The following is a 114,570-nucleotide window of genomic DNA, read 5'->3' on the forward strand; positions in this document are numbered from 1 at the left end:
CCGGGCGCCGGTCATTCCGTACGGGTGACCGACCGAGATGGCGCCGCCATTGACGTTGAACCGCTCCGGGTCGATGTGCAGTTCGTCCCGGCAGTACAGCGCCTGGGAAGCGAACGCCTCGTTGAGTTCCCACAGGCCGATGTCGTCGATGCTGAGATCGTGCTGCTTCAGCAGCTTCGGAATGGCGAACACCGGACCGATGCCCATCTCGTCCGGCCCGCAACCTGCAACGGTCATACCCCGGTAGACGCCCAGCGGTTCCAGTCCCCGGCGCTCGGCCTCCTTCGACTCCATCAGCACCGACGCCGAAGCCCCGTCCGACAACTGCGAGGAGTTGCCCGCCGTGACACTGGAATGCGCGCTCACCTGACCGTCGGGCAGCACCGGCGCCAACCCGGCCAGGCCCTCGAGCGTCGTCGACGCGCGGTTGCCCTCGTCCCGAGTCAGGGTCACGGCCTCGTCCCGCACCTCCCCGGTCTGCTTGTCCCGGACCTTCTTGACGCTGTCGAGCGCGACGATCTCCTGGTCGAACCGGCCGGCCTCCTGCGCCGCCGCGGTGCGCTGCTGTGACACCAGCGCGAACTCGTCCTGGCGTTCCCGGCTCACGCCGTAGCGTTCGGCGACGATCTCCGCCGTGTGCAGCATCGGCAGGTAGATGCTCGGCTTGTGCTCGACCAGCCAGGGATCCGCCATGCGGTGGGTGTTCATGTGGTCGTTCTGGACCAGGGAGATCGACTCGACACCGCCGCCGACAGCGACCTGCATTCCGTCCGCGACTATCTGCTTGGCGGCCGTCGCAATGGCCATCAGACCCGACGAGCACTGCCGGTCGATCGTCATCCCCGGCACGATGTCCGGAAGCCCGGCACGCAGAGCAGCCTGACGCGCGACGTTGAAGCCCGCGGACCCCTGCTGCACGGCGCAGCCGAAGATCACGTCCTCGACCTCACCTCCCTCGAGCCCGGCGCGCTGCACCGCGTGCGAAAGGGCATGGGCGGCAAGTTCCTGCGCCTGGGTGTCGTTGAACGCGCCGCGGTAAGCCTTTCCGATAGGCGTCCGTGCCGTCGAAACGATGACTGCTTCCCTCATGTCGCCTCACTGTTTCCTGTTGGTCCGGTTCGTCCGGGGCTGCGGGACCGGAGCTCCGAGCTCCGTGAGCCGGGCTCGATTGCCGGTAGGCGGTGCCGAACGCCAACTGCTGTACGGAGAGGGCTCATTGACCGTCTCCTCGGGCGACCGATGGCATGTCATGGCCGCAGGGGTGCCAGGGGTTGACCTCCCGACGGTTATAGTTGAATTCGGCGTCAGGTTCAATCACGACCAGGTCTTGACAGCCCGCACCCCTACCTGAAAGCTACCGACCAGTCGGTACGAAGGGTGGATCGTGACTCAGCTGAGCATCTCCACGGCTGCGGGCGTGTTCGACGCGATCGCGGCGGGTCCGCCCGAGGGCCGCCCGGTGCTGCTGCTGCACGGCTTCCCGCAGACGGGGCTGGTGTGGCGACGGCAGATCCAGGCGCTGGCCGCGCACGGCTACCGGGTGGTGGCACCCGACCAGCGTGGGTACTCCCCCGGCGCCCGCCCCCAGCGGCCCGAGGACTATCGCATCAGCCTTCTCGTAGACGACGTGGTCGCCCTCAGCGAGGAACTGGGCTGGGCGGCGTTCGACCTGGTCGGCCATGACTGGGGAGGCGCGGTGGCCTGGTGGACCGCGCACGCCCACCCCGGCCGCGTACGCACCTTGACGGTTGTCTCCACCCCGCACCCCGGCGCTCTGGCCGGCACCCTGCGCACCGACGAGGATCAGCGCGAACGCTCCCGCTACATGATCGACTGGCGCGAGACACCCGCGACCGAGGAGCGCATGCTCGCCCACGATGCCCAAGAGCTTCGCGAGTTCTACGCCGGAAAGGTTCCGCAAGACAGTGCGGACGCCTACGTGTCGCACCTGTCCCAGCCGGGCGCTCTCACCGCGGCGCTGAACTGGTACCGGGCAGGCCGCCCCGATGGCGCGATCGGCGTCATCGACGTGCCCACGCTGTACGTCTGGAGCACGGGCGACAGCGCGTTCGGCGCGACGGCGGCACAGGAGACCGGGCGGTGGGTCAACGGGCCGTACCGGTTCGAGACCCTCCAAGGCGTCAGCCACTGGATCCCCGAGGAGGCGCCCGAGACGCTGAGCCGCCTGCTGCTCGAACACCTGCAAACGCACGGCGAGTACGGAACCGCAGCGAATACCCCGTTCGTCGACTCTCCGGAGAGGTGACCATGAAGTCAGCGCGCGCGGCCTGGCGAGGACTCGAGCCCGTACACGGCATGATCTATTTCGTCCCCGAGGCAAGGCGTCGGTACGCGGACCTCGGGCTGAGCGGACGCGCCGGCTATTTCACCTCCCGGAGCGCCGCGTTCGGCCGAGCATCCGCCGAGCTGGTCATCTCGACCTTCTACAACTTCTGCCCCGATCTCGTACGGCAGGCGCTCGACGGGGCCTGGGACGCAACGACGCCGCAGCAGGTGCTGGACGCGCGGTACGCCGCGGCGGGTGAAGCCCTGCGGCGGGCGGGAATCCACGAACTGCCCGCCCTGGACGAGGTCCTGGCACTGACCCGCCGGGCCGCCGAGGCAGCCTGCGAACACGCCCAGGGCCGCCCGCTGTTCGCCGCGCATGCCGCACTGCCCTGGCCGGAGGAGCCGGTACTGCAACTGTGGCACGCCCAGACCCTGCTCCGGGAGTTCCGTGGAGACGGCCATGTCGCATGCCTGCTGAGCGAGGGCGTCGGGGCCCTGGAAGCCCTGGTTCTGCACGCCGCCACCGGCGAGGTCCCCGTCGACTTCCTCAAGGCGAGCCGCGCATGGCCCGAGGAGGAGTGGGCCGGCACCCAGGAGCGCCTACGCAAGCGAGGGCTCCTCGACGGCGACTCCCTCAGCCCGGAAGGCGTACTCCTGCGCCGGCACATCGAGGACCGCACCGACCGCCTGGCCCTTCCCGCCTACGCCGCCCTGGGCGACACCGACTGCGAACGCCTCGCCGAACTCGCGAGCCCCTTCGGCCGCGCCGTCGTCGAAGCCGGCCTTCTCAATCTCCGCTGACCGGACCCTGGGCTGCGCGCCAGCCAACAGCACACCCGGGCCAACGACGGAAGACACGTCAGACACTGGCACCGACTGGTCAGGCCGTCCGACCAGTTCGCAGGCGCTGCACGTCACGCACAAGCGCGTAGAAGGCACCACCCGCATCCTCTGTTCTCCGTGGGCACCCACGGTGGCCCGCAGCCCGTGTCACCGCCCCGACCTGCACCTACACTGAGCCCATAAGGGATGTCCTTGACATACCGGATCCGCCATGCGCTATCAGCGGATGCTCGTACCGGCCCTCGCCCTGGTCCTCGTCATGGTCCCCGCGATCTCCGCACGGGCCCAGGGTGAGGAAGTCCCGCGCGGCCCCACGTTCGCCGCGCGCGCTCTGCAGGCGCTGATCGACGGCATCCAGTTCGGGGTGATCATCGCGATCACATCGGTCGGGCTCTCGCTGATCTTCGGAACCATCCACCTGATCAACTTCGCGCACGGTGAGTTCGTCACGATCGGAGCGACCTTCGCGCTCTTCCTCAACGTCTCCGCGGCCGGCCCGGGCTGGCACCTGATCCCCGCCGCCATCGCCGCGGTGGCCTTCGGCGCCCTGCTGGGCGGGGCCGTCGAGCGCGGCATCTGGCGCCCACTGCGGGCCCGGGGCACCGGCCTGATCAACATGTTCATCGTCACCATCGGGCTCTCGCTGCTGCTGCGGCACGTCGTGCTCGTGCTGTACGGAACCCGGCCTGCCTCCTACGCGCAGTACGACATCCAGAGCGCGATCGACCTGGGTCCTGCCGGCATCACCCCACGCGACCTCACGGTCACCCTCCTCGCCGTACTGGTGCTGCTCGCGGTCGCCGCGCTCCTGCAAAAGACGCGGATCGGCACCGCTGTCCGAGCCGTCTCGGCCAACCGTGACCTCGCGGAGGCGTCGGGCATCGACGTGCAGCGGGTGGTGCTGTTCGTATGGATGCTCGCCGGCGGACTGGCCGCACTCGGCGGCGTCTTCTTCGGCCTGGTCGAGATCGTCACCTGGGACATGGGCTTCAAGCTCCTGCTGCTCATGTTCGCCGGGGTCATCCTGGGAGGGCTCGGCTCCGCCTACGGTGCCATGGTCGGCAGCCTCGTCATCGGCGTCGTCGCCCAGATGTCCACCCTGTGGTTCCCGGTTGACCTGCAGTACGCGTGGGCGCTGCTCGTCCTCATCGTCGTTCTCCTCGTCCGGCCGCAGGGCATCCTCGGCCGGGCCGAACGCGTCGGGTGAGGAGTGCGCCATGGACTTCTCGACCATCCTCTCCGACGCACTCCGCTCCGGAATCGGCCCCATCGCCGCCGTCTACGCGCTCGCCGCGATGGGGCTGAACCTGCACTTCGGTTACACCGGGCTCCTGAACTTCGGCCAGGTCGGTTTCATGCTGGTCGGCGGCTACGGGCTCGCCATCACCGTGTCGACGTACAACGGCCCGATGTGGCTCGGCGTCCTGGGCGGCATCGCCTGCGCGATCGTGCTGGCCCTCCTGCTCGGCCTGCCCACCCTGCGACTGCGCGCCGACTACCTCGCCATCACCACGATCGCGGCAGGGGAGGCACTGCGGCTGTTCTACCGGTCCAGCTGGGCCGAGCCGGTCACCGGCGGGGTGTTCGGGCTGCAGAGGTTCGCGAACGACTTCTACGCCCTCAACCCCATCGAGCCCGGCACCTATGGCGGGTGGCTCGTGAGGTTCAGTTCCCGCGACCTCTGGGTGATGATCATCGGATGGGCGCTGGTGCTCGTGGTCGGAATCCTGCTCGCCCTGCTGATCCACAGCCCGTGGGGCCGTGTCATCCGCTCGATCCGTGAAGACGAGGTCGCCGCGCGCAGCCTCGGCAAGAACGTCTACGTGTACAAGATGCAGAGCCTCGTGCTCGGCGGCGTCATCGGCGCGGTCGCGGGCATGATGCAGGCGATCCAGGTGCAGTCCGTGAACCCGGACAACTACGATCCGGGCGTCACGTTCTTCCTGTACACACTGCTCGTCCTCGGCGGCGCCGGGCGGATCCTCGGGCCGGTCGTCGGCTCGATCCTGTTCTGGTTCGTCCTCAGCTTCCTCGACAGCGCGCTGCGCCAGGCCATCGACGCCGAGTACATCTCGCCGGACCTCATCAGCACCTCGGAGGTCGGCGCGGTGCGCTTCGCGCTGGTCGGGGTCGCCCTGATCCTGCTGGTGGCGTTCAGGCCGCAGGGCATCCTCGGCAGCAGGAAGGAGATGCTGCTCAGTGGCCGCTGACCCTGTCGTCTCCCCCGCGGGCCGGCTCTCGGTGATCGCTCCCGAGCCGGGGGTGCGCAAGCCCGATCCTCTGCTGGTCCTGGACCAGGTGACCCGCACGTTCGGCGGCCTCGTCGCGGTGCGGGTCGAGCACCTGGAGGTGCAGCGCGGGGCCATCACGGCGCTCATCGGGCCGAACGGCGCCGGCAAGACCACGTTGTTCAACGTGGTGAGCGGGTTCGACCGGGCCGACGGCGGCCGGTGGTCGTTCGACGGACAGCCGCTCACCGGCTCGCCCGCGCACCGGGTGGCGCGGCGGGGACTGGTCCGTACGTTCCAGCTCACCAGGACGCTCGCCCGGCTCACCGTGCTGGAGAACCTGCTGCTCGCCGCGCCCGGGCAACGCGGCGAGCGGGTGCTGCCCGCACTGTTGCGACCGCTGTGGCGCGGGCAGGAGCGGGAGTTCGAGCGCCGGGCCGCCGAACTGCTGGACCGCTTCCGGCTCGGTCCACTGCGCGACGACCATGCCGGCACGCTCTCCGGCGGTCAGCGCAAACTGCTGGAACTGGCCCGCGCGCTGATGGCCCGGCCGGTCATGCTCCTGCTCGACGAGCCGATGGCCGGGGTCAACCCCGCGCTGACCCAGTCGCTGCTCGGGCACATCACGCAGCTGCGCGACGAGGGGCTGACGGTGTGCTTCGTCGAGCACGACATGGACGTGGTGATGGGCATCAGCGACTGGGTGGCCGTCATGGCCGACGGCCGCCTGGTGGCCGAGGGCCCACCGCACACGATCGGCCGGAACGCCGCCGTCGTGGACGCCTACCTGGGCAAGCGGCACGACGAGCCGGAGGCGACCGAGGAGAAGGGCAGGGAGGAGTAGCGATGTCCGCCGAGGAACAGGCACCGGTGCTGGCGGCCGACGACATCGTCGCCGGTTACGTCCCCGGTGTCGATGTACTGCGCGGATGCAGCATCGAGGTGCGGCCGGGCGAGGTGGTCGGCGTGATCGGCCCCAACGGCGCCGGCAAATCGACGCTGGTCAAGGCCGTCTTCGGGCTGCTGCGCGTGCGCGGCGGGACCGTGCGGCTGCGCGGCGAGGACGTGACCGGCCGGCCCGCGCACGAGCTGGTCCGGCGGGGCGTGGGCTACGTACCGCAGCTGCAGAACGTGTTCCCCACGCTGACCGTCGAGGAGAACCTGCGGATGGGGGTCTATCTGCGGCCCAAGGACCACGCGCGGCGGGTCGCGGCGGTCGAGGAGCTCTTCCCCGTACTGGCCGCCCGCCGCAAGCAGAAGGCCGACGCGATGTCCGGCGGCGAACGCCAGATGCTCGCGATGGCCCGCGCGCTGATGATGGAGCCGCAGCTGCTGCTGCTCGACGAGCCGTCGGCCGGCCTGTCACCGCTCCATCAGGACCACGTCTTCGACCGGTGCAGAATGATCAACCGCGCGGGCGTCGCCGTGCTCATGGTCGAGCAGAACGCCCGCAGGTGCCTGCAGCTCTGCGACCGCGGCTATGTCCTCGACCAGGGCCGCAACGCGTACACGGGGACGGGTACGGCCCTGCTGCACGACGAGAAGGTGATCGAGCTCTACCTCGGCACGCTCGCCCGCGTCCGTTGACTCCCGCTGTCAGTCCTCCCGGTCACCCCTCGGCCTTGCTGGTCTCGATACGCAGGGTCTCCAGCTGTCCCTTGTCGTTGTAGCCGTACACCTCGATCGACGCCTGGCCGGGTTCGCCCTTGTCGGTGAAGTCGAGCGGACCGCTCACACCGTCGTAGTCGATGTCCCTGCCGTCGGCGAGCAGCTCCTTGCAGGCGGCGAACGAGTTGCACTTCTCGCCGTCCTTGGTGATCCCGTTCATCTCCTTCACGTACTCGGCAGGGTCGTCGGACTCCGCCTTCTCGGCGGCGAGCGCGATCGTCGTCACGCAGTCGAACACCTGCGGTGCGAACTGCAGCTCCTTCAGATCCGGCGCGAATTCCTTGAGCTCCTTCACGTACTGCTCGTTCGACGCCGACGCCGGCGCGGTCCCCTTCATCCCGGAGAGTTTCTCGGGCTCGCCCGGGGCGACCAGCGACGGCAGTTCCTCGCTGCGCAGTCCGTCGGCGCCGTAGACGCCGATCTGGTCGGGCCCGAGTCCGGACTCGATCATGCCCTGCAGGATCTGGGTGCCTTCCTCGAAGGCGATCACCACGGCGGCGTCCGGCCTGGAGTTCTCTATCTGCTGGACGACCTGGTCGAAGTTGCTCGCCTTCGGGTCGTAGGTCTCGGCGAGCGTCACCGTCGCGCCGCGCTCCTCCAGCGTCTTCTGGGTGGCCTCCATCAGGCCGCGCCCGTAGTCGTCCGCCCGTGCGACCAGGGCCACCCGGTCGTGGCCGTCGTCGCGGACGACATCCGCCAGGATGGGCCCCTGCAACGCGTCGCTAGGGACGGTACGGAAGTAGAAGCCGTCGTCCTCGTAGTCGGTGAAGGTGGGAGCGGTGTTCGACCCCGAACACTGCACGACGCCCGCTCCGGTCACCCGGTCGATGAACGCCAGCGACATGCCGGAAGCCGCGGCGCCGACGATCGCGTCCACTCCTGCCGCGAGGACCCGGTCCGCCGACTGCGCGGCAACGGCCTCCTGACCCGCCTCGTCACTGGAGACCACCGCCGGCACGGACTTGCCCAGGACTCCGCCGGCGTCGTTGATCTTCTGTATCGCGAACTTCAACGACTCGATCTGGGGTGGGCCGAGGTAGGCCAGCTGTCCCGTCTCCGGCAGGACGTACCCGAACTGGAGCTCACCATCGCCCGGCTCGGCCTGGGCAGTGCCCGTCGTACCGCAGACGGCTATCACAAGAACAGCCGCGCTTGCGAAGATCGCGGACCGTCGTATCGACGCTTTCATATCCGCCTCCGCTCGTTACAGCGGCGGTGGTCGACTGGCCGGCCATCCGCCCGCCATCTGTACATGAGGGTAGAACTCATTCAGAGTCCGGAAAAGAACAAAATTTACACTTTTGTGATTTGATGCGCGCTTCTCGCCTCTGCCAGTCAGGGGCGACGGCAGGAGGGTGGCGTCTTTCTCACCTGCTCATGAGCGTGGTCACTCGGAACGCACCTCGGAGTCGACCGGATCGGCGGGGCCGTAATCAGCCTCGACGGCGACCGTACGGCAGGACAGCAGGGCGTTGGACCGCAGGTCGTAGGGGCGGTGAAGGTCACGCAGAGCGTCACGGGGTCGGCTTCGCCATCGCGGGCGTGGGGACGACGTCGTACAGCGCCACTATGAGCAGTACGTCGGCGGACACTGCGCAGTCTCCCCCTGGGCCATCAGGCCGAGCGGCACATGATCACGCGGCGCGGCCACAGTGACGCCACCCGGCATCCACCGGCACGCACACCCGGATGGCGGCCTTCTGCCGGCTCAGCGGCGGGGAACAGATGTGGTCACCGAGGAAGGAGCGGAGCCCCATGGTGAACAACGCCCATGCGCGTCACAGCGGTGAAGGCAAGGCATTCTGGATGCTGAACGGCCTGTACGAGGTCAAGGCGTCGAGCGACGAGACCAACGGCGCCATGACCGTCATGGAGATGACCATTCCGGAGGGGATGGGCCCACCGCCCCACACCCACCCCGGCACCGAGAGCGTCTACGTCATCGAGGGAACGCTCCGCTATCACATCGGCGGCGAGACAGTCGAAGGCGGCCCTGGATCCTTCTTCCACATCCCCGAGGGCACCCTGGAGCGGTTCGAGCCCACCAGCACCGTCCGACTCCTGGTCACCTACACCCCGGGCGACGTGGACAAATTCTTCGCGGAGGCAGGCGAACCCGCCCAGCGGCGCGAGCTGCCGCCCCGGTCGGACACCCCGCCGGACATTGACCGCATCATCGAGATCGCCGCACGGCACGGAATTCAGATGCAGCCGATGCCCGAAGCCTGAGCGCGTCGGTAGAAGGCCGCGATCATGCGGCCTGGGCTGGGCAGTGGGCCGGCAGACCAGCCCCACGCAAACACAGAGTCCCCGTCAGCACACCAACGAGGACTCATGAACGTGCTGCGTTTGACGATGGCCCGCCACGGGGCTGCACTGGATTCATGGATGCTGCGGCGAATCCGTCCCAGGGAGAGCAGCGATGCCAACCATGGAAACGTTCAACCTTCTGCAGCCGCACAAGATCGCCGAGGAGACGTTCGTCATCCCGTGGGCCCTCGAGGCCCCGCCGGTCGGCCACTTTCCGATGAACTCGATGGTGATCCGGGGAGCCGAACCGGTCCTCGTGGACACCGGGGCGCCCGCAGTGCGCTCCCAGTGGCTGGAGGCAGCCTGGTCCGTCGTGGATCCCCTGGACGTACGGTGGATCTTCCTCACCCACGACGACCGCGACCACGCCGGCAACCTCCTGGCGGTCCTCGCCGAATGCCCGAACGCGACCCTGCTGACGACATGGTTCTCCATCGGCCGCATGGCCGAGGAGTGGGAGACCCCCATCAACCGGTGCCGCTTCATGACCGACGGCGACACGATCGACGCGGGCGACCGCACCCTGGTCGCCAAACGACCGCCCCTGTACGACAACCCCACAACCCGCGCCCTCTTCGACCCGAAGACCAACGTCCTGTGGGCCGTCGACACCTTCGCCACGAACGTACCCACCCCGATGCCGGACGTTGCCGCGTTGTCCGCGGACGAATTCCGCGACGGCCAATTCTTCGGCGGACGGCTGGTCTCTCCCTGGGTCGCGTTGCTGGACACCCAGAAGTTCCGGACGGTCGTGGACTACTTCCAACGCCTGAACGCCGAGGTCATCGCCGGCTGCCATTCCCCGGTCCTCCGCGGCCCCAAGATCTCCGAGGCCTACGACCTCCTCCGCCAGCTCCCCGAGATCCCCCCGTGGGCAGAGTTCACCCAGGCCGACCTGGACCAGTGGATGGCGGCCGCCGAGAGCTCGGTACCACCGGAACAACCGCGACCGTCGGGGACGTGACTGCGGCCGTGGCCCAGTGTGCTGTCCGGACAGGTTGGTGACGTCCGGGGAAACAGAAGCCACCGCAGCCCGGTCCGCAGAACACCGCTCCCCCGACGCGGATCGTGCACGGCAGCATCCGAACCACCGGCGCCATCGACAGCGGAAACCGGGGTGGCAGCCTGTTCCGTACCCTGGCGGCATGCGGATGCGCCCCACTGTGAGCTGGACCCCGACTGCGGACCTGCCGCCGGGCACCACGGATCTGGAGCCGGTCGCCGGTGTGCTGAGCACTGGTGGTGTGCTGGTTCTCAGCGGGGCGGGCATCTCCACGGAGTCGGGCATCCCCGACTACCGCGGCGAGGGCGGGAGCCTGAGCCGGCACACTCCGATGACCTACCAGGACTTCACCGCCCATGGCCAGGCCCGGCGCCGGTACTGGGCGCGCAGCCACCTCGGCTGGCGCACCTTCGGCCGCGCCCGCCCCAACGCCGGACACCGAGCCGTGGCCGCGTTCGCGCGCCACGGCCTCCTCTCGGGCGTGATCACCCAGAACGTCGACGGCCTGCACCAGGCCGCCGGCACCGAGGGCGTCGTGGAACTGCACGGCAGCCTGGCTCGGGTCGTCTGCCTTTCCTGCGGCGCCTTCAGCCCGCGCCGCGAACTCGCCCGGCGGCTGGAGGAGGCCAATGCGGGCTTCGAGCCGGTGGCCGCCGGAATCAACCCGGACGGCGACGCCGACCTCACCGACGAACAGGTCGGGGACTTCCGTGTGCTGCCCTGCACGGTCTGCGGCGGCATCCTCAAACCGGACGTGGTGTTCTTCGGCGAAACCGTTCCGCCGCCGCGGGTCGAGCACTGCCGCGAACTGGTCCGCGAGGCTGCCTCGCTGCTGGTCCTGGGTTCCTCGCTGACGGTGATGTCCGGGCTCCGGTTCGTCCGCCAGGCAGCTCAGGCCGGGAAGCCGGTGCTGATCGTCAATCGGGACCAGACCCGCGGCGACCGGCACGCCCTCACCCGGGTCGCACTCCCACTGGGAACAGCCCTCACCACCCTGGCCGGCCGACTGGGCATCCCCGTCGACGATGAGGCAACGATCAGGGCGAACGAGTGACGGTCGCTGGGCGTCACCGAAGCGACCGCCGAGGGGCTGATCTCCTGCCTGGTCGGGGTCATCGGACAGCCACTGCCCTGCGGGGCTCACACGCATCGCCTTGTCAGACCGCGCCGTGCCAGGGAACCGTGTTCAGGGGCATGACACGGCCCCACACACCTACCGGCCGGTCACCCGGGTCCGCACACTCGAAGGCATGACACGTGAGCAGCCCACCGGCGGGGGGCACCGAGCTGGGCAGCTTCCTGCGCGTCCGCCGGGTCCGGACCACCCCCGCCGAGGCCGGTCTCACGGTCGGCCCGGGACTGCGCCGCACACCCGGTCTGCGCCGTGAGGAACTGGCCACCCTCGCCGGCATCAGCATCGACTACTACGCCCGCCTGGAAGGCGGCAAGGAGACCCGGCCCAGTCCCTCTGTGCTCGACTCCCTCGCCCGCGCCCTGCGTCTGGAAGAGGCCGAACGCGAGCACCTGCGCGAGCTCGCTGTCCGAGCCGCACGGTACGCCCCCGAACCCGCGCCGCCGCCCGGGCTACTCCACCGCCGCCTTCCCCATCGAAAGCGCGATGGACGAACTAGCGGCGGAGCTCGGCATCGACCCGATCGAGCTGCGGCTGCGCAACGAACCCGACAACGACCAGGCCAGCGGACGGCCCTTCTCCACCCGGCGACTGCGCGAGTGCTACACCGTCGGCGCCCGCGAGTTCGACTGGAGCCGCCGCAACCCGAAGCCCCGCTCGACCCGGGACGGCGACTGGCTGACCGGCACCGGCATGGCCACCGCCCTCTACGACACTCTGCGCGCCCCGGGCCAGGCCTCGGTGCGGCTGGACGCCGACGGCACCGCCCTGGTCGAGTCCTCGACCAGCGACATGGGCCCTGGCACCTACACGTCCATGACGCAGGTCGCCGCCGACGCCCTCGGCCTCGCGGTCCGCAACGTCACCTTCCGCCTCGGCGACACGAACATGCCCACCGCCCCACTCCACGGCGGCTCGCTGACCATGGCCAGTGTCGGCTCCACCGTCCAGAACGGCTGCGACAAGCTGCGCCGACAGGCGATCGAACTCGCCGTCGGGGACTCGCGTTCACCGCTCTACGGCGTCGACGCCGGTGACGTGGTGGTGCGCGGCGGCCGGCTGCACGTGAAGGACAACCCCGCGCGCGGGGAGACGTACCGGCAGCTCCTCACCCGCAACAACCGCGAGTACCTGGAGACGATGGGCTCCTGGAGCCCAGGCCAGTCACGGTCGTCCATGTACGCGTACGGCGCGGTGTTCGCCGAGGTCGCCGTGGACGCCCGCCTCGGCCTGGTCCGGGTGCGGCGGATGCTCGGCGTCTTCGACGCGGGCCGGATCATCAGCCCCAAGCTGGCCGACAGCCAGGCCATCGGCGCCATGACCGGCGGCATCGGCATGGCCCTGCTGGAACACACCGTCACCGACCACCGCGACGGCCGGATCGTCAACGCCAACCTCGCCGACTACCTGGTCCCGGTCAACGCCGACGTCCCCGACCTCAGAGCGATCTACGTCGACGGCCGGGACGACGAGGCCGACCCGCTCGGCGTCAAGGGCCTCGGCGAGGTCGTCCTGGTGGGGGTGGCCCCCGCGATCGCCAACGCCGTCTTCCACGCGACGGGCCGACGGGTGCGCGAGCTGCCCATCTCCGCCGAGTCCCTGTTGTAAGCCCAACCCTGGGACGGCGGTGCACACCGCACCGCCGCCCAGGCTGTCCCTTCTGGAGATCCCCGACCAGGCTGAACATCGCGGACACGCTGCACGATTGGTGCCGCGCGGCCCGCCCCTTCGCCCTCGCCACCGTGGTCCAGGTCAGCGGCAGCGCGCCGCTGCCCATCGGCACCGCACTGGCGGTGGACGGCGACGGCAACGTGGTCGGCAGCGTGTCCGGAGGATGTGTGGAGGGGGCCGTCTACGAGCTGTGCCACGAGGTACTCAAGGGCGACGAGCCCCCGACCCGGGCCCGGTTCGGCTACTCCGACGACGACGCCTTCGCCGTAGGCCTGACCTGCGGTGGCGAACTGGACGTCCTGGTGCAACGGATCGACCCGGTCGACCAGCCCCACCTCGCCGCGGCCCTCGGCGAAGTGGCGTCCGGCCGACCCGTCACCGTGGCCCAGATCATCGACGGGCCCGAAGAACTCCTGGGCCGCACCCTGAGTGTCGCCGGCGACGGCAGCACGGAGGACGGAGCAGTGGGTGGAGAGGACTGGGAAGCTGCGGTGGCGGCCCAGGCCGGCGCCCTGCTGCGCGCGGGCCGTACGGGTCGGGTCGAGGTCGGCGGAGACGCGGCCACGTGCCCGGAGAGGCTGTCCCTCCTCGTCCACACCAACGCGTCCCGTCCCCGGATGTTGATCTTCGGCGCCGTCGACTTCGCAGGCGCGCTCAGCGAGATCGGCCGGTTTCTCGGCTACCGGGTCACGGTGTGCGACGCCCGGCCCGTCTTCGCCACGTACGCGCGCTTCCCGCACGCCGACGACGTCGTGGCCGACTGGCCGCACCGCTACCTCGCCGCCACCGAAGTGGACGCCCGCACCACGGTGTGTGTCCTCACCCACGACGCCAAGTTCGACATCCCCCTGCTGCACCTGGCACTGAGCCTGCCGGTGGGCTACGTGGGCGCGATGGGCTCGCGCCGCACCCACGCGCATCGCCTTGAATTGCTGCGCGAAGCCGGCGTACCGGAGGCGCAACTCGCTCGCCTGCATTCCCCGATCGGTCTCGACCTCGGCGCCCGTACCCCCGAGGAGACGGCCCTTTCCATCGCGGCGGAGATCATCGCCCATACGCATCACGGCTCGGGTGCGCCCTTGAGCGGGGGCGCAGGCCCGATCCACCGGGCACAGACAGCATTTCGGCCGCACCGGTAGACCCGTCGAACGTGACGCGGAGCGGTCAGCGAGCTGAGCCTGGCGGCGCTCGCCTACGTAAATCTGCAGCATGTGCGGGACGCGGGACGCCCGGTAACCGAGGTGGAGTCCTGGTGATGCTACGCAAGCATCCGGGCCATGCATGGGCCAAGGTCAGCCAAGCGCCCCCAACCCGGGCGGGCAGGCCCGAGCGGGCGACCGACACCTGGCCGGAAGCCGTAACTCACGTCCCTCACGACTTACTTCACGTATTGACGAAAGTGGTCCAGACCTTTAGGTTCACGGGTCAGCATCGCAACGCGCGACGCATTCACCGTTCATGCGGTGAACGCGGCCTCGGTTGTTCACCCCCCACGAAGGGCCTCTGCACCCATGCCCAGATCTCTCCCCACGGCTGTCTCCTTCGCCGCCCTCTCCCTCGCCACCGGCCTGCTCAGCGCGCCACCCGCACAGGCCGGCACGGGCACCGGCACAAGTCCCGACGGCACCGCCCCGTCCCCGCCGACGGCCGTGGCGCCGTACCTCTACAACGGCTGGGGCAGCCCGCCGAACCCCACCACGGTCACCAACGCCACCGGGGTCACGTACTTCACCCTCGCCTTCGTGCTCAGCAACGGCTACTGCAACCCGCAGTGGGACGGCAGCCGGGCGCTGACCGGCGGTGTCGACCAGCAGACGATCAACACCGTTCGGGCGAACGGCGGCGACGTCGTCCCGTCCTTCGGCGGGTGGAGCGGCAACAAGCTGGAGAGCTCCTGCTCCAGCGCGAGTGAACTGGCCGCCGCGTACCAGAGGGTCATCACCGCGTTCGGGCTCAAGGCGATCGACATCGATCTGGAGGCCGACGCCTACGACAGCCCCACCGTGCAGCAGCGCACGGTCGACGCGCTCAAGGCCGTGAAGAACAACAACCCCGGCCTCAAGGTCTACGTCACCATCGGCACCGGGCAGAGCGGCCCCGACACCAGCCTGATCAAACGCGCCGCCTCCTCCGGTCTGACCGTGGACGCCTGGACGATCATGCCGTTCAACTTCGGCGGCGTCGGCCAGAACATGGGCAACCTCAGCACGCAGGCCGCCGAAGGCCTCAAGGACGCGCTGAAGAACGCCTACGGCTACAGCGACGACCAGACCTACCGGCTCATGGGCATCTCGTCGATGAACGGCATCACCGACCAGGGCGAGACCGTCACGGTCGCCGACTTCCGCACGATGCTCGCCTACGCCCAGCAGCACCACCTGGCCCGCCTGACGTTCTGGTCCGCCAACCGCGACCGCCCGTGCACCGGCGGCCCCGCCGACAGCTGCTCGGGCGTGAGCCAGTCCGACTGGGACTACACCCGCGTCTTCGCGGCGTACACCGGCTGAACCAGCCACCCCCACCGCCCCCACCACCCGCACTCCTTCGGCAAGGAGAATCCGTGCTCACCTCGTTGCGCTCCGTACTCAAGCGCCGCCGCAGATCAACCGCTTCGGCGGTGGTCACCGCCGCCGCCGTCGCCTCCCTGCTCTCCGCGGCACCTGCGGCGGAGAGCGCGGTCGCCGCGCTGCCCACCGACTTCGCGACCGTCATGAACGCCGCGAGCGGCCGATGCCTGGACGCCCGGTCGGCGGCCACCGCCAACGGCACCGTCGTGCAGCAGTACTCGTGCAACGGCTCCACGGCCCAGCAGTGGAGCTTCACCACCACCAGCGACGGCTACGTCCGTATCAACAACCGCAACAACACCAACCAGGTCGTGGACGTCGCCGACGTGTCCACAGCCGATAACGCGCCCGTGCACCTGTGGACCTACGGCGGCGGCGCCAACCAGCAGTGGCTGCCCGTCCACGAGGGCGGCGGCGCCTACCACTTCGTCAACCGCAACAGCGGCAAATGCCTGGACGACCCCGGCGCCTCGACCGCGGACAGCGTGCAGTTCGTGCAGTACACGTGCAACGGCAGCGCCGCCCAGCGCTTCCAGGTGGTCCCCGTGACCCAGTCGGGCACCAATCCGGACCTCGGCCCGAACGTCGTCGTCTTCGACCCGTCCATGTCGGCGTCCACGATCCAGAGCAGGCTCAACACCATCTTCCAGCAGCAGGAGACCAACCAGTTCGGCTCCCAGCGCTACGCGGTCCTGTTCAAGCCGGGCTCCTACAACGCGGACGTCAACGTCGGCTTCTACACCCAGGTCGCCGGTCTCGGCCTGTCCCCGGACGCGGTCACGATCAACGGGGCCGTGCACGCCGAGGCCGACTGGTTCCAGGGCAACGCGACGCAGAACTTCTGGCGCGGCGCCGAGAACCTGTCCGTCAACCCGACGAGCGGCACCGACCGTTGGGCGGTCTCGCAGGCGTCGGCGTACCGCCGAATGCATCTGCGCGGCAACGTCGTACTGGACGACAACGGCTGGTCCAGCGGCGGCTTGTTCGCCGACACCAAGGTCGACGGTCAGGTCAATTCCGGCAGCCAGCAGCAGTGGCTGACTCGCAACTCCCAGCTCGGCAGCTGGACCGGCTCCAACTGGAACATGGTCTTCGTCGGCAGCCAGGGTGTCCCGGCCACCCAATTCCCCAGCCCGCCGTACACCACGGTCGCGCAGACCCCGGTCAGCCGGGAGAAGCCGTTCCTGTACGTCGACGAGAACGGCGCCTACCAGGTGTTCGTGCCGGCACCGCGGGCCAACTCCACCGGCATCAGCTGGACCAACGGTGCCTCGGGCAGCTCGCTCCCGCTGAGCCGGTTCTACATCGTGCGGCCGGGCGCGACGGCCGCGCAGATCAACTCCGCACTGGCCTCGGGCCTGAATCTGCTGGTCACCCCCGGTGTCTACCACCTCGACCAGACGCTTCAGGTCAACCGCGCCGACACCGTCGTCCTCGGCCTGGGCCTCTCGACGTTCATCCCGGACCACGGCGTCACCGCCATGCGGGTGGCCGACGTCGACGGCGTCAAGATCGCCGGTGTGCTCTTCGACGCCGGCACGACCAACTCCAGCACCCTCGTGGAGGTCGGCCCCGGCAACTCCTCCGCCTCGCACGCCGCCAACCCGACGTCCCTGCACGACGTGTACTTCCGTGTCGGCGGCGCCGCCGTCGGCAAGGCGACCACCAGCCTGGTGATCAACAGCGACAACGTCATCGCCGACCACACCTGGATCTGGCGCGCCGACCACGGCAACGGCGTCGGCTGGACCACCAACACCGGCGACACCGGCCTGATCGTCAACGGTGACAACGTCACGGCGTACGGCCTGTTCGTCGAGCACTACCAGAAGTACCAGACCATCTGGAACGGCAACGGCGGGCGGACGTACTTCTACCAGAACGAGATGCCGTACGACCCGCCGAACCAGGCGTCCTGGATGAACGGCTCGACACAGGGCTACGCCGCCTACAAGGTCGCCGACACCGTCACCAGCCACCAGGCCTACGGCGTCGGCAGCTACTGCTACTTCAACGTCAACCCGAGCGTCGCCGCCGAGCGTGCCATCGAGGCACCGAACAACGGGGGCGTCCGCTTCACCAGCATGGTGACGGTCTCGCTCGGCGGCACGGGCACCATCCGGCACGTCGTCAACAACACGGGTGGCCCGTCCAACTCCACGACCAACGTGGCCAATCTGACGAACTACCCGTAGCGCGTCACCCAGCTCCGCCGTCGGCCGTCCCTCCGCCCGAGGGGCGGCCGGCCCACCCCCCGACACCAACCAAGGAGCGTCCTCAGCCATGTCCCTGACCCAGCGCAGACCCCGCCTGGCAGTCCTCGCCGTTCTCTCCGCCCTCCTCACCACCCTGTTCACCGTGGCCCCCGCCCAGGCCGCCGACGGCACGATCACCGGACTCGCCGGCAAGTGCGTCGACGTCTCGGGTGCCTCCAGCGCCAACGGCACCGCCGTACAGCTCTACGACTGCAACGGCACCGGCGCCCAGACCTGGTCCAACCCCGGTGACGGGACCCTGCGCGCGCTCGGCAAGTGCCTGGACGTCGTCGACCGCAGTACCGCCGACGGCGCGGCGGTCCAGCTGTGGGACTGCTCGGGCGGCGCCAACCAGCAGTGGGTGGTCAGCGCGGCGCGTGACATCGTCAACCCGGCCGCGAACAAGTGCCTGGACGTCCGGGACAACAACAGCGCCAACGGCACCCGGCTGCAGATCTGGACCTGCACCGGCGCCGCGAACCAGAAGTGGAACGCGCCCGCGAGCGGAGGCGGCGGCAACCCGTCTGGATTCGTCGTCAGCGAGGCGCAGTTCAACCAGATGTTCCCGAACCGGAACTCCTTCTACACGTACAGCGGCCTCACCGCCGCCCTCAGCGCCTACCCCGGCTTCGCCAACACCGGCAGCGACACGGTGAAGAAGCAGGAGGCCGCGGCCTTCCTCGCCAACGTCAACCACGAGACCGGCGGACTCGTCCACATCGTCGAGCAGAACCAGGCCAACTACCCCCACTACTGCGACTGGAACCAGCCCTACGGCTGCCCCGCAGGCCAAGCCGCCTACTACGGACGCGGACCCATCCAGCTCAGCTGGAACTTCAACTACAAAGCCGCCGGCGACGCCCTCGGCATCGACCTGCTCAACAACCCCTGGCGGGTCCAGAACGAAGCGCCCGTCGCCTGGAAGACCGGCCTGTGGTACTGGAACACCCAGACCGGCCCCGGCACCATGACCCCGCACAACGCCATGGTCAACCAGGCCGGCTTCGGCCAGACCATCCGCTCCATCAACGGCTCCCTCGAGTGCGACGGCAAGAACCCCGCCCAGGTACAGAGCCGGGTGAACGCCTACCAGCGCTTCACACAGATCCTCGGCGTCTCCCCGGGCAGCAACCTCTACTGCTGACGACCGGCGCTCAACAAGGAGTCGAGATGCGCAAGTTGAGGCCCCTCGCCAAAGTCCTCCTCGGAGCGTTCGGCGCGCTGACGCTCGTCGTCGCGGTCCCGGCGACCGCCCACGCCAATGTCCTGACCCTGCTGCCGCAGAACGCGGACGGACTGGATCAGACCTTCTCCCCCGCCTACGACTACGACGGTGACGGCTGCTACGCCACCGCCGCCATCGGCGCCGACGGCACCATCAACCCGGGTCTGAAGCTCGGCGGCGACGTCAACGGCAAGTGCCACGACTACGCCCAGTTGGCCAACGCCAACACGTACTCACGCTCGAAGTGCAACAACGGCTGGTGCGCGGTGATGTACGCCAGCTACTTCGAGAAGGACCAGATCACCCTCGGTCCGGCGGCCCTCGGTCACACCCACGACTGGGAGCACGTCATCGTGTGGATCCACAACAACGAGGTCCAGTACGTGTCGGTGTCCCAGCACACCACCTACCAGGTGGCCGCTCGTTCGGCGATCCGCTTCGACGGCACCCACCCGAAGATCGTCTACCACAAGGACGGCGTCTCGAGTCACTGCTTCCGCTTCGCCAACAGCAACGACGAGCCGGCGGAGAACGCCACGGGCAACTGGTTCTATCCGCGCCTGGTCGGCTGGCACGGCTACCCGGCCGGATACCGCGACAAGCTCATGAGCGCGGACTTCGGCTCGGCGACGATCAAGATCGACGACGGCGACTTCCAGTGGGCCCTGGACCACGCGAAGCCGCCCGGTATCCCCTTCGATCCGTACACCTGACGCTCGGCCCTCCGGAGCCACCGTACGGGCGACGGTGTGAAGCAAACGCCCCCGCAGGCACTCGCCGGCGGGGGCTCATCCGTACCGGCGGTCTACGGCGTCACGCCGGTGACGACCCTTCCCCTGCCTGGCGGAGATTCTGGACACCGGTCGCGGCAGTGCCCCACCGGTCAGCGGACGACCTTGATGCCGAAGTGGGTGCCGAAGCCGAGGGCGAAGCCGATGGCGGAGTGCATGTGGGCGTACATCTCCATGCCGCGGGCGGAGACCAGCGGGCCCAGGTCGAGGATGTCGGTCCAGCCGTAGGCCATGAGCAGGTCGGTGACGGCCGCCTTGGCGTCGGTGTGCTCGCCGGCGATGAACATGGTGTGGTCGCCGGCGCCGATGGCCTTCGGGTCGACGACGGTGTCCTGTTCCTGCGTGACGAACGCCTTGACGACCTTCGTCCGCGGCAGGGCACGCTGGATGTCGGGCTCGGTGCGCGCGAGGGTGGCCCTGGGATCTCGCGTGCCGACATGGACCTCGTGACCGAGCTCGGCGAGCTTCGCGATAGGGGCCCGAGCGCCGCCACCCGTACCGAGAACAGCGATTTCCGTGGGTTCCTCAGGTTTTGTACCTTCATGACGAGTGCCGCGATCGCCCGCGTGCTGCGGCTGCTGTCCCTGCTGCAGACGCGCCGAGGATGGTCCGGCGCGGACCTGGAGGAAGAGCTGCGCGCGCAGGGTCTGGCTGCCCGCCGCTGGCAGCCGCCGTCTGCACGCGCCATCGCCACCGGGTCGGCCCCTCCCCGGAGCAGATGCTCACCAAGCTCCGGCTTGCCCGGCCCAGTGAGCACGCATGCGACCGCGGTGCTCGGCCAGGGCTTCGACGTTCCCGTACAGCCCTGGGCGTGGGGTGAGCTGAGCGGGGGCCGTGCTGCTTTTACCGGGGCAGGCTCCGAAGGCTGCGGGCTGTCAGCACCCCATTCGCTCGTGGGCGGCCTGGACGTGGCGATCGCCGGCTATCGGCGCAGACAGGAACCCGGACGAACCAACGCAGGTCAAAGCACGGGCAGCCAGCCTGCATGTCACACGGGACGGCGCCAGCCCCGCCGTGAAGGGACGTTCAGTCGATCTCACCGGTCTCACGAAGAAGGTCGGGATCCGCCTCCGGAGCCCTCAGCGGACCAGATTGACGCGTGACCGGTACGCACGCTTCTCCTGCGTCATTCAATAGCTTCTCCAGGTCCGTGACGCGGAGATAGCAGTCCCCGTCGGCGCCCCAGTCACGCCCCCAGGAGTTGCGCAGCCGGACAACGGGCAGCGTGCCGTTGTGTCCGTTGAGACGTGCCCGGAGCGAGACGCCGCGAACGAGGATCGCATGACCCCCGAAGCCACCCTCAGACACCTCGAGCAGCCCGTTCGGGGCCGGCTCCAGCATCGAGTCGTACCACTTGATCCCGATGACGACGGGGCCGAAGTACCCCAGCGTGCGCAGCACATCGTCGACGCCGAACGCCCAGCGGTACTCATCCATGTACCCCCGGGCAGCTACCGCCTTGGCGCCCGCCAACACTGACGTACCCTCGTAGTTCTCCCCAGGCCACTCATCGAGCCGCTGTGCTTCCCGGTATACCTCGCGGGCGAAGCTGTCGTTCACGCCAGGCACCTGAACCGGGTTCGCAATCAGCTCATGCGACCAGGCGAAGCCGACACATGCACCCTCGCGCCCCTGGTCGAGCCAGCCCGGACACGCCCACCCGGCCGACCGCAAGGGCGCTCGCTCAGCGACCAGCGTCCGAATCGGAAACTCCCTGCTGCGCTCGTCGAACTGCGGGACCCTGTCGAGGCGCGGATCGATGGTCGTGGTGCCGTTCTTCAGACGCAGGACACTCATGCCGCTCCCTAGATCGCCGTACTGCTCACTAGCTGACAAGAGCCGGCGTCGCAACGCATCCGGAGAGTGCGCTTCGGTGCGCCATACGGGTGATAGGTGGTGACGGCTGGGGTCGCGGCCTGCGACAAGCAACGCCGGAGGCGCCTTCCAGCGGGGTGGGTGAGCACTCAGGGGGCAGCTCAATTGGTGACCGGCGGTGCAGAAAGTCGATGGCAGATGTGGTGCAGCGTCGGTTGGATGCCTTGGTGAGCAGCTACTGGACACCGGCCCATCAGGCAGTCGAGTGCGAGGATGCGGAGACTCTGGCCCGGTTGCTGGCCGACGGCTCCGATCCCAATGAGGTCTTCGGCAACATGACGCTGCTGACACACGCGATCGACGTCGAGGGCGATAGTGCCCTGCAGAGCGGGCGACCGTTGACTGTGCACACCACTGCTGTGCTGCTGGCCTTCGGGGCCGATCCGGAGCTAGCGGATCCAGACGGTGACACGCCCATGGACATGGCCAATCGCTACCGCCACGACCTGGCGGTGTAGTTGCTGCGGGCCCACATCGGCAGGCGAGCCGCGGGGAGCAGATGAGGGTGTACGCGATACTCGTGAAGGCGAGGAAGTGCTCGGCCTTTGCGCTCGTAGGGACGGTGGAGTCGGCGGCAGCCGGCGAGCAGGGGCGTGGTGCGTTCGATGGTCCATCGGTGACGTCCGAACGCTGCGGGTTCTCAACTCCCTTGCGGGCCTTGCGGTGCCGGATGTCCTCGGTTCCTTGACCATCGCCTCAGGTGGACGTAGTCGTAGCCCTTGTCGGCATGGGGCTTGGCCGGCTGAGCGACTACCGAGGAGACAGCGCATGAGGATCGTCATCACCGGTGGCTTCGGCTTCCTGGGACGACAGCTCACCGGCACCCTGCTCACGACGCCGACGTTCCGTGGCGCGCCGATCGATCGCCTGGTGCTCGCCGACCGGATCGTGCCGTCCGAGTCGCCGTCGGCGTCCGACCTGCCGGTGGAGATCGTGCAAGGCGACCTGATCGACCGCCTCGACGAGGTGTTCGCGGAGCCGGTGGACGTTCTGATCCACCTCGCCGCCGCTGTCTCGGCCGAGTGCGAAGCCGACTTCGACCTCGGCATGAGCACCAACCTGGACACCACCCGCGCCCTCCTCGAAGCCGCCCGGGCACAGTCGGCCGCCGGAGGACCGGCCCCGCGCATGGTGTTCTCCAGCAGCGTGGCTGTCTACGGTTCCGACCCGGCGCTGCCCCTCCCGTCCGTGGTCGGCGAGTCGACCCTGCCCACACCACGATCGAGCTACGGGATCCAGAAACTCGTCTGCGAGCAGCTGATCGCGGACTACACCCGCCGGGGTTTCGTCGACGGACGCGTCGCCCGCCTGATGACCGTGTCGGTGCGGCCGGGCAAGCCGAATGCCGCCGCCTCCGGCTTCTTGTCCGGCATCATCCGCGAGCCGCTCGCGGGCCTCCCGGCGATCTGCCCCGTGCGTCCCGACCTGCGAGTGGCCCTGGCCTCGCCACGGCGCACGGTCGAGGCGATCCTCCGCATCGCCGAAGTCGAGCGCGGCACCGGGCGGGGCCGGCTCGACGGCGGGCTACCGGTCAACCTTCCGGCACTCACGGTCTCGGTCGCCGAGATGCTGGCCACGCTGCGGCAGTTGGCCGGGGACGCCGTCGCCGATCTGGTGACGATCGCGCCTGATCCTGCCATCGAAGCCATCGTGGGGTCGTGGCCCTCCGTCCTCGACAACACACGCGCCGCCGCGCTCGGGCTTCAGCCCGACCCGAGCTTCGAATCGGTCGTGCGGGACTACCTCGCCGACCACCCCGAGGCGGTCCTGGCCGACCTACCGCCCGCAATGTGACGGCCGGGCCCAGGTCCTGGACTCCAACCAGATTTCCAAGCGGCCGAGGGCGAAACTCAGTCAAGGTCTCGATGGTGCGGTCCCTGGGCGACGTGCTCGGCAGCGGTGTCCGTGTCACGCGCGCGAACGAGGTACGCCCGCACCACTTCGACGAAATGGTCGGCGCTGCTGTTCGGGTCCGGAGCGCGGTGTCCCGTCGAAGCCGGGCGCCTCCTTCGGCTGTCCGAGCGCCCACACCTCACCCACCGATCCCGAAGGGCAGTCCCTTCTGATCATTGCTCAGCGACCTTCGTATGGCGTTGACCAGCTTCACCTGCGCCTCGGCAGGTGCCTGTCCGGCCTGCTCGAACTCCTCGGGAGTCACCGGGTCACGCAGGGGGTCGCGTCCCCGCGCCACCTGATCCAGGAAGGTGCCGACGGCGCGGCCGAAATCGTCGATCTCGGCCGCGACTTCCGAAGGGGCGACCAGGCTTACGCGCATCAAGGCCGCGCTCCACTCGCCCCAGTCGTAGTCCCAGCCGCGCCGGTCTCCGTGCGCTCGCCTGAGTTCCATCGTGAACCTGGCGTAGTGACCGAACAGCTCCTGATAGGCGACAAGCTGCTGGTCACGGAGCCACTGACGGTCCTGGGCGCGACGTGTGACGATGCCGCCGACCAGAACGCCCACTGTGGCGGAGAGCGCCCCAGCCGCCGTCGTCACCAGCGTGTCCAGCACCGGCCCTCCATCAGATCGGATCGCCATCGGCCGGCGAAGGCACGGCGCACGGACGCAGGACCATGAGCGAGCCTTCCAAGGCCGCCACCATGGCAAAGGGAAACCGGTCGAGCTCAAGACAGAGTGCGACGTCATCAGGATGGACTCCTTGACGCACTCCCTCCGCCAGCTCGGCGGCGGCGCGCGACTCGGCAGCGCGGCGAAGGAACTCACCGGCGTCCGCCCCCGCTTCGGTGGCCCTCCGTGCGATGTATTGAGCGCACGCCAGGTCTTCATCGGCCTGGCCGTCTTCGCCAGTGACCACGAACGTGACACTGTCACTCTTGCGTGTCCGCAAGAGCCGAGCCGTTGCCTCCGCCACCACGAAGCTGGCGCACAGCACCAGCGACGCCTCCTTGACGGCCAGCGCGCCGACCGTCCCTGCCGTGGTCTTCTGGACAACGGTCCGTCCGCCAAGGTCAATGGACCGCAGCAGGCCGGGTGAATTGACGGTGTCGAACCCGGGCGCGGGTGGACCGTCCTTGAGCGCCATCCAATCCGGGTGGCGAGCCTTGAGCGCCAGAGCGTCATCCAGCGACTCGGCAAGAACGATCTTTTCCGCCCCCTGGGCAAAGGCCCAGGCAGCCACGGTGAAAGCACGCATGACGTCGACCACGACCGCCACGGACGGAGCCTCGACCACCTCAGCGATGCCAACGAAACGAGTGTCCATTCCGATCATGATCGCGCACGCCAGCCCCGGAGCAGCCAGAGAGTGATGCGCCTCACGTCGACGGTCAGCACACCGGACGCCCTTCCGGCTCCGCCGGTTCCGCCTGCTCTCGTCCAGCGGCTACGGGACCAACTCCCCTTCGTAGCCGCCGAGGTGGAGGACGTGGTCCGAAGGCAGGCACCCGAGTACGCGCAGCCCGACGACGCTCTGAGCGGCGGGCTGCGCACCGGTGTCGTGCAGGCGCTGACCCTCTTCGTCGACCATGTCGCCGAAGCGGTCTGATCCCGATCCCCAGGCGGCCCTACCCGGTCCCCGCACCCCTGCCCGGCATGTAGGGAGGGGTGCGGGGGAGGCGGACGGTGTTGGCGGGGCCGATCCGGTCAGCTCGCGAGGCCGGCCTTTGTCAGCCACTCCTCGGCGACGGTGGCGGCGTCCTCCTTGTCGTTGACGAGCTTCTTCATCATCTCCAGCAGGTCCTCGGTGGTGAGCTTGGCCGAGACTCCGTTGAGCGCTCCCTTGGCCGTGTCGTTGACCGCGGACTTGTAGACCAGGGGCGTGACGTTCTGTGAGGCGAAGAGGTTCTTCGGGTCCTCCAGCACCACCAGCTTGTCCTCGACGATGGCGGGATCGGTGGTGTAGATGTTGGCGGCCTGCACCTTGCCCGAGTTCAGCAGCTTCAGCAGGGTGCTCTGGGCGCCCGCGTCGAGCGGCTGGAACTTCCCGAACTCGACGCCGTAGATCTCCTTCAGACCGATCCAGCCCTGGGTACGGGTCTTGAACTCCGAGCCGGCACCGATGGTCCAGTCCCCCGCGACCGGCTTGAGGTCGGCGAGGGTCTTGAGGTTGTACTCCTTGGCCGTCTCGGCGGTGACCGTGACCGAGTCCTTGTCCTCGGCCTCGGCCGAGTTCAGGATCTCCACCGACGACGGGAGCTTCTTCTTCAGCTCGGCGTTGATGGTCTCCGTGCTGGTCGCGGTGCTCTTCTTGTCGACCGCCACCGCCAGCAGGGCGCCGTTGTACTCCGGGAAGACCTGGATGCCTCCCTTGACCACCTGGTCGTAGTAGACCTCACGGGCCCCGATGTCGAACTTGCGGGTCACTTTCAGGCCCTTGGCCTCCAGGGCCTGCGCGTAGATCTCGGCGAGCAGCTGGTTCTCGGGGAAGTTCGCCGAGCCGACGACGACGGACTTGCCGTCGCCGCTGTCGCCACTGCTGCCCGTCAGGGGGTTGTCATCGCTGTCGCCTCCGCCGCAGGCGGCCAGCGACAGCGCGGCGATCAGGGCGAAGGCGGCGCCGCGGTGGATGACTCTCATGGGTGTTTCCTTTCTCGGAGCCCGGGGGCTCGGACAAACTCAGGGCTTGGGCAAACTCGGGATTCGGGCGAACTCAGGACTTGGACGCCGAGACCCTCAGGCCCGGCGAGACGATGACGCGCCGCAGCGCGGTGAACAGGATCTGGACGACCAGCGCCAGGGCCACGACGACGGTCGAGCCGCCGATGACCAGCTCGTAGTCGTTGCGGGAGAGCCCGTCGACGATGAAGCGGCCCAGGCCTCCGAGACCCGGATAGGCGGCGACGGTCGCGGTGGCCACGACCTGGATCGCGGCGACTCTGAGGCCGAGGAGGATCAGCGGCAGCGCCATCGGCACCTCCACCCGCACCAGGACCTCCCACTCGGTCATGCCGACCCCGCGCGCGGCGTCCCTGGTCGCGGGGTCCACGCCGCGCACTCCCTCGAAGGTGTTGATGAGGATCGGCGGGACCGCGAGCGCGACCAGGGCGACCAGTACGGGGGCGGTGCTGAGCCCGGCGAGCGTGACGACGAGGACGACCAGGCCGAAGGTGGGGATCGCCCGCGCGAGGTTGGCGACGCTGGCCACCGCGAACGCCCCGCGGCCGGTGTGCCCGACGAGCAGGCCGAGCGTCAGCCCGATCAGGGCGGCGAACAGCAGCGACACGCCGCTGTAGGTGAGGTGCTCCAGGAGCCGCTGCGGGATTCCCTCCGCACCGTGCCACTGCTTGGAGGACGTCAACCAGTCCCCCACGAGCCCGAGTTGGTTCAGGAGATCGTTCATGTCGCCGTCACCTTGCTCCGGGACCAGGGGGTGAGCAGCCGCTGCGCCAGGACCAGCAGCGCGTCGGTGGTGAGCGCGAGCAGCATGATCAGCACGATCGCGGTGACGATCGGGGTCGGGAAATCGAGCTGGAGGCCACGGGTGATGTAGTAGCCGAGACCGCCCTGTCCGATCAGCTGTCCCACGGCGACGAGGCTGATGGAGGAGACGGCGGCGACGCGTACGCCGGCGATGACGACGGGTACGGCGATGGGCAGTTCGACCTGGACGACACGGCGTACCGGGCCGAATCCCAGCGCGGTGGCCGCCTGGCGGACCGGTTCGGGCACCGAGGCCAGCCCGTCCACGACGTTGGGCACCAGGACCGACAGCGTGTAGAGCGTCAGCGGGATCATCACGGTGCGTTCCGTCAGCCCGGTGTACTTGACGAAGATCATGAACAGGGCGAGTGACGGGATCGAGTACAGGATGTTGGCCACGGTCAGCACCGGCGCGTACAGCCATCGCCAGCGGTGGCAGAGGATGCCGAGGGGCACCGAGATGATCAGCCCGAACAGCACGGGCAGCAGGCCGAGGCGCAGGTGGACCCCGGTGTAGTCGGCCAGCTCGCCGATGTGGTCGCCGATCCAGGCCCACCGGACCAGCGGTTCACCGTCGCTCATCGCTCACCACCCCCCGGACCTACGGAACCGGCCGCGTCCCCGGTCTTCGCGTCCACTCCCTTTGCGACCTCGTCCTTTGCGACCCTGGACTCCGCATCGCCGTCCTTGGCGACCTCGGGCGCCGCATCCACGGCCGCTGCCTCCGCCGCTTCGGGCACCTCGGCCGCGGCCACCCCCGCGGACAGTTCGTGCGCGTCCGCGACTCCGACGACCGCGCCGTCCGCGTCCACGCCCACCGCGAGCCGGGACGGCGACAGGAGCGCCGAGTCGAGGGCTGCCCGCGCCGAGTCGCCGACGAGGCTGAAGGTGTGGCCGAGCGGCGTGAGAGGTGCGTCCGCGAGGGTGCCGCTCTCCGGCAGCTCCGCGACAGCGGCCCAGCCGAGCGGTCGCCGCTCGGCATCGACGACGAGTACCCACGGCTCGTCCGACGCCCTGGCCCGAGTCACGGGAGAGGTCGCCGACAGCACCGCACCCTCGCGCAGGGGCACTTGGGCCGCCTTGACGAAGGACAGTCGGCGAATGCCCCGGTCCTGCCCGACGAAGCCGGCCACGAAGTCGTCGGCGGGCTGCGCGAGCAGTCGCTCGGGGGTGTCGAACTGGGCGAGCCTGCCTCCGGTTCGGAACACCGCGATGTTGTCGCCGAGTTTGATCGCCTCGTCGATGTCGTGGGTGACGAACACGATCGTCTTGTGCAGCTCCTTCTGCAGCCGTATGAACTCCGCCTGCAGCTCCGCCCGCACGATCGGGTCGACCGCGCTGAACGGCTCGTCCATCAGCAGCACCGGCGGGTCGGCGCCCAGCGCCCTGGCGACCCCGACGCGCTGCTGCTGCCCGCCGGAGAGCTGGCTCGGGTAGCGCTTGGCCATCTCGCCCGGCAGGCCCACCAGTTCCAGCAGCTCCGCCGCCCGCGCCCGCGCCTTCTTCCGGCTCCAGCCGAGCAGCAGCGGCACGGTCGCGATGTTGTCGAGGATGGTCCGGTGCGGGAACAGCCCGGCGTGCTGGATCACGTACCCGATGCCGCGGCGCAGCTCAGGGGCGTTGACCTCCCGGATGTCCCGGCCGCGCAGGCTCACCGTCCCGGCCGTCGGCTCCACCATGCGGTTGATCATGCGCAGGGTCGTGGTCTTGCCGCAGCCGGAGGGACCGACCAGGACCGTGATGCCGCCCTCGGCCAACTCCAGGGACAGATCGTCCACGGCCGTGGTGCCATTCGGATAGTTCTTGCTCACCGCGTCGAATTTGATCAAGGCTGCCCCTCACCTGACTGCATATGCGTATGCACAGTTTCGAGTGAGTGAATGGCAGTCAATGGCCAACCGTGAACGCCGTGTTACGTTCGTACGAAATCAGGCCAGGGGCACCCGAAATGCCCACGTTCCACGACTGATGTGCCACTCACAATTGGCCAGCTCAGACGTAAGGGAGACACCCCCATGGAACCGGTCTGGTTCACCTTCCTGAACGGCTCGGACATCGAACAACTCGAGCTGACCGACATCGAGATACTCGACGCCGTCGAGGCCGGGCTGCGCGCCCAGGGCCTCGGGGAAACGGTCATCGAACCGCGCGTGCACCTCATGCCCGATCCCGCGTTCAACGGTCATTTCAACGTCCTGCGCGGCTACATCGCTCCGCTCGCGCTGGCCGGGGTCAAGATCGTGGGCGACTACGTGGGTAACTACCAGCAGGGCCTGCCCTCCGAGATGGCGCTGCTCAACCTCTTCGACCCGCGCACCGGTATGCCGGTGGCCGTCCTCGACGCCACTGCCATCACCGAGATGCGCACCGGTGCCCTCACCGCGCTGGGGGCGCGTCATCTGGCCCGCCCGGACGCCAAGGTGCTCGGGCACATCGGCTCCCGCGCCACGTCGTACTGGAACGTCCGCCTGCTCGACCGGATCTTCGACCTCGCCGAGATCCGCGTCCACTCGCGCCGCCCCGAGAGCCGGGAGGCCTTCGCCGAGCGGCTTCAGCGGGAGCTCGGCAAGCCCGTCGTCGTGACCGAGGACTGGAAGACCTGCGTGGAAGGCGCGGACATCGTGGTGGAGGCCTCCCGCCTCGAACGCCCGGAGCCGCTGCTCAAGACCGAGTGGATCGCCCCTGGCGCCCTGGTCGTGCCCTACGGAACGAACAGCGCCGTCGAACTCTCCCTCACGGACGTCATGGACAAGATCGTCGTCGACGACTGGGGCCAGGCGCACGCCGGACCGTTCGGCGCACTGCGCGCACATGTCGACAGCGGCAGACTCGACGAGACCACTCTGCACGGCGAGTTGGGCGAGATCGTCGCCGGCCGCAAGCCCGGCCGGGAGAGCGCCGACGAGACGAACCTGTTCTGGCACCGCGGGCTGTCCCTCTCCGACATCGCCCTGGGCGCGGCCATGCTGAAGAAGTCCGAAGAGCGCGACCTCGGCCAGAAGCTGCGGTTCTCATGACGGGGGTCGTCGTCGACGGGCGGACCTTGTCCTACGACGATGTCGTCGCCGTCGCCCACCACGGAGCCGAGGTCGTCCTGGCCGACGACGTGCTCCCCCGCCTCGCCCGCGACCGGGCCGTCGTCGACGACGTCGTCGACCGCCAGGTGCCGACGTACGGGCTGACGACGGGGCTGGGCACCCGGTCGTCGCACGCACTGCCCCGCCACGAACTCGAGGAGTTCAGCGTCCGTACCGTCCGCGGACGGGCCAACGCGGTCGGCGACCCGCTGCCCGTCCCCCTCGTCCGGGCCGCCGTCCTCGCCCGCGTCAACGGCATCGCGGGCGGAGGCAGCGGGGTGCGGACGGAGATTCCGCGGCTGCTTGTGGACATGCTCAACGCGCGGGTGCATCCCGTGATACCCGAGGTGGGGTCGATCGGCGCCTCGGATCTGTGCCAGATGGCCCATGTCGGCCTGGTCGTCATCGGTGAGGGCAGGGCCGAGTTCGCCGGCGAGGTGCGCGACGGCGGCACGGCACTGCGGCGGGCCGGTCTCACTCCTGCCGTACTGGGCCCGAAGGACGGACATGTGCTGTGCAGCGCGAGCCCGCTGGCGGCCGGACAGGGGGCTCTCGCCCTGCACGAGGCGGCCGCTGCCCTCACGCTGGCCCAGGCGGTCACGGCGCTGACCTACGAGGGCTTCCGGGCGAACACGAGCCCGCTCGACGCCCGGGTACTGGGCCTGCGCCCGGCCCCCGGTCAGTCCCGTGCCGCTGCCCAACTGCTCGCCCTCCTGCACGGCGGTGAGCTGGGCGACCCCCGGTACGCGCGCCGGGTCCAGGACCCCGTCAGCCTGCGCTGCGCGGCCCAGGTGCACGGGGCCCTGCACGCCGCGCTGGACTTCGCCGACGCCGCGCTCCGACCGGAGCTCAACGGCTGCGGCGACAATCCGGTGGTCCTGCCCGACACCGGCGAGATCCTCTCCTCCGGCAACTTCCACACCCCGGCCCTGGCCCTCGCCTTCGACACCCTCGCGCTGGCCCTGACGCAGACCGCGTCACTCTCCGCCGAGCGCATGCGACGGCTGCTCGCCCCCGCCGTCAGCGGACTGCCCGCGAACCTCTCCCCGTACGGTCCGGAACGCTCGGGCTTCGCACCGCTGGCCAAGGCGGCGCAGGCACTCGTGGCCGAGATCCGCATGCTGTCCGTACCCGTGTGCACCGACCCCCGCCATGGCGCGGACGCCGTCGAGGACGACTCGACCAACGCGGCGCTCGGGGCACGGCGGCTGGCCACGATCCTCGTCCGGCTACGACAGCTGCTGGCCGTGGAGGCCGTGGTCGCCGCCCAGGCCGTGGACCTGGCCGCACCGTCCGCCCTGGGACGAGGACCTCGGTTCCTGCACCGCGCGATCCGGGAGATCGTTCCCCGCCTGGACGACGACCGGCCCTGCGGGGTGGACGTGGAGGCTGTGGACCGGGACATCCTGGGTTCAGACGACGTGCGGAGCGCACTGCGCACCCTGGCGGGAGGGGCGTCAACCGTAGTGGGAGGAGAGTCAGCCGTGGCCGAAGGAGCGTCAACCGTGGTGGGAGAGGCTTCATGACCAACGTCGACGTGCACCAGCATCTGTGGACCCCCTCGCTGGTGGCGGCCCTGCGGTCCCGCGGTGAACCACCGTTCCTGGACGGCTGGACCCTGTTTCTGCACGGTGAGCCGCCCTACGAGATCCCGCCCGCCGACCACGACGTGACACGGCGCGCGGAGCTCGCGGCCGCCGACGGCCTCGGCCGGGCGCTCGTCTCCCTGTCCGCCCCGATCGGCGTGGAGTGGCTGCCCTCGGCCGAGGCACGCCCCCTGCTCGACGCCTACCACGAGGGCGCGGCCGCGCTCCCCGAGCCGTTCGGGTCCTGGGCCGCCGCCTGCGTACGGGACATCGACGCCAAGGCGACGGCCGAGGTTCTCGACCGGGGGTTCGTCGGCCTCCAGCTCCCGGCGAACGCCCTTGCCGACGCGGCCGGTTACGCGCGGTGCGCCCCGCTGCTCGACCTGCTCGAAGAGCGCGACCTCCCGCTGTTCGTCCACCCGGGGCCCGCACCCGGCGAGTCCGAGGGGCCCGGTTGGTGGCCCGCGATGGTTCCCTACGTCCAGCAGATGCACGCAGCCTGGTTCGCCTTCCGCGCCTTCGGCCGCGCCCGCCATCCCCGCCTGCGGGTGTGCTTCGCGCTGCTGGCCGGGCTCGCCCCGCTGCACGGTGAGCGGTTCGCAGCCCGGGGCGACGGGGCCGGCAGCGGGGTGGACCCGGATGTCTTCGTCGAGACGTCCTCGTACGGTCCGCGCGCCGTCGACGCGATCGTCCGCGCCCTCGGTGTGGACGCCGTCGTCCAGGGCTCGGACCGGCCCTACGCGGAGCCGCCGCAACACCCCGGCTTCGGTCTGGGCGGAGCCGCGGCGTACGCCTTCCGCATCGCCAATCCGCGACGACTGCTCACCGGAAGGAACTGAACCAAACGCCAAGCCGCTGGTGAGCAGCACCGCGCCCTGCTCACACCGTGGAGGTGACCTTCTCCTGCTTGCCACTGTCACGGTCGCCCGCCAGTCGCAGGGCCACAAGGGCCGCCACCCCCGCCATGATGCCGAAGGTGAGGGCGGCCGGGACGCCGTCGCCGAGCTTGGAGAACAGGTACACGGGCCCCCACACGGAGACGGTGTCGTCCAGCGCCATGTGCAGCACTTGGCTCACCAGCAGACCCAGCACGGTTGCGCAGACCGCACCCACCGCCATCGCCGGCACCGTGGTCCGGGTGAGCAGGCCGGGCAGAAGCCGCAGCGCCCACCACACCACGGCCAGCATGAGCACATCGGCGGCTCGGTACAGCAGCCAGTCGCCGAGCGGCGCGGACGCCGGGCCCGTCCAGGCGCCGAGCAGCAGCCACTCACGCAGCAGGTCGCCGGGGTCGGACAGCAGCCCTCCGCCGAAGCCGAACGAGGTCTGGATCCAGGCCGCCACCGATACGTACGAAAGGATCACCAGCGACACCGCGATCACCGCGGTCCCGACGCTCGCGGCCAGGCGAGCGGCCCCGGGCGGCACACTCCGCCGGGGCAGCGGGTCCGCGCCCTTTACGGTGACACGCGCCACCAGCACCGTGGCCACGGCGGCCAACAGCGCCGCGAACACCGTGACCGGCCCGCTCGACGCGATCACACCCGCCACCTGCGGCAGGAACCGGTAACTGCCGCGCCCCCGGGAAGCGATCAGCCACGGCGCGGAAACCGTCACCGCCAGCGTTCCGGCCACCGGACCCCAGGCCCACAGCGCGCACAGCGTGGCCGGCGTACGGCCCTGGACCGGCGGAATCCTACGGAGCAGGAGCAACGCACCGGCCAGGAAGCACACGAACACGGCCACGTATCTGATCTGCATCGCGGTGCGGTACAGATCGGCGTACTGGGTGCCCCCGCTCACCGCCGTGTCTCCGCCCGCCCCCGCGCCGGAAGTCCCGTCGGGCTGCAGAGCCGTCGGGGGGTCGTACGACCAGGGCGCGAGCCATCGCCAAAGCTCGTTCGCGGAATCGACGTCGAACACGCTGGTGGTGCCCCGCAGTTGCAGGGCCTGGGCGCTCGCCCCCGCCCACCACAGCAGCAGCGTCATCAGCAGGGCTCCGACCAGTGCCGGTATCACCGCGCGTCGATATGTCATGTGCCTTCCCCCGTGTTGGTCATGCAACTGTCAATGTTTCGGTCGGTTGAAGAGTAGGGGGTGGTGATCGCTTGCGGCACGCGTAATTCCGCACGGCGGACTGTTCCTTGCACAGTCCGCCGCCGATCCCGGGTTATCGGGAAGCGGCTGAGGCAGCGGGGATTCCCAGGTCGCCCTCGATGTACTGGGCGCGGCCGAAGCCGAAGGACCAGTCGGCCGGGGTGTTCTCGACGTACCCGATAAAAACGTTCTCCCCTGCCACACCCACGTTCGCCAATGAGGCGGTGACGGCGGCGTACAACTGCTGCTTGACCGCGGTCGAGCGGCCGGTCTGCGTGAAGATCTGGATCATCACGATGTCCTCGCCGCGCTCGAAGCCGAGGCCGGCATCGAGTGCGATGACCCTGCCCGCCTCGTGCTCGGTGACGATCTGGAAGCGGTCGCGCTCGGGGACGGCCAGCACCTCGACGACGGCCGCGTGGACGGCGTCGGCGACGGCGCGGACCTGGGCGTCGCTGCGGCCCTTGACGAGATCGATGCGGACCAGGGGCATGGCGGGACTCCTTGCTCGTGCTTGCGGGGGCGTGCTTCCACGGTGCCGCCGCACGGGTGATAGGTCAAAGACCTAGATCTTCATCCAGCTATAAGAATCTCGAATACACTGAGGTCATGGAGGTGCGCACGCTGCAGTACTTCCTCGCCGTCGCCGAGGAACAGTCCTTCACCCGGGCCGCGGCCCGCTGCCATGTCGCCCAGCCCGCCATCAGCCAGCAGATCCGTTCGCTGGAACGGGAACTGGGCGAGGCGCTGTTCGACCGGGACTCCCGTACCGTCCGGCTGACCGCGGCGGGCGAGGCACTGATGCCGCATGCCCGTACGGTGTCGGCGGCCGTCGCCGCCGCGAAGGCCGAGTTCGCCGCGCGCTCCGGCCTGCTCACCGGGACCCTGTCGCTGGGGGCGGCCGACGGAGTGGAGAGCAGCAGCCTCCCGGCCCTGCTCGGCACCTTCCACCGGCTGTATCCCGGCGTCACCGTGCACCTCGTCGAGGGGGCGAGCGCCGGCCTGGTGCCCCAGGTGCGGCAGGGCTCCCTGGACGCGGTGTTCGTCGCCGTCCCGCCGACGGGCCTAGACCCGGGGTTCGGGCACCGGGTCCTCGTCCGCGACGAGATCGTGGCGCTGGTCGCCGCCGACCGGCCGCAGGCGCGACAGGCGGCGCTCTCCCTGCGCGAGGTCTCCGCCGCCCCGCTGATCACCTACGGTCCGGACAGCGGCCTGCACCCCCGGCTGCGCAGGGCATTCGAAGAGGCCGAGGTCCCCTTCCGGCCCGCCTACTCCACCAACCACGTCGCGCTGCAGCTGGAACTCGTGGCCGCCGGTGCGGGCATCGCCCTCGCGGCGGGCGGGGCCGGGGGCATCACGAGGGATCCGCGGGTCACCGTGGTGCCGGTGACGCCCCGTATCCCCTACGCGAAGGCGCTGGTCTGGCGCGCCGGCCCTCACTCGTCGGCTCCGCTGCGGGCCCTCCTGGACCTGCCGCCCTCGGCCGCCGAGCCCTCGCCCAGCGAGTAATTTCGAATTCAGATAAATACGGCTCAAAGACGGGTCGTATAAGCGCGCCTTTAAGAAAGTGAAAGCGGTGATACGGGGCTGAATCAAGTCGTCCATAGCCGATTTGACGGAGCGTCGAGCCACTCGCCGTCGCTCTGCCCGGAGCCTCGCCCGGTCGGTCCTCGCCCTTGGTGGCGCTGCCTGCCGACGAACACGCTCCTGCGCGCCCACCACGCCCCGAGTCGAGCGTTTTCGGCCCGGGCCCCGCCGAACGGTGTCCCACGCATCTTGTCGGGGCCTGTCGCCGGCTGCACGATCGGCCTCGCTCGCACAGCAGTCCGATCCCGGAGCAATCCACTCGAGGAGATCCCTGTGACGACCGACCGCATGAGCCTCAGCCCCGAGGCCGCCCGGCAACTCGCGACGACCACGAAGACCACACCGCAGATGCGCGGCATCACCCCGCGCTATCTCCTTCGCGCCCTTCCCTGGGTCGACGTCGAATCGGGTGTCTACCGCGTCAACCGGCGCCGCACCTACGTGCTGGGCGACGACCGCATCAGCACCCACACCGACGACGGAAGCCCGCGCGTCGTTCCGGGCGACTTACGCGAGATCCCGTATCTGCGCGAGACCGACGACGCCCTCCTCGGCCAACTGGCCGACGCCTTCGACGAGATGAGCTTCGACGCCGGGCAGGTACTCGTCCAGGAGGGCGACACCACCGAGCATCTGTGGGTGATCGTCCGCGGGCGCGCCGAGAAGCGCGCCGCCGGGCGGTACGGCGACGAGGCACTGATCCAAGTCATCGGCGACGGGCAGTATTTCGACCTGGACGCATGGACCAGGCGCGAGCCCATGCCGTACACCGTCAAGGCCGTCACCCCCGGCGTCGCCCTGCGAGCCGATCGTGCCGCCCTGGCCGGGCTCATGGAGCGTGACGAGGCGCTGCGCGGGGCGGTCGAGTCGTACGGGGCAGGCGACATGCCGGCACCGGGCACCGAGGCGCCCATCGACCTGAGCGGCGGCCATGTGGGCGAGGTCGATCTCCCGAGCACGTACGTCGACTACGAGGACGCCCCGCGCGAGTACCACATGACGCTGGCCCAGACCCGGATGATGGTGCACTCCCGCGTCGCCGACCTCTACAACGGGCCGATGGACCAGACCCGGACCCAGGCCAACCTGACCGTCCAGGCCCTGCGTGAGCGGCAGGAGAACCTGATGCTCAACCACCCCGACTTCGGCCTCTTCCACAACGTCCCGGCCGGTCAGCGCGTGCAGGCGCGCACCGGCGCTCCCACCCCCGACGACCTGGACGAGCTGCTCTCGAAGGTGTGGAAGCAGCCGGCCTTCTTCGTCGCGCATCCGAAGGCGATCGCCGCGTTCGGGCGCGAGTGTACGCGGCGGGGGGTGCCCCCGGTCACGGACAGCCGGTTCGGCAGTCCGCTGCTGACCTGGCGGGGAGTGCCGCTGCTGCCCTCCGACAAGGTGCGCTGCCCGGGCGGCGCGGGCGATGCCGCCGGTACCACCGAGATCCTGCTGATGCGGATCGGCGAGGCCGAGCAGGGCGTGGTGGGGCTGCGCCCCGCAGGCGTACCGGACGAGGTCGAACCCGGTCTGTCCATGCGGAACATGGGCATGGACCAGAAGGGCATCACGTCCTACCTGATGACGGCCTACTTCAACACAGCTGTGCTGGTCGACGACGCCATCGCCGTCCTCCAGAACGTCGAGGTGTCCAAGTACCATGACTACGCCTGACGACTTGGCGCCACGACCGGGCACCGCGTGGCTGACGCCGGCAGCAGCGGATCGGACGGCGGCAGCCGAGGTCGGTACGGCCGTTCCGGGATCGGCACCCGAGGCGGGTACCGCTGTTCTGCATACGGCGACCGCGCCCGTCCCCGGGCTCACACCACCCGCGCCGCCGACCGATCCCTCCGCGCTTCTGCGCCAACCGGGCGGATTCTCCGCCGAGTTGGTGCGCCGCGACTTCCCCATCCTGCATCGGACCGTCAACGGCCACCCCCTCATCTGGCTGGACAACGCCGCCACCACCCAGAAGCCGCGTCAGGTCATCGAGGCACTCGCCGCCTACTACGGAGCCGCCAACTCCAACATCCACCGCGGCGCCCACACCATGGCGCGGGAGGCAACCGAGGCGTACGAGGAGGGGCGGGCGGCCGTCGCCGATTTCCTCGGCGCCCCCAGCCCGGACGGCGTCGTCTTCGTGCGCGGCACCACGGAGGCCATCAACCTCGTCGCGCAGACCTGGGGCCGGGCCAACCTCGGGCCCGGGGACGACATCCTGGTGCCGGTCCTCGAGCACCACTCGGACATCGTGCCGTGGCAGATGATCGCCAAGGAGACCCGGGCCCGGCTCGTACCGATCCCGCTGACGCCGGACGGGGAGATCGACCAGGACGCGTACGCCGATCTGCTGTCCTCGCGCACCCAGCTCGTCGCGATCAGCCACGCCTCGAACGTCCTGGGCACCGTCCCACCCGTCAAGGAGATGACGGCACTCGCCCACCGCTACGGCGCCAGGGTCCTGGTCGACGGCGCCCAGTCCGTCGCCCATTTCCCGGTCGACGTGCAGGACTTGAACGCGGATTTCTACGCGTTCTCGGGCCACAAGCTGTTCGCGCCGACCGGCATCGGCGTCCTGTACGCGAAGCCGGAACTCCTCGCCGCCATGGCACCGTGGCAGGGCGGCGGCAACATGATCGAGTCCGTGGACTTCGGGAAGACCACGTTCGCCGCCGCCCCGCACAAACTGGAGGCCGGTACCGGGCACATCTCCGGGGTCATCGGGCTGCTCGCCGCCGTGAACTGGCTGACGTCCCTCGATCGCGAGGCCGTCGCGGCGTACGAGGAAGGGCTGATGTCGTATGCGCGCCAGGCGCTTGCCGCGGTGCCCGGGCTTGAGCTGATCGGCTCGGCGGCCCACCGGATCGCGGTGCTCACCTTCACGCTCGCGGGACAGGACCCGGCCACCGTCGCCGACTGGCTCGACCGCGACGGCATCGCCATCCGCGCCGGCCACCACTGCGCCCAACCAGCCCTCGCCCACTACGGGTTGGACTCGGCGGCCCGCGCCTCGCTCGCGCTCTACAACACGTCCGAGGAGGTTGACCAGCTCGTCGCGTCGTTGCGCAGGCTGCAACAGGGCGACTGACGACGGGAGTGGGAATTCAGCGACTCAGCCGGGGTCCGTACGGCCGCAGATGGCCGGACGGACCCCGGCTCTGCTACGTCGGCTACGTCGGCCTGTGCCAGGCCGGCGGGGGCCGCCACGCCGAGTACGAGCACACGCGGTCGACTCACAGGCTGCCTGGGCGGAGGAGACCCGTCCTTGACTGCTGGACGGCGGGTGCTCGCACCAGCGGGCGCGGCCACACGGGCCCACGGGCCCGAGGCGCACAGGCGCACAGGCGCACAGCCCAGATCCCACCGCTCCGACCGGCATGACAGACCCCCGACGCACAGACTCCGTACGGTCCAACCCGCGGCGCATCGACGTCCACCAGCACGTCATCCCACCCGTCCGCAGCCGCGCCATCGCCGCCCGTGCCGCGGCCGTCGGCTGGCCCGCGCCCGCGTGGGACGAACACAGCTCGATCGCCATGATGGACGGCGGTCCATCGACACCGCGGTGTTGTCGTACGCCGCGCCACTCGCCGGCCCGGACGACCCCGACGCGGCACGCGCGACGGCCCGCAGCGTCAACGAGTACACGGCCGAGCTGGTCAAGAACCGCCCCGACCGCTTCGGTCACTTCGCCGCCCTCCCGCTGCCCGACGTGGACGCCGCCCTCGCCGAGGCAGTCCACGCCCTGGACGTGTTGCACGCCGACGGTGTCATGGTCCTGTCCAACGCCCACGGCCGCTACCCGGGCGAGGAGGCGTTCGAGCCGCTGTGGGCCGAACTCGACGCCCGCTCCGCCGTCGTCCTCGTCCACCCGACCGCACCGACGGGCGCCCCCTTGCCGCAAGTCCCCCCTCCGCTGGCGGACTTCCCCTACGACACCACCCGCGCCGCCCTGCACATGACGGTGCGCGGCGTACTGCGCCGCTACCCCCGTGTGAAAGTGATCCTCCCTCACGCAGGCGGCTTCCTGCCGTACGCCGCCTCCCGCTTCGCCCTCGCGGCCCACCTCCCCCGCACCGCGACCGCGGACGCCCCGGACACCGTCCCCGAAGTCCCCGCGGCCCCCGAGGACTTCGTCACCGATCTGCGCCGGTTCTACTTCGACACCGCCATCTCCCCGGGCCCCGCCACCCTGCCCTGCCTGCTCGCCTTCGCCGCCCCCGACCACATCCTGTACGGCAGCGACTACCCCATGCTTCCCGAGGACTGGAGCACCGGCTTCGACACCGCGCTCGACACGCACCCCGACTGGAAACCCGGCCAGTTGCACGCGGTGAACCGAGGTAACGCCGAGCACCTCATCCCGCGTCTGGCGTACGCACCGTAGGACCCGAACAGCAACCATCGGCACACCCTTCCGCACACCGGCCGACCGTGCGTCGCGGACCCGATCAGACGGCTCCGACGCCACCATCCCGCTCAGCCCCATCGGACTCGTGCGCCCGACCCTGCACCTCGGCCGGCGCGGTGGCAGTGACCCTCAATCAGGAACTGCATCATCAGGGAAGCTCAGAGATGTTGGTGTCCTCAGGAAGCCGCAGGCCCGGAGGCAGCTCCTGCAAACCGAACTGCGGAGGATGGGTGAAGTCGGCTACCTGGGACAAGTCCACGGTGCCGCCGCTGAAGTGGGCGGGCGGGGCCGTGCGGTAGATGGAAGGGAGGTGGCGTTCACCGAAGTTCACTGTGCTGCCGGTGAAGGTCGCACCGGTGAAGTCGACGGTTCCGCCGGAGAACTCAGCGCCCTCGAAAGGGACTTCGCCCGCCCTGAAGGCGGCTTCTCGGAAGGTCACGTGAGCGCCAGTGAAGCGGGCGTGGTCGAAGGTGACCCAGCCACCGCTGAAGGTGACGCGGTTGAAGCGGACGGTTCCGCTGCGAAATTCGGCGAGCCGGAAGTAGACGTGGCATCCTTCGGCGAAGTCGGCCTCGTCGAAGACGATCTGGTCCGTTCCGCGGCCGGCGAAGAGCGTCTTGACGAAGAGGATGTCGCCGCCGGTGAAGCGGGCGCCACGGAAGCCGGCTTCATCAAGGACAGCGCCTGTGAAGTCGAGGTCGTGGCCCTGCCAGGATGCGGGCGCACCGTCGCGCAGGTGCGCGGCAATGAGTCCCAGGACAGTCACGCGTACTTGCCGCTCGCGCTGCCACGACGCCAGCGCCTGATCGTCGGCGGGTGGATCGGGAGCATGGGGCATTCTCAGGTAGCCGCACAGCACATCGATGCACATCTGGCGTTCCTGCGGCCATTCATCGGCGAGCCGTGCCATGGCGTAGGCGCCGGCCATGCGTACAGCCGGCTGGTCTGCCCCGAGTTGTTCGGCGGCGGCGCCGAACCGTTCGATCAGCGCCTTGTCGTACTCACGGACATCGGTCGCTTCGCTGAGATGCTGGCGCCGGTAAGCGACCACGAGCGCCACAACGCCGCCGATTCCTGCCACAACAGCCAAAGCGATCTTGATGGCGTCGTACGCGTCGTTGGGCTTGAGCGGACCAGTGGCCTGTACTCGAGGTGCCCCCAGCATGAGCCACAACAGACCTAAAACTGTGATCCCTGCGGCCACGGCCAGGACCAGCACTACGGCGATATGCAGGCCCAGGTGCCAGCGCATGACACCCCGCGGAGCCGGGTTCGACCTGCTCTCACGCTCAGTCAACCGCGATCCCACGCACAGATGACCCCATCGGCTATCACGCAGCCGAATACGACCATGGGTCCATCGCCGCAACGAAACGACCTCATCAGGCCTTTCCCCCTCTCCTTCTGGTGACCAGCGTGGCTTACGGCCACCACACGCACCAGACCCAGCCCACCCGGTGACCGGCAATCGCCGCCGGCTTTCGTACGCAGCATCTGCGGGAAGCCTCGCCGTGGCCCGCTGGCCCGTGTGCTGCGCAACTCCGCTACGGGAGAGCAACGCCATGTGTCGGGCGCCGAGTTGCCAGCCGCTGCGAGATCCGCCTCGCGCAGCTGGTGCGAGCGCCGCACACCCTGGTCGTCGTATACGGCCAAGCCGTGGCCTCTACGACGGCACACTCCGGCCGCACGGTCTTGCCGCGAAGGAGCACACGGCGGCGCCCTCCGTGCGCGGTCGACACGTGGGCCGCCCGGGCACAGCCGTATGGGGGCGAGCCACATGGGCACCCCCACCCCAGTGCTGGCGGGAGGCGACTGGATCCGCGGCATCACCATCCAGCAGTTGCACGCGGCGCGCCTTTTGGAGTGGCCGATCCCGACGCGTGGTCGAAGGAAGTTTTCGCAGATCAGTGGCTCGGCGTGGAAAGGCACTCATCGCCGAGGGCGACATCACGCTGCAGGGCGGCGCCGACGCCGTGGCCGGGGTCGTGGTCCTCGCCCGGTGTGCCCCGACCTGGACACGATCTTCGTCGCCTCGGACCTCGCGGAAGTCCGCCTGAGGGAACACCCATACAGCGGCTGTCGGGGAGACCGGCCCTGGCTGCCTAGCCGATGAGAGCTCCGGTGATCTGGCGGGAGGTCTGCGCGGCGACCCGGGGATTGACGGCCGCGTAGGCTGTGTACGCGTTCAGAGCCGTGGCCAGTGCCCAGCCTCGGCCCCGCATCCAGGTGGCGTCGTCCACGCCGAGTGCGGCGCGGAAGGCGGCCCGGCTCCCCACCGACATCAGGGCGAAGGCGATGGTCAGGTCGCAGGCCGGGTCGCCGACACCGAGCCCGCCGAAGTCGATGACCGCGCTGAGTCGGCCGTCGACGGTCAGCAGGTTGCCGGTGTGGAAGTCTCCGTGGAACCAGACCGGCGCTCGATCCCATCCGGGGGCGCTCAGTGCCGCGTCCCACAGTTCGGTCATCGACTTGGCGTCGAAAGCGCCGTCGACCTGTGCGATGGCGGCACGCGTCGCATCGTCCCGGTCGGCCAGCGACCCGGCAGTGAGGTCCTCGCGGGCATCGTCAGAGGTGATGGTCTCGGGCGTGAACCGCTGAAGGGCGACCAGGAACTCCGCCAGTTCGACGGCGGCCTCGGACGAGTCGGCCAGCGTCTCGACGGTCGCCACCTCGCCGTCCAACCAGCGGGACACCGCCCACGGCCACGGATATCCGAAGTCGGGTTCCCCCACCCCCACAGGCACCGGGATCGCCAGGGGCAGGTGTGGGGCGAGCCGAGGCAGCCACTCGTACTCCTTCCTCGCTTGCCTGATGGCTCCGTCATGGCGGGGCACCCGAACGGACAGCTCCTCCCCCAGCCGGTAGATCACATGGTCCGAGCCGGCGGGGTCAAACAACTCCAGGGGCAGTTCGGCCCACTGCGGGAACTGCGTATCAACCAGGCGCCTGACCAACGCGGCATCGATCGCGGGGCGGATGTCCGCGGTTCTCCCGGTTGCCAAGAGCAGCTCCTGCGGTCGGCCCGCGCCGTACGGCGGGCAGCTTGGGGCCATCACAGTACGTCGCGGCCTCGCCTGTCGACCGGATTTCTCGACTCACTCAGCTACGAGCCGGTGGGCTGGAACAAGGGGGAAGCTGGTCCTCATCTGCCCCGACGACGAGCCTCAGGCGCCTACCTTCCGCCGGGATGCCGGATGGGCAACGTAACCCCCGATGCCCGCAAGCACGCCTGCCGCGCCGGCGAAGACCGCCACCAGGGCAGCGGCACGGTAGGACTGGAAGGCGTCCGGCGTGCCGCCGCCCACCGTCGACTTTCTGATCCAGGTGACCTGGGTGCCTGTCACCAGCGTGGTGTTCAGGATCACCCCGAGCCGCCACATCGCCGCACTGCGCACCCCCATGGCCAGCGCCGTCAGCGCGATCACGGCGTAGTGCCTGGGTACCAGAGCGCCCCTCACCGTCTTCAGGCCGATCGCCGCCAGCGCGGCGGCCACCAGCAGCACGGACGCGATGGCGGCCGACGCCAGCAGCCACCGGCGGAGGCGTGCAGCCGTGGCGACACCGAGACGGCTGCCGACGACCGCGCCGGTCACGAATCCGGCCGGCGCCGTGAGCGAGCCCATCAGTGCCAGCCCTTCGCCACCGGCGGCCGCGAAGCCGAGGAAGAGGATGTTGCCCGTCATGAAGGCGGTGAAGACCTGACCCAGGCGCAGGAAGGCCACCACGTCGACGATCCCGGTGACAGCGGTCAGGTCGATCAGCACCTTCGGCAGCGGAACGGAACGAGCCGGCACTGGCATACGGGTTCCCTTCCGCGGCACGGCAGAGCCCCCCCAGTCCTCGGCCTGGCGCAGCCCCCCCACCTGACAGACCCTCACCCGGTCGGCCGTACGGACGCCTTGTGAGGCTCGCGGGTCAGCCGGCGAAGACCCTGCCTTCCTTCACGACGTAACGCGCCGCATCGGAGCATCCGATGGACGGCGTGATCAGCAGACTCACGGTGAGCGGCGCAGGCTCCGTGCTCGCGGTCGCGAACTCGCAGACGGCGCCCCTGCCCGTCAGCGGATACCAGAACCACCCGTCGACGTCGCCCACCGTGACCCGGTCGGACTCCTTCCACGCGCCGCCGGACCGCGTGAAGACCTGCAGCCGAACGGAGGCGGCGTACTCGTCCTGCGCCGACCGCAGCGCTGTCAGCGTGACCTTGTAGTCACTCCCGAGGACGGACGAGGCGATACGCGTACTTCGATGTGGGGGCGGGCGAGTGTCTGGCCCTGATCGGTGAGAGCGGTTGCGGCAAGTCGGTCCTCGCCTCCGCCCTGCTCGGTCTACTGCCCGCCAACGCCCAGGCGGCGGGCCAGGCCCACCTGGGGGACCTCGATCTGCTCGCCGCCGACGAGCGGACGCTGGCGCGGAAGGTGCGGGGCCGCCTCATCGGGCTCATCCCGCAGAGCCCGGCGGCGCACCTCACGCCGGTGCGTACGGTCCGCTCCCAACTGGAGGAGACGGTCGGTGCGTTGACCGACACCCGGGGGCGTGCGGCCGTACGCCGCGCGGCGGAGGCGGCCGCCGCACGCGCCGCGTTTCCCACCGACCACCTCGACCGTCACCCGCATGAGCTCTCCGGCGGCCTGGCCCAGCGCGCCGCCACCGCGCTCGCTCTCGTCGGCGACGCGCCCCTGCTGCTCGCCGACGAGCCGACCACCGGGCTCGACCGCGACCTGGTGGACCACACGGTCGACGAGCTGCGGCGTCACGTGGACGCCGGCCGACGAGCCTTGCTCATGATCACCCATGATCTGGCGGCCGCCGAGCGCATCGCCGACCGCGTGGCCGTGATGTATGCGGGCCGGATCGTGGAGATCGCGGACGCGGAGGCGTTCTTCGGCGTCCCGGGGCCCCGGCATCCCTACAGCCGCGGTCTGCTGCAGGCCCTGCCGGACCGCGCCTTCACTCCGATCCCCGGGATGCCTCCGGAGCTGGGCGATCTGCCCGGGGGATGTTCCTTCGCCGCACGCTGCGAGCACGCCTCCGACGCCTGCGGCACTCTTCCGCCGACGACCGGCGGGATCGCCTGTCACCATCCGCACGTGCCGGAGGACCTCCGTGCTTGAACTGCGCGCCATCACCGCCGGTTACGACAGGAGGGCCCCTGTCGTCCGCGCCGCCTCGCTGTCCGTCGTCCCCGGGGAGGCGGTCGGCCTGCTCGGCCCCAGTGGCTGCGGCAAGTCCACCCTCGCCCGTGTCGCTGCCCTGCTGCACCGTCCCGACGCCGGCACCGTGCTGCTCGACGGCGAATCCGTACGCCGTTGGCGCCACCGCGCCCCGCGCGCCCTCCGTACCGCCGTCGGTGTCGTCTTCCAGCAGCCCCGCCTCTCCGCCGACCCCCGGCTGCGGCTCACCGACCTGATCGCCGAGCCGTTGCGTGCCACCGGCCGTCGTGACGACATACCGCGGCGGATCCCCGAGTTGGCCTCGTCCGTCGGCCTCACCCCCGACCTGCTGACGCGCCGGCCCCACGAGGTCAGCGACGGGCAGCTGCAAAGGGCCTGCCTCGCCCGCGCCCTCGTCCTGCGTCCGCGCTGGCTGGTCTGCGACGAGATGACCGCGATGCTCGACGCTTCCACCACCGCCGCGCTGGTGGCCGCGGTCGAGCACTACCGCGCCGCCACGGGCGCGGGTCTGCTCGCCGTCGGCCACGACCAGGTGCTCCTGGACCGTTGGTGCGACCGCACCGTCCACTGGGAGGAGCTGACCGCCGCGACCGAGCCGGTGGGGCCATCGCCGGTGTGACGGAGGAGGAGCCGGCGCAGGTGCGCGACCGGTGGGAAGGGTCCGGCGGGGTGCCGGTGACGTGCCGCGCTCAGCGTGCCCACACGTCCGGGCCGCCGCCGCGCCACTCGATCAGCCCGGACTGCCGTACGTACTCGGGATCCGCGTCCTCGATGCCCGCCCGGCGCAGGAACTCGGCCACGTCCAGGAGCCCGTACGCCATCCCCAGAAAGTGATCGTCCACGCGCACCCGGCGTCCGCCGTCCACGGCGGGCGGGTAGACGACGACGGGCTGCGTGCTTGCCATGGCACCAGGGTGCGGTGTGGCGCGCTCACCCGCATGCGGGGCGCGCGGGCGCCTCTCGCGCCGCCACCGCCCTAAGGGACTGTTAGGACTTGGTTCGCGCTGTTGAACGGCCCTGTCGGGCCATCGAATCTGTGTGCTCCCGGGCCTCAGACAAGGGAGTTTTCGATGGCCACACAGACCACGGCACCAGGCGCGCAGGACACGCGCCGCGGCGAGCGCAGGGTCGTCAGCAATATCGTGCGCGGATCGATCGGCAACCTGATCGAGTGGTACGACTGGTACGCGTACACCGCGTTCAGCGTGTACTTCGCCGCCGCGTTCTTTCCGTCCGGCGACCAGACCGCCCAACTGCTCAACACCGCCGCGGTGTTCGCCGTCGGCTTCCTGATGCGGCCGATCGGCGGCTGGGTGCTCGGGCGGTACGCCGACCGGCGTGGGCGGCGTTCGGCGCTGACGCTGTCGGTGACGCTCATGGCGGCCGGTTCGCTGATCGTGGCGCTGACGCCGTCGTACGGCGCGATCGGGGTCGCCGCGCCGGTGCTCCTGGTGACCGCCCGGCTGCTGCAGGGCCTGTCGGTGGGAGGTGAGTACTCGACCTCGGCGACGTACATGTCGGAGGTGGCCTCGCCCGGCCGGCGCGGCTACTACTCCAGTTTCCAGTACGTCACGCTCATCGCCGGCCAGCTGACGGCGCTCGGCCTGCAGATCGTTCTGCAGCAGGTGCTCAGCGCCTCCCAGATGGAGGCGTGGGGGTGGCGGGTCGCGTTCGTCGTCGGCGCCGCGGGGGCGATCGTCGTGCTGTGGCTGCGGCGCGGCATGGACGAGTCGGAGAGCTTCGAGCGCGCGGCGGCCGAAGAGGGCGAGAAGGGTGCGGGCGACGGGCCGGCGCGCGGCAGTCTGCGGATGCTGCTGTCCTACCCGCGGCAGTGCATGGTCGTCATGGGGCTGACCATGGGCGGCACGTTGTTCTTCTACACGTACACCACGTATCTGCAGAAGTTCATGGTCAACACCAGCGGCATCGCCAAGCCGACGGCTGCCTGGATCAACTTCTTCGCGCTGCTGGTGTTCGTGCTGCTGCAGCCGGTGATGGGGCTGTTGTCGGACCGGGTGGGGCGGCGGCCGATGCTGATCGCGTTCGGTGCGCTGGGCGCCGTGGTCGTGGTGCCGTCGCTCACGCTGCTTTCGCGCACCAGCGACCCCGTGCACGCGTTCCTGCTCATGGTCGGGCCGCTGGCGGTCAGCTCCCTGTACACGTCGATCAGCGCGGTGGTGAAGGCGGAGCTGTTCCCGACCTCGATCCGGGCGCTGGGCGTCGGTCTGCCCTACGCGCTGACCGTGGCCCTGTTCGGCGGGACCGCCGAGTACGTCGCCCTGTGGTTCAAGAACGCCGGGCACGAGAGCTGGTACTTCTACTACGTCACCGCCTGTGTCCTGATCTCGCTGCTCGTCTACATTCGGATGCGCGAGACGTCGGACGGATCGCCGCTGGAGAGCGAGGCGAAAGCCTGAGTGGGAGGGTGGCGACCGTGCGCGTGCTGCTGGCCGAGGACGACGACGGGGTGGCGGGTGCGCTGACCGAGGTCCTGTACGAGCACGGTCATCTGCCCACCCGGGTGCGGCGCGGCGAGGAGGTCCTCACCCGCCACCGCCAGGCCGACCTGCTGCTGCTCGACCTCGGGCTGCCCGACCTCGACGGGCTGGAGGTGCTGCGCAAGCTGCGCGCGGTCAGCGGCCTTCCGGTGGTGGTCCTGACCGCGCGGGGCGACGAGCGGTCGGTGGTGCGCGGCCTGCGGCTGGGCGCCGACGACTACCTCGTCAAGCCGGTACGGCTCGCCGAGCTGCTGGCCCGGATCGAGGCGGTGACCCGGCGCGCCGCGCCACCCGCCGCTCCGGCGCCGCGTACGGTCCTCGCCGCTGACGTCGAGGTCGATCTCGACGCGCGCCGGGTGACGGTGGGCGGTGCCGAGGTGCGGCTGACCACCAAGGAGTTCGCGGTGCTCGCCGCGCTGGCGGCCCGCGCGGGTACGGCGGTCAGCCGTCAGCAGCTGATGGACGAGGTGTGGGGCGACGCCTACCTGGCGGTGTCGCGCTCGCTCGACGTCCATCTCACCCAGCTTCGGGCCAAGCTGGGCCGGCCCGAGGTGCTGACCACCATCCGGGGCTTCGGCTACCGGTTCGGCGACTGAACCGGGCCCATGCGTACCCGGGTACTGACCGTCGTCCTGGCCTTCGCCGTGCTCGCGGTGGCCGGTTTCGCCGTCCCGCTGCTCGGCGTCACCGCCACCCAGCGCACCGAACAGCTCGTCGCGGCCCGCACCGCCGACCTCGACCGCTTCGCCGGGCTGGCCGACCAGGCGGCCGAGAGCGGCGACACCGGCGCGCTGACCGCCGAGACCACCCGGTTCACCGAGCTGTACGGCGAGGCGGTCGTGGTGGTCGACGCCCGCCGCGCCCCGGTGGTGCAGTCCGGCGGCATGCGTGCCGCCGACCCGGAGGTCGCGCGCCTCGTCGACGCGGCGCTGCGCAACCAGCCCGTCTCGCCGGGGGGCACGCTGCGCCCCTGGTCGCGTGGCGAGAAGCTGCTCGCCCGCCCGGTGGGCACGGGCACCCGGGTGTCCGGCGCGGTGGTGCTGCGTGCCTCGGTGCGGGACGCCGCCGACGACATCGCACTGCGCTGGGCGCTCGTCCTGGCCGGTGCGGGCCTGTTCGCCGTGGCGTGCGTGCTGCTCGCCCGGGCCGCGACACGCTGGGTCGTACGCCCGCTGCACCACCTGGACCGCGCGGTCGGCGCGCTCGCGGCGGGGCTGCCCGCCGAGCACGCCCGGGCCGGCGGCCCGCCCGAGCTGCGCCAGCTGGCCACCGGCTTCAACCGCATGGCCGACGCGGTGACCACCGCGCTGGAACAGCAGCGCCGCCTGGTCTCCGACACCTCGCACCAGCTGCGCAACCCGCTCGCCGCGCTGCGCCTGCGCATCGACTCGCTCCAGCCCCGCCTGCCCGCCGCCGCCACCCGCACATACACGGGCGTGACCGCCGAACTCGAACGCATGGAGCACCTCCTCGACGACCTGCTCGCCCTCGCGAACGCCGAACACCGCGCCGGGGAGCTGGCCGTCACGGACGAGCGGGCGGCCTGGTGCGACGCGACGGCGGTCGCCGCGGCCCAGGCCCAGCTGTGGCGACCGGTGGCCGAACAGGCCGGAGTCCATCTGGGGTGCGCCCCGGGCCCCGCCGTCCTCATGGCCTGCACGGAGGGCGAACTGGCCCAGGTGGCCGACATCCTTCTCGACAACGCGATCAAATACGCCGGGGACGGCACCCGCGTCGAGACGCGCTGCTTCACCGAAGGCGCGGACGCGGTGTTCGAGGCACGGGACGACGGCCCGGGCCTCCCCGCGGCCGAGCTCCCCCAGGCGGGGACCCGCTTCTGGCGCTCGGAACGCCACCGCGACGTGCGCGGCAGTGGCCTCGGACTGGCGATCGCCGAGCAGCTCGTGGCCGGCCGTGGCGGGCACATCGAGCTCACGTCGGCCGAGCCGCACGGCCTGCTGGTCAGGGTCGTACTCCCGCGCGCCGAGCACGCGATACCGGCTCCGAAAGGCGGTACGCCATGACCGGCCCGGCCCGTCGCACCGCCCTGCGTGCGGCCCTCGGAGCGGCGTGCACGGGACTCATCGCGGCCGCCGGGGCGGCCGACGCACGGCACGCGGACCGTGGCCCGCAGGGGCGGCTGCGCATCGCGACCGGCGAGTCCGGCAACTTCTACGCGGCCTTCGGCCAACTGCTCGCCGACCAGGTGAAGGCGGCCTACCCCCGGCTCTCCTGCGAGGTGATCAACAGCGAGGCCACCGTGGCCAACATACGGCTGCTCCAGGAGGGCCGGGCCGAGGTCGCGCTGGCCCTGGCCGACATCGCGTGGGCCGCCTACGGCGGCTCGGCGCCGTTCGGCCGCCCGGTCCCGCTCCGTGCGATCGGCCGGGTCTACGAGAACTACCTTCAGCTGGCCGTGCGCGCCGACACGCCGATCCGCACCGTCGCCGACCTGGCGGGGCGCACCGTCTCGCTGGGAGCACCCGCATCCGGCGGTGCCGTACTCGGCGACCGTCTGCTGCGCGCCGCGGGCCTGACCCCGGGCGCCGACGTCCACGTCCGCCACCTGTTGCTGCCACAGGCCGCGCAGGCGATGCGGGACGGCGCGATCGACGCCCTGCTCGTGTCGGGCGGCATACCGCTGCCGACGCTCTCCGGCCTCGACACCCGCCCCGGAATCCGCCTCCTGCCACTGGCCGGACTGCTCCCCCGCCTGCGCACCGACACAGGCGACTCCGGATCCGGCCTCGAAGCGGTGACCGTACCGGCCGGGACATACCGCGACACACCCGAAGTGACCACCATCGGCGTGGCCAACCTCCTCCTGTGCCGCCCCGACCTGCCCGCCCCCGTCGCAGCCGCCCTCACCAACGTCCTGGTACGCCAAGCCACCCACCTCGTCCCCACCACCGCCCTCGGCACCCAGTTCCTCGACGCCCGCAGCCTGATCTCCACCGGCGCCGTGCCCTTGCACCCCGGGGCGATCGTCGCCTACCGCGAACTGCACGGATGAGCCCGGGTACACGACTGAGCCCGGGCGCACGATCGATCCTGCGAGACGACCCGGCGAGTACGGCGACGTTCGCAACCCGTAGGCGGTCGGTGGTGACCGAGCTCCCCCGGTTACTCCGTGCGCGGAAGGGCACAGGTACGTCGGATGAGGGGCGGCGCCGCCGCGCACAGCGAAACCGGGTGGCGATCCGGCTCAGCGGCGAAAGGACGGGCGGGGCGCGAGCACCCATACTGGCTCTACGGGCACACCCGCGGGCCCGTCTGTGCGCCGCCGTGGAGGGACCGGCGGCTCCCGGAACCTCCGAGTGAGGTTTCCTCCGCAAGGCCTGGGGCTACTCGGGCCCGGCGCCGCGACGGTGTGTCGCACCCCGTAAGAATCCAGCCCGCAGTCCGCCGACGGGAAGTGTGGTCAAGGACTGCCGCACGGGTCCCGCCCGTCTCCTTCGAACGGGAGCTCCGGATGACGATCGACCAGCACCCGCCGCCTGGCCCGTCGGATCTGCGGATCGGCCTGCTCGGCTCGTACGGCGGATGCAACATCGGCGACGAAGCGATTCTGATGTGTGTTCTGAGCTGTCTGCGCGCCCATCGCCCGCAGGCCCGACTCGTCGTCTTCAGCCGGAACGCCGCCCACACCCGCGCCCATCAGCGAGGGGCCGATGAGGTGGTCGACTGGGAGGGCGTACCGCAGAAACCCGTCCTCGACGCCCTGGCCGGACTGGATCTGCTGGTGCTGGGCGGCGGCGGGATCCTCTACGACGGAGAGGCTCGGCGCTATCTGCGGCTGGTGAGGGCGGCTCACGAGCGCGGTGTGCCCACCTTCGCCTACGCGGTCGGCGCGGGCCCGCTGCGCGAGGCGGACGACCGGGAGGCCGTACGCAAGGTGCTGCCGGAGATGACCGACGTCGTGGTCCGTGACGAGGAGTCCCGCCTCGTCCTGGAGGAGGTCGGCGTCGAACGCGAGCTCACCGTCACCGCCGACCCGGCGCTGCTGCTCACGCCGGAACCGTTCACCGAGCAGATGATGCGGCAGGAGGGCCTTCCCCTCGACACGCGGCTGGTCGGCATGTCCGTGCGCGAGCCCGGCAGGGCCGCGGAGAAGCTCGACGAGGACGACTACCACGCGCTGCTCGCCGACGTCGCGGACTTCCTCGCCCGGCGCCTGGACGCACGCGTCGTTTTCGTGCCGATGGAACGCCAGGACGTCCGGCACGCCCACGGCGTGCTGTCCCGGATGAGCGCGCCGGACCTGGGCCGCATCCTGCACAACTCCTACAGCCCCGGCGAAATTCTCGGCTTCATGAGCCACCTGGACATGGTCGTCGGCATGCGCCTGCACGTCGTGATCTTCGCCGCGCTCTCCGGTTTGCCCGTCCTGCCGCTGCCGTATTCCGGCAAAGTGTTCGACTTTGCCCGGCGTACGGGAGCGCCCGCGCTGATCGGTGTGGCGCGGGAACAAGCCGGGCTCCTGCTCGCCGAGGTGGACCGGCTCTGGGACGAGTTTCCACAGCGCCGCGAGGACCTCAACACCCGAGTGCGGGGACTGCGGGCCATGGCCCGCGATACCTGCGCCCGCTGCGGGGCACTCCTGGACTCCATCGACCGTGACGCGCGCGACGGAGGGCGGGCGGAGGGCGCCGACCTCCTTCTGACCCCGGGCTCCCGGATGGCCGAGCTCAGGGACCACGGGGCGTGACAACCGAGTCGACGGGAGAAGCGATGCCGATCCTGGAAGCACCTCCCCCAGCCCAGACCGTCACCCTGCCCCCGCGCGTGGCCCGCCACGGCGGCCGGACGGACGTCCTGGTCGTCGGCGGCGGCCCGGCGGGCACGGCTGCGGCCTACGCGGCGGCCGACGCGGGCTCCGACGTGGTGCTGGTGGAGCGGTACGGCTTCCTCGGCGGGAACGCCACCGTGGCGCTGGTGATGCCGCTGATGTCGTTCCACAACGAGCAGAAACAGGCGGTGTTCGACGACAGCGGTCACCACCGCCGGCTGCTGCCGACTGACCACGGGGAGGGCGAACCGGTGGTGGCCGGATTCCTGTGGCTGCTGCTGGATCGGCTCACCGCGCGGGGCGGCTGCATCCCGCCGTCCCCCGACACCGGCTACACCGTGCCGTTCGACCCGGAGATCTACAAACTCGTCCTCCTCGACCTGCTCGACGAGGCGGGCGTGCGCATGCTGTTCCACTCCTTCGCCTCCGCCGCCCTGCCCCTCGACGACGGCTGGCGGGTGGTCTTCGAGACCAAGTCCGGCCCGGTGGTGATCGACGCGGGCGTCGTCGTCGACGGCACGGGGGACGGCGACATCGCCGCCGCCGCGGGGGCACCGTACGAGATCGGGCGGCCGGAGGACGGGCTGGTGCAGCCGATGACGCTGATGTTCCGCGTCGTCGACTTCCTGCAGCCGATGTTCTCCGAGTACGTCAGCGAGCATCCCGACCAGTGGCGGGGCGTGCACGGGCTGTGGGACCTGGTCCGGGAGGCCACCGAAGCGGGCGAACTGCGCCTGCCCCGTGAGGACATGCTGTTCTTCGGCACCCCGCACCCGCGCGAGGTCAGCGTCAACAGCACCCGGGTCACCCGACTGCTCGGCACCGACGTGTGGGACCTCAGCCGCGCCGAGTACGCCGCGCGCCGCCAGATGGACCAGATCGACCGTTTCCTGCGTCGGCGCGTGCCCGGCTTCGACAAGTCGTACGTGGCCCAGAGCGGCGTCCAGATCGGAGTACGGGAGACCCGCCGCATCCTCGGCGACTACCACCTGACCGGGCACGACATCCTCGCGGCACGGGCCTTCCCCGACGCCGTCGCGCACGGCGCGTACCCAGTCGACATCCACAACCCGAGGGGAAGCGGCACCGTCCTCAAACGCGTCCCCCACGGGCACTTCTACGACATCCCCCTGCGCTGCCTGCTGCCCCAGGACACCGACCGCCTGCTCGTCGCCGGCCGCTGCATCTCCGGCTCGCACGTGGCGCACTCCTCCTACCGCGTCATGCCCATCTCGATGGCGACCGGCCAGGCTGCCGGTGTCTGCGCCGCGCTGTCCGTGAGGCTCGGCCGCAGCCCCCGCGAGGTGCCCTACCACCTCGTCCAACGCGCCCTCCGGCGCCAGGGCGCCCACCTGCGCCTCGAACCCCGGGAACCCGTGCCGCAGCAACGCTGACAATAAGGGGATACCGAGGTGGCCCTGGCCCAGCGCATCGAGGCCGGAGTGGGGGCCGCCGAGGAACTGCGGCTCGCCGACGTCGGCGAGCCCGACCTGGGCTCGGATTGCCGCGGGGAGAGAGGACGTGCGCCATGCCCGAACTCCCGGACGTCGAGGGATTCCGGAGGGTGCTCGAGGCCTGCGCGAAGGGCAGGGTCATCCGACGCGTCGACGTGCGCGACAGGGGCGTACTGCACGGCGTGAGTACGCGGATGTTGCGGGACGCGCTGGAAGGCCGGCGTTTCACGGCGCCGGAGCGGCACGGGAAGTGGCTGCTCGCCCGTACCGGCGGCCCCACCCTCCTGCTGCACTTCGGCATGACCGGCCAACTGGTCTGCAGCCACCCCGAGGACGAGGTCGAAGCCCACGACCGAGTCCTGTTCACGGTCAGTCGCGAGCGTCAGCTCCGCTACCGCGACCAGCGCAAGCTCCAGGGCCTCTGGCTGGCCGACGACGAGTCCGAGGTGGCACGGCTGCTGGAGCGCCAGGGACCCGACGCGCTGACGGTGGATCGCAAGGAGTTCGAAGCCGCGCTCTCCGCACGCCGCGGCAGCGTCAAAACGGCCCTCACCGACCAGTCCGTCCTGGCCGGACTCGGCAATCTCCTGGCCGACGAGATTCTGTGGCGCGCGAGGCTGCGCCCCTCCTGTCGAGCGAGCGACCTGACCGAGGCCGACCGGCGTCGCCTGTACACACACATGCGCCGCACCCTGCGCTCCGCGGTCGCCGTCGGCCGCGTCCCGCCGCGCGACTCCTGGCTCACCGGCCACCGCGACGACCACAACCCGGCCTGCCCCCGCTGCGGCACCCCCTTGCGCCGGTCCCGGATGGCAGGCCGGGGCACGGTGTGGTGCCCGCAGTGCCAGCAGGACGGACCGTGATGTCCTTCTGCGGCTCGAGGAGTACGGCACGGTCGATGTCGACGTCGGCGAAGACTGAACCCGGGCGCACAGTTGAGCCCGGGCCCGTCAGCCCTCCGGGCGGGCCCGCGCCGGCACTTCCGGCTCCGGCGCCCCCTGCTCCCCCACGGGAACGGTGTCGGCGATCCAGACACCGCGGCCCCGATCGGCCACGACCGCTGAGAGAGCCAGCAGGAGGGCACCACCCGCAACGGCAACAGCCACCAGGAGTGCGCCCCGCGTGCCGTGGGTTTCCGCGAGGGAACCCCCGAGGGCCTGCCCGGCGGCTGCGCCGAGCGGGCCGCCGGCGCACATGATGGTCATGGCGACCGCTGCGCGCCGCGCCGGGGCCAGACGTTCGGTGAGGGCGTAGAGGCTGATCATGTAGGGCGCGACGGTACAGCCGGCCACGGCGACCGCGGCAGGCATGGAAACCGTCTGCGCCCCGGCGAACAGCACCACCATGCCCGCGAAGAGCACCGCGGCGAACGTCAGGTACCGGGCGCGCAGGGTGAACCGCTGTGGCAGCCAGACACACGCGGCCCCGGTCAAGGCGCTGCCGATGCCGAACTCGGCATAGACGAGTCCCGCCGCGCCCGGCTCCCCGAGGGTGTCGGCGTACACCGTGACGGCCGTCTGGACGGCGCCGAAGACCGCGCCCATCGCGACCATCGCCAGGAACATCACGGCCAGCGGGCGGCGGGGCAGAGACGGCTTGCGGTGTTCTGCCGAGGGTTGCCGGGGGAGGTCGCGGTGGGCGTGGAGCAGGGCGAAGGGCAGGGTGGTGGTGGCGATCAGGGCCATGATCAGCACCGCGGGGGCGAGCGGGCCGGCCGACGCCAGCAACCCGACGACCGCCGGTCCGGCGACGAAGCTCACCTCGTCGGCGGCCGCCTCGTACGACAGGGCCGCCGACAGCAACCGCCGCTCGCCGTGCGGACGAAGGAGCCGTGACCAGTGCACCCTTACGAGGGGACCGACCTGGGGCTGGGTGAGCCCTACCAGCGTCGCCGCGACCAGCATGCTTGCCCTGGTCCCTTGGCTGGCGGCCAGCAGGACCGCCCAGGCGGCGAAGTTGGCCAGGGCGGCGAGGGCGCCGACGGTCCGGTGGCCGTGGCGGTCGGCGAGGGCTCCGACCACGGGGCCGCCGACGGCGATGGCGGTGCTCTGTGCCGCACTGGCCAGGCCGGCGAAGGCGTAGCTGTGGGTGGACGACTGAAGCAGGATGAGCGTGGACAGGGCCGAGGACGCGTACGGCAGGCGGGCCAGGAATCCCAGCGGGAAGAAGCCCACGCCTGCCACACGCAGCAGGGAGCGGTAGGACACTGATGTCTCCATCGGGCACGTCGAGGAGACGCGCTACCCAACCACCAGCGCGCCGACGGGCCCGATTCTGACCGCAACGTATTGCAGTTGGCTCGTGGCTGTACAGGTCCTGCGTTGTGAGCGCCTGTGTGCCGGCTGCCGCCGCTCCGGCTACGAGTCTCCGGTCAGGAGCGGGGCTTGTGTGTCGCGGCGAAGGTGTCGGCCGCCGCGAGGTCGAAGTCTCCGTGATCGCTGCCGAGGCCCTGGGCCACCAGCGCCGCGGCCGCGCAGCCGAGGACGGCGGAGTCGTACGGTGTGCGGCCCAGGCCCATGCCGCGAACGAAGCCGGCCGAGAACGCGTCGCCGCAGCCCGTGGTGTCCACCACGTCGATCGCGAAGGCCGGGACTTGCTCGGTGCCTTCGGGAGTCACGAGCAGCGCGCCGTCTCCGCCGCGGGTGACCGCGACCAGGCCGGCGCCGGCGTCGAGGAGCTTGTGCGCGCCGGCGACCAGGTCCTCCTCGCCGGTGAAACCGAGGACCTGGTCCTCGTTGGGCAGCATGTGGTCGATGTACGGCAGCGCGGACGCGATCTGTTCGAAGCTGCCGAGCACGCCGGGTGCGAGCAGGTCCACCGAGGTGGCCACACCGTGCTCCTTGGCATGGGACAGGATGCGCGTGGCGGTGTCGACGCCGATGAGTTCGGGGCCGCCGAGGTGGAGGTGGGTCGCCTCGGCGATGGCGTCCCAGGGCACGTCGTCGGGGCCGTAGGTGATGTTGGCGCCGAGGAGGTGCAGCGACGGGCGGTCGCCGTTGGGGCGGATGGGCAGGACGCTCGCGGAGGTGGGGGTGTCCGTGCGGCGGACGAGGTGGCGGGTGTCGATGCCGGCCGCGCCGAGGAGTTGGACCAGCATGTCCCCGGTGGGGTCGGAGCCGATGGCACCGGCGCTGCGTACGGAGGCGCCGAGCTTGGCGAGGGTCAGTGCCGTCCCGCCTGCTGTCCCGGCGGCTGTCATCCTGATGTCTTCCACCAGCGTCGCGCCCTGGCCCTCGGGTATCGCCTCCACCGGCCGCACCAGCACGTCCAGCACATGCACGCCCATCGTGACGACGTTCATCGGTTTCCCTCCTGCACAGGCGGTACGGGGTGGGTGGTGCCGTAGTTCCGGGCGATCGCGGCCTCGATCACCGCGAGTTGCTGGTGTTCGTCCAGGACACGGGGCGTTCCGAGTGCGGCCGCGTGCTGGTAGACGCCGCACGCCCACTCCAGCAGCAGCGCGTGCTCGACCGCCTTGTCCAGCGTCGGAGCGTGGGTGAGGGCGCCGTGGCTGGCCATCAGCGCGCCGCTGCGGCCCTCCAGTGCGGTGAGGACCGACTCGGCGAGTTCCGGGGTGCCGAACGTGGCGTACGGTGCCACGCGCACAGATCCGCCCAGTGTGAGCAACTGGTAGTGGATACAGGGGAGTTCATCGAGCACGCAGGACAGTGCGGTCGCCATCGGGGCGTGGGTGTGGACGACCGCGCCCGTGCCGTAGCGGCGGTAGACGCCCAGGTGCAGGTCGAGTTCCGAGGTGGGCTCGAGCGTCCCTGCCACCACGTTTCCGTCGAGGTCGACCACGGTCACCTGGTCGTCGGTCAGTTCGGCGAGCACCGCGCCGGTCGCCGTGATCGCGACCCGGTCCCCCACCCGCGCGCTGACGTTGCCGGCCGTGCCGATGAGCAGTCCCTCGGCCCCCAGACGTCGGCACGCCGCAGCCACCGCGGTGCGCTCCTGACCCAGCACCGAGCTTGAGTCGGTCATGTCCGCGACGGTAACGTAAACATGAAACAATGTCACGTTCAGGTTCGGAGGCTGTGCATGAGCGGTCCGGCCTCTCCCGGGAGCGGCGGCAGCTGGCCCGTTCCCCTGCGCCGTACTCCTCAGCAGGCGCGCAGCAAGGCTCGGTTGGCCCGGGTCCTTCAGGCCGCCGAGCGTGTCCTGGTCGGCGAGGGGGTCCAGGCGCTGACCACGACCCGCGTCGCGGCGGAGGCGAAGGTCTCGGTCGGCTCGCTGTACCAGTACCTGCCCGACCGCGACGCGATCATCGACGCCCTGGCAGCCGGTTACCTGGCCCGGCTCGAGGCCGCCATGGACGACCTGGTCCGCGCGGCCACCGCCGAGCAGTGGGACGACCCCGTGGGCGTGCTCATCGACGCGTACGCCGCCATCTACCGCACCGAACACGGCTTCCGGGCGCTGTGGTTCGGCAGCAGCCTGACCGAGCAGACCCGCGCGGCGGACCGCGAGCACAAACGCCGGATGGCGGACGGCGTCCGGCGCGTCCTCCTCGCGCTCGGCACCGTCCGCGACGACGAGACCCTCGGCCGGGCCTGCCACGCCGCGGTCCTCGCCGCCGACGCCCTCGCCCAGGAGGCGTTCCGCCGTGACCCCGAGGGCGATCCGGGACTCCTCGACGAGGCCCGGCTGATGCTGCGCGGGTACCTCACCGATCTCGCCGCCCGCCGACCATGACGTCGGGCTCCGCGATAGGGCGGATTCCGGCTCTGCCATGCTGGCGCCGTGCCGAAACCCACGCCTGTCACCCCGGACGCGCCCGACCGCATACGAACCCCTCTCCTCACCCAGGAGTGGCTCGACCTCGCCTTCATCCACTGGGCCGTCGAACCGGACGTCGTGGCGGGGCTGTTGCCGGGAGGGACCGTTCCGGACACGCATGACGGGGTCACGTACGTCGGGCTCGTCGCCTTCCGGATGCATCGGGTCGGCTGGCTGCGGCTGCCCGGGGTGCCGTATCTCGGGACCTTCCCGGAGACCAACGTGCGCCTGTACTCCGTGGACGCGCACGGGCGGCGCGGCGTCGTGTTCCGGTCGATGGACGCCGCGCGGCTGATCCCGGTCGTCATGGGGCGCGTCGGCTTCCGGCTGCCGTACCTGTGGTCCCGGATGACCGTGCGCGCCGACGGCGACACCGTCACCTACACCAGCTCCCGGCGCTGGCCCGGCCCGCGCGGCGCGTACAGCCGTATCGCCGTACGGACCGGTGAACTCATCGAGGAACCCACCGAGTTGGAGCACTTCCTCACCGCTCGCTGGGGCATGCACAACGCCTTCTTCGGCGAGCCCGAGCCGCTGGCGTACCTGCCCAACCACCACCCGCGATGGCCGCTGTACCGCGCCGAGCTGATCACCTGCGAGGAGAACCTGATCACGGCGGCCGGACTGCCGGCCCCGAGCAGTGCCCCGGTCAGCGTGCTGTATTCCCCCGGCGTCCCCGTCCGTCTCGGCCGTCCGGCGCGACCCGCGGGCATCCCCACGCCCTGATCCGCGCCGCGTGTCGAATTCCGGAGCCCGGCGCCGACGTATCGGATGAGAGGGCCGGGGCCGCACCATGCGGCCGGCCGGTCGGCGGTCGTCAGAACGGAGATCGATCATGCTGCTCAGGGACAAGGTCGCGCTGGTGTACGGCGCGGGAGGCGCCATCGGAGGGGCGGCGGCGCGCGCCTTCGCCCGGGAGGGGGCGAAGGTCTTCCTCGCCGGGCGGACCGCCGCGCCGCTCGACAAGCTCGCCGAGGACATCCGTGCCGCGGGCGCAGACGCCGAGACCGCCGTGGTCGACGCGCAGGACGAGGCGGCGGTGGACGCCTTCGTCGACGGCGTCGCCGCGCGTGCGGGGCGGATCGACGTCTCGTTCAACGCCATCGGCTACGGAGACGTCCAGAGACCGCTGATGGAGATCTCGGAGGCGGACTTCCTCCAGCCCATCGTGACGGCGATGCGGTCGCAGTTCCTGACGACCCGGGCGGCGGCCCGGCACATGACCGCGCGCGGCACGGGGGTGATCCTCGCCTTCGGCGGCGGTGGGACGCAGACCCTGCCCGGCCTCGGCGGCTTCAAGATCGCGCTGGACGCCCTGGAGGGGCTGCGCCGCCAGTGGGCGATCGAGCTGGGCCCGCACGGCATCCGCGTCGTGACCCTGAAGTCCGGCGGCGTGCCGGAATCCCTGCCCGCGGGGTTCCCCGGTGCCCAGGCCATTGTGGGCAGCCTGGTCGACGCGACCCAGCTCGGCCGGGCCGCGACCCTCGCGGACGTCGGCGACGTGGCCGCCTTCGTCGCCTCCGACCGGGCCCGCACGCTCACCGCGACGGACGTGAACATCTCCTGCGGCGCCATCGTGGACTAGGACGCGGCGACGCCCCTCGGCAGGGCCTCGACGCCGTGCCGCAACGGTGAACGCGACAGGGCCCGGACCGGGTCGCCCGGTCCGGGCCCTGCGGAACGTCGGCGCCTACGCGCCGCTGCCTTGCGTCGTCGCCCTCATCGGGTGCTGCGCCTGGCGCGGATCAGCACCAGGAGGCCACCCATGAGGAGGACGGCGCCGGCCGCGGCCGGCCACAGCGTGGTGCCCGTCTCGGCCAGGTTGCCCCCGACCGCCTGCGGCTTCGTGCCCAGACTGTCCTCGGTGTCGTCGCCGGCGGGCTGCGTCTGCGCCGCGGCCCCTCCCGCGTTCTCGTCGTCACCGGAGCCGCCCTGCGCCTGGTCGTCGCCCGCGGCGGCCGACGGGGTGCCGGAGGACTTGGGCGCGACCGTGCTCGACACGGTCGGCTTGTCGTCGTTCGCCGGGTCGTCGGCGCCGGGGTCGTCACCGGCGTCGTCGTTCGAGGGGGCCTCAGTGGCGGGGTCCTCGGTCACGGGGGCCTCGGTGGCCGGGTCCTCGTTCGCCGGCGGGTCCGTCTGCTCGTTCCCTCCGTCGCCCGGCTCCGGCTTGTCGTCACCGGCCGGCGGAGTGGTGGGCGCCTGCGTCGGCTCCTCGGTCGGCTCCTCCTGGCCCGGGTCACCGCCCTCGTCGGCTCCGGCGCCGCACTCGCGGCCCTCGTTGATGCAGTCGACCATCTGCCCCATCAGGTCCTCGTCGAAGACGTTGATGAAGTCGCCGTGGTCGGTGACCGGCTTGTGCAGCTGCTCGGGGAAGGAGTCCACCGCGAACAGCGGAGTCGTCTTGCCGCCGTCCTGCAGGCTCGGCGCGTCGACGTCGTACACGATCCGCTGCACCAGCTGCGGGATCGCCTGGAAGCCGTTCGAGCAGCTGCCGTCGGCCGCGGCGAACGCCACGTGGGTGCGGTGGTTGGCGCTGTCGATGTTCTGGCCGTCCCAGCAGCTCTGGAACTTGAACGTGCGCACCACGTCGCTGCCCTGCGGGCACAGCGGGTACTTGTCCTTCAGCTGCCGGTCCTCGAAGCCGGTGCAGCTCCAGGAGGCGTTGGCGTTGGCGGTGCCGTTGACGAACGCCTTGGCGTCACCGGTGATGATGCGCAGCAGTCGCGGCATCTCGGTGACCTTGCCCTGCGGGTTGCCCACGAAGGTCATCGTCACCGCCTTGGGCGTGACGATCTCGCCGGCGTTGCCCTCGATGCCGCCGCCGGGCGAGCCCGCGTCCTGCTCCTGGGTGCCGTTCTGCAGGCGCAGGACGGGCCAGAAGTACGACGACCTGTCACCCTGGTCGACACAGGTCGTCTCGGCGCCCGCCAGGTCCTCGTCGCTGGCGAAGGCGTTGTTGGCCTGGTTGCCGACGTAGTCGTGGAAGTGGTGGGCGCCGTTGGAGACGCCGGGGGCCACGATCACGTTGTCCGAGTTGAACAGTCCGTTCTCGTTCACACCGCAACTGGTGGCGAAGGTGCCCCGGGAGGCTCCCTTCTGAACGGCCGGGCTGGGCACGTTCGGCTGTACGGCCTTGATGTCCACGAAGTCCGCGGCGACCGGGCCGTTGCCGGCCTGGCCACCGTTGGGGGCCTGGCCGCCGTCACCGGTCTGGCCGCCGTTGTCGGGCTGCTGGTCGCCCTGGTCCTCGCCCGCCTGGTTGTCGCCGCCCTCGTTCTGGCCGGCGTCGCCCTGGTCGCCGTTGCCGCTGTCGGCGGCGCGCAGCGTGCAGGGGGCGAGGGACTCCAGGCCCTGCGGCCGGTCCCCGACGCGCTCGATGGCGATGGCGATGCGCTCGATCGTCGCCGTGCGCTTGTCCTTCAGCGGATTCATGATCGCGCTGTCGGCGAAGCCCGCGTCCTGCTGGACGGCCTGGGCCGACTCCTGCAGCCGCTGGTAGGCGTCGGCGATCTGCTGGTCCAGGAGGGCGAGTTCCTTGGCGACGTCCTCCTTCGCCCCGTCCGGCACGGCCGTCAGCTTGCTGCCGACGTCCGGGCAGTCGATCGTGCCTGCCGGGGAGGACAGCGTGCGGGCCTGTTCCGCTCCGCCGTCCTCGGTGGCCGAGGCGTAGACGTTGGCCGCAACCAGGCCGCCGCCGCCCATCATCAGCGCGACCGCTGCAAAGGTCGCGCGCCGTGCGCCCGTGGGGCGTCTTCGCGTGCTGCGTCCCAAGGAAGTACTCCTACGCCTCGTGGTCGGTCAGGGCATGAAAATCCCCTGGCCTAATACGGAGACGCGCCGCGTCGTGTTCAACCGCCTCGAGAATTCACAGAAATCTCTTACAACGCGGCTCCGACGAGGGTCAGTTCATGAGCCCGGCGGCGAGCGTGGCGCCCAGTTCCCAGCAGGCCTCGGTGTCCGTCCGGCCGGGCTCGCCGGTCACCGTCACGGGTTGCGCGGCGCGTCGCCAGGCGAGGCCGGTCGTGATGGAGTCGATGGCCCGGACCGCCCCGGTGACGTCGCTGCCGCCGTGTACGTAGTAGCCGAAGGGCCGCCCTCGGGTCTCGTCCAGGCACGGGTAGTAGATCTGGTCGAAGAAATGCTTGAGGGCCCCGGAGATGTAGCCGAGGTTCGCCGGGGTGCCCAGCAGGTAGGCGTCGGCGTCGAGGACGTCGGTTGCCGTGGCCGACAGGGCGGCTCGCCGTACGACTTCGACGTTCTCGATCTCCGGCGCCGTGGCACCGGAGATCACGGCTTCGAGCATGGCCTGGCAGTTGGGCGAGGGAGTGTGATGCACGATCAGCAAGGTAGGCACACCCGAACCCTGCCGCCGCGCCGCCGATCGACGCAACCGCGACGGTTCAGTTGGCGGCTGGGGCGGGGTCCGGGTCCTCCGTCCCGCCTCCCGTTGTTCCCGCGGCGGAGTTGACCCTGGCCACCGCGGACGACAGCTGCTCCTGGACCTCTTCGGGCAGCGCGTCGCCCTTGACCGCGGTCACCAGGTATCCGGCCAGCGAGTGCAGTTTGGTGTTGGTGTTCTGCGAGGCCGCGACGAGGACCGTCCAGGCCTCCTCGGAGGTCAGGCTGAACGAGGCCATCAGGATGCCCCGGGCCAGGTCGATGGTCGGCCGGGTCTGCATGGCCCGCCGCAGCTGGGCGACTTCGATCCGCAGGTCGTGATCCGCGGCTTCGGGCGCTTGCGTGTCCTGGCCGTGCCGGTCCGCCGTGTCCTGCCGGTCCGCCGTGTCCTGCCCGTCCGGGCTCGAGCCGTCGAACAGCGTCCGTGTGCCGGACAGGGCGAGCAGGCGATCGACCACGCTGCTGGTGGAGTGGATGGCGACCGTCTTGGCCTGCTCCAGCGCCCGGTTGCGCAGGTTGAGCAGGACGTTGAGGGCGGAGCAGTCGCAGAAGGAGACGTCCTCGAGGTCCAGGTCGATGCCGCGGGCCGAGCGGCTCAGGGCTTCGCGCAGGACGCCGCGGAGCTGCTCGCTGGTGTCGAGGTCGAGTTCCCCGCGGACCTTCACCGTGACCCGGTCGCCATCGGGACGCAGGTGTGTGACGAGCGGGCACGGCGGGCCGGCCGCCGGTGCGCCTGCGGTGTCCGCACGATCGGCGGCGCCCCCGCCAAGGGGGTGCCCAGAGGACGCGAGCTCCGGCATGACCGCCTCTCCCTCAGCTGCTCCCCGTCTCGCTACCAGACTGAACCGGAACTACAGGACACGTCAATAGATACATGAAATGCAGTGCGTGTTTTTGTATACGTGAACCCAAAGTCGTAGGCTTGGCACATGGACGGAGTCCCTGAGTCGCACACCGGATGGACATTCCTGACCAACCACGCGCGCGTACTGGCGACGATCGCCGACAATCCGAACGTCCGCATTCGGCATATCGCCGCGCACTGCCGGCTCACCGAGCGGGCCGTCCAGAAGATCATTTCCGATCTGGAGCGGGACGGCTATCTGTCGCACGTCCGCGAGGGGCGCACCAACACCTACCGGATCGAGCCCGACAAGGTGCTGCGCCACCCCGCCGAGGCCGGACTGCCGGTCGCCGCGCTGCTCTCGCTGCTCGTCCAGGACGAGGCAGACCGCAGCGCGGCCTCCGATCAGCTGAGGGCCACGCGCCAGCGGATGCCGGTGGACGGCGGTTGAGCGGTCGCCGGGCGAAGTCGCGGACGCGACACGGCCAGGGGCTCAAAAACCTCGACCAGGGCTCGACACCCCTGGCCAAAGGCTCAGCACAGCACGCGCAGCGCTCCCGGCAGGACCCTGACCGTGACCGGGAGGGTCGCCTCGACCTCGCCGTCCGCGCCGTAGGGCACCTCGCGGTCGGCCTCGATACGGATCTCCCTGCCCCGCAGGATGCTCACCTGGGGGCGGTGGACGTGGGCGCCGGTCTTGAGGTCGTTCATCAGGGCGAAGAACAGCCGGCGCGGCGCCTCGCGGATCATCACCACGTCCAGCAGACCGTCGTCCACGCGGGCCTCGGGCGCGATGAGGCGGCCGGAGCCGTAGTAGCCGGAGTTGGCGGCGACGACCGTGTAGCCGGTGTGCGGGTGGTCCACCCCGTCGACGGTGACCCGGTAGCGCGCCGGGCGCCAGGTGGTGACGGCGCGCAGTCCGCCGGCGTAGTAGGAGGCCGCGCCACGCAGCAGGGTGGCGTTGTTGGCGTGCCGGTTGGCGAGTGCGTCGACGCCCGCGTAGACGCTGCCGAGGACCACGGTGCGGTGGTGGACGGCCGACTCGACCTCGATCGTGTCGACGTTCCGGGGCTCGTGGTGGAGCAGCACCTGGGCGAGTGCCGTCGGGTCGGCGGGCAGGTTCAGCGCCCGGGCGAAGTCGTTGCCGCGGCCGGCCGGTACGAGGCCGAGCAGGGCGTCGGTGCCGCTGAGCGCTCCGCCGATGCCTCCGGCGATGCCGTCGCCGCCGACAGCGAGCACCACCCGGCCCCGCCGCCCGGCGTCCCGGGCGAGGTCCCGGGCGTGGTCCAGGCTGCGGCTGTACTCGGTCTCCAGACCGGCCCCGGCCTCCCGCAGCTGCCGGGCCACCTGCAGCAGCGCGGCCGCCGAGGCGGATCCGCCGGCCGTGGGGTTGACGATGGCGGTGAACTGTCGCATCGGTGTGCCTTTCGGGCCGACGGCCGGGTACTGCCGGAGGCGGTGCGGGGTGAGTGGACGGAGGGCGGGAGGGAGGGAGTCGAGCGTGTGGGTCCGGGGTCAGTCGAGGGGCAGGAGGACGCCCGGGTTGAGCAGGCCCGCCGGGTCCAGCCGGCGCTTCACCGCGCGCAGCGCCTCGATGCCCAGGGGGCCCGCCTCACGCACGTACCAGTCCCGGTGATCGGTGCCCACGCCGTGATGGTGGCTGATGGTGCCGCCCGCGGCGAGGATCGCCTCGTTGGCGGCGTGCTTGGCCTTCTCCCAGTGCGTCACCGGGTCGTCGCCCTGTGCGGAGACGACGGTGAAGTACAGGGAGGCGCCGTTCTCGTAGACGTGGGAGATGTGACACATGATCAGGGGCGGGGTGCCGGAATCGGTGAGCGTGGTGGCGAGGGCTTCACGGACGGACGCGTACAGCCCGGGGACGCGTGACCAGAAGGTCGCCGTCTCCAGTGTCTCCGCGAACGCCCCGGCGTCCAGCAGGGAGTCCCGCAGGTAGGGCGCCGAGTAGCGGCCGTGCGCCCAGCGCTGTCCCGGCTCCTCGCCCAGCGGGGTCCCGCCGCACTCGCGCAGCACGGCGGCGGCCTGCTCCCGGCGGTGCCCGGTGTCCTCGTCCGTGCCCTCGTAGCCGGTGATGGCCATGCATCCCGTGGGCTGCTGCCCGGCGACGGCGGCGCCGATCGCGTCGGGCTGGGCGAGGCCGATCAGCGTCTCGGTCTCGTCGGACAGGCGCAGCACCGTCGGGCGCGGCCCGTCCTGGGCGAGGCGGCGCAGGGCTGCGGCGCCCTCCTCGAAGGAGGGGAAGCGCCAGCCCTCGTACACGCAGGTCTGGGGAACGGGGCGGATCCGTACCGTGACGGACGTGATGACGCCGAAGGCGCCCTCCGAACCGAGGAGGAGCTGGCGGAGGTCGGGGCCGGCCGCCGAGCGGGGTGCGCGCCCGGTGTCGATGGTGCCCTCGGGGGTGGCGAGGGTCAGGCCCAGCACCATCTCGTCGAAGCGGCCGTAGCCGGCGGAGGCCTGGCCGCTGGAGCGGGCGGCGGCGAATCCACCGATGGTCGCCCACTCGTAGGACTGGGGGAAGTGGCCGAGGGTGAAGCCGTGTTCGGCCAGCAGCGCCTCGGCCTGCGGGGCGCGCAGACCCGGTTGCAGGGTGGCGGTGCGGGAGACCGGGTCGAGGTCGAGCAGCTGGTCCATGCGGCGCAGGTCCAGGGCGACGAAGGGGCCCCGTCGGGCGGGGGCCAGGCCGCCGACGACGGAGGTGCCGCCGCCGAACGGGACCACGGGCAGGCCGTGTTCGGCGCAGGCGCGCAGGACGGCGAGCACGTCGTCGTGGTCGGCGGGGAGTACGACGGCCGCGGGGATGTCGCCGACGTCGCCCTCGCGCATCCGCAGCAGGTCGGGGGTGGACTTGCCGCGCGTGTGGCGGATGCGGGCCTCCGCGTCGAAGCGGACGTGCTCCTCACCGCCCACGGCACCGAACAGGGCCTGGCGCACAGCGGGTTCGAGCCCCGGCTCGGGTACGGCGATGTCCTCGAGGGCGACCGGCCCGGCGGTGCGCGGCTTGACGCCGAGCAGATCGCGCAGCAGCCCCGTCACGGTCTCGGGCAGCGGCGCCGCCTTGGCCGGGTCGCCCCAGCCGCTCCACAACATGTCCATGGCGGTCGTCCTCACCGGTCGATTCGGGCGATGCCGTGTTCCGGACGGCCTCGCGGGCGTTACACTGTTACACATGACGCCTATTCGTCACAACCACTCGGACGGCGACGCGGTGCTCGACGCGGTGCGCGACTGTGTCCTGGCCGTCGGTGTCCGCCGTACGACACTGACCGACGTGGCCCGCCGCGCGGGCGTCTCCCGGATGACGCTGTACCGGCGCTGGCCCGATGTGCGCTCACTGGTGGGGGACCTGATGACCCGGGAGTGGGTCGCGGTGGCCACCGGGGCCATGCCCGAGCGGCGGCCCGGGACGGACACACGCGCCCTGATCGTCGACGGGCTGGTGGCCGGGGTCGAGGCCTTCCGCGCCCACCCGCTCTTCCAGAAGATCGTCGACGTCGATCCAGAACTGCTTCTCCCCTACGTCCTCGACCGCCGCGGCGCGAGCCAGGAGGCGCTCATCGCGCTGCTGGCCGACGCCCTGCGGGAGGGCCACGCCGACGGGTCGGTGCGCGCAGGCCATGCCGAACGGCAGGCGCGCGCCGTGCTGTTGATCGTCCAGTCCTTCACGCTGTCCCTGCGCACCATGACCGACGAGGACGACCCCGACCTGAACAGCGGGGCCTTCCTCGCGGAACTGCGCAGCATCCTGGAGAGGACCCTGACGCCATGAGCCCCACCCCTCCTCCCCCGGTGCCGGGATCCTCGCTCAACGCCGCCCGGCGCTCGCGCGAACTGGCCGAGACCGTCGGCTGTCCTGCCGTGGACGTCCTGGTCGTCGGCCTGGGCGCGACCGGCGCCGGGGCCGCCCTGGACGCCGCCGCCCGCGGCCTGACGGTGGCCGCGATCGACGCCCACGACCTGGCTTTCGGCACCTCCCGCTTCAGCAGCAAGCTCATCCACGGCGGGCTGCGCTATCTCGCCTCGGCGCAGCTCGACGTCGCTCACGAGAGCGCCGTGGAGCGTGGGGTGCTGATGGAGCGCACGGCACCGCATCTGGTGCGGGCCCAGCCCTTCGTGCTGCCTCTGACGCCCCTGGTCTCCCGTGGTCAGTCCGCCCTGGCCTGGGCCGGATTCCGGGCCGGGGACACCCTGCGCCTCGCGGCCCGCACGGCCCGCGCCACCCTGCCCGCCCCGCGCCGGCTCTCCACCGTGGAGACCCGGCACCTCGCCCCCGCCCTGCGCACCCAGGGTCTGCGCGGCGGCCTGCTGTCCTGGGACGGCCGGCTCACCGACGACGCCCGTCTGGTGACCGCGATCGCCCGCACGGCCGCCGCCCACGGTGCGCGGATCCTGACCCGGGTGAAGGCGCTGCGGCTCACCGCGTCCGGTGCCGTGATACGTGACGAAGTCACCGGCGAGGAGGGCGAGATCAGGGCCCGAGCCGTGATCAACGCGTCCGGCGTCTGGGCGGGCGGTCTGGTGGACGGCATCCGGATCCGCCCCTCACGCGGCACCCACCTCGTCCTGCGCTCCGACCACCTCGGTCCGCTGCCCGCGGGGCTGCACGTCCCGGTGCCCGGGGAGACGAACCGCTTCGTCCTCGTCCTGCCCCAGGGCGACGGCCGCGTCTACGTCGGGCTCACCGACGAGCCCGTCGAGGGCGACATCCCCGATGTTCCGGAAGTGCCCGAGACGGACATCGGTTTCCTCCTCGACGTCCTCGGTTCCGTCCTCGACGTCCCGGTCCAACGCGCCGACGTGGTCGGTGCGTTCGCGGGACTGCGTCCGCTGCTCGACACCGCACCGGCGGCGCAGTCGGGCACGGCGCCACGGACCGCCGACATCTCGCGTCGGCACGCGGTCCTCACCTCGTCGGAGGGCGTGATCACGGTGGTCGGCGGCAAGCTCACCACCTACCGGCGGATGGCCGAGGACGCCGTCGACGCCGCCGTCGCCGCCCGCCGGCTCCCCGCCGGTCCCTCCTCCACCGCCTCCCTGCCCTTGGTCGGCGCCGCGTCGCCCGACACCCTCGGGTCCGTCCGGGCCCCACGTCGCCTGGTCCAGCGCTACGGCACCGAGGCGGCTGCCGTCCAGGCTCTCGGTGCGCAGGATCCCCGGCTGGGCGAAGCCGTGCTGCCGGGTCATCCCGTCACCGGCGCCGAACTGCTGTGGGCCGTACGCCACGAGGGAGCCCTGGACGAGGCCGACCTGCTGGACCGGCGTACCCGCATCGGGCTGGTGCCCGCCGACCGTGCGGCGGCGGTGGACGCCGCCCGCCGGGTACTGGGCGAGGTGTCGGCGCAGGTGGGTGAGGTGTAGAGGGCTGCTGGGTGAGATGTACGGGGCCGCGGCGTGCGGTGTGGGGGCAGCGGCGTGCGTCAGGCGTCCATGCGCCGGAGCCGCCACAGGTGGTCGTCCCGGGAGCCCTCCACACCGTCGGGTGACACGCTCCGCCTGCGCACCGTGTCCAGCGTCTCCACGGTCCAGTCGTCCTCGGGGAGCGCGAGTTCGTCGAGGACGCCTCGCAATGTCGGGAAGTCCGCGTCGAAGGGCGGCTCGGCCTGCCAGGACGGCCAGCAGGCGTGCATGACGATCAGCAGAGTGCCGCCCGGGGCGACCGCGTCCGCGGCCCGGCGCAGAATCCGCTGCTGGTCCAAGGAGACCGGCGACTGCAGAAACTGAGCGTTCACCAGGTCGAAGGAGCCCTCGGGAAACGTCTCCCCCAGCACGTGCCGTTCCCAGACCGTGCGGTCGCTGACGCCGGCCTCGGCGGCGTGCAGGGCGGCGCGTTCCAGTGCCGTGTGCGAGATGTCGACGCCGGTGGCGCGCCAGCCGCGCGAGGCGAGCCACACCGCGTCGGCGCCTTCGCCGCATCCGAGGTCGAGCGCGCTGCCCGGCCGGAGGTCACCGGCCTCGCGGACGAGCAGGGCGTTGGGACGGCCGCTCCACAGCGGGCCGCCGTCCCGGTAGCGGGCCTCCCAGAACTCGGCGGCCGTCAGGGCGGGGGTCTCGGTCATGGTGCCTCCCGGGGTGCGCGGGTGTCGTGGTGTGGCGGGACTGGGCGGAGCGCGGGCTGCGTGCCCCGTCCGTCTGAAGAAGCCTGCGGGACGCCTCGCAGAGGGGCAAAGATTGTTGCCGTTTCGGCAAGGGACCGGCCGGCCGGGCGACCAAAGGACTACGACCTTGGAGCCGGTCCCCCTGGGCCCGTGGTCCGATCCGGCGAATGTCGGCCGCGGCTAGCGTCGCAGCATGCGTATAGGAATTCTCGGCACCGGCAACGTCGCACGAGCGCTGGCCCACGGCTGGAGCGCCGCGGGACATGATGTGCTCCTCGGTTCACGCGACCCGAAGGAGCGGGCGGACCTCGGTCTCCCCGTGGCAGGCCTGAGCGAGACGGCGGTCCATGCGGAGGTGCTGGTCAACGCGACCCCGGGGGACGTGTCCGTGGAGTTGCTGCGCTCCATCGGGGCAGCGACGCTGGCCGGCACTGTGCTGATCGACGTCGGGGTCGGCCTCTCCGCCGACTTCACCGAGCTCTCGCACCCCAACAGCAGCCTGGGTGAACAGATTCAGGAGGCCTTTCCCCTGACCCCCGTCGTCAAGACGCTGTGCACCATGGACTCCACGGTGATGATCGCCCCGGACGGTCTCGACGGTCCGAGCACCGTCTTCCTCTCCGGTGACGACGCCGAGGCCAAGCGGACCACCGGCCGGCTGCTCGCCGACCTCGGCTGGCCGCCGTCCTCCCAGTTGGACATCGGCGGCATCACCACGGCACGCGGACAGGAGCACTTCGCGTTTCTCTTCATGGGGATCGCGGGCGGTCTGGGCGCCCACGCGTTCAACATCAACGTGGTCACCCGCGCCGCCGACTAGGGCCTGTCGTTTGGATCAGGTCGGCTAAGAGCAACTGCGCCCTTCAGCCGACCCGAGCGGGGTCTGGTGCGTGCAGCTGCAAGGCGGAGGAGGGCGGCGACGCGGAGCGTCGGCAACCGACGACAACGCGGCAGATGTGCGCACCAGACCCCGCTCGGGTCGGCATGATCCAAACGACAGGCCCTAGGTCACTCGTCCGGCGCCTCCAGCCAGAAGCCGGCGCGGGTCCGCCAGAGGTCGAGCAGCGCCGTGTCGCCCCGGGTCTCGACGGCGGGCGCGGGCCGCTTGTAGAAGAACAGGAGCAGGTCGGCCACCGGGCCGCGTGCGGTCACCGTGGCATTGGCGGCCCCGGCGCGCCAGACGGGCCGTTCGCCGGTGAGGTCGACCAGCCATGCTCCGGCGTCGGTCGCGTCGAAGTGGAGCGTACGGTCGGGGCCGAGCAGGTCGGGCAGGTCCGGCCCGGGCTCGAACGCCTCGGGGAAGGTCGAGTACTCCAGCCATTCCTCGACCGCGTCGACGGCCAGGTCGGCCTCCAGCGCGAACTCGGCCCCGGCCGCCCGGGCCGCGTCGGCGCGGTGCACGACGGTCTCGTACGTCATGCGCCGCGCCCAGAACTCCACCGGCGCCGGCCGCTCTTCGGAGGGGTTCCAGGCCTGCGCCCCGGGACCGGCGGTGCGCAGGGCGGCGCTCAGGCGCGCGGCGCCCTCGACGAGCCAGGGGATCAGGAACGCCTCGTCCTCGTTGGTGTACGCGGAGAGGTCGTTCACCAGGTCGTCGGGGATCGGGCCGGTGGCCCGGGTCCGTACGATCGCCTCGGCCCAGCGGTGGTCGCCGCCCACGTGCCGCAGCAGTTGGCCGAGGTTCCAGCCGGGGCAGGAGAGCACCGGCGCGGTCATGTCCGCGCCCCGGACGTGACCGGTGAGCCGTTCGGTCTGGGTGACGATCTCGTCGCAGTAGCGGTCGAAGGTCAGCGGGGTCATCGCCTCATGATGCCGCAGCGCAGAGATCCGCCCTGTCCGTGGTCTCCGATACTGTGTGCGATCTGAGCAAGATCAGGAAGCAGGATCGGGTGGGGAGAGATCACGATGCGGGTAGGGGCGGGGCGGCCACGCAGACGGCTGGCTCAGGTGGCTTTGTTGGCCGGGGTGCTGACGGGCTGTTCGGGGGCGGCCGAGGACGACACGAAGCCGACGGCCAGTGCTTCGGCGGCGGCCGAGGCGGGGAGTGAGAGCGGTACGGCGGTGAAGAGCGGCGGCACCCTCGGTCCCGCCGGTTCGGCCTGTGAGCTGCCCGTCACGTTCGACATCGCCGAGGACTGGGAGGCGGAGGCCATCGACGCCGGGGCGGCCAAGGAGAAGGTGGCCGACGGTGCCGACGACTCCGCCGACCCCGAGGAGTCCGACCTGGCCGAGGCGATCGCCGACGCGATCCTGTACCAGGGTCCGGTCGCGGCGGCGTGTGAGGTCGACGCCAAGCCGGCGGGGAACATCGGCTTCCTCCGCATCTGGACGGGCAAGCCGGGTGAGGACGACCCCCGTGCGGTGCTGGAGGCCTTCCTGGCGGCCGAGGACAACACGAGCAAGGCCAAGTACCGCGAGTTCGACGCGGGCGGCGTCTCCGGTGTCGAGGTGAAGTACCTCTTCACGAGCAAGCTGCTGGAGGAGACGAAGGAGGAGGCCGCCCTGGCCGTCACCACCAAGAAGGGTCCGGTCGTCATACACCTCGGCGGCATGGACACCGAGGAGCACCGGGAGATGCTGCCGGCGTACGAACTCGCCAAGCGGACCCTGCGCATCAGCTGAGCAGTCGGTGGTGGTGTGTCCGGCGCGGGCGGAGGATCGCTCCGCGCCGGACACCTCCCCGGGGTCGGTCAGAACGCCGTGCAGGAGCCGATCGCGGGGGCCGTGCCGGTGCCGTTCTTCATGACGGTGAAGCCGAAGCTGGTCGACGCTCCGGCGGCCAGGCTGCCGTTGCCGTTCGGCCTCATCGTCATGACATTGCCACTGCTGTCCCAGGTGGGCGTGCCGTTCCAGGTCGCGGAGACCCTCTGCGGGGCTGTCACGGTGACGGTGGTGGTCCAGTTGCTGATCGCGGAACTCCCCGCGGTGATGGTGACCTTGCCGTTGAAGCGGTCGCTCCATTCCTCGGCCTTGCTGTAGGTGGCCGTGCATGCGGCGCCGGGGGTGCCGCCCGAGGAGGAGCCGCCGAGCGCGGTCAGCACCGCGCCGTAGGCGGGCTTTTTGTTGTAGTTGCCGTCGAAGAGCAGAGGCGTACCCCCCGGGCGCCACGAGTACTTGTCGGTGACGCCCCAGACGGTGATGCCGGTGCAGCGCGAGACCGCCAGGCAGGCCCGCACCACGTTGCCGTAGCTGTTGGCCTGGGCCGTGCCGGAGCCTTCGATGTCCAGCTCGGTGATCTGCACGTCGACGCCGAGGTTCGCGAACCGCTGCAGGTTCGCCTGGTAGTCGGACGGGACCGGGGAGGCGCTGTTGAAGTGGGACTGGAAGCCGACGCAGTCGATCGGTACGCCGCGTGCCTTGAAGTCCCTGACCAGGTTGTAGACGGCATTGCTCTTCGCGTTGACGCCGTCGGTGTTGTAGTCGTTGTAGCAGAGCTTGGCGGCCGGGTCCGCGGCACGGGCAGTGCGGAACGCCTCCTCGATGAAGCCGTCACCGAGCTTGTCCTGGAAGGGCGAACTGCGCCGGGCGCCGCTGCTGCCGTCCTGGAAGGCCTCGTTGACGACGTCCCAGGAGTGGATCTTGCCCTTGTAGTGCTGCATGACCTGGGTGATGTGGTTGTTCATCGCCGATCTGAGGTCGGCGGTGCCCAGGCCGCCGACCCAGCCGGGCAGTTGGGAGTGCCAGACCAGGGTGTGGCCGCGGACCTTCATGCCCCTGCTCTGGGCGTGGTTCACGATCTGGTCGGCGGAGCCGAAGGTGAAGGTGCCGCGGGTGCGCTCGATGGCGTCCCACTTCATCTCGTTCTCCGGCGTCACGGAGTTGAACTCGGTGTTGAGGGTCGAGACGTACGGGGCTTCGCCGAGGTGGTTGGCCGCGACCGCGGCGCCGAAGTAGCGGCCCTTCTCGGCGGCCGCGGCGCCGAGGGTGCTCGCGGCCTCGGCGGTGCCCGCGAGGGCGGTGACGCCGGCCGTGGCGAGCAGGCCCGCCATGCCGAGAGCGAGGGCGGTGCGGGTGCGTGAGCGCCGGGGCCGACGCTCGGGAGGCGGGTCGACGGATGTGCGGGTCACCATCTTGTCCCCTTCTTCCGCTTCGAAAGTTTCGGACGGATTTCCGAATTTCGCGGCAGACCCTAGGAGCAGCACCCTCAACCGTCAACAGGCCGCACACCCCTCACTTCGAGTTGACTCAAGAAGACCCAGGAAAGCCCTGAGCGGCTCGAAAGTTTCGAGCCGCTCAACGACCGTGCCGCGATGGTGTCTACGACTCGGCCCCGGTGTAGAAGGCGACCGTGGCCGCGGTCGTGGCCGCCACGACCCCCTCGTCGGCCCCCGAGGCGGCGTAGGCCTCTCCCCACAGCTGACCCGACCGCGTGCTGAATTCCTTCCCTTCGTCCGAGACCTGCCAGGCCTCGGCCTCCTCCCTGCTCATCCCGCCGCCGGCGAGGTGCATACGGAGGCCCAGCAGCGCCCCGTCCCAGCCGACACCCACGGCTCCCGGCCCGAACCGGTCCCAGAACTCGGGCGGAAACACGGCCACGTGCTCCAGCTCGAACACCGTCCGCTCGTCACCCTCCGGGGTGAGCCGCAGCTCGACCTCACTGAACCCCGGGTCAGGCCCCATCAGCCAGCTGACCCGCAGCCGCGTCGGCTCGTCGCACGTCAGGATCTCCCCGCCGGCCTGACCCTCCAGCTGGTACCGCCCGCCGACCTTGAACTCCCCGCTCACCGGCAGGAACCAGCGGCCGATCCGCTCGGGCGACGTCACCGCGTCCCACACGTCGGCGATCTCGGCGTCGTACGTACGCCGCAACAGCACCGTACGGGCCTCGCCCGCCTCGACCTGCCGTACACCGACCTGCCGGTGCAGGCGGTTCAGCTCGTCGACGATCTCACTCATCCCCGCTCGCTTCCCTTCTCAGTCTGCGTTCGCGCTTGCCTCGCGCGAGTTCCGTTCCAAGGGCGTCGAGCCGCTGCTCCCAGAAACCGCGGAATCTCTCCAGCCATGCGTCCACCTCCCGCAGCGGAGCGGCGTCGACGGCGTACAGCCGCCGGGTGCCCTCCGCCCGCACGGACGCGAAGCCGCTCTCGCGCAGCACCCGGAGGTGTTGCGACACAGCGGGTTGGGAGATCCCGAACTCGTCCTGGATCACGGCACTTATGTCGCCCGATGCCTGCTCGCCGGCCGCGAGCAGCTCCAATATCCGGCGTCGGACCGGATCACCCAGCACATCGAAGGCGTGCACGGAGCCCACTATGCCAGCCATCGCTTATATAAGGCAACACTTAAATAAGGCCCAGGGTCGGGCCTGGGCCCGAGCGAGGCACGGCCCGCTAGTCGCGGCCGGTGAGGAACCGGTCGAGTGCCGTCGTCAGTTCGGCCGGCTTCTCCACCGGGAGTTCGTGGCCGGCGTCGACGATGCGGATCACCGCGTCCGGGTAGGCCTTGGCCATCCGCAGCATCTGGGAGACGGGCAGCTGGATGTCGTGGTAGCCGTGCACCATCAGGGTCGGCGCCTGGATCTCGGCAACCCTGTCCAGCACATCGAAGGCACGCATGGCGCCGTAGAGCGTCATGACGACCTCCCGGGGCGTGTCGGCGGAGGCGCGGATGTACTCCCGGATCTCCTCGCGCGGGTGGCCGGGGGCGAAGGCCCGCTGGATGTTGGCGGCGACGAACAGCTTGAAGGGGGCGAGCGTCGAGGCGGCCATGAGCAGGGCGCGGCCCCGGTTGTAGGCCATCCTGCCGATGGAGTTCACCAGCACCAGGCGCTCGACCCGCTCCGGGTGGGACAGGGCGATGGTCTGGGCGATCATCCCGCCCATGGAGTGGCCGATGATCACGAACCGCTCGATCTTCAGGTGGTCGAGGAGGGCGAGGACGTCCTTCGCCAGGGCGTCGATCGTGCGCACCCCCGCCCCGCCGCTCTCGCCGTGCCCGCGCAGGTCGAGGCGGACGACCCGCCGCCGCTCGGCGAAGTGGGCCACCTGGTGGTCCCAGCGATGCCGGTTCGCCGTCCAGCCGTGCACGAACACCAGGGGCACACCGTCGCCGTCGCGGGGGCCCTCGTCGTCGTACGTCAGCGCTGCGCCGTCGACTTCGAGCTGCGGCATGGGTGGCCTCCTGGTGTGCGGGTTCTCAGGTGCGGGATCTCGGGTGAGGGTGCTCGTCACCGAGACTGGTTACTGACCGGTACGGTATCCGGCCGTACCGGCCGCCGTCACCGGCGTTCGCCCAGGAAATCGAGGATGTGCCCGAAGACGTCGAGGGCCGCTCCCCTGCCGAGGAACGTGTCCAGGTGGCCGTAGCCCGGGATCTCGGTGTACGTCACGTCCAGTTGGGGTTGGCGGTGGGCGAGGACGTCGCGGCAGAGCTTCTGGGAGTCGAGCCACAGGCCGTTCTCGCTGCCCGCCAGGAGCAGCACCGGGGTGTCGATGCGGGCGGCGGCGTCCAGGGCGTTCTGCGGGAGGGCCCGGTAGCGGTGGTCGGTGTCGTGCCAGCGGACCACGGTGCGGGCCAGTTCGATGCGGCGCAGGTGCGGCAGGATCCACAGCGGGGCGGGGCCGAGGAGTTCGGCGAGGCGGTTGTGGGTGGTGTCGGTCAGGTGCTCGTGGACGAAGAGGGAGGCGCCGGTCCCCCAGGCCGAGTTGTGCAGGATCTGGCAGGTGGGGTCCGGGCAGGTCGCCTTGCGCGAGGCCAGGGCGAACAGCGGGGTGTACTTCGACCACAGGCCGACCTTGCGGAAGTCGACGGGGATGTGGTCGATACGGGACTTGAGGAGTTCGCCGGCCAGGCTCATGCGCAGGGAGGTGCGGCCCGCGAGCTTCGGGGTGAGGAACACGCCCTGGGAGACGACGCCCGCGAGGCCGGGGACCAGGCCCGCCGTCATGCTCAGGGAGAGGGTCAGGGAGCCGATGCAGTGGGCGACGGCGAAGAGGGGGCGGTCGCCGATGCGGGTGCGGATGTGGCGTACGGCCTCGGGGATGTCGTGGAGGGCGACGTCGTCGTAGGTGTAGCGGCGGCCGGTCTCGTTGTACGGCAGGCGGCAGCTGCCCCGCCAGTCGAGCAGCCAGGGTTCGTAGCCCTCGTCCAGGAGGACGTCGACCAGGTTGCGGGTCTCGGGCAGCAGGAACATGTCGGCGGACGCGGTGTGCCCGTGCAGGAGCAGCACGGCGGGGCGGTCGCCGTCGCCGCTGTCGATGCGGGTGAGGCCGAGACGTACGCCGTCGGGCGCGTGGAACGGGATCTCCTCGACCCTCGCCGGGTCGAGGCGGTGGTGGAGGGGGCGCAGGGAGGTGGTGGTCCTGACCTTGCGCAGGGCGGGCCGGGTGGTCCTGGGGTTCGTCGTGCGGAAGATCATCGGTGGTGCTCCGTGGAGGTCGGGGTGCGGCGCAGGTCGAGCAGGTCCGCGGCGGCCCGGGCGAACGGGCCGAGCAGGCCGCGGCCCATCTCCAGGCCGAACCAGGCGAGCCAGGTCAGCTTGGCGGCCCGCTTCTCCTGGCTGGTCAGGCGCGGGTCGACCTTGATGCCGTCGATCTGGTCGCGTACGTAGGAGTCGGCGGGGACGACGACCTCGCCGGCCAGGCTCGCGGGTTCGCCCTCGCGGCCGAGCTCCACGGTCAGGGCCCGGGTCTGGCGCCAGAGGTCGCGGCGGGCGCGCGCGTACTTGTGGCCCTCCAGCCACCAGCGGCCGCCGTCGGTGTCGGTCAATTGCAGACGGTAGCGCAGGAGTTGGTGACGCAGGCCGTGCCCGTGCGGGATGCCTTCCTCGGGGCGGATCACAATGTCGCCGTGTTCCACGGTCAGTGGCTCGTGGTGCAGGGCGGGGCAGGTGAGCTCGCCCCGGACGTCGACACGGCGATCGGTCACCAACTGGTGCATGCTCGCGATGGAGAGAGTGAGGGACATCGCGCAAGGGGTGTCGGGGGTGGCGCCGACCGGGCCGACACGGCCTTCGGTGGTTTCGGTGAACCACAGATACGGCTGGTCGTCCTTGTCCGGGAGGCGGGCCAGGCCGTCGTTCGCGAGGCGTTCGAAGGTCTTCAGCTGGGCCCGTGCGTCGTAGCGGGCGGCGGGCGGCAGGCCGAGCGCCTCGACGAGTGCGGTGGTGCGGTCGGCCGTGGCCGCCGGGCCCTTGAGGGTCGCCTCGCAGAGTTTCAGGGCGGTGGGGCTCTGCAACACGCGGGTGAGGAAGGCCAGTTCGGGAACCGGGTCCGCCTGAAGGCGGGCCAGGGCGTCGGTGCGCCACTCGTCCCAGTCCTGTACGCGCACGTGCATGCCGCCCAGGGCCATGTCCCGTACGACGTCGTCGAGGGTGTTGGGGACGCCGGTGAGGTTGTAGTCGAAGCCCCAGGCGTCGGGTTCGCAGATGGCGGCGACCGCTACGCGGCTGACCCAGTCGACGGGGGCGGCGTTGAGATAGCGGAAGGCCGGGACGGTACGGAAGCGGCCGAACGCCGAGATCAGCCCGCTGCTGAGGTCCTGGGGGTTGTAGGCGCCGGTCTTGGTGTGGCCGCCGATGCCGCCGGGGCGCAGGGCGGTGACGACCAGGCCGTGGTCACGGGCCCGGCGCAGGGCGACTTCCGCGGCCCACTTGGTCTGGTCGTAGCCCGCGACGAGGCGGTCGATGTGGGCGAACGGGTCGTCCTCGCCCATGGAGGGGATGCCGACCTCGTTGAAGACGGCGATGGACGAGATGTGGTGCAGGGGCTTGGGACGGCCGGTGGCGGCGAGTTCGACGAGGGTGAGGGCGCCGAGGACGTTGCTGGTGCGCAGGGACTGGTATCCGCGCAGGAAGTCCACGGCGGCCGCCACGCCGACGATGCTGTCGAGTTCGTGGGCGAGGGTGTTCCAGAGGTCGTCGGGCAGGCCCAGGTGGGGTTGGCGGATGTCGCCGGGGAGCACGGTGACGCGGCGGCGGACCTCCGACGACCAGGGCAGGGCATAGCCCTTGAGCGCCTCGCCCAGCCGCGTGACGGCCGCCTCCTCGTCGGGGGCGCGGACCAGGCAGTAGACGTGGGCGTCACTGTGCCGCAGCAGGTCCAGCAGCATGTGGCTGCCGAGGAAGCCGGTGGCGCCGGTCAGCAGGACGCGGCGGGGCGGCAGGGGTTCGGGCGAGCCGGTGAAGGGGAGCCGGTCGGCGAGGGCCAGGTCGGCGAGGATCTGGGTGAGGTCGTCGGGGCGGGCTGTGGAGTGAGCGGAGTGAGCCTGGACTGCCGGGATTCCCGGAGCGGGCGACGCCGGGAACTTCAGAGGGCGCGACGCCGGGAACTCCGGAGCGCGCGACCCCGGGATCTGCGCGGCGGGCGTCGCCGGTACGACGGTTGCGGCTCCGGCGCTCCCCAGCCCGCGCCTGGCCAGGCTGACCGGCCTGGCGTCGGCGAACACCTCGTCCAGGTCGAGCCGCATGCCCAGCTCGTCCTCCAGCGCGGCGACGAGTTCCACCGCGCTCACGGAGGTGCCTCCTGCGTCGAAGAAGTCGGCGTCGGGGGCAAGATGGCCTGCGGGGACGTAACGGCCGGCCATGGCTGCGATGGTGGCCGCGAGTGTGTCCACGTCCCGTCGGGGGTCGGCATCCGGCCGCGTGGGCGTCGCCGAACCGATGACCCTGGCCAGCAGGTCGGTCACGGTCAGACCGACGCCGCCCCGCTCTATCTCCTCCGCGGTCGCCCGCTGTTCGGCGGCTGCCGACACGTTCTCGTTCACCTCACGCATGAGAGTCCTTCACGGTGTTGCCTTGCCCCTTCATCGGTGCTGTCCGGGCGGACCCCGGCGGTGTCGTCCGGGCGCTCCCCCGCCGCACACTGATCGGTGCCGTCACTGACGCCGCCAGGAGCGGAACTCCCGCAGCAGTTCCGGCGTGACGACGGTCTCCAGCTGCTCGTCGTCCTGGTCGCCGCCGCCCAGCGCCGACAGCAGGCGGCGGGCCGGGGCGTTGCGCGGGGTGCGTTCCGCGGTCAGGCGGACCTTGGCGCAGTCCAGTTCCTCGGCGCGGTCGGCCAGCCATTGCAGTAGCCGTTCCTCGACGCCTCGGCCGAGGGCGCGGCAGCTCATCAGCCAGGCGAGAACGTCGAGTTGGTCGCCCTCGTGGCGCACCGCGAGGAGGCCGATCTGGCCGTAGTCGCCGAAGCGGTCGCGGGCCGCCGCCGTCCAGATCTCGCCGCTTTCCCGCCAGCGGGCGACGTCGCCGCCGTCGGCGGATCGGGCTCGGAGGGTGAACTGGTTGGTGCGGGCCACGAGTTGCTCGGCACGCTGGACGTCGGCGTCGGACAGGGCGCGGATGTCGACCTCCAGCTCCAGCCCGTCCAGGAACTCCTCGAAACCGGCTTGTTCGCGCACGGCGTCGCGTTCCCGCTCCTGCTCGTAGAACCGCGCCCGCAGCGCGTCCTCGGCCGTCGCAGCGGCGGGGACCAGCGGCCACAACCGGCCAAGGAACTCGGCCAGTTCGGTCTCCGGCGGGCAGGTCACCGACAGCACCTGCGGCAGCGCGGCGCGCATCTTGGCGATCTCGGCCGGGTTGTCGTCGAGGAACAGGAAGCTGTCCAGGCCGAGGTTGAGCGTGCGCGCCGCCTCGGCCAGACGGGTCGGCTTCGGACCCCAGGCCGCGGACAGCACGCTGAAGTGCTCCGCCTTCAGGGCACTGTCCGGCCGGTCGAGTACGGCACGGACCGTGTCCTCGTCGTTGTTGCTGACCAGCATCAGCAGCGCACCTGCCGCCCGCCACTGCAACAGCCTGCGGGCGAGCTGGGCCCGCGGACCCGTCAGATCGACGGCCTCGGGGCCGATCTCCCCGGCCACCCCGCCCCACAGGGTCTCGTCGCCGTCGACCGCGATCACCTTCGGCGCAGGGCGCCGTACCGCGCGGACGGCCTCGGCGAGACGCAGAGCGACGACAGCCTGGAAGTGCGGGGTGAACGGGAGGTGGGCCAGTCGTTCGGTCCGCTCGTCGAAAGGCTCCTCGACGGGGCGGTGGCAGGTCCAGTCGTCGGGGCCGAGTACGGCGATCCCGGGCGCGTCGGCCAGCTCGGCGGCGATCTCCCGCTCCCACCGGCTGAGGCGGTCCTCGGGCTGTGCGGCCGGCAGGAAGCCGACGATCAGCGGCTTGCGGGTGCGCTCGGCCACCGCGCGCAGTGCGGCCGGGTAGGCGGTGCGCAGTTCGGCGAGCAGCGCGTCGTCGACGCGGCCGAAGCGTTGCAGGTCCGCCGCCCGCAGGAGGACGACTCCCGCGGTGGTGACCGGGTCGGCGAACACGCCGTTCGGGTCGCGCAGGCTCGCCAGGACGTGGTGGTACGGCGCCTCCGCAACGGTCGTGACGCTGCCGTCCCGTACCGACTCGTCGACCGCTGTCTCGCACATCAGGGGCAGATTGCCGAGGGCGAAAGTGGCGGCGAGGGCGAGCCGGTGGGCCGGTGCGGAGGTGGGCCCCGCGACCGGGACCGGCTCGGCGCCTGCCTCCGGGATCTCGGCCGTCGTGGGCGTCGGCATGGACGTCGTGCGCACCGGTCCTGCCGGATCCCCGGCCGTCTCCGCGAGCAGCCGCAGCAGTTCCTCCCCCAGCTCGGTGACGGCAGCCGCGTCCAGGATGTCGAGGTTGTGGTCCAGGCGGATGCGGCCCGCGTCCGGCGTCATGGTGATCATCAGGTCGAGGTCGGAGTAGCCCGTGCCCGCCGGAAGCACCTCCAGGGCGGCCGGCCGGCCCGCGGCGCGTACGTAGTTGAAGTACACCTCGACCAGCGGCGCGTCGGCCCGGTACAGGCCCTGCCGGGCCAGCACCGGCAGCACGTCGGAGAACATCGCTCCCTTGGCCAGCACCCGTTGCAAACGCCCGTCGGTGCGGCGCAGCACCTCCTCGATCCGCTCCCCCGCGTTCGCCTCGGCGGGAAACGGCACCGGCACACCGAAGAAGCCCACGGCGTCGTATGCGTCGGCGTGGATGCGGGTGTCGACAGGCACGGCGAGGACGAAACGTTCGCGCTCGCGCTTCCGTGCCAGCAGGACGGTGAGGGTCCCGAGACAGAACGCGGCGGGGGTCACGGCCAGGCGGCTCGCGGCGGCCGAGATCCGGTCCGTGAGGCCGTCGGGGATCGGCACGGTGACGCTGCCGGCGCGGTACGAGCGGGTCTGCGGGCGCGGTCGGCTCAGCGTCAGGTCGAGGCGTGCGCTGCCCTGGAAGGCGTCGCGCCATTCGTCCGCGTCGGCCTGCGTGTCGGCCTCCCCGCCGACCGCCTGCTGGGCCTCGATCAACAGGGCGATGTCGCGGTTGCTGACGGTGCCGTCGAGCGCCGCGCCGGACAGTTCGGCGTCGATCTCGCCCGCCACGAGCAGCAGCGACTGCAGATCGCTGACGGCGTGATGAGCGCCGTAGACGAGGACCTGGCCGCGCTCGCCGCCGTCCAGCAGCTCGAAGCGCCACAGGGGCGCCGTCTCCAGAGCGAACGGCGGTTCCAGGAGCGCCCGCAGTCCGTCGGCGGCGTCGAGGCCTGTGTCGTCCGGCACGACCGTCCATCGCAGCGGCGGTTCGGCGAGTTCGCGGTCCACCCGTAGCTGCCGCCCGCCCTCGGCGGCGCTGACGACGGCGGTGCGCACGGCCGCGTGCCGTGCGGTGAGGCGGGTGAGGATGCCGGTGAGGGCCTCACGGGTGGTCGGTGTGGTGAGGCGTACGGCCAGGCCGACGGCGTGGGCTGCCTCCGGCATGCCGGGCTGGGCGCTGCGCAGCAGCCGTACGACGTCGCGGGTCGCGGGGTGCAGTTCGGTAGCCGGTACCTCGGCGGCAGGCCGCGGCTCGTCGGGCGCCGTGTGCTGCCGCTGGTCCTGTGCCGCCCGCTCGGGCAGTGCCGTGCTCAGGGCCTGGGCGAGGCCGCGGATGTCGGCGGCGGAGAAGACGGTGGCCGCGGGGAGTTCGACGCCCAGCTCGCGGGCGAAGGCGTTGCGCAGCCGCACGAGCATGAGGGAGTCGAGGCCGAGTTCCTTCAGGGCCGTGGTCGCGGAGACCTGGACGGCGCCGCCGGCGACCTCGCCGACCCGGGCACGTACGTACGCCTCCAGCCGTACGGCCCGTTCGGTGTCGGTGGTCGCGGCGTACACCTTCTTGACGAGGTCGTCCGTGTCGGGCGTACCGGTGGGGACGGTGACCAGGTCGGCCAGGATCGGCCGGGTGCGGGCGGCGTCGGGATCGAGGGCCAGCATGTCCCAGTCCAGGGCAAGGGGCGCGAGCTGGCGGCGCGCGGTGGTCAGGACGCGGTCGAAGAGTTCGCCGCCGTCCTGCGCCGAGAAGGCGACCAGGCCCGAGCGGGCCGTCTCGGCCTCGCGGGCCCCGGACCCGGACACCATGCCCACGCCCGACCAGGCGCCCCAGTCCAGGCTCAGCGCCCGGCGGTCCGCGCGGGAGAGGTGGTGGGCCCAGGCGTCGAGGAAGGCGTTGGCCGCCGAGTACGGGCTCTGTCCGGCCGAGCCGAGCAGACCGGCCGCGGAGGCGAAGAGGACGAAGTCCTCTGCGTCTGGGGTGAGTTCGGTGAGCAGTGCGGTACCGAGGACCTTGGGGGCGAGGACGCGCCGGACGCGTTCGTCGGTCAGGTTCGCGATGGTGGCGTCGTCGAGAACACCGGCCGCGTGGACGACGCCGGTGATCGGGCCGAGTGCGTGGCTTACGGCGTCCAGGGCGGCGGTGAGGCCGACGCGGTCGGCGACGTCCGCGCGGGCCACGTGCACGGTCACGCCCCGCTCTTCGAGATCCCGGATCCAGGCCATGGCATCCGAGGAGGGCGCGCTCCGGCTCATCAGGGCCAGGCGGCGGGCGCCTCGGCGGACCAGCCGCTCGGCGACGACGCGTCCGAGGCCGCCCAGGCCACCGGTGATCAGATGCACGCCGTCGGCGGTGACGGCCGTGTGACCGCCGTCGTCCGGGCGGGTGCGGGTCAGGCGGGGTACCAGGCGTCCGGTGCCGCGCAGCGCGACGAGCCGTTCGTCGTCGGCGTGCCGGAGCTGGGTCCACAGGGAGTCGACGCCGTCCGTCGGCGGGAGGTCGACGAGCGTGGTCCTCAGCTCCGGGTGCTCCTGCGCCACCGCGAGGCCGAAGCCCCAGGCGAGCGCCTGCTGAGGCTGCGTCACCTGCGTGCTGTCACCGGCCGCCTGGCTGCCCCGCACGACGACGAACAGGCGCGGCGCCGGGCCCTGCGCCCGGTCGGCGAGCGTGCGCACCAGGTGCAGGGTACTCAGGCAGCACAGCCGGGCGGCCTCCTCGGCCGTGCGGATGTCCTCGATCGCCGGAGCGTCGAGGGCGGACAGCTGGACGATGCGCTCGGGCAGTTCGTCGGCGAAGGCCTGGTCGAGCAGGCGGGCCAGTTGCCGGGGGTCGGCCGGATCGAGGACGTAGCGGCCGGGCCCCTCGGCGGCGAACTCCTCGCCCCTGCGGGCGACCACGTACGGCACGGAGCTGCTGCCCAGCTGGTCGACGAGTTCGGAGGCCACGCCCGACTCGTCGGCCAGGACCAGCCAAGTGCCCTGTGCGGGCGGCTCGTTGGCGGCCGGGCGGGACTGCCAACGGGTCTCGAACAGTGCCCCGTCCAGGGGTGAGAGCGCGGCGAGTTCGAACTCCTCGGCCTCCAGGAGCAGTTGGTCCTTCTCGTCGTACAGCCGAAGGTCAAGCGTGGCGGTGTCGCCGGACGCGGACCGCAGTTCGCAGGTCACCCAGACAGGGGTGGTGCGCAGGCCGGTGTGGTGGAGCCGGCCGACACCGGCGGGCACGAACGCTCGTCCCTCGGGCGCCCCGCCGGGCAGCGCGGCCGCGTGGAAGGCGGCGTCCAGGACGGCCGGGTGCAGCAGATGGCCGGCGGCGGGCTTGTCGGCCAGTCGGGCGAGGCTGGCGGAGTGGGTGCGGTGGCCCGACTCCAGGCCCCGGAAGGCGGGGCCGTACTCGATGCCGAGGGCGGCGAGACCGCCGTAGACGGTCGGCAGGTCGACCTGCTCCGTGCACTGTGTGCGCAGGGCGGCCAGGGAGTCGCCGGGGGCGGTGCCGGGTTCGGCGGGGGTGAGGGCGACGCGGCCGCCGACGTGACGTTCCCAGCGGGTGCGCTGTCCGCGTCCCGTGGGCGCCGAGGCGATGGTGAAGTCCCGGAAGCCGTCGACGGCGGGGCTCAGGACCAGTTGGAGCCGGGTCGGCCGGGACTCGTCGAGGCGCAGCGGCTGGACGAACCTGACGTCGGCGAGCCGTACGTCGGCGCCGTCCTGCACGGCGGAGGCGGCCTCCAGCGCCATGTCGAGGAAGGCGGCGCCGGGCAGCCACACCTCGCCGGTGACCTTGTGGTCGGTCAGATAGGCGAAGCGGCTGTCGCGCAGGTCCACCTCGCTCTGGAAGAGGTGCCGGTCGGCTTCGTCGCTGGGCTCGACATGTGTGCCGAGGAGCGGGGAGGCGCCGGTCGCGGTGGCCGGGGCGGGTGCGAGCCAGTGGCGTTCGCGGGCGAAGGCGTAGGTCGGCAGGTCGACGCGGCGGCCCGCCGGGAACAGCGCGGACCAGTCGGGGGTGTGGCCGGCGGCGTACAACTCCCCCAGCCTGCCCAGCAGGACGTCCCGTCCGCCGCGCTGTCGGCGCAGTGAGCCGACGCTCACCGCGTCGATTCCGGCCTCGGCCGCCACCGCCTCGATGGACGAGCCGAGCGAGGGGTGCGGGCTCAGTTCGAGGAAGTAGCGGTAGCCGTCGTCCAGCATGCGGCGGATCGTGTCCGCGAAGCGGACGGGTTCGCTGAGGTTGGCGTACCAGTAGCCGGGGTCGAGACGGTCTGCCGGCACGGGTTCCGCGAGCACCGTCGAGTACAGCGGGGTCCGGGCCTGCCCGGCGTGGATGCCGGAGAGGCGGTCGAGCAGGTCGTCTCGCAGCGGTGCCATCAGCGGGGTGTGCGAGGCGAACGGCGTCGACAGGGGCCGGACCTTGATGCCCTGCTCGTCGAGGCCGCGGCGCAGCTCGGCCAGTGCGTCGGCGTCGCCGGAGACGGCCGTGGAGTGCGGGCTGTTGACGGCGGCGACGAACAGCCGGTCGGCGTAGGGGGCGAGCAGTTCCTCCACGCGCGGGCGCGGGAGGTCCAGGGACAGCATGCCGCCCTGGCCGGCGACGGGTACGACCGCCCGGGCGCGCCCGGTCACCACGGCCACGGCGTCGTCCAGGGTGAGGGCGCCCGCGCTGTACGCGGCGGCGATCTCGCCCAGGCTGTGGCCGGTCACAGCGTCCGGGGTGATGCCGAGCGAGTGCCAGGCGGCGGTCAGCGCCGCGTTCACCGCGAACAGCGTCGGCTGCAGGTACTCGGTGCGCTCGAGCGGGGAGAACTCCTCCGGTGCGCGCAGCGCGTTGAGCACCGACCAGCCGGCGTGCCGCTCCACCGCCTCGTCGATCCGGGTCAGCTCCTCGCGGAACGCCTCCGACTCGGTCATGAGGTCCAGGCCCATCCCGGGCCACTGACCACCGTGTCCGGCGTAGACGAAGGCGACCTTCCCCGCCTGTTCCTCCCGGTGCGGCGGCAACGGCATCCGCCCGGCCGCCAGCTCGCCGAGAACGGACCGCAGTTCGCCGCGCTCCCGCTCCTCGGCCACGATCGCCGCACGCCGCTCGAAGTGGCTGCGGTGCAGGGCCAGGGTGCGCGCCACGTCGGGCAGTGCGACGGAGTCGTCGGCAAGGTGGCGCGCCAGGGCGGCGGCCTGTCCGCGCAGGCCTGCCTCACCGCGGCCGGACAGCACGAACAGGTGCTTGCCCGGCGGGACTTCGGGCGTGGGCTCGGGCGTGAGCGGTTCCGCCTCCTCCACGATCACGTGCGCGTTGGTGCCGCTGATCCCGAAGGCGCTCACCCCCGCACGCCGGATCCGCTCCGCCGACGCCGGCCAGGCCACCTCGTCCCGCAGCAGACGCAGTCCGCTGTCCGCCCAGTCGACGTGGCGGCTGGGCGTGTCGGCGTGCAGGGTGCGCGGCAGGGTTTCGTGGTGCAGTGACTGCACGACCTTGATCAGGCCGACGACGCCCGAAGCGGCCTGTGCGTGCCCGACGTTGGACTTCAGCGAGCCCAGGTACAGCGGGCGCCCCTCGGGGCGCGAGGCGCCGAAGACCTCCGCGAGGGCGTTCGCCTCGATCGGGTCGCCCAGGGTTGTGCCGGTGCCATGTGCCTCGACGTGGTCGATGTCGGCGGGGCGCAGCCCGGACTGCTCCAGCGCGCGCCGGATCACCTGCTCCTGCGCGGGACCGTTCGGCGCGGACAGGCCCTGACTGCGGCCGTCCTGGTTGACGGCGGTGCCGCGCAGCACGGCCAGGATCCGGTCACCGTCGCGCCTGGCATCGCTCAGTCGTTTCAGTACGACCATGCCGGCGCCCTCGGCCCAGATCGCCCCGTCGGCGGCGTCGGAGAAGGAGCGGCAACGGCCCGTCGGCGACAGGCCACGCAGCCGGCTGAACTCGACGAAGGTCTGCGGCGTGACCATCAGGGTGACACCACCGGCGAGCGCCAGATCGCACTCGCCCGCACGCAGCGCCTGCGCCGCCAGATGCACGGCCACCAGCGACGACGAGCACGCGGTGTCCACCGTCAGGGCGGGCCCGTTCAGCCCCAGCGTGTACGCGAGCCGTCCCGAGGCGACGCTCAGGGCGGAACCCGTGCCGACATAGCCGTCCAGTTGGTCGAGCCGGGTGCCGGACAGGTAGTCGCTGCCGAACATGCCGACGTACACGCCGGTGGGGCTGCCGGCCAGGTCGGCGGGCACGATTCCGGCGCGCTCCAGCGACTCCCAGGCCGTCTCCAGCAGCAGTCGCTGCTGCGGGTCCATGGCCGCCGCCTCCTTCGGGGTGATGCCGAAGAAGCCCGCGTCGAAGAAGTCGATGTCGTCGAGGAAGCCGCCCTCGCGGGCGTAGGACTTGCCGAGGGCCTCCGGGTCGGGGTCGTACAGCGACTCGACGTCCCACCGCCCCGCAGGGAACGGGCCGACCGCGTCCCGCCCCTCCGCGACGAGGCGCCACAGCCCCTCCGGGTCGGTGACGCCGCCGGGCAGTCGGCAGGCCATGGCGACCAGAGCCACCGGCTCGTCCGAGGAGCGTGTGGGTGCGGGCCGTGCCTTCCGGCTCGTGCGGCCCGTTGTCGCCAGGGCGCTGCCCAGCAGGTACTCCGCGAGACGCCCCGGCGTCGGATGGTCGAAGAGCAGGGTGGCCGGGAGTTTGGCGCCGATCCGGGCACTGATGCGGTTGCGCAGCTCGACCGCCGTCACCGAGTCCATGCCGAGGTCGCGCAGCGGCTGGTCCGGGCGGACGGACTCCGCCGAGCGCAGGCCGAGGGCGTGCGCGGCCTCCTCTCGGACCAGGGCGAGGACGCGCGAAGCACGTTCGGCCTCCGGCAGCCGGGCCAGGCGGTCGGCCAGGGTGCGGCTGCCCGCACGAACGCGCCCGGTCGCGGGGAGGAGCGAGCGCCACAGGGCGTCCGTCGGTGCGGCGGCTCGCAGTCGGGGCAGGTCCAGCGCCCAGGCGACCAGGTGCGGGGCGTCGCGCCGCAGGGCGAGCCCCGTCAGCTCCCGGCCCTGGTCGGCGGTGAGGGCGCGGTGACCGACGCGGGCCATCCGCTCCAGGTCGGCGTGGACCGCCGCGAGCCCCTCCCCCGCCCAGGCACCGAAGGAGACCGAGACGCCGGGCAGGCCCAACGCCCGCCGGTGGTGGGCGAGTTGGTCGAGAAAGACGTTGGCGGCCGCGTAGTTGGCCTGGCCCGCGTTGCCGACGACTCCTGCGGCCGAGGACACCAGAAGGAAGAGGTCGAGCGGGTGGTCGGCGGTGAGCCGGTGCAGGTGGGCGGCCCCGTCGACCTTGGGGCGCAGCACCTTCGCGAGCCGTTCGGGGGTCAGCTCGGCCACCACGCCGTCGGCGAGGACTCCGGCGCAGTGCACGACTCCGCGCAGGGGTGACTCGTCCCCGATGCGGGCCAGTACGTCCGCCACGGCCGCCGCGTCGGCGACATCGCAGGCGGCGATGTCGACTTCGGCGCCGAGTGCGGTCAGTTCGGCGGTGACCTCGGCCGCGCGGGGGTCGTCGGCACCCTGACGGGATGTCAGCAGCAGGTGCCGGACGCCGTTCTCGGCGAGCATGCGGGCGAGTTGGCGGCCTACCGCGCCGAGACCTCCGGTGATCAGTACGGTGCCGTCGGTGGGAAGCTGAGCCGTGCCGTCGGACGCGGCCGTACGGGCACGGACGAGGCGCGGAGCAAGCAACTCACCGCCCCGCAGGGCGAGTTCCGGCTCGTCGGTGTGCTCGGCGGCCGAGAGCAGTGACGGTTCGTCACCGTCGAGGTCGAGGAGGGCGATCCCGAGGTCCGGGTGTTCGCTGCGGGCGCTGCGTACCAGTCCCCACAGCACGGACTGGGCGAACCCGGCGACCGCGTCCCCGTCGGCCGCCGCGATCGCCCCGCGGGTCACCCAGAGGGTGCGCGTGGGCGACCGGTCCGGCGGGAGGGCGATCAGCGCCTGCAGTTCGGCCAGGGCCGTGGCCGCCAACTCGTGGGCTGCGGTGGCTGGTTCGGTGTCGGGCGTCGGGCGAGGCCAGATTCGTACGACGGTCTCGGCGCCCTCGTCGGTGACCTGGACGCCCGCCGCACGCAGGTCGCGCAAGGCCGCCGCCACCGCCGGGTCGGACGGGTCGCCGTGGACGGCCCACGCGGCGCCGGGTACCTCGGCCTGCGTCTCCCCTACGGCAGTCCACGCCACCTCGTACAGGTGCCGCGCGTTCTCCGAGCCGCTGTTCAGGTCGGCCGGGTTCGCGGCGCGCAGGCGTACGCCCTCCAGGCGGCCCGCCGGGAAGCCGTCGGCGTCCCACAGAGCGACGTCGAGGGTGACGTCCGTGCCGGAGCCGCCGTCCGTCCTGCGTACGGACGCGATGAGGTCCGTGGCTCCGCCGGGAGGCAGGACACAGCGGGCCACGGCGACCGGCAGCAGGACCTTCCGGTCGTCGGTGTCGAGGGCGGCGGCCACGTGGAGGGCGGCGTCCAGGAGCGCCGGGTGGAGCGGGTAGGGGTCGGCCGTGTCATGGGCCACGGGCGGCAGCGAGAGGCGGGCGAGCACGGTCCCGTCGCCGAACGCGGTGGCCTGTCGTACGCCTTGGAAGGCCGGGCCGTAGCCGAGGCCGAGAGCGGTCAGTCGCTCGTAGGTCTCCTCGCCCCAGGCCGGTTCGGCGGTCTCGGGCCAGGTCGGTGCCTCGTCGGCCGGCACGGCAGCCGACTCGGCGGCGGAGGCGGTGGCGTGCAGGGTCCAGTCGGTGGCTTCCTGACCGTGCGGGCGGCTGTGAACCGTGATCTCCGGTACGGCCCCGACGGTGACCACCTCGACGGACACCTCGACCGTGTCCGTGTCGGGCAGGGTGAGCGGAGCCAGGAGGAGCAGGTCGGTGACGTCGCAAGGGGTCTCCGGGCGGGCCACCGCGAGCGCGGCCCGGCAGAGTTCCATCAGGGTGGTGCCGGAGACCACGGTCCGGCCGAAGACGGTGTGGTCGGGCAGCCACTCGGCGGTGGCCGGCGACCACTCGTTGCGGAAGGTCCAGCGGGTCTCGTCCGCCGACTGGAGCTGAACGCCGAGCAACGGGTGCGCGGCGCGGTCGAAGAGCCCCGGGGCGGCTGCGGAGGCGGCCGGCTCGATCCAGTGGCGCTGGGTGTCCCAGGCATACGTCGGCAGGTCCGCGGGAGCGGTGTGCGGGACCAGTCGGCGCCAGTCGATCCGCCGTCCGTGGACATGGAGTTCGGCCGCGGCGCGGTCCAGACAGGCGGGGCCGTCCTCGTCACGGCGCAGGGAGCCGACCGCGACCAGGCCCTCGTCGATGGTGTGCAGGGCGGTGAGCAGCGACGGGTGCGGGCTGAGTTCGACGAAGCAGCGGTAGCCGTCGGCGGCCATGCGCTCGACGGTGGGCGCGAAGCGGACGGGTTCGCGCAGGTTGGTGTACCAGTAGTCGGCTTCGAGTTCCTCGGTGACCGGTTCGCCCGTGACCGTGGAGTACCAGGCGACGGACGTGGGGTAGGTGGTGACTCCGTCGAGTTCGTCGAGGATGGTCGCCCGGACCGGCTCGACCTGCGCGCTGTGGGAGGCGTAGTCGACGTCGAGGCGGCGGACGAAGACCTGCTGCCGGTCGAGGTCGGCGAGCAGGGCCTCCACCGCGTCCACGGCACCGGCGACGACGGTCGAGCGGCCGCTGTTGACGGCGGCGACGCCGACCCTGCCGTCGCTGTCCGCGAGTCGGGCCTCGACCTCGGTGTGCGGCAGGGCGACGACGGCCATGGTGCCGGTGCCGGACAGGTCGGACAGCGCCTGGCTGCGCAGGGCGACCACGGCCGCGGCGTCGTTGAGGCTGAGTGCCCCGGCGACGCACGCGGCGGCCACCTCGCCCTGGCTGTGTCCGACGACCGCGTCCGGCCGTACACCGCGGGCACGCCACACCGCGGCGAGCGACACCATCACGGCGAAGAGCACCGGCTGGACGACGTCGACGCGTTCCAGTCCCGGGGCGCCCGCGTCGCCACGCAGGACGGATGTCACCGACCAGTCGGTGAAGGGGCGCAGGGCGGCGTCGCAGCGATCGAGTTCGTCGGCGAACACCGGGTCGCGGTCGAGCAGATCGCGTGCCATGCCCGCCCACTGGGCGCCTTGCCCGGGGAAGACGAAGGCCACCTTGCCTGCAGGGAGGGTCTGTCGAGGGCCGACGGTCAGGTCGGTGTCTGGCCGGTCCTCGGCGAGTGCGCGCAGGGCGGTGAGCAGTTCGGCGTGGTCGCTCGCCCGGACGACGGCCCGGTGCTCGAAGTGGGTGCGGTGGTGGGCCAGCGTCGCGGCCACAGTCGGGAGTGGCAAATCGGGCTGCCGCTCAAGGGTTTCGAGGAGGCGGCCTGCCTGTGCCCGGAGTGCCGGGAGAGTGCGGGCCGAGAGCGGGAAGAGGGTGGCGCCGGGGAGGTCACCGGGCTGCCGCGCCGGCTCTGCGGGGGCTTCCTCGATCACCACGTGGGCGTTCGTGCCGCTGATCCCGAACGCGCTCACGCCGGCCCGCCGCACCCGTCCGGGATCCCGCGGCCAGGCCTGGGCCTCGCCGTGCACGCGCAGTCCGCCGTACGCCCAGTCGATGTGCTCGGTCGGGTTCTCGGCGTGCAGGGACGCCGGTATCCGGTCGTGGTGGAGGGCCAGTACGGTCTTGATGACGCCGGCGATGCCCGCGGCGGCCTGGGTGTGGCCGATGTTGGACTTCAGGGAGCCGACCCCGAGGGGGCGCTCGGCGGGACGGCCGGGCCCGAAGACGGCGGCCAGGGCCCGGCCCTCGATGGGGTCGCCCAGCCGGGTGCCGGTACCGTGCGCCTCGATGTGGTCCAGGTCGTGCGGCTGGAGCCCGGCGGCGTCGAGGGCGGCGCGCAACACCCTCTCCTGAGCAGGGCCGTTGGGGGCGCTGAGGCCCTGGCTGCGGCCGTCCTGGTTGATCGCCGAGCCCTTGACGACCGCGAGGACGCGGTCACCGTCCCGGCGCGCGTCGGCGAGCCGCTTGAGCAGCACCACGCCGCAGCCCTCGGCCCACACCACGCCGTCGGCGTCCGCCGAGAACGGACTGCACCGCCCGGACGGCGACAGCCCACGCAGCCTGCTGAACTCGACGTGCCCGCGCGGCGTCACCAGCAGCGACGCGCCGCCCGCCAACGCCAGGTCGCACTCGCCGCCCGCCAGCGCCCGCGCCGCCAGATGCAGAGCGACCAGGGAGGAGGAGCAGGCGGTGTCGACGGTGACCGCCGGGCCCTGCAGACCTAGGGTGTAGGCGATCCGGCCGGACGCCACGCTGGACGCCGAGCCGGTGCCGACATGCCCGTCGAGCTGGTCCAGGGCGGCCGAGGCCAGGTAGCCGCTGTCGTACAGGCCGATGTAGACGCCCGTGGAGCTGCCGTTCAGCGTGTCCGGGACGATCCCGGCGCGTTCGACGGCCTCCCAGCCGGTCTGCAGGAGGAGCCGCTGCTGGGGGTCCATGGCGGCGGCCTCGCGCGGCGAGATCCCGAAGAAGCCCGCGTCGAAGCGGTCGATGCCGGAGAGGTAACCGCCGCGCAGGGAGTACGCCTTGCCGGGGGCCTCCGGGTCGGGGTCGTGCAGCCCCTGCGTGTCCCAACGGTCCGCCGGCACCTCGGTGATGGCGTCCTCCCCCGCGGCGAGCAGCCGCCACAGCGCCTCGGGGTCGTCGGCACCGCCGGGGAAGCGGCAGGCCATCGAGATGATCGCGATGTCGTCGTCGTGCCGTACCGGTACGTCGGCCGACGCGGGGACCGCGCTCGTCGCACGCGTCGGCGTCCGCCCGTCGTCGAACACCGCCTCGGCGAGCGCCGTGATCGTGGGGTGGTTGAAGACGAGGGACGGGTCCAGGGGCCGGCCGGTCAGCGCGGACAGCTCGGCGGCCAGCGTCACCAACTTCCGTGATCCCAGCCCGAATTCGGCGAGCGGCCGGTCCGGGTCGACGGTCAGCGGGTCGAGCCCGGCCGCCTCGGCGACGGCCGACTCCAGCCAGGCCCGTACGCCCTCGGGCGCGGTGAGCGACGGGTCGGGGGACTGCTTCGGGGACTCGTGCGCAGGCATCTAGACAGGTGTCCTCGTGGATTCGGGCAAGGGCTGGAGCCGTACGCGGTGCAGGGCTCGCATCGTGGCTGCGGCCCTGCGGCCGTCGTACGGCGCACTCGCCGACGTAATACGGTGACTGGGCGGGGTCAGCTCAGGGCCGGCGCGGCGATCACGGCGAGGGTGCCGTTCAGGTAGGCCGCCCGCGAGGCGTGGCGCTGGATCTTGCCGCTGGACGTCTTGGGGATGGTGCCCGGCTCGACCAGGACGACGTCACGGACCGACAGGCCGTGGGCCTCGCCGATCGCGCTGCGGACGACGTCGGTGATCTTCTCCGCCTCGGCTGCCACGTCAGGGGTGATCTCGGCAACGAGGACGGACTGTTCGCTCTGGCCCCCGTCCACGGCGTCTACGGAGAACGCGGCGGTGCAGCCGGGGCGCAGGGCCGGGTGGGCCATCTCGGCGGTCAGTTCCAGGTCCTGCGGGTAGTGGTTGCGCCCGTCGATGACGATGAGGTCCTTCAGGCGGCCGGTGACGAACAGCTCGCCGTCGCGCAGGAATCCGAGGTCGCCCGTGCGCAGGAAGCGGCCGTCATGGCCGGTCAGGGTGGCGCGGAAGGTCTCGCGGGTGGCGAGGGCGTTGCGCCAGTAGCCCTTGGCGACGCTCGCGCCGCGCACCCATATCTCGCCGACCTCGCCCTCGGGCAGCTCCTCGCGCCGCTCGGGGTCGGCGATGGCGACGGTGACGTCGGGGCCGGGACGGCCGCAGCCGACGGCCGCCGCGTCGGACTGGCCGGCGTGCGGGCCGGACTCGGAGGCCTGGAGCAGGGTCGGCGCGGTGTGGACCGTGCTGCCGGTGACCATCAGGGTGGCCTCGGCCAGGCCGTAGCAGGGGTAGAGGGCCTCGCGGCGGAAGCCGGCCGGGGCGAAGGTGTCGGCGAAGCGGCGCAGGGTGGCGGCGCGTATGGGCTCGGCGCCGTTGAAGGCGACCTTCCAGCTGCTGAGGTCGATGCCGTCGAGGAGCTCGGGGCCGGCGTGCTTGAGGCAGAGCTCGTACGCGAAGTTGGGGCCGCCGCTGGTGTGCGGGCGGTAGTGGCTGATCGCGGTCAGCCAGCGCTGGGGCTGCTGCAGGAAGTGCAGCGGGGAGAAGAGGGTGGCGGTCACGCCCAGGTGGACCGTGTTGAGGACGGGGCCTATGAGGCCCATGTCGTGGTACACGGGCAGCCAGCTGACGAACATCTCGTGGCCGTGCTCGGCGATGGTGTCCTGCGTGTGGCCCATGCGCTCGGTGATGACCCGCTCGTTGTCGAGCAGGTTTCCGTGGGTGACGATCACGCCGCGCGGGGCGGAGGTGGAGCCGGAGGTGTACTGGAGGAAGGCGACCGAGTCGGCGGTGAGATCGGGCTCCCGCCAGGCGGCGGCCGCCTCGTCGGGGATGTCCTCGGTGGCGACGCAGGTGATGTCGGCGAGTTCGGGCAGGTGCTCCGCCATCCCGGACAGGGCCGAGATCACCTCGCGGCCGCCCAGGATCACCTTGGCGTCGGCGTCGGCGATGAGGCGCTTCATCCGGGTCAGGGCGCGGTGGTTCTGCGCGCGGCCCTGCGGCGGGACGCCCGGCACGGCGACCACACCGGCCGCGAGACAGCCCAGGTAGCCGCAGATGAACTCCAGGCCGGGCGGGTACAGCAACATGGCGCGGCTTCCGGCCAGGCCACGTTCCTGCAGCCAGGCGGCGACGGCACGGGCGCGGTGGGCGAGACGGCCGTACGAGATCTCCTGGATCTCGCCGTCGACATCGCCGGTGACGAGGTAGCGGTAGGCGGTTCGGTCGGGGTGGTGCGAAGCATGCGTGGTCAGCAGATCGACCAGGGAACGAACCATGTTGCGAGTCTCACCTGTCTGAATCGGTGGGCGAGGAACTGGAGTTCGAGGGGCGCGCCAGAGAAACGCGCAGACGCCTCGGTCGGCCCGGCCCCCTTGCCAGACCTGTCGCGCTCGACGACCCGCCGTGAAGCCGTGGCGCTGGTCCGCCGACTCCCCGCGCCCCGTTCGGCTTGCTACCAGCGAGTAGCACCATAGCAACTCCGTTCGGTCCGACGGGCCGAACGAAGGTAAACCCTACGTGTCCAAAGGGTGGTTGACGAAGCGAGGTCCGACACAGTTCCGTCACCCCCGGAGAGGCGAAAGCCCGGACACCTCCTCTTTCTCGGTGTCCGGGCCGCGCGGGCCGGCTCGGTCAGCCGCCGCTCAGTCGCGTGCGCAGGAGCGCCTTGCCGATTTCGGCGCCCTTGCGACTGTCCGCCTGGGCCTTGCGGAACAGGTCGGCCACCTCGGTGTCCTTGCCGCGTTCCGCATCCTCGATGTAGTTCTCCAGACGCAGCGCGTTGTTCAGGCACGCTTCCACGTACCAGATCAGGTTGTAGTCCTTGTCCTGCGTACCGGTCACGCCACCGGTTTCCGTGCCGCTGGTCATTCGGGCCTCCTCCGGCGTTGTCGTTGCTGGCTTCGCCGAGTACCCGCCGCCCGAGCGGGCACACACCGCACCGCCGAAGGCGGGCATCTACGTCAACTCCCCCTTGCTGTACGCCAATTCAGACAGTTGACGCAGAAGTGAGCAGAGTCCTGACACTTTCGAATTGAAGTATCGATCGACCGTGCGAGATCGGTCGATGACGGTGTGTACTGTGCTGCGAGCGCCTTCCCCGCGGCCTCGGGACCAGCGCTGCCCGACCGCTCCCGAACCGACCTCCTGGGAACCGACTCGATGATCGAAATACCGGACCTGGTGACCGGCGGTCTCGCCGTCGGCATGCTGTCCGCAGTCGCCTTGGGCGGCGGGCTGCTGCACGCACAGCGCCAACAGGCGCGGCAGCGCGCCGAGATCGCCGCGTTGCGCCACCAACTCGGCGACGCACTACAGGCGTTGACCGACGAGGTCGAGCATCTGGGGACGCAACGGCTTCCTGCCGCGGCCCGACAGCTGGCGCACCCGCATGTCGCCGTGCCGGGCCCACTGCATCCGCAGACCTCGGGCACACCGCTGGGCCTCGCGCTGGAGCACGTCCTGACCGGGCTGCGCACCGAGCTGGCCGCGCAGCGCACCCGGGTGGACGCGGCCGCGCAGGCCGGGATGCGCGGGGCGACACGGGAGATCCAGGCAGCCCTGTACCGGTTGCAGGACGCGTTGCGCGGGCTTCAGCAGAAGTACGACGACCCGGAGTTGACGCAGACCCTGTTCCAGCTCGACCACGAGAACGAGCAGTCGCTGCGGCGCGCCCAGGTGGCCGCGGTGGTGTGCGGGGCCTGGGTCGGGCTCGCCCGCGAGGAGTCGCACCTGGTGGACGCGGTGACCGGCGGCCAGGCCCGGCTCGTGGGCTACCACCGGATCCGGGTCCACAACCACCTGGCGGCGGGGACCGGGCTCGTGTCCCATGCCGTGGAGCCGGTCGCGATCATCGTCGCCGAACTCCTCGACAACGCCCTGCGGCACTCCGCGCCGGACACGGACGTCGTGGTCAACCTGGAGCACGTGCATCACGGCGCCTGTGTCACGGTCGACGACGCCGGCCTCGGCATGACCCAGGACGAACGCGCCCGCGCGCAGCGGCTGGTGGCCGGTTCCGAGCCGATTCTCCTCACCGAGCTGGGCGACCCGCCGCGCATGGGACTCGCCGCGATCGGGCAGCTGACCCGGCAGTTCGACCTGAGCGTGGACGTGTCGTCGCCGTCGCCGTACGGCGGGGTGCGCGCGGTACTGCGCGTCGACAGCCACCTGCTCAGCCGTATCGACCCCGACGAGCGACCGCCAGCGGCCAGCGCACCACGCCCCACACGCAAGGCATCCCACGACCAGGCGTCCGCCCGGGCCCGGGACGAGGCATCGGTCGGCTCGCGGGGCGAGGAGCCCGGGCAGCACGTCGGCTCGCGTGGTGGGGAGTCCCTCCGCTCACGGGGTGACGAGTCCCCCGGCTCGCGCGGTGAGGCGTCCGTCGACCCGCACGGCGACTTTTCCGGCGGACCACGGGGCGAGGCTTCCGACAGCTCTCGTGGTGAGGCCTCCGGCGACCCCCGTGGTGAGACCTCCGGTGGCTCCCGTGGTGAGCCCGCCGCGAGCTCCCGACGCGGGACGTCCGGCACCTCGCACGGATACGGCGACGAGCACGACCACGACGCCTCCGGTACCGCGTCCGGGCATCATGCTCCGCGCGACGTCGGCGGCCTGCCGCAGCGGCGGCGCCGCACGCGGCTGGCCGCCGCGTCCGACGACACGCCCGCACCGCGGCCCGAGGTACGCCGCCCGGAGCGCGCCGCCGCCGCGCTGGGCGCGCTGCAGGCCGGTACGTCCGCGGCCCGGTCGGCGGCCGGCGAGCGCAGCGGCGACGCCTCCATGGCCGTACCGGAGTCCGCCGGCGCGGCGCGGGAGCGGGCCGAAGCCACGGCCGACGACATCGATCAGACCGACCATGAAGGGGGAACGGCTCGATGACCAGCCGTGATGCCGGAGACACCGCATGGGTGCTCGAACCGATCCTGCAGGTGCCGCACGTGGTGGCCGCCGTGCTGCTGACGCGGGACGGACTGGTGACCGGGTACACGGACGCGCTCACCCGGCCCTCGGCCGAGCGGGTGGCCGCGATCACCAGCACCGTGCAGGGGGCGTGCCGTACCGCGGCGGCCGCGTTCGCCGACCGGGAGCAGGCCGAGGTGCGGCAGGTCGTCATCGAGTCCGACCACGGCTATGTGCTGATCGTGCCGACCGACCACGGCACCTGCGTGGCCGCCTACGGCGACGAGGAGGTGCGCCTCGATCTGCTCGCGCACCGGGTGCACTCGCAGGTGGCCCGGCTGGGCGAGAAGGCGATGGCCGCCGCGCCCCGAGGTGCCGACGGAGACGCGTCGGCATGACCGGCCGGCGTGGCGGCCGCCCGCTGGTCCCGGCGTATCTGTCGACCGGCGGCGTGGCCCGGCCCAGCCGGTCCCACCTGGAGCGGTTGTCGGTGCTCACGGGCACGCGCACTCCCGCCCCCGCCGGTCTGCCCGCCGCCCAACTCGCCCTGCTGGACGCCCTGGACGAAGGCTCGCTGACGGTCGTGGAGGCCGCTGCGCTGCTGCGGTTGCCGGTGTCCGCGGTGCGCGTGCTGGCGGCCGACCTCATCGACCGGGACCTGGTACTCGCCCGTGCGCCGATCCCGCCCGCCGGACGCTTCGACCCCGACCTGCTGAAGAGAGTGGCCGATGGCCTTCGCGCCCTCAAACACACCTAGCGCTCCCCCGACCCCGACCGGGGACATCCATCTCCCCGACACCGCCCGCGACCTGGTCAAGATCCTGGTCGCCGGCCCCTTCGGCGTGGGCAAGACGACCCTGATCGACTCCGTCTCCGAGATCCGGCCCCTGCACACCGAGGAACCGCTCAGCGAGGCGTCCGCGCAGGTGGACGATCTCGCCGGGGTGCGGGACAAGTCGACGACCACGGTCGCCGTCGACTTCGGCCGGATCAGCCTGCCCGGCGGGATCGTGCTGTATCTGTTCGGCACGCCCGGGCAGGAGCGGTTCCGGGCACTGTGGGACGACATCGCGTACGGCGCGCTGGGCGCCCTGGTCCTGGTCGACAGCCGTCGGATCGACGCGTCGTTCGACGTGCTGGGGCTGGTGGAGGAGTCGGGACTGCCCTACGCCGTCGCGTTCAACGCGTTCCCGGACGCGCCCCGGCACCACACCCAGGAACAGCTGCGCGCCGCCCTGGACCTGGAGACGGGCACGCCGACGGTGACGTGTGACGCGCGAGACGCCGACTCGTCCGTCGACGCCCTGCTCGCGCTGGTCCAGCACCTGATCAAACGTCACACTCCGGAGGGCCGGTGACCACCTACTCACCCGACCGGCAGGCCTTCTCCCGCTCGGCGCCCGTGCGCCTGTGGGAGGACGGTTTCGCGCTGGATCCGTACCGCTACTACGACGCCCTGCGTGATCAGGGCCCGGTCGGCTGGGCGGAGTTGGCGCCGGGCGTGCCGGCGTACGTCGTCACCGAGCGGCGGGCGGCGCTGGATCTGCTGCACGACACGGAGACCTTCTCGCACGACCCGCGGCCGTGGGAGTCCACGGTCGCCGACGACTCCCCGGTGCTCGGCATGATGCGCTGGCGGCCCAACACGCTGTTCGCCGACGGCGCGGCCCATGTCCGGTACCGCAGCACGCTGATCGACACCTTCGACCGGATCGAGCCGCACGATCTGCGGGCCCGGGTGCACCGGGCGGTGCGGGTGCTGGTGGGCCGGATGGGCCCGAAGGGCGAGGCCGATCTGGTGGGCGAGTTCGCGCGCCCGCTGATGGCGCTGGTGTTCAACAACCTCTTCGGGCTGCCGGACAGCCAGAGCGACCGGCTCGACGGGGCGCTGGGCAAGATGATGGAGGGCGGCGCCGAAGCGGCCGAGGGCGAGGCGGAGTTCGGCGGGTACGTGCTGGAGCTGATCGGGGCCAAGGCCGAACGGCGGGGCGACGACCTGCCGAGCTGGCTCCTGGACCATCCCGCCGGGCTCACCCCCGAGGAGGTCACCTGGCAGGTGTTCCTCACCCTGGGCGCCGGGCACGAGCCGACGGCCAACCTGGTGTCGAACGCGCTGTCCCGCATCCTCGGCAACCCGCTGTACTACTCCACGCTCACCAGCGGAGCCCGCCCCGTGACGGACGCGGTGGTGGAGGTGCTCCACCACGAGACACCGCTGGCCAACTACGGCATCCACTACGCCCGCAACCCGGTGTCCTTCCACGGCACATGGATCAGAGCCGCGGTGCCGGTGGTCGTCTCCTACGGGGCGCTCGCCCACTTCGCCGAGCAGGAGGTCACCAGCGGCCGGCACCCCAAGGACGCCTCGCACCTGTCCTGGTCGGCGGGCCCGCACGCCTGCCCGGTCCGGCAGCACACGCTGCTCATCGCCACCGAGGCGATCGAGCGGCTCACGCAGTGGCTGCCCGATCTGGAGCCGGTCCTGCCGCGCGCCCGCCTGACCTGGCGGCCCGGTCCCTTCCACCGCTCGCTGACCTCCCTGCCCGTCCGGTTCAGCCCTCGCTCCCCCGACCAGCCAGGAGTTCCGTCGTGACCGAGACCGACCGCACCGAACGCCTCGACCGCTTCGCCATCGACCCGTTCGGATCCGACATCGCCGGCGAGAGCGCCCGGCTGCGCGCCCTCGGCCCGATCGTGCCCGTGGAGTTGCCAGGCGGCATTCCCGCGTGGGCGCCCACCGGCTACGACACCCTCAAGGAGCTCATCCTCGACCCTCAGGTCAGCAAGGACCCGCGACGGCACTGGCGGCTGTGGCCCGAGATCGGCGAACACCCCTCCTGGGGCTGGATCCTGGGCTGGGTCGGCGTGGTCAACATGCTCTCCACGTACGGCGCCGACCACACACGGCTGCGCAAGCTGGTCGCGCCGAGCTTCACCCAGCGGCGTACGGAGCTGATGCGGCCTCGGGTGGAGGCGATCACCACGGAGTTGCTGGACTCCCTCGACGACGCCCTCGACCTCGGCGGCGCGGGCGGCGACGTGGTCGATCTGAAGGTCGGCTTCGCCCATCCCCTGCCCATGCGGATGATCTGCGAACTGTTCGGTGTGCCCGACGAGTTGACGGAGGCGACCGGGGCGCTCATCGCCGCCATCATGGACACCTCCGACCCGAGCCCGGAGCACGCCGCGTTCGTGCAGCAGCAGATCGGCACGGTGCTGGGGGCGCTGATCGCCCACCGCAGCGAGCACCCCGGGGACGATCTGACGACCGAGCTGATCCGGGTGCGTGACGAGGACGGCGACCGGCTCAGCGACGAGGAGTTGCTGTACACGCTGCTGCTGGTGATCGGCGCCGGTTTCGAGACGACCGTCAATCTCATCGGCAACGCGGTCGTCGCCCTGCTGACCCACCCCGAGCAGCTGGCGGCCGTACGGTCCGGGAAGATCGGCTGGGACGCGGTGATCGACGAGACGCTGCGCGTGCACCCGTCGATCGCCTCACTGCCCCTGCGGTTCGCCGTCGAGGACCTCAAGGTCGGGGATGTGACCGTGCCGGCCGGGGACGCGATCATCACGACGTACGCCGCCGCGGGTCTGGACCCCGAGCACTACGGGCCGGACGCGGACGGCTTCGACGCGGCGCGCGGGGCCGACGACCATCTGGCGTTCGGGATCGGTGTGCACCGGTGCATCGGCGCTCCGCTGGCCCGAGTCGAGGCCCTCACGGCGTTGCCCGCCCTCTTCGAGCGATTCCCCGGCCTGGAGCTGGCCGTCGGGGAGGACGAGCTGCGTCAGGTGCCGTCGTTCATCGCGTTCGGCTGGCAGGAGATCCCCGTGCGCTTGCGGGCCTGAGGGCGCGGGGACGCGGGGACGCGACCGGTCCCCCGTTCCGGTCGTGCCCCCGCCGCAGGTCGAACTTACGTCTACGCGGGGGGATTGGGTATCGCGTCGATGCCCGCTGCACGCCCCGTGAGGCTCACCTGTGCACAAGTGAGTCCGGAAGGCCCTATTTAGCCGCCTGAAGTGCGGGCTGATCCAGGTCACCGAGGGTGAGATGGGCCAGGACGACCTCGTACAGGTCGGTGCCGCCGACGAGAAGCTGCCGTTGGAGGACGGGTTCCGCGCTGCGGACGTGCTCGCGGACGGTCTGGGCGTGCATGCCGAGGGTCTGTGCGGCCCGTTCGGCGTTGCCGCCCTCGGCGATCCAGGCGCGCAGGGTGCGCCGCAGGTCCCGGCTGTCCTTGTCGAGGTGGGCGAGGAGTTCCTGCGCCCAGGTGCGCATGGCGGGCCCGGACAGCAGGTCGTCCAGCGGGACGGGCTCCGTTTCCGTGGCGTCGCTGTCGGCCGGTGTGGAGGCCAGGCTGACCTTGATGTTGAGGGCCAGATGGACCACGGCGCGGGCGGTGAGGTCGGTGAAGTCCGTGCGCAGCAGACCCTCCACGCGTTCCATGCGGGCGCGGACGGTGTTGCGGCTGACGCCGAGGACCTTGGCCGCGCTCACGGCGGTGAACTCCAGGCCCAGCCGGGTGGTGGCGAGCAGCTCGGCGCGAGTGTGGTGCGGCAGGGTGTCGAGCGGCCGCAGCAGATGGTCCGTCCAGTCGCGCAGGGCGGCCGGGTCGATCAGTCGCTCGGGGTGGGTACGTTCGGCGTAGACGGCGGCCTTGTCCGGGCGGAAGTGCGCGACGGCGAGGGCACTCACGGCCTGACCGTAGGCGGTGGCGGTGCGGGCGAGACTGTGCCGGGCGCTGCCGCCGAGAAAGGTGCGGGGGCGCGGGCCGATCAACGAGCGCAGTTGCCGGGCCTCGGCCTCGCCGGGCGTCACGACGATCACGTGCTCGTCCACCGCCGGGCAGAGCACGACCAGCGCACGTTCGTTCGTCACGTCGATGCACTCCGCGGCGAGCCCGTCGCGCTCCTCGGCGGTGCCCTCGACGACGTAGACGCAGGCGGACTCCGTGTCGAGCAGACCGGGCCACAGTCCCGCGGCGACGCGGCGCGCGGAGACGGTGTCCTCCACCATCAGCAGCTGGAGGATCGCCAGGCGCAGATCGGAGGTCGCCTGTTCCAGCCGACGGCCGGCGGCGGTCGTCTCGCCCGCCTTGAGCAGGAGTTCGATGACCTGGACGGTGTGCGTGACGATGTCGGCGGTGCGCCGGTCGAAGGCCGACTCGCGCGACACCGCGAGGACACCCGCCGCCGAAGGGTTCGGGTACGCCACCCGGACCAGGCGCAGATGACGGCCCTGCCCCTCCCAGGCGGCGGAGGCGATACGGCCGGCCGCGACGGCCTCGACGAGGCGGTCGTCCAGGGGTGGCAGCGGGCCGGCGAGGAGGGTGCCGGTGTCGTCCTGGAGCGCGGCGACGCCGTCCACCGCATCCGCGAGCCAGGCGACGACCCGGCGCACGTCGCGTCCGGTCGGCCGCAGGTGGTCCAGCAACTCCTCCGCCCACGCCGAGCCGTCGGCGCTCCCCGCCCCCGCCTGACGGACCTCGTCCTCTCTGCCAACCACGTCGGCCTTCACCTCGTCCTGCGCTTCACTCACGACGTACCGGTCGGGGACGTTACCTCACCTGTGCGCCACGGTTCGCCGTCGTTCACATCGGGGAAACGGTTGAGCCTCAGTCACAGTCTTTTCCTTGACGCCGGTTTCCGCGGACCGGCGATGCAGGTGCCCGTGCGGCCGCCCTCCCCCGGCCTGCCCACCCGGGCCTGCACGGCCCTCGGGCTTCCAGGGCATAGGCTCGGCGAATGGCGAAGTACTTCGACGTGCACCCCGACAACCCTCAGCCGCGCACCATCGCCCAGGTCGCCGACAGCGTCCGCTCCGGTGCGTTGATCGCGTATCCGACGGACTCCTGCTATGCGCTGGGCTGCCGGCTGGGCAGCCGTGACGGCATCGACCGGATCCGGTCCATTCGCCGGCTGGACGACCGGCACCACTTCACCCTCGTCTGCCAGGACTTCGCGCAGCTCGGCCAGTTCGTGCGGGTCGACAACGACGTGTTCCGCGCGGTCAAGGCGTCGACACCCGGCAGCTACACGTTCATTCTCCCCGCGACGAGGGAGGTGCCGCGCATGCTCCAGCACCCCAAGAAGAAGACGGTCGGTGTGCGCATCCCCGACCACGTCGTCACTCAGGCGCTGCTGACCGAGCTCGGGGAGCCGCTGCTGTCCAGCACGCTGCTGCTGCCCGACGAGGACGAGCCGATGACGCAGGGCTGGGAGATCAAGGACCGGCTGGACCATGTGCTGGACGCGGTGGTCGACTCCGGGGACTGCGGGACCGAGCCGACGACGGTGATCGACTTCTCGTCCGGGGAGGCCGAGATCGTACGGAAGGGAGCGGGCGACACGTCCCGCTTCGAGTAAAGCCGTCTCCAAGTGGGCGGGGGTGCCACGGCCCCGTTTGGATGGTGCGTGCAACCATGCGTGCGGCCCGGTTCCACCGGGTCGGCGACGTGCTCGCCGTGGACCGCGCAGAGAGGCACCCCCATGACCTCCGTACAGGCAACAGACGTCGACGTCCCCACCGAGGACGGCGTGGCGGACGCCTACCTGGCCCATCCGGGCGACGGTCTGCCCCGGCCGGGCGTCCTCCTCTACCAGGATGCCTTCGGGCTGCGTCCCCACCTGCGGTCGATGGCCGACCGACTCGCCGAGGCCGGCTACACGGTCCTCGTACCGAACGTCTTCTACCGCCACGGGCGCAGCCCGGTCTTCGAGCTGCCCGAGTTCATCGACCCCGCCGCGCGGCCGGAACTGTGGGGGAAGATCGCCCCGGTGATGCAGTCCCTGACGCCCGAGCTCGCGATGCGGGACGCCGGTGCCTATCTGCGCTGGATGGCGGAGCGGCCCGAGGTCGCCGACGGTCCGGTCGCCCTCACCGGCTACTGCATGGGCGCGCGGCTCGCCCTCCGCACGGCGGGGGCCTACCCCGACCGGGTGGCCGCCGCAGCCGGTTTCCACGGCGGGCAGCTCGCGACCGACGCACCGGACAGCCCGCACCTGGTCGCCGAACACGTCACCGCAGAGCTGTATTTCGGCCACGCCGACGCGGACCACTCCATGCCGCCCGAGCAGATGGAGCGCCTCGCCGGCGCGCTGACCGCGGCCGGGGTCCGCCACCGGTACGAGGTCTACGAGGGCGCCCACCACGGATACACCCAGGCGGACACCTCCGCATACGACCAGGCCGCGGCCGAGCGGCACTGGGCGGCGCTGCTCGATCTGCTGAAGCGGACGTTCTAGGCCGCTCGTGGCCTTCGGCCGGCGCGCGGCGCCTGTGCCGTACCGGTGGCGCGCCGGTCCGGACCAAGGCCAGGTACGGGGTTATCGTCGGCGGCGTGGACGGTGATCGCCGAGGGTGGCGGGAGTGTTTGCTCAGCGGGGCCGTGTTCGCCGTGTGCATGGCCGGCACCACGCTGCCGACGCCCCTCTATCCCCTCTACCAGGAGAAGTTCGGATTCTCCGAGCTGACGGTGACCGTGGTGTACGCCGTGTACGCCTTCGGGGTCATCGGTGTGCTGCTGCTGGTGGGCAACGCCTCCGACGCGGTGGGCAGGCGTGAGGTGCTGATGTGGGGTCTTGGGTGCGCCGCGGCCAGTGCCGTCTGCTTTCTGTGCGCCACCGGGCTCGGTTGGCTGTATGCGGGGCGACTGTTGTCGGGGCTGTCCGCCGGTCTGTTCACCGGGGCCGCGACGGCGTACGTGATGGAGTTGGCGCCGCACGGGGGCGCCTCGCGGGCCACCTTCGTGGCGACGGCCGCCAACATGGGCGGACTGGGCTGCGGTCCGCTGCTGGCCGGGGTGCTCGCGCAGTACGCCGCCTGGCCGCTGTATCTGCCGTTCGCCGTGCACCTGGCACTGGTCGCGGGCTGTGCCGCCGTCCTGCTGCGGCTTCCCGAGACCGTACGGGAGCGGCTGCCGCTGAGCACCGTACGGCCGCAGCGGCCCGCCCTGCCCGCGAGCGTGCGGGCGGTGTTCGGTCCGGCGGCGATCGCGTCGTTCGTGGGGTTCGCGCTGTTCGGGGTGTTCACGTCGGTCAGCCCGGCGTTCCTGGCCGAGTCCCTGGACGTGGACAACCACGCCGTGAGCGGGCTGGTCGTCGCGCTGGCCTTCTTCGCCTCGACCGCCGGGCAACTGGCCGTCGGTCCGGTCGGGGTGAGGCGATCGCTGCCGATGGGCTGCGCCGGACTCCTCGCCGGGCTGGCGCTGCTCGCGGGGGCACTGCACTGGGATCTGATGTCACTGGTGGTGCTCAGCGCCCTCGTCGGCGGCTGCGGGCAGGGGCTGGCGTTCCGCGGGGCGCTGGCCGCGGTGGCGGAGACGTCCCCGGCGGACCGGCGCGCGGCGGTGATCTCCACACTGTTCGTGGTGGCCTACGGGGGCATTTCGGTACCGGTGATCGGTGTGGGCCTGCTGACGGGCCCGATCGGCCTGGAGAACGCGGGGCTGGTGTTCATCGCGTGCATGACCGTGCTGGTCTCGGGCGCGGCGGCCTATCTCCTTCGGCGGCCGGTACCGGCGCGGATCTGAGCCTGGGGTCAGGTCGTCCGCCGGTTTCGGAGCGACCGGGCCGCGGGCCCAACTCCCGTGATACACCGGGAAGATCACTGTGCCGCGAGCAGAGAGGCATTGCCCATGGGCCGACCCACGACCGCGACCGAGCTGCCGGGCGACACGAAGGTACTGTCGATCGGGCTGCATCCCAGTGCGCTCGACTACAGCCGGATGCCCGACGGTGTCGACGAGGCGATGCTCACCGCCCGGATCGGGGCGGCGAACGCGGCGCTGCGCGATGCCGGGTTCGATGCCGTGCCGTGCCTCATCGACACCTCTCCCGACAGCGCCGAGGCAACCGTCCGCGAGCAGCTCAAGGAGCACACGTTCGGCTTGGCGATGATCGGCGGGGGCGTACGGATGCTGCCGGAGAACACCCTGCTGTTCGAGCGACTGGTCAACGTCCTGACCGAGGAAGCGCCCGGGATCCGGCTGTGCTTCAACACGACACCGGAGGACACGGTCGAGGCGCTGAGGCGGTGGATCCAGGCGTAAACGGAGACGTAGCCGCCGGCGTGGCGGTGTGACCGAGGGGGATCCGTCCGCTCTCACTTTCGTCCAAGCGCCGTCGATCTTTGTCCATCGACGGATCCACCCGGCAGCCGTGAGGGTGGGCCCATGAGCGAATTCACGGTCGAGGACACGGACTTCCCGTGAGCGGCGGCGCTTCCAGGCTCGTTTCGGACGGGCGCGCGGTCGAACGGCTACGGATGCCGAGTGGGCTCGTCGCGCTGGCACTGGGTGGTTTCGGCATCGGTCTGACCGAGTTCCTGATCGCCGGCCTGCTGCCGCAGGTGGCGTCGAGCCTCGCGGTGTCCGAGGCGGCCGCGGGATGGCTGATCTCCGGGTACGCGCTGAGTGTCGCGGTCGGTGCGATCGCGCTGACCGCGGCGACGGCACGGCTGCCCCGCAAGAACGTCCTGATCGGCCTGGTGGCCTTGTTCGTCATCGGCAACCTGCTGTCCGCCCTGGCGCCGAGCTATCCCGTGATGCTGCTGGGGCGGGTCGTCGCGGCGTTGTGCCACGGCTCGTTCTTCGGCATCGGGTCACTCGTCGCTCGCAGCCTTGTCGCGCCGGACAGGAAGTCCCGTGCGGTGGCCGTCATGTTCGCCGGTCTGACGGTCGCGAACGTGCTGGGCGTGCCGTTCGGTGCGCTGGTCGGGGAGCGCTGGGGCTGGCGGGCGGCCTTCTGGGCGGTGACCGCGATCGGCGTGCTGGCACTCGCGGGCATCGTCGCCCTCGTCCCCGGCCGGCCGCCCACAGTGGAGGGCCACCCCGGCCCGGTACCGCCCAGCGCCCTGCGCGCCCAGGTCCGTGCCTTCCGCTCCGGCCAGGTCTGGCTGACCCTGGCGGCCACCGCGCTCGGCTACGGCGGGATGTTCGGTGCGTTCAGCTACATCGCCTACACGTTCACCGAGGTCGGCGGCTTCTCCCCCGCGGATGTCGCCTGGCTGCTCATGGTGTACGGCGTCGGCCTGGCCGTCGGGAACCTGATCGGCGGGCGGGCGGCGGACGGTGACCGTGACCGCGCGCTGGTCCTCTCGCTGCTCGGCCTCACCGTCACGCTGGCCGTGTTCGGTCTGCTGGCGACCAGCGCCACCGCATCGGTCGTCCTGGTGTTTCTGATGGGCCTGTTCGGGTTCGCCGGCGTGCCCGGACTGATCACTCGCGTCACCGACTTCGCCCGCGGTGCGGCACTGGCCGCGAGCGCCAATGTGTCCGCGTCCAACGTCGGCAACGCCCTCGGCGCCTGGCTCGGCGGCCTGGCCATCACGGCGGGCCTCGGCTACACGTCGCCGCTCTACGTCGGCGCCGGCATCGTCCTGATCTCCACCCTCGTCATGGCCGTCGCCGCGAAGCAGGCCAGGTCACCCGGGCGGCGGACCGACCGGCCTCGCTGATTGCCAGGTCCGGGATGCGGGGCCGGCGGGTGCGGGTGAGGCTGGTGCCATGTCCGTGCTGCACGTGATCGCCTGCCTGCCGTCCGGGGCCGGTGGCGGGACGGCCGTGGACGCCGCCGAGTCGGGTCCGAGCCCGTGGCACGAAGGTGGACCGGGGATGTGGGGACCCTGACCAAGCGCAAGGGAACGCGAGGCGGCCGGGAGTCCGACGTGGAGGCGGTGCTCGACGACCTGTACGTGACGCCTCCGGCCGAATTCGTCGCCCGCCGTGCGGAGTTGGCGGCCGCGGCCAAGACCGCCGGCCGCGGCGAGGACGCCCGCCGTATCCGCGCTGCCCGGCGCCCCACCCTGGCGGCCTGGGCCGCGAACCTGCTGCTGCGCTCCCGGCCGGAGGAGAGCCGGCGGGTCCTGGAACTGGGACCGGCGCTGCGCGAGGCGTACCACGCTCTGGACGCCACCGGCATCAAGGAGCTGGCGGAGCAGCGTCGGCACATGGTCTCCGCGTTGTCCCGGCAGGCCGCCCAACTGGCCCGTCAGGCGGGACACCCGCTGTCGGCCACGGTGCAGCAGGACGTCGAATCCACCCTGCGCGCCGTGCTCGCCGACCCGGAGGCCGCCGACAGGTGGGCCGGCGGTCGCTTGGAGAGCGCCCTCACCCCGCCGTCGGACTTTCCCACCGGCACCGCTGCGGCGACCCGCGCTCCACGCAAGCCGCCCGCGTCCACGGCACCTGCACCTTCCGCGCGAACACGCTCGAAGGACGAACTCGCCGAACGGCGCCAGAAGCGGCAGGAACAGCTCGACGAGGCCCGAAAAGCGGCCGCAGAGGCCACGCGGCGATTGCACGACAGACGTGCCGAGCAGGCCGACGCCGACGACGCGCTGCAGCAGGCCCGAGACCGGCACGGCCAGGCCCGGCAGCAGGTGTCGGCTGCCGAGCAGCAGCTGCGTCAGGCCCGGGAGGAGCTCCAGCGGGCCGAACACGAGCAGCGGGAGGCCGAGAAACGTAGCCGCACGACCGCGGACGCCCTGGCCCGGGCCGAGCGCGAGGAGCGCGAGGCCGCGCGGGAGGTGAAACGCCTGAGCGCACGCAGGCGTTAGGAGACCCGCCGTCGGCCGCCGACCGGCCTCAACCGGTGATGTCCCGGGGTACGGCGAGGTCCTCGTGGGCGAACAGGCGGCTCAACGCGGACGGATCGTCCTGGGCGCAGGTATCGGCGACCATGTCGATCAGGCGGTCGTAGTCGGGGCCGGTCCCGCCCTCGTAGGCCGCGGTCATGCGACCCCACTCGTCCCAGTTCAAGGTCTCCCACTTGCACAGCGCGGCGAGGTCACGGACGGCGTTGCCGCTGATCTCGTGCGGCCCCCAGGCGTGATCCGTGCCGGCCGTGCCGAAGGTGTGCGGATCGATCACGCCGCTCCGGTAGCGGACCCATGCCTCGCCGCCGGTGAGGAACTCGCCCGGAGCGAGGTCGTCCGGGCGGGCGACGAAGTCCCTGCCGAGATGCTCGGTGTCCACGCGCACCCATCGGCGCCGGGCCTCGTCCCAGTACTCGGTGATCCAGTGGTCGAAGCCGCGCCCCTGCTGGAAGTAGGTCCCGAAACCGCACCGGGCGCGAGAGGCGATCCCTCGTGCTCGCAGGATCGCGCAGGCGATCGTGGCGAAGTGGCGGCAGGTGCCGATCACCCGCTTCGCGGGCGTTCGCGGCCGGTGCAGTGGAGCCGGATCGAGGGCGGTCAGCGCGGCGATCAGTTCGCTGACCGGCCGGATGTTCTTCTCCGGCATCCGGCTCTCGGGAATCCCCAGGGCCGTGGCGTCCGTGGGCTGGATGACCAGGTTCTGAACGGCGGCGCAGATACCGACGGGGTCCTCCGGAAGTCCCTCGATGAGCGGGAGTTGCGCCGCGTCCAGGGTGGTGAGAGGGCCGGGCCGCGCGTAGTCGAGCACGTCATGGGTCATAGCCGGGCACAGTAAGGGGCCGCTCTGACATCCGGACTCCGGCGTCTGGACCGAATCGGTGTGCGGAGCGGGCGGGAGCGGGCGCAAGCTGGAGGGGCGGTCGCTTCGGCTGCTCGTTGGACGGCACCTGTGGGAGGACCGGGAGATGACTTCGATGGCGAACCTGCCGGACGTGGTGTCGCGCGAGGAGTGGCTCGCCGCCCGCAAGGAGCTTTTGGCGGAGGAGAAGGAGCTCACGCGCGCGCGTGACCGGGTGAACGCCCAGCTGCGACGGTTGCCGATGGTCCGGATCGAGAAGGCGTACACCTTCGAGGGCCCGGACGGGACGGTGAGCCTGCCCGACCTGTTCGAGGGGCGTCCCCAGCTGGTCATGCACCACTTCATGTGGACGTACGACATCGACGCCGACGGGGGCGAGCACCCCCGCGACACCGGCTGCCCCAGCTGCTCCTCCGCGGCCGACGTCATCGGCGGGCTGCGGCAGCTGCATGCCCGCAACACGACGCTGGTGGCGGTGAGCCGGGCGCCGTATCCGAAGCTCGCCGCCTACCGTGCGCGGATGGGGTGGACCTTCCCCTGGTACTCCTCGGCGGGCAGCGACTTCAACTACGACTTCCATGCGACCGTCGACGAGCGGGTCGCGCCGGTGCAGGTCTTCCACCGCACCGAGGCCGAGCTCGCGGAGGCGGGCATGCCGTGGTCGGAGCGGCTGCGCGGCGACTGGCCGGGCGTCAGCGCCTTTCTGCGGGTCGGGGACGAGGTGTTCCACACCTACTCCACCTTCGGCCGTGGCATCGAGCAGTTCCACTACGGCATCCCGTACCTCGACCTCACCGCGCTCGGCCGCCAGGAGGAGTGGGAGGAGCCGAAGGGCCGCGCGGTGCCCCTTGGTCTGCAGGCCGGCGGGCCCGGGTTGCGTCTGCCCGACGAGTACGACGTTTGACGGCTGACGTTGGACCGCTGACGGCTGACGGCCCTAGGGGTGGTGCGGTTGATGCGGGGGCGGGGCCGGGAGGCTGGACAGTCCTGGGGTGGTTTCCGGCCAGACCAGGAGGACCGGGCAGGGGGCGTGGTCCACGACGAACCGGCCGGCCGGGCCCAGGCTCCTGGGTCCCAGATGGCTGCGGTCGCCGTCCCGGGCCACGATGAGCAGGTCGGCGCCGTCGGCCGCGGCTACGACCTCGCGTTCGACGCGGCCGGAACGTTCCACGCGCGCGCAGTCCCGGCCGAGCCGGCCGGCCGCCGCCTCAAGAAGTTCGCGGGCGGAGTCGGCGGCCAGCTGCTCCATCCGGGTGCCGGGATCCCGCTCGGGGTGGCCCCGGCCGAGCAGACCGGCGAAGGCTCCGTGCGCGGCTCCCGGGCTTTCGTGGCCGGTGACGTGCAGCAGGACGATCTCCGAGCGTTCGGGAACCCGGGTGCGGGCCGCGTCCACGCAGGCCGGCCAGGTGCCCTCGACGATCCACACGATGACGGCCATACAGGTCAGCCTCCGGCTTCTCGGTCCGGCCCGGTCGTATCCGATCGGCCTCGGCCTCGGGTCACATGGCCGATCGGACGCCGATGATGCTCCGATCGGGTTTCGATCACGTTCCGATCAGTTCCAGTGCGCCCCACAACGCCGCCACCGAGCAGATGAGCGCGGCGGGCACGGTGTACAGGCCGAGCCGGGTGAACTCTCCCAGTTCGACGTCAGTGTCGTGCTCGTGCACGATTTTGCGCCACAGCAGCGTCGCCAGGGACCCGGCGTAGGTGAGGTTGGGACCGATGTTCACGCCGAGCAGCACCGCCAGCACGGCGCCGGGCCCGGCCTCCGCGGTCAGGGGCAGCAGCACCAGCACCGCCGGCAGGTTGTTGATCACGTTCGCCAGTACGGCGGCCAGCGCGGCGATGCCGAGCAGCGCGGGCAGTCCGGTGCCGTCGGGGACGAGACGGCCGAGGGCGTCGTCCAGACCGTTGTCCACGACGGCCCGCACCACGATGCCCAGGGCCAGGACGAACGCGAGGAACGGGAGGCCCACGGCCCGCGCCAGGGCCGCGGGAGTGGTCCGGCGCCGGATCAGGGCGCGCACGGCCAGCACCAGCGCTCCCGCGAAGGCCGCCCACGCCGGTTCGATGCCCACCGCCGAGGTCACCACGAACCCGGCCAGCGTGCCCGCCACCGTGACGAGGGCGAACAGCGGCAGCTCGGGCTTCCCGGCGGAGGCCGGGGCCTGTGCGCCGGCGTCCAGATCCACCGCGAAGAACCGGCGGAAGACCAGGTACTCGATGCCGATCGCGGCCACCCACGGCAGCGCCATCAGCGCGGCGAAGCGGGTGAAGCTCAGCCCGCTCGCGGCGAAGGCCAGCAGGTTGGTGAGGTTGGAGACGGGCAGCAGCAGCGAGGCCGTGTTCGACAGGTGGGTGCAGGCGTACACGTGCGGCTTGGCACGGGCGCCGAGCCGGGCGGCGGTGGCGAAGACGACCGGGGTCAGCAGCACCACCGTGGCGTCCAGGCTCAGCACCGCGGTGATCAGCGAGGCGACGACGAACACCTGCCCCAGGAGTCGGCGTGGTCGGCCCGCGGCGGTACGCGCCATCCATGCCCCGCAGGCCTGGAACAGGCCCTCGTCGTCGCACAGTTGGGCCAGCACCAGGACGGCCGCGAGGAAGCCGACCACCGGTCCCAGTCGGGCGGCCTCCTCCGCTGTGTGGTCCAGCGAGATCGCCCCGGTGGCGATGACCACCCCAGCGGCAGGGACGGCGACGACCGCCTCCGGCAGGCCCCATGGGCGCACCACGGCACAGACCAGCACCACCACGAGGAGGACGACAGAGAGCGCTTCCGCGAGCGGGCCGTTCAGGGTCGGAGCCTTTCGAGGTGGGGGGTGTCCGACGAAGACGGCGGTGGCACAACCGCCTGGTCATCGGGGTACCCAAAGAATACTCATGCACCCGTGCGGGCACTCCGAGCCGACAACCCACGGCGCAGGCACTCGGCGAGACGGGCGGCGATGGTGCCGTCCGGGTCGAGTCGCGGGTTGAAGATCGTGACGTCGAGTCCCACGGCGCGCGCGTCGGCCAGCGCCGCCCGCAGCACGCTCTCCAACTCGTCCCAGGTCAGCCCGTCGGGCTGGCGATAGTCGACGGCGGGCATGACCGCGTCGTCCAGGACGTCGACGTCGAGATGGACCCAGAACCCGGCGTCCGCACCGGCGGCGAGCCGGTCGACCGCTCGGCGCGCCGCCGTGCCCACGCCGGACGCGCGGACGCCGTCGAGGTCGACGGCGTGCAGCCCGGCCGGGAGCGGCTGCATACCGGCCTCGGCAGACTCGGCGGCGTCGCGGAAGCCGAAGGCCACGACGTCCTCGTCCCGCACCAGGGGGCCGCGGCCCTCGAGGTCGGCGAGCAGCCGGGGGCCGCGGCCGGTGGCCAGGGCGAGTTCCATCGAGGCCGCCTCACCGGTCGGCTCCGCCGACGGCTGGTAGAAGTCGGTGTGCCCGTCGAGGAACAGCAGGCCGTGGCGACCGCGGCGGCGCAGGGCGAGGAGGTTGCCGAGCAGGATGCTGCAGTCGCCGCCGAGGACGACGGGGAAGCGGCCCATGTCTAGGACGTCGCCGACGGCGTCGGCCAGCCGGACGGAGTAGCCCGCGATGGCGTGCGGGTTGAGCACCCCGGTGTCCGCGTCCCTCGCCGGGTCGTAGGCGGGTGGTTCGACCCGGCCGGCCCGTGCCGCGCCGAGAGCGGCCGCCAGTCCGGCGTCGAGCAGCGCCGTCGGCAGTTCCTCAACCCCGGAGGGCCGCAGGCCGAGCACGGACGGCGCCTCGATGATCGCGATGTCCTGCATGTCGGCTCCTTCCGCTGCCCCCTCCTGCCCGATGCCACCTCCCTCCATCTGTGCCACACCGTGAGGCCCGGCACCACTCGTGGTCCGAAGCGAGCCGCCCTCCTGAGCCCGGCCCTCACTTGGCCAAAACTCATCCCTGTGTGACCGAAGTTGACTCCTGGTGATGCAGAGTTCAACTGCTACCGGCGGTAAAGGCTTGCTTTGGCCCAACCCTGCCCCGTACACCTTTCT

Annotated in this window: 92 protein-coding genes and 6 pseudogenes; 56 read left to right on the forward strand and 42 right to left on the reverse strand. The window is 71.3% G+C overall.

The genetic code is table 11. The annotated features are described in order from the left end of the window. A partial coding sequence (locus ABD932_RS28565; protein WP_345016783.1) for an acetyl-CoA C-acyltransferase occupies window positions 1–1,089 on the reverse strand: 1,089 nt, incomplete at its 3' end. Between the two features lie 295 nt (window positions 1,090–1,384). On the opposite strand from ABD932_RS28565, the gene ABD932_RS28570 reads away from it, so the two are divergent. The 6 genes from ABD932_RS28570 (at window position 1,385) to ABD932_RS28595 (ending at window position 6,947) form a co-directional block, all read left to right on the forward strand. Continuing rightward, the gene (locus tag ABD932_RS28570; RefSeq protein WP_345016786.1) at window positions 1,385–2,266 is read left to right on the forward strand and encodes an alpha/beta fold hydrolase; all 882 of its coding nucleotides are present in this window, start codon (window positions 1,385–1,387) and stop codon (window positions 2,264–2,266) included. Window positions 2,267–2,268: 2 nt separating this feature from the next. Next, a complete protein-coding gene (locus tag ABD932_RS28575) occupies window positions 2,269–3,090 on the forward strand; it encodes an SCO6745 family protein (protein WP_345016788.1) in 822 nt (273 codons plus the stop codon). Between the two features lie 253 nt (window positions 3,091–3,343). Beyond that, a complete protein-coding gene (locus tag ABD932_RS28580) occupies window positions 3,344–4,339 on the forward strand; it encodes a branched-chain amino acid ABC transporter permease (protein ID WP_345016790.1) in 996 nt (331 codons plus the stop codon). Between the two features lie 10 nt (window positions 4,340–4,349). Next, entirely contained in the window at window positions 4,350–5,342 is a 993-nt protein-coding gene (locus ABD932_RS28585; RefSeq protein ID WP_345016792.1) for a branched-chain amino acid ABC transporter permease, read from the forward strand. After that, window positions 5,332–6,204, forward strand: a complete 873-nt coding sequence (locus ABD932_RS28590) for an ABC transporter ATP-binding protein (protein WP_345016794.1) — start codon at window positions 5,332–5,334, stop codon at window positions 6,202–6,204. Before ABD932_RS28585 ends, ABD932_RS28590 begins: the two co-directional genes overlap by 11 nt. Before the next feature lie 2 nt (window positions 6,205–6,206). Continuing rightward, on the forward strand, window positions 6,207–6,947 hold the full coding sequence (locus ABD932_RS28595) for an ABC transporter ATP-binding protein (protein WP_345016796.1): 741 nt from the start codon (window positions 6,207–6,209) through the stop codon (window positions 6,945–6,947). Between the two features lie 22 nt (window positions 6,948–6,969). On the opposite strand, the gene ABD932_RS28600 is transcribed toward ABD932_RS28595, so the two are convergent. Next, the gene (locus tag ABD932_RS28600; RefSeq protein WP_345016798.1) at window positions 6,970–8,217 is read right to left on the reverse strand and encodes an ABC transporter substrate-binding protein; all 1,248 of its coding nucleotides are present in this window, start codon (window positions 8,215–8,217) and stop codon (window positions 6,970–6,972) included. Window positions 8,218–8,783: 566 nt separating this feature from the next. Here ABD932_RS28600 and ABD932_RS28605 point away from each other — a divergent pair. The 10 genes and pseudogenes from ABD932_RS28605 (at window position 8,784) to ABD932_RS28650 (ending at window position 19,904) form a co-directional block, all read left to right on the forward strand. Further along, entirely contained in the window at window positions 8,784–9,257 is a 474-nt protein-coding gene (locus ABD932_RS28605) for a cupin domain-containing protein (protein ID WP_345016800.1), read from the forward strand. Window positions 9,258–9,450: 193 nt separating this feature from the next. After that, window positions 9,451–10,302 carry an MBL fold metallo-hydrolase gene (locus tag ABD932_RS28610; protein ID WP_345016802.1) on the forward strand — a complete coding sequence of 284 codons (852 nt, stop codon included), beginning with the start codon at window positions 9,451–9,453 and terminating at the stop codon, window positions 10,300–10,302. A 181-nt stretch (window positions 10,303–10,483) separates the two neighbouring features. Then, a complete protein-coding gene (locus ABD932_RS28615) occupies window positions 10,484–11,395 on the forward strand; it encodes an NAD-dependent protein deacetylase (RefSeq protein WP_345016804.1) in 912 nt (303 codons plus the stop codon). 203 nt (window positions 11,396–11,598) lie between these two features. Then, window positions 11,599–11,922 (forward strand): annotated as a pseudogene (locus tag ABD932_RS28620) (helix-turn-helix domain-containing protein); the annotation flags it as partial. Next, window positions 11,915–13,081: pseudogene (locus ABD932_RS28625) on the forward strand (xanthine dehydrogenase family protein molybdopterin-binding subunit); the annotation flags it as partial. The pseudogenes ABD932_RS28620 and ABD932_RS28625, both read left to right, overlap by 8 nt. A gap of 71 nt (window positions 13,082–13,152) precedes the next feature. After that, on the forward strand, window positions 13,153–14,283 hold the full coding sequence (locus ABD932_RS28630) for an XdhC family protein (protein WP_345017075.1): 1,131 nt from the start codon (window positions 13,153–13,155) through the stop codon (window positions 14,281–14,283). 483 nt (window positions 14,284–14,766) lie between these two features. Next, a pseudogene (locus ABD932_RS28635) lies at window positions 14,767–15,651 on the forward strand (chitinase); the annotation flags it as partial. A gap of 110 nt (window positions 15,652–15,761) precedes the next feature. Next, window positions 15,762–17,906, forward strand: coding sequence for an RICIN domain-containing protein (locus ABD932_RS28640; RefSeq protein ID WP_345017077.1), 2,145 nt, complete (start codon window positions 15,762–15,764; stop codon window positions 17,904–17,906). Window positions 17,907–17,994: 88 nt separating this feature from the next. Then, entirely contained in the window at window positions 17,995–19,110 is a 1,116-nt protein-coding gene (locus ABD932_RS28645) for a glycoside hydrolase family 19 protein (RefSeq protein WP_345016806.1), read from the forward strand. Window positions 19,111–19,136: 26 nt separating this feature from the next. Then, window positions 19,137–19,904 carry an NPP1 family protein gene (locus tag ABD932_RS28650; RefSeq protein ID WP_345016808.1) on the forward strand — a complete coding sequence of 256 codons (768 nt, stop codon included), beginning with the start codon at window positions 19,137–19,139 and terminating at the stop codon, window positions 19,902–19,904. Window positions 19,905–20,074: 170 nt separating this feature from the next. Here ABD932_RS28650 and ABD932_RS28655 read toward each other — a convergent pair whose 3' ends face one another. Both ABD932_RS28655 and ABD932_RS28660 read right to left on the reverse strand, forming a co-directional pair. Continuing rightward, complete coding sequence (locus tag ABD932_RS28655; protein WP_345017079.1) at window positions 20,075–20,494, reverse strand: NAD(P)-binding domain-containing protein; 420 nt, start codon at window positions 20,492–20,494, stop codon at window positions 20,075–20,077. A 514-nt stretch (window positions 20,495–21,008) separates the two neighbouring features. Then, window positions 21,009–21,779, reverse strand: coding sequence for a hypothetical protein (locus tag ABD932_RS28660; protein WP_345016811.1), 771 nt, complete (start codon window positions 21,777–21,779; stop codon window positions 21,009–21,011). Between the two features lie 209 nt (window positions 21,780–21,988). On the opposite strand from ABD932_RS28660, the gene ABD932_RS28665 reads away from it, so the two are divergent. Next, a complete protein-coding gene (locus ABD932_RS28665) occupies window positions 21,989–22,315 on the forward strand; it encodes an ankyrin repeat domain-containing protein (RefSeq protein WP_345016814.1) in 327 nt (108 codons plus the stop codon). A 25-nt stretch (window positions 22,316–22,340) separates the two neighbouring features. Here the strand turns inward: ABD932_RS28665 and ABD932_RS44045 are convergent. Next, a pseudogene (locus tag ABD932_RS44045) lies at window positions 22,341–22,602 on the reverse strand (IS5/IS1182 family transposase); the annotation flags it as partial. Between the two features lie 23 nt (window positions 22,603–22,625). On the opposite strand from ABD932_RS44045, the gene denD reads away from it, so the two are divergent. Then, a complete protein-coding gene (gene denD, locus ABD932_RS28670) occupies window positions 22,626–23,651 on the forward strand; it encodes a D-erythronate dehydrogenase (RefSeq protein ID WP_345016816.1) in 1,026 nt (341 codons plus the stop codon). Window positions 23,652–23,889: 238 nt separating this feature from the next. On the opposite strand, the gene ABD932_RS28675 is transcribed toward denD, so the two are convergent. Together ABD932_RS28675 and ABD932_RS28680 are read right to left on the reverse strand one after the other, a co-directional pair. Then, window positions 23,890–24,366: a hypothetical protein gene (locus ABD932_RS28675; protein WP_345016818.1), complete on the reverse strand. Its 477-nt coding sequence runs from the start codon at window positions 24,364–24,366 to the stop codon at window positions 23,890–23,892. 10 nt (window positions 24,367–24,376) lie between these two features. Continuing rightward, window positions 24,377–25,078: a 2-phosphosulfolactate phosphatase gene (locus ABD932_RS28680; RefSeq protein ID WP_345016820.1), complete on the reverse strand. Its 702-nt coding sequence runs from the start codon at window positions 25,076–25,078 to the stop codon at window positions 24,377–24,379. A 45-nt stretch (window positions 25,079–25,123) separates the two neighbouring features. On the opposite strand from ABD932_RS28680, the gene ABD932_RS28685 reads away from it, so the two are divergent. After that, a complete protein-coding gene (locus ABD932_RS28685; RefSeq protein ID WP_345016822.1) occupies window positions 25,124–25,360 on the forward strand; it encodes a PucR-like N-terminal domain-containing protein in 237 nt (78 codons plus the stop codon). 98 nt (window positions 25,361–25,458) lie between these two features. Here the strand turns inward: ABD932_RS28685 and ABD932_RS28690 are convergent, their stop codons facing one another. From ABD932_RS28690 to ABD932_RS28705, 4 genes are all read right to left on the reverse strand, one after another. Then, the gene (locus ABD932_RS28690; RefSeq protein ID WP_425587528.1) at window positions 25,459–26,391 is read right to left on the reverse strand and encodes an ABC transporter substrate-binding protein; all 933 of its coding nucleotides are present in this window, start codon (window positions 26,389–26,391) and stop codon (window positions 25,459–25,461) included. A gap of 73 nt (window positions 26,392–26,464) precedes the next feature. After that, window positions 26,465–27,154, reverse strand: coding sequence for an ABC transporter permease (locus tag ABD932_RS28695; RefSeq protein ID WP_345016825.1), 690 nt, complete (start codon window positions 27,152–27,154; stop codon window positions 26,465–26,467). Continuing rightward, entirely contained in the window at window positions 27,151–27,816 is a 666-nt protein-coding gene (locus ABD932_RS28700; RefSeq protein WP_345016827.1) for an ABC transporter permease, read from the reverse strand. The genes ABD932_RS28695 and ABD932_RS28700 overlap by 4 nt, the downstream gene beginning before the upstream one ends. Continuing rightward, window positions 27,813–29,063 carry an ABC transporter ATP-binding protein gene (locus tag ABD932_RS28705; protein WP_345016829.1) on the reverse strand — a complete coding sequence of 417 codons (1,251 nt, stop codon included), beginning with the start codon at window positions 29,061–29,063 and terminating at the stop codon, window positions 27,813–27,815. Before ABD932_RS28705 ends, ABD932_RS28700 begins: the two co-directional genes overlap by 4 nt. A gap of 186 nt (window positions 29,064–29,249) precedes the next feature. On the opposite strand from ABD932_RS28705, the gene ABD932_RS28710 reads away from it, so the two are divergent. From ABD932_RS28710 to ABD932_RS28720, 3 genes are read left to right on the forward strand one after another with little or no spacing between them, the layout of a single operon-like run. Further along, on the forward strand, window positions 29,250–30,251 hold the full coding sequence (locus ABD932_RS28710; RefSeq protein WP_345016831.1) for an ornithine cyclodeaminase family protein: 1,002 nt from the start codon (window positions 29,250–29,252) through the stop codon (window positions 30,249–30,251). Further along, window positions 30,248–31,837: an aromatic amino acid lyase gene (locus tag ABD932_RS28715; RefSeq protein WP_345016833.1), complete on the forward strand. Its 1,590-nt coding sequence runs from the start codon at window positions 30,248–30,250 to the stop codon at window positions 31,835–31,837. The genes ABD932_RS28710 and ABD932_RS28715 overlap by 4 nt, the downstream gene beginning before the upstream one ends. After that, window positions 31,834–32,736, forward strand: coding sequence for an amidohydrolase family protein (locus ABD932_RS28720; RefSeq protein WP_345016835.1), 903 nt, complete (start codon window positions 31,834–31,836; stop codon window positions 32,734–32,736). Before ABD932_RS28715 ends, ABD932_RS28720 begins: the two co-directional genes overlap by 4 nt. Before the next feature lie 40 nt (window positions 32,737–32,776). Here the strand turns inward: ABD932_RS28720 and ABD932_RS28725 are convergent, their stop codons facing one another. Further along, the gene (locus tag ABD932_RS28725) at window positions 32,777–33,934 is read right to left on the reverse strand and encodes a hypothetical protein (RefSeq protein ID WP_345016837.1); all 1,158 of its coding nucleotides are present in this window, start codon (window positions 33,932–33,934) and stop codon (window positions 32,777–32,779) included. Between the two features lie 133 nt (window positions 33,935–34,067). Further along, a complete protein-coding gene (locus ABD932_RS28730) occupies window positions 34,068–34,487 on the reverse strand; it encodes a tautomerase family protein (RefSeq protein ID WP_345016839.1) in 420 nt (139 codons plus the stop codon). Between the two features lie 116 nt (window positions 34,488–34,603). Between ABD932_RS28730 and ABD932_RS28735 the strand changes: the two genes are divergently transcribed. The 4 genes from ABD932_RS28735 to ABD932_RS28750 all read left to right on the forward strand — a co-directional run bounded on the left by ABD932_RS28735 (window position 34,604) and on the right by ABD932_RS28750 (window position 39,962). After that, window positions 34,604–35,503, forward strand: a complete 900-nt coding sequence (locus tag ABD932_RS28735) for a LysR family transcriptional regulator (protein ID WP_345016841.1) — start codon at window positions 34,604–34,606, stop codon at window positions 35,501–35,503. A 366-nt stretch (window positions 35,504–35,869) separates the two neighbouring features. Further along, on the forward strand, window positions 35,870–37,246 hold the full coding sequence (locus tag ABD932_RS28740; protein ID WP_345017083.1) for a family 2B encapsulin nanocompartment shell protein: 1,377 nt from the start codon (window positions 35,870–35,872) through the stop codon (window positions 37,244–37,246). Continuing rightward, a complete protein-coding gene (locus ABD932_RS28745; protein WP_345016842.1) occupies window positions 37,233–38,663 on the forward strand; it encodes a SufS family cysteine desulfurase in 1,431 nt (476 codons plus the stop codon). The genes ABD932_RS28740 and ABD932_RS28745 overlap by 14 nt, the downstream gene beginning before the upstream one ends. 423 nt (window positions 38,664–39,086) lie before the next feature. Beyond that, on the forward strand, window positions 39,087–39,962 hold the full coding sequence (locus ABD932_RS28750; protein ID WP_345016844.1) for an amidohydrolase family protein: 876 nt from the start codon (window positions 39,087–39,089) through the stop codon (window positions 39,960–39,962). Window positions 39,963–40,134: 172 nt separating this feature from the next. On the opposite strand, the gene ABD932_RS28755 is transcribed toward ABD932_RS28750, so the two are convergent. From ABD932_RS28755 to ABD932_RS28770, 4 genes and pseudogenes are all read right to left on the reverse strand, one after another. Further along, the gene (locus tag ABD932_RS28755) at window positions 40,135–41,238 is read right to left on the reverse strand and encodes a pentapeptide repeat-containing protein (RefSeq protein WP_345016846.1); all 1,104 of its coding nucleotides are present in this window, start codon (window positions 41,236–41,238) and stop codon (window positions 40,135–40,137) included. An 850-nt stretch (window positions 41,239–42,088) separates the two neighbouring features. Beyond that, the gene (locus ABD932_RS28760; RefSeq protein ID WP_345016847.1) at window positions 42,089–42,988 is read right to left on the reverse strand and encodes an aminoglycoside phosphotransferase family protein; all 900 of its coding nucleotides are present in this window, start codon (window positions 42,986–42,988) and stop codon (window positions 42,089–42,091) included. A 162-nt stretch (window positions 42,989–43,150) separates the two neighbouring features. After that, window positions 43,151–43,786 carry a YoaK family protein gene (locus ABD932_RS28765; protein WP_345016849.1) on the reverse strand — a complete coding sequence of 212 codons (636 nt, stop codon included), beginning with the start codon at window positions 43,784–43,786 and terminating at the stop codon, window positions 43,151–43,153. Window positions 43,787–43,901: 115 nt separating this feature from the next. Further along, window positions 43,902–44,225: pseudogene (locus tag ABD932_RS28770) on the reverse strand (hypothetical protein); the annotation flags it as partial. Between ABD932_RS28770 and ABD932_RS28775 the strand changes: the two are divergent. Both ABD932_RS28775 and ABD932_RS28780 read left to right on the forward strand, forming a co-directional pair. Next, a pseudogene (locus ABD932_RS28775) lies at window positions 44,225–45,100 on the forward strand (ABC transporter ATP-binding protein); the annotation flags it as partial. The pseudogenes ABD932_RS28770 and ABD932_RS28775 overlap by 1 nt on opposite strands. Then, on the forward strand, window positions 45,093–45,779 hold the full coding sequence (locus ABD932_RS28780; protein ID WP_345016851.1) for an ABC transporter ATP-binding protein: 687 nt from the start codon (window positions 45,093–45,095) through the stop codon (window positions 45,777–45,779). The pseudogene ABD932_RS28775 and the gene ABD932_RS28780, both read left to right, overlap by 8 nt. Window positions 45,780–45,849: 70 nt before the next feature. Here the strand turns inward: ABD932_RS28780 and ABD932_RS28785 are convergent, their stop codons facing one another. Next, the gene (locus ABD932_RS28785; RefSeq protein ID WP_345016853.1) at window positions 45,850–46,065 is read right to left on the reverse strand and encodes a hypothetical protein; all 216 of its coding nucleotides are present in this window, start codon (window positions 46,063–46,065) and stop codon (window positions 45,850–45,852) included. A gap of 165 nt (window positions 46,066–46,230) precedes the next feature. Here ABD932_RS28785 and ABD932_RS28790 point away from each other — a divergent pair, with 165 nt between their 5' ends. From ABD932_RS28790 to ABD932_RS28820, 7 genes are all read left to right on the forward strand, one after another. Next, window positions 46,231–47,577: an MFS transporter gene (locus ABD932_RS28790; RefSeq protein ID WP_345016855.1), complete on the forward strand. Its 1,347-nt coding sequence runs from the start codon at window positions 46,231–46,233 to the stop codon at window positions 47,575–47,577. Window positions 47,578–47,594: 17 nt separating this feature from the next. After that, complete coding sequence (locus ABD932_RS28795) at window positions 47,595–48,254, forward strand: response regulator transcription factor (RefSeq protein WP_345017085.1); 660 nt, start codon at window positions 47,595–47,597, stop codon at window positions 48,252–48,254. A gap of 9 nt (window positions 48,255–48,263) precedes the next feature. Continuing rightward, entirely contained in the window at window positions 48,264–49,682 is a 1,419-nt protein-coding gene (locus ABD932_RS28800; protein WP_345016858.1) for a sensor histidine kinase, read from the forward strand. Next, window positions 49,679–50,671: a TAXI family TRAP transporter solute-binding subunit gene (locus ABD932_RS28805; RefSeq protein WP_345016860.1), complete on the forward strand. Its 993-nt coding sequence runs from the start codon at window positions 49,679–49,681 to the stop codon at window positions 50,669–50,671. The genes ABD932_RS28800 and ABD932_RS28805 overlap by 4 nt, the downstream gene beginning before the upstream one ends. Before the next feature lie 459 nt (window positions 50,672–51,130). Next, entirely contained in the window at window positions 51,131–52,366 is a 1,236-nt protein-coding gene (locus ABD932_RS28810) for a polysaccharide pyruvyl transferase family protein (RefSeq protein WP_345016862.1), read from the forward strand. Between the two features lie 23 nt (window positions 52,367–52,389). Then, window positions 52,390–53,841: an FAD-dependent oxidoreductase gene (locus ABD932_RS28815; protein WP_345016864.1), complete on the forward strand. Its 1,452-nt coding sequence runs from the start codon at window positions 52,390–52,392 to the stop codon at window positions 53,839–53,841. A 134-nt stretch (window positions 53,842–53,975) separates the two neighbouring features. Then, on the forward strand, window positions 53,976–54,764 hold the full coding sequence (locus tag ABD932_RS28820) for an Fpg/Nei family DNA glycosylase (protein WP_345016866.1): 789 nt from the start codon (window positions 53,976–53,978) through the stop codon (window positions 54,762–54,764). Window positions 54,765–54,851: 87 nt separating this feature from the next. On the opposite strand, the gene ABD932_RS28825 is transcribed toward ABD932_RS28820, so the two are convergent. The 3 genes from ABD932_RS28825 to ABD932_RS28835 form a co-directional block, all read right to left on the reverse strand. Beyond that, entirely contained in the window at window positions 54,852–56,108 is a 1,257-nt protein-coding gene (locus tag ABD932_RS28825; RefSeq protein ID WP_345016868.1) for an MFS transporter, read from the reverse strand. 164 nt (window positions 56,109–56,272) lie between these two features. After that, window positions 56,273–57,202: a carbohydrate kinase family protein gene (locus ABD932_RS28830; protein ID WP_345016870.1), complete on the reverse strand. Its 930-nt coding sequence runs from the start codon at window positions 57,200–57,202 to the stop codon at window positions 56,273–56,275. Next, a complete protein-coding gene (locus ABD932_RS28835) occupies window positions 57,199–57,885 on the reverse strand; it encodes a class II aldolase/adducin family protein (RefSeq protein ID WP_345016872.1) in 687 nt (228 codons plus the stop codon). Before ABD932_RS28835 ends, ABD932_RS28830 begins: the two co-directional genes overlap by 4 nt. Before the next feature lie 57 nt (window positions 57,886–57,942). On the opposite strand from ABD932_RS28835, the gene ABD932_RS28840 reads away from it, so the two are divergent. The 3 genes from ABD932_RS28840 to ABD932_RS28850 all read left to right on the forward strand — a co-directional run bounded on the left by ABD932_RS28840 (window position 57,943) and on the right by ABD932_RS28850 (window position 60,265). Then, window positions 57,943–58,596 (forward strand): TetR/AcrR family transcriptional regulator, encoded by a 654-nt coding sequence (locus ABD932_RS28840; protein WP_345016874.1) that lies wholly within the window; start codon window positions 57,943–57,945, stop codon window positions 58,594–58,596. Window positions 58,597–58,644: 48 nt separating this feature from the next. Then, window positions 58,645–59,406 carry a YqjF family protein gene (locus tag ABD932_RS28845; RefSeq protein WP_345016876.1) on the forward strand — a complete coding sequence of 254 codons (762 nt, stop codon included), beginning with the start codon at window positions 58,645–58,647 and terminating at the stop codon, window positions 59,404–59,406. A gap of 109 nt (window positions 59,407–59,515) precedes the next feature. Beyond that, on the forward strand, window positions 59,516–60,265 hold the full coding sequence (locus tag ABD932_RS28850; RefSeq protein WP_345016878.1) for an SDR family NAD(P)-dependent oxidoreductase: 750 nt from the start codon (window positions 59,516–59,518) through the stop codon (window positions 60,263–60,265). A gap of 134 nt (window positions 60,266–60,399) precedes the next feature. Here the strand turns inward: ABD932_RS28850 and ABD932_RS28855 are convergent, their stop codons facing one another. From ABD932_RS28855 to ABD932_RS28865, 3 genes are all read right to left on the reverse strand, one after another. Continuing rightward, on the reverse strand, window positions 60,400–62,451 hold the full coding sequence (locus ABD932_RS28855) for a DUF1996 domain-containing protein (protein ID WP_345016880.1): 2,052 nt from the start codon (window positions 62,449–62,451) through the stop codon (window positions 60,400–60,402). A gap of 130 nt (window positions 62,452–62,581) precedes the next feature. After that, complete coding sequence (locus ABD932_RS28860; RefSeq protein WP_345016882.1) at window positions 62,582–63,034, reverse strand: flavodoxin family protein; 453 nt, start codon at window positions 63,032–63,034, stop codon at window positions 62,582–62,584. A 46-nt stretch (window positions 63,035–63,080) separates the two neighbouring features. After that, complete coding sequence (locus ABD932_RS28865; protein ID WP_345016884.1) at window positions 63,081–63,878, reverse strand: anti-sigma factor antagonist; 798 nt, start codon at window positions 63,876–63,878, stop codon at window positions 63,081–63,083. A 129-nt stretch (window positions 63,879–64,007) separates the two neighbouring features. Here ABD932_RS28865 and ABD932_RS28870 point away from each other — a divergent pair, with 129 nt between their 5' ends. Beyond that, on the forward strand, window positions 64,008–64,373 hold the full coding sequence (locus tag ABD932_RS28870; protein ID WP_345016886.1) for a helix-turn-helix transcriptional regulator: 366 nt from the start codon (window positions 64,008–64,010) through the stop codon (window positions 64,371–64,373). A gap of 83 nt (window positions 64,374–64,456) precedes the next feature. Here the strand turns inward: ABD932_RS28870 and ABD932_RS28875 are convergent, their stop codons facing one another. Both ABD932_RS28875 and ABD932_RS28880 read right to left on the reverse strand, forming a co-directional pair. After that, window positions 64,457–65,338: a YegS/Rv2252/BmrU family lipid kinase gene (locus tag ABD932_RS28875; RefSeq protein WP_345016888.1), complete on the reverse strand. Its 882-nt coding sequence runs from the start codon at window positions 65,336–65,338 to the stop codon at window positions 64,457–64,459. A gap of 99 nt (window positions 65,339–65,437) precedes the next feature. Further along, on the reverse strand, window positions 65,438–67,036 hold the full coding sequence (locus ABD932_RS28880) for an FAD-binding oxidoreductase (protein ID WP_345016890.1): 1,599 nt from the start codon (window positions 67,034–67,036) through the stop codon (window positions 65,438–65,440). A 73-nt stretch (window positions 67,037–67,109) separates the two neighbouring features. Between ABD932_RS28880 and ABD932_RS28885 the strand changes: the two genes are divergently transcribed. Together ABD932_RS28885 and ABD932_RS28890 are read left to right on the forward strand one after the other, a co-directional pair. Further along, window positions 67,110–67,709, forward strand: a complete 600-nt coding sequence (locus ABD932_RS28885; RefSeq protein ID WP_345016892.1) for a TetR/AcrR family transcriptional regulator — start codon at window positions 67,110–67,112, stop codon at window positions 67,707–67,709. Next, entirely contained in the window at window positions 67,706–69,298 is a 1,593-nt protein-coding gene (locus ABD932_RS28890) for a glycerol-3-phosphate dehydrogenase/oxidase (protein ID WP_345016894.1), read from the forward strand. The genes ABD932_RS28885 and ABD932_RS28890 overlap by 4 nt, the downstream gene beginning before the upstream one ends. A 59-nt stretch (window positions 69,299–69,357) precedes the next feature. On the opposite strand, the gene ABD932_RS28895 is transcribed toward ABD932_RS28890, so the two are convergent. Then, complete coding sequence (locus ABD932_RS28895; protein WP_345016896.1) at window positions 69,358–69,996, reverse strand: class I SAM-dependent methyltransferase; 639 nt, start codon at window positions 69,994–69,996, stop codon at window positions 69,358–69,360. A 232-nt stretch (window positions 69,997–70,228) separates the two neighbouring features. Here ABD932_RS28895 and ABD932_RS28900 point away from each other — a divergent pair, with 232 nt between their 5' ends. After that, window positions 70,229–70,855: an NADPH-dependent F420 reductase gene (locus ABD932_RS28900; RefSeq protein WP_345016898.1), complete on the forward strand. Its 627-nt coding sequence runs from the start codon at window positions 70,229–70,231 to the stop codon at window positions 70,853–70,855. 188 nt (window positions 70,856–71,043) lie between these two features. On the opposite strand, the gene ABD932_RS28905 is transcribed toward ABD932_RS28900, so the two are convergent. After that, on the reverse strand, window positions 71,044–71,835 hold the full coding sequence (locus ABD932_RS28905; RefSeq protein ID WP_345016900.1) for a maleylpyruvate isomerase family mycothiol-dependent enzyme: 792 nt from the start codon (window positions 71,833–71,835) through the stop codon (window positions 71,044–71,046). 105 nt (window positions 71,836–71,940) lie between these two features. On the opposite strand from ABD932_RS28905, the gene ABD932_RS28910 reads away from it, so the two are divergent. Then, window positions 71,941–72,657 carry a lipoprotein gene (locus ABD932_RS28910; protein WP_345016902.1) on the forward strand — a complete coding sequence of 239 codons (717 nt, stop codon included), beginning with the start codon at window positions 71,941–71,943 and terminating at the stop codon, window positions 72,655–72,657. Between the two features lie 68 nt (window positions 72,658–72,725). Here ABD932_RS28910 and ABD932_RS28915 read toward each other — a convergent pair whose 3' ends face one another. The 9 genes from ABD932_RS28915 to ABD932_RS28955 form a co-directional block, all read right to left on the reverse strand. After that, a complete protein-coding gene (locus tag ABD932_RS28915; protein WP_425587529.1) occupies window positions 72,726–74,105 on the reverse strand; it encodes a glycoside hydrolase family 10 protein in 1,380 nt (459 codons plus the stop codon). Between the two features lie 187 nt (window positions 74,106–74,292). Next, entirely contained in the window at window positions 74,293–74,931 is a 639-nt protein-coding gene (locus ABD932_RS28920) for an SRPBCC family protein (RefSeq protein ID WP_345016904.1), read from the reverse strand. After that, window positions 74,924–75,298 carry an ArsR/SmtB family transcription factor gene (locus tag ABD932_RS28925; protein ID WP_345016906.1) on the reverse strand — a complete coding sequence of 125 codons (375 nt, stop codon included), beginning with the start codon at window positions 75,296–75,298 and terminating at the stop codon, window positions 74,924–74,926. The genes ABD932_RS28920 and ABD932_RS28925 overlap by 8 nt, the downstream gene beginning before the upstream one ends. Window positions 75,299–75,365: 67 nt before the next feature. Beyond that, complete coding sequence (locus ABD932_RS28930) at window positions 75,366–76,145, reverse strand: alpha/beta fold hydrolase (RefSeq protein WP_345016908.1); 780 nt, start codon at window positions 76,143–76,145, stop codon at window positions 75,366–75,368. Between the two features lie 107 nt (window positions 76,146–76,252). Continuing rightward, window positions 76,253–77,392, reverse strand: a complete 1,140-nt coding sequence (locus tag ABD932_RS28935) for an alpha/beta hydrolase (protein WP_345016910.1) — start codon at window positions 77,390–77,392, stop codon at window positions 76,253–76,255. Then, window positions 77,389–79,746 carry a thioester reductase domain-containing protein gene (locus tag ABD932_RS28940; protein WP_345016912.1) on the reverse strand — a complete coding sequence of 786 codons (2,358 nt, stop codon included), beginning with the start codon at window positions 79,744–79,746 and terminating at the stop codon, window positions 77,389–77,391. The genes ABD932_RS28935 and ABD932_RS28940 overlap by 4 nt, the downstream gene beginning before the upstream one ends. A gap of 102 nt (window positions 79,747–79,848) precedes the next feature. Beyond that, the gene (locus tag ABD932_RS28945) at window positions 79,849–93,612 is read right to left on the reverse strand and encodes an SDR family NAD(P)-dependent oxidoreductase (protein WP_345016914.1); all 13,764 of its coding nucleotides are present in this window, start codon (window positions 93,610–93,612) and stop codon (window positions 79,849–79,851) included. A gap of 128 nt (window positions 93,613–93,740) precedes the next feature. Next, window positions 93,741–95,471, reverse strand: coding sequence for a fatty acyl-AMP ligase (locus tag ABD932_RS28950; RefSeq protein WP_345016916.1), 1,731 nt, complete (start codon window positions 95,469–95,471; stop codon window positions 93,741–93,743). Between the two features lie 355 nt (window positions 95,472–95,826). Continuing rightward, window positions 95,827–96,063 (reverse strand): hypothetical protein, encoded by a 237-nt coding sequence (locus tag ABD932_RS28955; RefSeq protein ID WP_345016918.1) that lies wholly within the window; start codon window positions 96,061–96,063, stop codon window positions 95,827–95,829. 291 nt (window positions 96,064–96,354) lie between these two features. On the opposite strand from ABD932_RS28955, the gene ABD932_RS28960 reads away from it, so the two are divergent. Genes ABD932_RS28960 through ABD932_RS28985 form a run of 6 tightly spaced genes read left to right on the forward strand, consistent with a single transcriptional unit; the run spans window position 96,355 to window position 101,949 of the window. Continuing rightward, entirely contained in the window at window positions 96,355–98,076 is a 1,722-nt protein-coding gene (locus ABD932_RS28960; RefSeq protein WP_345016920.1) for an ATP-binding protein, read from the forward strand. Beyond that, window positions 98,073–98,495, forward strand: coding sequence for a roadblock/LC7 domain-containing protein (locus ABD932_RS28965; protein WP_126398364.1), 423 nt, complete (start codon window positions 98,073–98,075; stop codon window positions 98,493–98,495). The genes ABD932_RS28960 and ABD932_RS28965 overlap by 4 nt, the downstream gene beginning before the upstream one ends. After that, a complete protein-coding gene (locus tag ABD932_RS28970; protein WP_345016924.1) occupies window positions 98,492–98,854 on the forward strand; it encodes a DUF742 domain-containing protein in 363 nt (120 codons plus the stop codon). Before ABD932_RS28965 ends, ABD932_RS28970 begins: the two co-directional genes overlap by 4 nt. Further along, entirely contained in the window at window positions 98,826–99,455 is a 630-nt protein-coding gene (locus tag ABD932_RS28975) for a GTP-binding protein (RefSeq protein WP_345016926.1), read from the forward strand. The genes ABD932_RS28970 and ABD932_RS28975 overlap by 29 nt, the downstream gene beginning before the upstream one ends. Then, the gene (locus tag ABD932_RS28980; RefSeq protein ID WP_345016928.1) at window positions 99,452–100,690 is read left to right on the forward strand and encodes a cytochrome P450 family protein; all 1,239 of its coding nucleotides are present in this window, start codon (window positions 99,452–99,454) and stop codon (window positions 100,688–100,690) included. Before ABD932_RS28975 ends, ABD932_RS28980 begins: the two co-directional genes overlap by 4 nt. Beyond that, window positions 100,687–101,949, forward strand: coding sequence for a cytochrome P450 family protein (locus ABD932_RS28985; protein ID WP_345016930.1), 1,263 nt, complete (start codon window positions 100,687–100,689; stop codon window positions 101,947–101,949). The genes ABD932_RS28980 and ABD932_RS28985 overlap by 4 nt, the downstream gene beginning before the upstream one ends. Window positions 101,950–102,103: 154 nt before the next feature. On the opposite strand, the gene ABD932_RS28990 is transcribed toward ABD932_RS28985, so the two are convergent. After that, complete coding sequence (locus ABD932_RS28990; RefSeq protein WP_345017089.1) at window positions 102,104–103,606, reverse strand: helix-turn-helix domain-containing protein; 1,503 nt, start codon at window positions 103,604–103,606, stop codon at window positions 102,104–102,106. 239 nt (window positions 103,607–103,845) lie between these two features. Here ABD932_RS28990 and ABD932_RS28995 point away from each other — a divergent pair, with 239 nt between their 5' ends. The 6 genes from ABD932_RS28995 (at window position 103,846) to ABD932_RS29020 (ending at window position 109,657) form a co-directional block, all read left to right on the forward strand. Next, on the forward strand, window positions 103,846–104,466 hold the full coding sequence (locus ABD932_RS28995; protein ID WP_345016932.1) for an L-threonylcarbamoyladenylate synthase: 621 nt from the start codon (window positions 103,846–103,848) through the stop codon (window positions 104,464–104,466). Window positions 104,467–104,589: 123 nt separating this feature from the next. Further along, a complete protein-coding gene (locus ABD932_RS29000) occupies window positions 104,590–105,345 on the forward strand; it encodes a dienelactone hydrolase family protein (protein ID WP_345016934.1) in 756 nt (251 codons plus the stop codon). A gap of 95 nt (window positions 105,346–105,440) precedes the next feature. Next, entirely contained in the window at window positions 105,441–106,631 is a 1,191-nt protein-coding gene (locus tag ABD932_RS29005; RefSeq protein ID WP_345016936.1) for an MFS transporter, read from the forward strand. 105 nt (window positions 106,632–106,736) lie between these two features. Continuing rightward, window positions 106,737–107,150, forward strand: a complete 414-nt coding sequence (locus ABD932_RS29010) for a hypothetical protein (protein WP_345016938.1) — start codon at window positions 106,737–106,739, stop codon at window positions 107,148–107,150. A 215-nt stretch (window positions 107,151–107,365) separates the two neighbouring features. Continuing rightward, window positions 107,366–108,556, forward strand: coding sequence for an MFS transporter (locus tag ABD932_RS29015; protein ID WP_345016941.1), 1,191 nt, complete (start codon window positions 107,366–107,368; stop codon window positions 108,554–108,556). A 159-nt stretch (window positions 108,557–108,715) separates the two neighbouring features. Beyond that, window positions 108,716–109,657, forward strand: coding sequence for a hypothetical protein (locus tag ABD932_RS29020; protein WP_345016943.1), 942 nt, complete (start codon window positions 108,716–108,718; stop codon window positions 109,655–109,657). A 28-nt stretch (window positions 109,658–109,685) separates the two neighbouring features. Here the strand turns inward: ABD932_RS29020 and ABD932_RS29025 are convergent, their stop codons facing one another. Beyond that, a complete protein-coding gene (locus tag ABD932_RS29025; protein ID WP_345016945.1) occupies window positions 109,686–110,516 on the reverse strand; it encodes a transglutaminase-like domain-containing protein in 831 nt (276 codons plus the stop codon). Window positions 110,517–110,661: 145 nt separating this feature from the next. Between ABD932_RS29025 and ABD932_RS29030 the strand changes: the two genes are divergently transcribed. Beyond that, complete coding sequence (locus ABD932_RS29030) at window positions 110,662–111,459, forward strand: DUF899 domain-containing protein (RefSeq protein ID WP_345016947.1); 798 nt, start codon at window positions 110,662–110,664, stop codon at window positions 111,457–111,459. Between the two features lie 33 nt (window positions 111,460–111,492). On the opposite strand, the gene ABD932_RS29035 is transcribed toward ABD932_RS29030, so the two are convergent. The 3 genes from ABD932_RS29035 to ABD932_RS29045 all read right to left on the reverse strand — a co-directional run bounded on the left by ABD932_RS29035 (window position 111,493) and on the right by ABD932_RS29045 (window position 114,339). Further along, on the reverse strand, window positions 111,493–111,993 hold the full coding sequence (locus tag ABD932_RS29035; protein WP_345016949.1) for a universal stress protein: 501 nt from the start codon (window positions 111,991–111,993) through the stop codon (window positions 111,493–111,495). A gap of 106 nt (window positions 111,994–112,099) precedes the next feature. Continuing rightward, on the reverse strand, window positions 112,100–113,356 hold the full coding sequence (locus ABD932_RS29040; protein ID WP_345017091.1) for an SLC13 family permease: 1,257 nt from the start codon (window positions 113,354–113,356) through the stop codon (window positions 112,100–112,102). An 83-nt stretch (window positions 113,357–113,439) separates the two neighbouring features. Beyond that, window positions 113,440–114,339 carry an arginase family protein gene (locus ABD932_RS29045; protein ID WP_345016951.1) on the reverse strand — a complete coding sequence of 300 codons (900 nt, stop codon included), beginning with the start codon at window positions 114,337–114,339 and terminating at the stop codon, window positions 113,440–113,442. Between the last annotated feature and the right edge of the window lie 231 nt (window positions 114,340–114,570).

Origin of the sequence: Streptomyces shaanxiensis (assembly GCF_039537145.1) — a bacterium.
Taxonomy (GTDB): domain Bacteria; phylum Actinomycetota; class Actinomycetes; order Streptomycetales; family Streptomycetaceae; genus Streptomyces; species Streptomyces shaanxiensis.

Excerpts from the sequence above, each read along its gene's own strand:
- ABD932_RS28575 (WP_345016788.1), top strand. The coding sequence starts at position 2,269 with ATGAAGTCAGCGCGCGCGGCCTGGCGAGGACTCGAGCCCGTACACGGC.
- ABD932_RS28580 (WP_345016790.1), top strand. The coding sequence starts at position 3,344 with ATGCGCTATCAGCGGATGCTCGTACCGGCCCTCGCCCTGGTCCTCGTC.
- ABD932_RS28585 (WP_345016792.1), top strand. The coding sequence starts at position 4,350 with ATGGACTTCTCGACCATCCTCTCCGACGCACTCCGCTCCGGAATCGGC.
- ABD932_RS28595 (WP_345016796.1), top strand. The coding sequence starts at position 6,207 with ATGTCCGCCGAGGAACAGGCACCGGTGCTGGCGGCCGACGACATCGTC.
- ABD932_RS28600 (WP_345016798.1), bottom strand. The coding sequence starts at position 8,217 with ATGAAAGCGTCGATACGACGGTCCGCGATCTTCGCAAGCGCGGCTGTT.
- ABD932_RS28605 (WP_345016800.1), top strand. The coding sequence starts at position 8,784 with ATGGTGAACAACGCCCATGCGCGTCACAGCGGTGAAGGCAAGGCATTC.
- ABD932_RS28610 (WP_345016802.1), top strand. The coding sequence starts at position 9,451 with ATGCCAACCATGGAAACGTTCAACCTTCTGCAGCCGCACAAGATCGCC.
- ABD932_RS28615 (WP_345016804.1), top strand. The coding sequence starts at position 10,484 with ATGCGGATGCGCCCCACTGTGAGCTGGACCCCGACTGCGGACCTGCCG.
- ABD932_RS28645 (WP_345016806.1), top strand. The coding sequence starts at position 17,995 with ATGTCCCTGACCCAGCGCAGACCCCGCCTGGCAGTCCTCGCCGTTCTC.
- ABD932_RS28650 (WP_345016808.1), top strand. The coding sequence starts at position 19,137 with ATGCGCAAGTTGAGGCCCCTCGCCAAAGTCCTCCTCGGAGCGTTCGGC.
- ABD932_RS28660 (WP_345016811.1), bottom strand. The coding sequence starts at position 21,779 with ATGAGTGTCCTGCGTCTGAAGAACGGCACCACGACCATCGATCCGCGC.
- ABD932_RS28665 (WP_345016814.1), top strand. The coding sequence starts at position 21,989 with ATGGCAGATGTGGTGCAGCGTCGGTTGGATGCCTTGGTGAGCAGCTAC.
- denD (WP_345016816.1), top strand. The coding sequence starts at position 22,626 with ATGAGGATCGTCATCACCGGTGGCTTCGGCTTCCTGGGACGACAGCTC.
- ABD932_RS28680 (WP_345016820.1), bottom strand. The coding sequence starts at position 25,078 with ATGGACACTCGTTTCGTTGGCATCGCTGAGGTGGTCGAGGCTCCGTCC.
- ABD932_RS28685 (WP_345016822.1), top strand. The coding sequence starts at position 25,124 with ATGCGCCTCACGTCGACGGTCAGCACACCGGACGCCCTTCCGGCTCCG.
- ABD932_RS28690 (WP_425587528.1), bottom strand. The coding sequence starts at position 26,391 with ATGAGAGTCATCCACCGCGGCGCCGCCTTCGCCCTGATCGCCGCGCTG.
- ABD932_RS28695 (WP_345016825.1), bottom strand. The coding sequence starts at position 27,154 with ATGAACGATCTCCTGAACCAACTCGGGCTCGTGGGGGACTGGTTGACG.
- ABD932_RS28700 (WP_345016827.1), bottom strand. The coding sequence starts at position 27,816 with ATGAGCGACGGTGAACCGCTGGTCCGGTGGGCCTGGATCGGCGACCAC.
- ABD932_RS28710 (WP_345016831.1), top strand. The coding sequence starts at position 29,250 with ATGGAACCGGTCTGGTTCACCTTCCTGAACGGCTCGGACATCGAACAA.
- ABD932_RS28715 (WP_345016833.1), top strand. The coding sequence starts at position 30,248 with ATGACGGGGGTCGTCGTCGACGGGCGGACCTTGTCCTACGACGATGTC.
- ABD932_RS28720 (WP_345016835.1), top strand. The coding sequence starts at position 31,834 with ATGACCAACGTCGACGTGCACCAGCATCTGTGGACCCCCTCGCTGGTG.
- ABD932_RS28725 (WP_345016837.1), bottom strand. The coding sequence starts at position 33,934 with ATGACATATCGACGCGCGGTGATACCGGCACTGGTCGGAGCCCTGCTG.
- ABD932_RS28730 (WP_345016839.1), bottom strand. The coding sequence starts at position 34,487 with ATGCCCCTGGTCCGCATCGATCTCGTCAAGGGCCGCAGCGACGCCCAG.
- ABD932_RS28735 (WP_345016841.1), top strand. The coding sequence starts at position 34,604 with ATGGAGGTGCGCACGCTGCAGTACTTCCTCGCCGTCGCCGAGGAACAG.
- ABD932_RS28740 (WP_345017083.1), top strand. The coding sequence starts at position 35,870 with ATGAGCCTCAGCCCCGAGGCCGCCCGGCAACTCGCGACGACCACGAAG.
- ABD932_RS28745 (WP_345016842.1), top strand. The coding sequence starts at position 37,233 with ATGACTACGCCTGACGACTTGGCGCCACGACCGGGCACCGCGTGGCTG.
- ABD932_RS28755 (WP_345016846.1), bottom strand. The coding sequence starts at position 41,238 with ATGCGCTGGCACCTGGGCCTGCATATCGCCGTAGTGCTGGTCCTGGCC.
- ABD932_RS28765 (WP_345016849.1), bottom strand. The coding sequence starts at position 43,786 with ATGCCAGTGCCGGCTCGTTCCGTTCCGCTGCCGAAGGTGCTGATCGAC.
- ABD932_RS28785 (WP_345016853.1), bottom strand. The coding sequence starts at position 46,065 with ATGGCAAGCACGCAGCCCGTCGTCGTCTACCCGCCCGCCGTGGACGGC.
- ABD932_RS28790 (WP_345016855.1), top strand. The coding sequence starts at position 46,231 with ATGGCCACACAGACCACGGCACCAGGCGCGCAGGACACGCGCCGCGGC.
- ABD932_RS28800 (WP_345016858.1), top strand. The coding sequence starts at position 48,264 with ATGCGTACCCGGGTACTGACCGTCGTCCTGGCCTTCGCCGTGCTCGCG.
- ABD932_RS28805 (WP_345016860.1), top strand. The coding sequence starts at position 49,679 with ATGACCGGCCCGGCCCGTCGCACCGCCCTGCGTGCGGCCCTCGGAGCG.
- ABD932_RS28810 (WP_345016862.1), top strand. The coding sequence starts at position 51,131 with ATGACGATCGACCAGCACCCGCCGCCTGGCCCGTCGGATCTGCGGATC.
- ABD932_RS28815 (WP_345016864.1), top strand. The coding sequence starts at position 52,390 with ATGCCGATCCTGGAAGCACCTCCCCCAGCCCAGACCGTCACCCTGCCC.
- ABD932_RS28820 (WP_345016866.1), top strand. The coding sequence starts at position 53,976 with ATGCCCGAACTCCCGGACGTCGAGGGATTCCGGAGGGTGCTCGAGGCC.
- ABD932_RS28830 (WP_345016870.1), bottom strand. The coding sequence starts at position 57,202 with ATGAACGTCGTCACGATGGGCGTGCATGTGCTGGACGTGCTGGTGCGG.
- ABD932_RS28835 (WP_345016872.1), bottom strand. The coding sequence starts at position 57,885 with ATGACCGACTCAAGCTCGGTGCTGGGTCAGGAGCGCACCGCGGTGGCT.
- ABD932_RS28840 (WP_345016874.1), top strand. The coding sequence starts at position 57,943 with ATGAGCGGTCCGGCCTCTCCCGGGAGCGGCGGCAGCTGGCCCGTTCCC.
- ABD932_RS28850 (WP_345016878.1), top strand. The coding sequence starts at position 59,516 with ATGCTGCTCAGGGACAAGGTCGCGCTGGTGTACGGCGCGGGAGGCGCC.
- ABD932_RS28865 (WP_345016884.1), bottom strand. The coding sequence starts at position 63,878 with ATGCCGGAGCTCGCGTCCTCTGGGCACCCCCTTGGCGGGGGCGCCGCC.
- ABD932_RS28870 (WP_345016886.1), top strand. The coding sequence starts at position 64,008 with ATGGACGGAGTCCCTGAGTCGCACACCGGATGGACATTCCTGACCAAC.
- ABD932_RS28875 (WP_345016888.1), bottom strand. The coding sequence starts at position 65,338 with ATGCGACAGTTCACCGCCATCGTCAACCCCACGGCCGGCGGATCCGCC.
- ABD932_RS28880 (WP_345016890.1), bottom strand. The coding sequence starts at position 67,036 with ATGGACATGTTGTGGAGCGGCTGGGGCGACCCGGCCAAGGCGGCGCCG.
- ABD932_RS28885 (WP_345016892.1), top strand. The coding sequence starts at position 67,110 with ATGACGCCTATTCGTCACAACCACTCGGACGGCGACGCGGTGCTCGAC.
- ABD932_RS28890 (WP_345016894.1), top strand. The coding sequence starts at position 67,706 with ATGAGCCCCACCCCTCCTCCCCCGGTGCCGGGATCCTCGCTCAACGCC.
- ABD932_RS28895 (WP_345016896.1), bottom strand. The coding sequence starts at position 69,996 with ATGACCGAGACCCCCGCCCTGACGGCCGCCGAGTTCTGGGAGGCCCGC.
- ABD932_RS28900 (WP_345016898.1), top strand. The coding sequence starts at position 70,229 with ATGCGTATAGGAATTCTCGGCACCGGCAACGTCGCACGAGCGCTGGCC.
- ABD932_RS28905 (WP_345016900.1), bottom strand. The coding sequence starts at position 71,835 with ATGACCCCGCTGACCTTCGACCGCTACTGCGACGAGATCGTCACCCAG.
- ABD932_RS28910 (WP_345016902.1), top strand. The coding sequence starts at position 71,941 with ATGCGGGTAGGGGCGGGGCGGCCACGCAGACGGCTGGCTCAGGTGGCT.
- ABD932_RS28915 (WP_425587529.1), bottom strand. The coding sequence starts at position 74,105 with ATGGTGACCCGCACATCCGTCGACCCGCCTCCCGAGCGTCGGCCCCGG.
- ABD932_RS28920 (WP_345016904.1), bottom strand. The coding sequence starts at position 74,931 with ATGAGTGAGATCGTCGACGAGCTGAACCGCCTGCACCGGCAGGTCGGT.
- ABD932_RS28925 (WP_345016906.1), bottom strand. The coding sequence starts at position 75,298 with ATGGCTGGCATAGTGGGCTCCGTGCACGCCTTCGATGTGCTGGGTGAT.
- ABD932_RS28930 (WP_345016908.1), bottom strand. The coding sequence starts at position 76,145 with ATGCCGCAGCTCGAAGTCGACGGCGCAGCGCTGACGTACGACGACGAG.
- ABD932_RS28935 (WP_345016910.1), bottom strand. The coding sequence starts at position 77,392 with ATGATCTTCCGCACGACGAACCCCAGGACCACCCGGCCCGCCCTGCGC.
- ABD932_RS28940 (WP_345016912.1), bottom strand. The coding sequence starts at position 79,746 with ATGCGTGAGGTGAACGAGAACGTGTCGGCAGCCGCCGAACAGCGGGCG.
- ABD932_RS28945 (WP_345016914.1), bottom strand. The coding sequence starts at position 93,612 with ATGCCTGCGCACGAGTCCCCGAAGCAGTCCCCCGACCCGTCGCTCACC.
- ABD932_RS28950 (WP_345016916.1), bottom strand. The coding sequence starts at position 95,471 with ATGGTTCGTTCCCTGGTCGATCTGCTGACCACGCATGCTTCGCACCAC.
- ABD932_RS28955 (WP_345016918.1), bottom strand. The coding sequence starts at position 96,063 with ATGACCAGCGGCACGGAAACCGGTGGCGTGACCGGTACGCAGGACAAG.
- ABD932_RS28960 (WP_345016920.1), top strand. The coding sequence starts at position 96,355 with ATGATCGAAATACCGGACCTGGTGACCGGCGGTCTCGCCGTCGGCATG.
- ABD932_RS28965 (WP_126398364.1), top strand. The coding sequence starts at position 98,073 with ATGACCAGCCGTGATGCCGGAGACACCGCATGGGTGCTCGAACCGATC.
- ABD932_RS28970 (WP_345016924.1), top strand. The coding sequence starts at position 98,492 with ATGACCGGCCGGCGTGGCGGCCGCCCGCTGGTCCCGGCGTATCTGTCG.
- ABD932_RS28975 (WP_345016926.1), top strand. The coding sequence starts at position 98,826 with ATGGCCTTCGCGCCCTCAAACACACCTAGCGCTCCCCCGACCCCGACC.
- ABD932_RS28995 (WP_345016932.1), top strand. The coding sequence starts at position 103,846 with ATGGCGAAGTACTTCGACGTGCACCCCGACAACCCTCAGCCGCGCACC.
- ABD932_RS29000 (WP_345016934.1), top strand. The coding sequence starts at position 104,590 with ATGACCTCCGTACAGGCAACAGACGTCGACGTCCCCACCGAGGACGGC.
- ABD932_RS29010 (WP_345016938.1), top strand. The coding sequence starts at position 106,737 with ATGGGCCGACCCACGACCGCGACCGAGCTGCCGGGCGACACGAAGGTA.
- ABD932_RS29015 (WP_345016941.1), top strand. The coding sequence starts at position 107,366 with ATGCCGAGTGGGCTCGTCGCGCTGGCACTGGGTGGTTTCGGCATCGGT.
- ABD932_RS29025 (WP_345016945.1), bottom strand. The coding sequence starts at position 110,516 with ATGACCCATGACGTGCTCGACTACGCGCGGCCCGGCCCTCTCACCACC.
- ABD932_RS29030 (WP_345016947.1), top strand. The coding sequence starts at position 110,662 with ATGACTTCGATGGCGAACCTGCCGGACGTGGTGTCGCGCGAGGAGTGG.
- ABD932_RS29035 (WP_345016949.1), bottom strand. The coding sequence starts at position 111,993 with ATGGCCGTCATCGTGTGGATCGTCGAGGGCACCTGGCCGGCCTGCGTG.
- ABD932_RS29045 (WP_345016951.1), bottom strand. The coding sequence starts at position 114,339 with ATGCAGGACATCGCGATCATCGAGGCGCCGTCCGTGCTCGGCCTGCGG.